Origin of the sequence: Rhizobium sp. 268 (genome assembly GCF_036571585.1) — a bacterium.
GTDB lineage: Bacteria > Pseudomonadota > Alphaproteobacteria > Rhizobiales > Rhizobiaceae > Rhizobium > Rhizobium redzepovicii.
Window position 1 is genome coordinate 558,390 of the sequence record NZ_JAPPSO010000001.1, and the last position, 114,213, is coordinate 672,602.

The window sequence follows — 114,213 nt, forward strand, 5'->3', positions numbered from 1 at the left end:
CGCGGCCCGAGCGGATGGTCGAGAAGGTCGCCAAGCTTCAGGTCGAAGTGGAGGAATTGCGCTCCATCCTGGAAACGGCGACCGACGGCGTCGTCGTCATCGGCACCGAGGGCGACATCCGCTCGATGAACCGGTCGGCGAGCGCGCTTTTCAATTACGACGAGCAGGAGACGCGCGGCAAACCCTTCGTCATGCTGTTTGCCCATGAGAGCCAGAAGGCGGTGCTCGACTATCTGAACGGCCTCTCCGGCCATGGCGTCGCCAGCGTGTTGAACGACGGGCGCGAAGTGATCGGCCGCGAGGCCGCCGGCGGCTTCGTGCCGCTGTTCATGACGATGGGCCAGCTCACCTCCTCCAACGGCTATTGCGCCGTGATCCGCGATATCACCCAGTGGAAGCGCACCGAGGACGAACTGCGCAACGCCAAGGGCGCGGCCGAAACCGCCAATGCCCACAAGACCGATTTCCTCGCCCGCGTCAGCCACGAAATCCGGACGCCGCTCAACGCCATCATCGGCTTTTCCGACATGATGGCCGGCGAGCGCTTCGGGCCGATCGGCCATCCGCGTTATATCGAATATGCCAACGACATCGGCCGTTCCGGCCGGCATGTGCTGGATATCGTCAACGACCTGCTCGACATTTCGAAGATCGAGGCGGGCGAGATGGATCTCGATTTTGCCGCCGTCGGCCTCAACGAGGCGGTCTCCGAGGCGGTCGCCCTGGTCCAGCCGCAGGCGAACGGCCAGCGCGTCATCATCCGCACGGCGCTGTCGCATGCGGTGCCTGAGGTCGTGGCGGATCTGCGCTCGATCAAGCAGATCGCGCTCAACATCCTGTCGAATGCCATCCGCTTCACTCCGTCAGGCGGGCAGATCGTCGTTTCCACTTCCTATGAGGCGAATGGCAGTGTCGTGCTGAGGGTCCGCGATACCGGCATCGGCATGACGCGCAGCGAACTCGATCAGGCGATGAAACCGTTCCGGCAGGTTTCCTCGACCCAATCGCGTCATCGCGGCGACGGCACTGGGCTCGGCCTGCCGCTGACCAAGGCGATGGTCGATGCCAACCGCGCGGTGTTCTCGATCAATTCGGCGCCGAACGAGGGCACGCTCGTCGAGATCACCTTTCCATCGCAGCGGGTGTTGGCCGGCTGAGCCATAAAGAAAAGGCAGCCGAGGCTGCCTTGAATTTGGTGCTGTTCAACAAGAGCTCAGTCGATCACCATCATGTATCGAAAGCCCTGCTGCATGATTGCGCGTCTAAGACGCGCCGCGCTGTAGGGCTCCAGGCCGCCTCGTTCATACACGGCCCCCAAGTTGGCTTTTAGATTTGACAAACCTTTCTTAACGAAAGGTTTCCATGACAGTGCATCGATGAGTGATAAAAGCTTGTAGCTTCCGATCCGCTATCAATCCTTGAGCTCCACCAGCCCGGCAAAGAGCCGCAGCGCCTCGGGATTGGCGAGCGCTTCCTGGTTTTTCACCGGCCTGTTGTGAACGACCTCGCGCACCGCAAGCTCGACGATCTTGCCGGACTTGGTGCGGGGGATATCGGCGACCGCGATGATCTTTGCCGGCACGTGCCGCGGCGAGGCGCCGGTGCGTATCCGCGTCTTGATCGCCTTGACGAGATCGTCCGTCAGCGTCACGCCTGATGCAAGGCGGACGAAGAGGATGACACGGACGTCGTCGTCCCACTCCTGGCCGATGCACAGTGCCTCGGCCACCTCCTCCATCTGCTCTACCTGATTATAAATCTCGGCCGTGCCGATGCGCACGCCGCCGGGATTGAGCGTTGCATCCGAACGGCCGTGGATGACAAGGCCGCCATGCTCGGTCCATTCGGCAAAATCGCCATGGCACCAGACATTGTCGAACCGGTCGAAATAGGCGGCACGATATTTGGCGCCGTCGGGATCGTTCCAGAACATCACCGGCATCGACGGGAAGGCCTTGGTGCAGACGAGTTCACCCTTCTCGCCGCGCACCGGCTTGCCGTCGTCGTTCCAGACATCGACCGCAAGGCCGAGGCCGGCCCCCTGGATCTCGCCGCGCCAGACCGGCTGCAGCGGATTGCCGAGCACGAAGCAGGAGACGATATCGGTGCCGCCGGAGATCGAGGCAAGCTGCACATCTTGCTTGATGCCCTCGTAGACGAAGGTGAAGCCCTCAGGCGACAGCGGCGAGCCGGTCGAGGTCATCAGCCGCAGGCTGGAAAGATCGTGGCTGTTGCGCGGCGTCAGCCCGCTTTTGCGCACCGCATCGATATATTTTGCCGAGGTGCCGAAGATCGCGAAGTTCTCGGCCGCGGCATAATCGAACAGCACGTTGCCGTCGGGCGCAAAGGGCGAACCGTCGAACAGGCAGAGCGTGGCGCCGCTGGCAAGGCCGCTGACCAGCCAGTTCCACATCATCCAGCCGCAGGTGGTGAAGTAGAACAGCTTCTCGCCGGCCTCCAGGCCGCAATGCAGCCGCTGCTCCTTGAGGTGCTGCAAGAGCGTGCCGCCGGCCGAATGGACGATACATTTCGGCACGCCCGTGGTGCCGGAGGAAAACAGGATGTAGAGCGGATGGGCAAAGGCGAGCGGCTTAAACTCGACCTCTTTTACCTGATAGGGCGCGACGAAGGCCTCCAGCGTCGAAGCATCAGGCGTTTGCCGCGCGACCGCCTCGGCATCGCCGGCATAGTGGACGACGATCGCCGGCACGCCTAAGCTTTTCGCCACCGCGGCGACCTTGGGGCCGACATCCTGCAGCTTGCCGGAATACCAATAGGCATCGCAGGAGATGAACAGTTTCGGGCCGATCTGGCCGAAACGGTCGAGCACGCCCTGTTCGCCGAAATCTGGGGAGCAGGACGACCAGATGGCGCCGATCGAGGCGGCCGCCAGCATGGCGGCGACGGTCTCCGGCATGTTCGGCATCATCGCGGCAATGCGGTCGCCCTCACCGATGCCCTGCGCCTTGAAAGCCTGCTGCAGCTTCGAGACCAGCGCCCGCAGCCGGTCCCACGACCAGCGGTCGTCGGCTTTGTCCTCGCCACGGAAGATGATGGCATCCCCCTCACCGCGCCCCGACAACAAGTTCTCGGCAAAGTTCAGCGTGGCACTCGGAAAGAAGCGAGCCTCCAGCATCCGGTCGCCATCGATGAGCACCTCTGCGCCGCGCTCTCCCTTCACGCCGCAGAAATCCCAGACGGCCGACCAAAAATTCTCGCGCTCGGCCACCGACCAGGCATGCAGATCTTCAAAGCCGGAAAGCGAAAGCCCGAAATCGGCATTGCAGCGCGCCATGAAGGCGTGGATCGGGCTTTTTGCGACGGCTTCCGCCGAGGGCACCCAAAGTGGTCTGTTATCCTGCATTCAATCCTCCTCCCAATCCCGCCTTTATATCATGCTGCATTGCATTATAAAGTGCGGAACCGACGCGATCCCAGCCTATGCATTCAGAAGGTCGATGCGTCGCTTCGAAGGTCTGCAGCATGCCTCGGCGCGTCTGAATAGGGGCGCGGTGCTGCAGGGGATTTGCATATGCCCGATATTTCCTATATCCGGCGAAATCAGCGCTTAACGGGATAACCGGCGGAATTGCCGGCGGAGATCATGAGCACGTCAAGACATCGCAGGTGGCGCAGGAAGATCGGACCCGTTTCGCGCTGGCTTCCGGCCTTCGCCCGTCTGTCGACGGTGTTTCTGCTGATCGCGCTGGGGCTGTTCGTAGCGCTAAGGGTCGCCGCACCCTATCTCATCACCACCGGCTTCGTGCGCTCGGGTATCGAGGATGCGCTGTCAAAATGGACAGGCTACCATGCCGAGATCAAGGGCAGTCCGGTTCTCGAATTCTGGCCGACGCCGCGCATCACGCTGAACCAGATCACCATCCGCCAGCCGCGCGAAAGCGGCGACAAGCTGCTCGGCAGCATTGACAGCCTGTCGGCCGATTTCAGCCTCATCGACGCGCTGAGAGGCCGCACCAGCTTCCACGAATTCCACCTGGTGCGCCCCAACCTGGCGCTGACGCGCGACGAGAATGGCCTGATCGACTGGAGTTATGCCGGCCTGCTTGCCCGCGCGATCAGCGGCGTGCGCACCGAAAACGGCGCCGAGGTGCTCGATCCCGATCTCGACGCCGAGATCGGCGCGGTGACGGTCGAGGACGGCACGCTTGCGGTGACCGACATCAAGACCGCCAAAACCTATCGTTTCGACAGCGTCACCGCGGATATCGCCTGGCCGAGACTGTCCGGCGCGATCTCGGCTGTTGTCATCGCCCGCATCAACGGCGAGGACCTGAAGGTCGATTTCGCCTCGCGCCAGCCGCTGCTCGTCTTTGCCGGCCGGAATGCCGAGACGCGGACGTCGCTGACATCGAACCTCTTGACGGCGCACTTCCAGGGAATTGCCAACATCGCCAGCCTTTTGGCGCTTTCCGGCAATATCACCGCCAGCATTCCCGATATGCCGGCGCTTCTCGCATGGTCGGGCAAATCCATCCCCGGCATCGCCACGCTGAAGAGCGCCTCGCTGGAATCCGACATCATGTCGTCGGGCAACGGTCTGCGCTTCAACAATCTCAGCCTGTCGCTGAACGAAGCGAGCGCCACCGGGGTGATGGACCTTCTCACCCAACCCGGCAAACGGCCGAAGATCGGCGGCACGCTCGCCTTCGACCAGATGAACCTCAAGCCGTTCCTCGACGCTTTCGCGCTGAGACTCGCCGCCGGCGAGGCGGAGGAAATCTCCGCCGGGATAAACGGGCCGCTGCGGCTGCTCGATGTCGATGTCAGGCTTTCGGCGCGGCGCGCCCAGATGGGTCTCTTCGAGCTTTCCGATGTCGGCGCCAGCATGATCGTTGCCGGCGGGGAAGCGAAATTCGACATCGGCGACAGCCGGTTCGAAGGCGGCGAGATGACCGCGCATCTGGAAGCGACCCAGCGCGACTTCGACGGCGGCGGCAAGCTGCAGCTGTCGATCCGCGATGCCGATTTCGCAGCCCTTGCCGAGCGCCTGCAGCTGAAAGGACCGCTGCCGCTGGCGACCGGATCGCTCGACCTCGACCTGCAGTCGCCGAAGGCGATCTGGACGACCGGTCTTGCCGACGTCACCGGCAGGCTGCACTTTTGGACAAGGGAAGGCACGATCCCCGGCATCGATGCCGCGGCGCTGAGGACCCAGGCAGCCCAAAAGCCGTTCTTTCCGCTGAGTGCTGCGGCAGGCGGCGCCTTCGCTTTCAACCAGTTGAACCTGCAGGCCGATTTTGCCAACGGTTCCGCCGAGATGCACGATGCCCGGATCGCCGGCACGGCCGAGACGCTGACGCTATCCGGCGTTATTACCTATCAGTCCAACGGGCTGGCGCTGTCCGGATCGCTCGAAGCGACCAATCCGGCCAAGGCGGCGGATCTGCCGCTTCTGCCGTTCTTCATCGGCGGCTCTTGGCCGAACCCGGTGATCTCGCCGGTGCCGCTCTTCGGCACGACACCCCACGCGCAGTAGGATCAAGCGCCGGCGGCCGCCGCACGTTCGTCCCGCTGGCGCTGGATTTCGCGGCGCTTGGTGACGATCGAGGCGCAGATGACGCCGACCGCGACGATGCCGATCAGGATGGTGCATACCGCGTTGATCTCGGGCGTCACGCCGAGGCGCACCTGGCTGTAGATCCGCATCGGCAGCGTGGTGGCGCCCGGTCCCGAGGTGAAGCTGGCGATCACCAGATCGTCGAGCGACAGGGTGAAGGCCAGGATCCAGCCTGAGACCACGGCCGGCGCGATGATCGGCAGAGTGATCTCGAAAAAGGTGCGCACCGGCGGCGCGCCCAGATCCTGCGCCGCTTCCTCGATCGAGCGATCGAAGCTTAAGAGGCGCGACTGCACGACGACGGCGACGAAGCACATGGTCAGCGTCGTATGCGCCAGCGTGATCGTCCAGAAACCGCGATCGAAGCCGATCGCGACGAAGAGCAGCAGCAGCGACAGGCCGGTGATGACGTCGGGCATGACGAGCGGCGCGTAGATCATGCCCGAAAACAGCATGCGGCCGCGAAAGCGGGTGTAGCGCACCAGCGTCAGCGCCGCCATCGTGCCGAGGATGGTGGCGAGCGTCGCCGACAGCAGGCCGACACGGATCGTCACCCAGGCGGCGTCGAGCAGGCCCTGGTTCGAGAGCAGCGAGACATACCATTTGGTTGAGAAGCCGCCCCAGACGGTGACGAGCTTCGATTCGTTGAAGGAGAAGATCACCAGAAGCACGATCGGCAGGTAGAGGAAGGCAAAGCCGAGCGTGACGGAGACAATGTTGAAACGGGTCCATTTCAGCATGGCTTATTTCCCCCGCTCTTCGGCCTTGGCCTGGGCGTTCTGAAAGAAGACGATCGGGATCACCAGGATCATCAGCAGGATCGTCGCCACCGCCGAGGAGACCGGCCAGTCGCGGTTGGCGTTGAACTCGTTCCAGAGCGTCTTGCCGATCATCAGCGTCTGCGAACCGCCGAGCAGGTCGGGAATGACGAACTCACCGACAGCGGGAATGAAGACCAGCATGCAGCCGGCCACCACACCGGGGATCGACAGTGGAAAGGTGACGCGCCAGAAAGCCCGGATCGGCGTGCAACCGAGATCCTGTGCGGCCTCGATCAGCGTACCATCCATCTTTTCCAGCGCCGAATAGAGCGGCAGCACCATGAACGGCAGATAGGAATAGACGATGCCGATATAGACGGCGGTCGTGGTGTTGAGGATGATCAGCGGGCTGTCGATGATTTGCAGCGACTGGAGAAGCTGGTTGAGAAGCCCTTCCGGCTTCAGGATCGCGATCCAGGAATAAACCCGGATCAGGAAGCTCGTCCAGAACGGCAGGATGACCAGCATCACCAGCGTCGGGCGGATCGTGCGCGGCGCCTGCGCCATGCCATAGGCGATCGGATAGGCGATCAGCAATGTGAGGAAAGTGGCGATCCCGGCAATCACCACGCTTGAGATATAGGCATTGAAATAGAGCGCGTCGTCGGTGAGGTAGGCGTAATTGTCGAAGGACAGTTCTCCGATCTTGCTCCAGAGCCCCGCCCAGCCGTCGGCAAGCGAGAAGACCGGCTCGTAAGGCGGCATGGCGATTGCCGTCGTCGACAGCGAAATGCGGAAGACGATGAAGAACGGCGCCAGGAAGAAGAGCAGCAGCCAGGCATAAGGGATGGTGATGACGAGCCGGTTGTAGAGGCCGGAGGTGAGCTTGCCCATGATCTCAATCCTTCAAGAGAACGCCGGCGTTCTCGTCGAACGAGATCCAGACTTCCTGGTCGTAGGTGAAGGGGTCGTCGACGGAGCGCTGCGCATTGAGGGACGATGCTTTGACGATCTTGCCGCTCTGCAATTTCACGTGGAAGACGGTCATATCGCCGAGATAGGCGATATCCCAGAGTTCCCCGCTGGCGGCGTTGACCGAAGCGTTGGCGGGCGCTTGACGCAAGACCCGCATCTTTTCCGGCCGGATGGCGAAGCCGACGGCGCTGCCTGACGGCGGTGCCTCCGGCGCGGCGACGCGCACGCTGAAGCCGCTGTCGACCGATATCTCGACGGTGCCGTTGCCGGATGAGGCGACCTTGCCGTCGAAGATGTTGACGTCGCCGATGAAATCCGCAACGAAACGGGAATTCGGCGCCTCGTAGATCTCGGCCGGTGTGGCCACCTGCACGACCTTGCCGTGGCTCATGACGGCGATGCGGTCTGCCATGGTCATCGCCTCTTCCTGGTCGTGGGTGACGACGACGAAGGTGAGGCCGAGGCTCTGCTGCAGATCCATCAGTTCGAACTGGGTTTCCTCGCGCAGCTTCTTGTCAAGCGCGCCGAGCGGTTCGTCGAGCAGCAGCACCTTCGGGCGCTTGGCGAGCGAGCGGGCCAGCGCCACGCGCTGGCGCTGGCCGCCGGAAAGCTGGTTCGGCTTGCGTGAGGCGAACTGCTCGAGCTTGACGAGCTTCAGCATCTGCGCGACGCGGTCGGTCATCTCATCCTTCGCCATGCCGTCCTGTTTCAGGCCGAAGGCAATATTCTTCTCGACCGTCATGTGCGGGAAAAGCGCATAGGACTGGAACATCATGTTGACCGGTCGCTTATAGGGCGGCGTGCCGGCCATGTCGGTGCCATCCAGCACGATCTCGCCCGCGGTCGGCTGCTCGAAGCCGGCGAGCATGCGCAGCAGCGTGGACTTGCCGCAGCCCGAAGCGCCGAGCAGCGCGAAAAACTCGCGGTGATAGATATTCAGCGACAGATTGTCGACGGCGGTAAAATCGCCGAAGCGCTTGGTGACATTCTTGAAAGCGATGAAGGGTTTTGCAGAGGGATCGGTCCAGGGCGCGAAAGCGCGGCGGATATTGCCGAGAGACTTCATATTATTCCCCGAATACAGGTTTTTTCCGGCCTCCACCCGGGCCGGTAATTGAAAGGCCCGGACGTTTCCGTCCGGGCCTAAGGCTGCATTACTGGCCGGTGACGACCTTCGTCCAGAGGCGCGTCCCCAGGCGCTGCGTTTTCGGATCCCACGGCTTGACCGTGAAGAGGTTCTTCATCACCGCCTCTGTGGGATAGACGGCCGGATCTTCCAGAATGTCCTTGCTGACGAACTGCTGCGAGGCCTTGTTGCCGTTAGCATAGAAGGTGTGGTCGCTCGCCTTGGCGATGACCTCAGGCTTCATCATGTAGTTGAGGAATTCGTGGGCTTCGGCGACGTGGGGCGCATCGGCGGGGATGGCCATCATGTCGAACCACATCTGGGCGCCCTGCGGGGGAACCGAGTAATTGACCTCGACACCATTCTTGGCTTCGGCCGCGCGGTCGCGCGCCTGCAGCATGTCGCCGGAATAGCCGAAGGCGATGCAGATGTCGCCGTTGGCAAGCGCATTGATGTATTCGGAGGAATGGAACTTGCGGACATAGGGGCGCATAGCCGTCAGCAGTTCTTCGGCCTTCTTGAAATCCTCAGCCTTCGTGGAGTTCGGGTCGAGGCCGAGATAACGAAACGCCGTGGTGATGACGTCCTTCGGCGTGTCGAGCACGTAGATGCCGCAATCCTTGAATTTTGCGGCGACCTTCGGATCGAAGATCACTTCGAGGCCGGGCTTGGCATCGGGACCGAGGATTTCGGCGACCTTCTTGACGTTATAGCCGATGCCGTCGGTGCCCCACATGTAATCGACCGCGTGTTCGTTGCCCGGGTCGTATTCGGCGGTCCGCTGCTGGATCAGATCCCACATGTTGGACAGGTTCGGCAGTTTCGACTTGTCGAGCTTCTGGAAGACGCCGGCCTGGATCTGGCGCTGCAGGAAGTCGGCTGTGGGAACGACGACGTCATAACCGGTGCCGCCGGCCAGCAGCTTGGTTTCCACGGTCTCGTTGGAATCGAAGGTGTCGTAGACGACCTTGATGCCGGTTTCCTTGGTGAAGTCGGCAAGGATGCTGTCGTCGATATAATCCGACCAGTTGTAGACGTTGACCACGCGCTCCTGCGCAAAGGCCGGCGCGGCGGCGAGCAGCGCGGCAACGGCGGCGGCCGTCACACTTGCAATGATTGACCTCATGACTTCTCCTGTTTGTTCAAAGAGCCCGCATCCCCGGACATCTTTTCCCTCTGGTTTTGCCAGCAGACTAAGAAGGAATTTCACAGCCCACAAGCGCAAAATCCTGCGCCTTCAATGATTTCACAATCACTGGAAATCGAAGGCGCTGAGCCCGGCCACCATCTCGTCGAGCCCGAGCGGCCGCGTCACCGGCGGCTCGGCCCGGGAAAGGCAGCCGCGCCGCTCGCAGAGGCGACAGGCAGGGCCGATCGCCACCGGCTCGAGCGCTGTCGCCTGGCCATAGATCAGCGCCTCGCCAAGCGCGGCGTCGCAGCCGATCAGCATCGCCGTGCGCCGCAGCCTTTCACCGAATTCGACGCTAGGCCCCTCCAATGTGCGGGCGACCGTCAGGAACGAGGCGCCATCCGGCATGACCACCGTCTCTGCCAGGACCTGGCCCGGCTGCAGGAAGGCGGCGTGGAGATTGAGCTTCGGACAGCCGCCGCCGAAGCGCGCCTGTGGAAAACCCTGGGCGCCTGCCCGGCGCAGCCGATGGCCCGCCGCATCGATCTCGATCAGGAAGAAGGGAATGGCGGCGGCACCTGGGCGCTGCAGCATCGTCAGGCGTGCGGCGGCATGGCCGAAGGAGACGCCGAAGCGGGCGCGCAGAATGTCGATATCGTAGCGCGTCGACTTCGCCGCGGACAGAAAGGCTTCGTAGGGCATGGCCAGCGCCAGGGCGGCGATGCGGGCAAGCTCGAAGCGGGCGATGCGGCGCGCCTCGGCGGAGGAGAGCGAGAGATCGTCGAGTTCGGCGTCGATGGCAGGCAGCAAGGCAAGCGTCGCTGCCTCAACTGATATCTCGTGGGCGCGGTCGGCCGGCGACAGGCGCTCCGAGATGAAAAGCCGCATCGAATGGCGATCGAAACGGCGGCGCAGATCCGGCATGACGTGCACCGGCAGGACCCGTACCGCGATGCCGCGCTCGGCGCGCAGCCAATCCTTCAGGCCGACAGCAAGATCGAGGCCGCCGGGAAGCGTTGCGGCAAAGGCTTCCGCCGCCGTCTCGATCCGCCCGAAATAGGCGGAGCGGCGTTCTAGCGTCTCGCGCACCTCGTCGAGCGGCAACCGGCCGGCGGCGACGGGCGCATGGCCTTCGGCGGCCATCAGCGCCGTCAGATCGGACAGTCTTGCCGCCTGCTCGCGATAGGCGCGGTAGAGCTTGATCATGCCGCTTGCCGCATTGGGCGCGGCTTCGGCCACCTCGACCAATTCCTGGTCGCCGGGCAATTCGCCCGCAAGCAGCGGATCGGCGAAGACCTCCTTGAGCTGGCCGAGACTGCCGCCGGTCTGCCCGCGCAACTCCTCCAGATCAACCCGGTAGACGGCGGCGAGCTTCAAGAGGAGCTGCACCGTCAGCGGCCGCTGGTTGCGCTCGATGAGGTTCAGGTAGGAGGGCGAGATCTCCAGCGCCTCGGCCATGGCGGTCTGGGTCAGCGCCAGCGCATTGCGAATGCGCCGCAATTTCGGGCCTGCGAATATCTTGCGTTCCGCCATTGTCACACCCTTTGACAGGCCCGCGGCGTCAACATTTACAAAATTTTACAAATTCACAGCGCCGCTCTGTCAATCCTCGTCATCTTAACCTCTTTCCCACCTGGAAATCAAAGGTTTTCCTGGTCATGCCGGGAGATATTGTCAATCTTGTCATCAACACCCGCAATATCGTTTTTTCGTGAGGAGATCAGCATGACCGATTTTTACAAACTTGTTCCCAATGCGCCGGCAGGCCGCTTCGACGGCATCGACAGGCCCTATTCGGCCGATGACGTGCGGCGGCTCAGGGGCTCGGTGGCGCTGACCCATACGCTGGCCGAAATGGGGGCGGACCGGTTGTGGCGGCTGCTGCGCCAGGAGGATTTCGTCAATGCGCTCGGTGCGCTTTCCGGCAACCAGGCGATGCAGATGGTGCGCGCCGGGCTGAAGGCGATCTATCTCTCCGGCTGGCAGGTGGCGGCCGACGCCAATACGGCATCGGCAATGTATCCCGATCAGTCGCTCTACCCCGCCAATGCCGGGCCGGAGCTTGCCAAGCGCATCAACCGCACGCTGCAGCGCGCCGATCAGATCGAGACCTCGGAGGGCCAGGGGCTTTCCGTCGACACCTGGTTCGCGCCGATCGTCGCCGATGCCGAAGCCGGCTTCGGCGGGCCGCTCAACGCCTTCGAGATCATGAAGGCCTATATCGAGGCGGGGGCGGCCGGCGTCCACTTCGAGGACCAGCTTGCCTCGGAGAAGAAATGCGGCCATCTCGGCGGCAAGGTATTGATCCCGACCGCCGCCCATATCCGCAATCTCAACGCCGCCCGGCTTGCCGCCGACGTCATGGGGGTCGCGACGCTGGTGATTGCCCGCACCGATGCGGAAGCAGCAAAGCTGCTGACCTCCGATATCGACGAACGCGACCAGCCCTTCGTCGATTATGATGCCGGGCGCACCGTCGAAGGCTTCTATCAGGTCAGAAACGGCATCGAACCCTGCATCGCCCGGGCCGTCGCCTATGCGCCCTATTGCGACCTCATCTGGTGCGAGACCTCGAAGCCGGACCTCGATCAGGCGCGGCGTTTTGCCGAGGGCGTGCACAAGGTCCATCCCGGCAAGCTGCTCGCCTATAATTGCTCGCCGTCCTTCAATTGGAAGAAGAACCTCGACGAGGCGACGATTGCAAAGTTCCAGCGCGAACTCGGCGCGATGGGCTACAAGTTCCAGTTCATCACGCTCGCCGGCTTCCACCAGCTGAATTACGGCATGTACGAACTGGCGCGCGGCTACCGGCAGCGGCAGATGTCGGCCTATTCAGAGCTGCAGCAGGCGGAATTCGACGCCGAGGTCAACGGCTATACCGCCACCAAGCATCAGCGCGAGGTCGGCACCGGCTATTTCGACGCCGTGTCGCTCGCCATCACCGGCGGCCGGTCATCGACCACGGCAATGCACGATTCAACCGAACATGCGCAGTTCAAACCGGCTGCGGAATAGAGCGAAGAAGAGGAGAAAGTCATGGCATCCATTTCACGCGTCAGGGAACGGGCCGAGGAACAATCGACCAGCATGAGCGAGGATCAGCAGACGACGATCCGCATGCTCGCCAATGACCTGCATCGGCTGAACCAATCGGTCATGAAGGCCGTCGAGGCCGGCGTCTCGGTCGAGCTGGTGCGCTCGGCCCGCCATCACGGCGGCGACGGCAACTGGGGCGACCTGCTGATCCCCGTCGTCGTCACCAACCGGCATTGAAGAGAACGCCCGCGCATCTTAAGAAATGCGCGGGCGCTTCATCGTAATTTCAGCCGCGGCTCGGCCGTTTTCCGGCAAAGAGATCGGCATAACTTCTGATCAGCTTGGTCATGCGGTCGGCGACGGTGCGGATCTCCGGGCGATGGCGGTCCTCGGCGTTCATCACGATCCATTGCGCATGGCGCAATTCCGGCAGCTCGCCGCCAAGGCGCTGCAAATCGGGATGGAGATCGCCGACAAAACAGGGAAGCACCGCCTTGCCCGCGCCGGCGCGCACCAGATCGGGCAGCGACCGCGGCCGGTTGACGCTGGCGACGATCGCGGCTGCGGCATTGGCGTGCGGCCAGCGCAGATAGGCGGAGATCGCCTCCTCCTCGGCAACGGCAATCCAGCGCTCATCGGTCTCGGCGGCGTTGCGTCTGATATAGACGGCATAGGCGACCTCGCCGAGCCGGCGGGCGGCAAGATTGGCCTCTTCCGGCTCGAAGGCGCGAATGCCGATATCGCTCTCGCGATAGGCAAGGCTTGCGCGCGCCTCGCCGATCGTCAGCGAAATGGCGAAACCATCGCCCGGCATGCGGATGGCGGCGAAATTCTCCGTCAGCAGCCAGGCGACCCAGGTGCCGGCGGCAATCCTGACGGTCGTGCCGCCCTCGCCCGATTGCCGCCATGCCTCCACCTTGCGGGCGGCGGCCTCCATCTCCTGAAGGTGATCGAGCAGTGCCTGGCCGTCCTGGGTCAGGCGATAGCCGGTCTGGCTGCGTGAAAACAGGGCGCGACCGACCTCCTGTTCGAGATCGAGCATGCGCCGGCCAACCGTCGCGGGGCTGAGCCCGCTTGCGGTGCTTGCCCCCGTCAGGCCACCGAGACGGGCGACCTGCAGGAACAACCGGTAGGAATCCCAATTCGCGTTTTTCATCAATGAAAAACATAGCGGGGTTTTCCCTGTTTATGAAGAGATATTCGATGCCTAAATCAGGAGATGTCTTCTACAGAAAGGACATCGCCATGATCGATCTGATCACCATCGCAGCGACCCAGGGATATCGACACACTTGCAGGCTGGGCAGAGGCAAGACCGACGAGGATCGGTTCTATGCCGAGTTCGGCGACAGCGGTCTCGTCAATTTCGCCGCCTGGCTGACCTCGCTCGATCTCAGTCTCAGACGACGCCGCAAAGCTGCAGCGCAATCCAGCGGCGGCTGCGCGCCTCAAGCGACCTTCCTGGCCCCAAGATGAGCGGCGGCGGGCTCGGCAATGATCCGGAACCGCTCGATCAGCGCCATCAGCGTATCGGCCTCGCCGGCAAGCAGGCGGCTTGCCTGCGTGGTCTCGGCCACCATCGAGGCGTTTTTCTGGGTCATCTGGTCCATGGCGTTTACCGAACCGTTGACCTCCTGAAGTGCTGCCGACTGATCGCGGCTTGCGGTGGCGATGGTCTCGACATGGCCGCTGATCGCGATGATCTCATGGCTGATCGCTGCGAGGACGCTGCCGGTCTTCTGAACCAATTCGGAGCCCACCGTCACCTCGCGGCTGGATGTCTCGATCAGCGATTTGATCTCGCGCGCTGCATCGGCCGAACGCTGGGCGAGTTCGCGGACTTCCTGGGCGACGACGGCAAAACCCTTGCCCGCCTCGCCGGCGCGCGCCGCCTCGATGCCGGCGTTGAGTGCCAGCAGATTGGTCTGGAAGGCGATGTCGTCGATCACCTCGATGATCTGCTCGATGCGCTGCGAGGCCTCTTCGATGCGCTCCATCGCGGCGATGGCATCGCCGACGACGGCGCCGGAATTGTCGGCGGTCTTCTTGGTCGCGGCGACGACGCTGTTGGCTTCGCGGGCGCGCTCGGCGGAAGAGCGAACCGTGACGGTGATCTCCTCCACCGCCGCGGCGGTCTCTTCGAGGCTTGCCGCCTGCGCCTCCGTGCGTTTCGAAAGCTCACTTGCTGAAACCGAGACGGCGCCGCTGTTGCGCTGGATGGTCGAGGCGCTGTCACGGATACCGGAGAGCGTATCCTGGAGCCGCAGCAGCGAAGCGTTGAAATCGACGCGCAGCTGCTCCAGCCGGCCGACGAAGGGCGTGCCGATCGTTTCCGAGACATCGCCCCGCGACAGGCGTCCGAGGCCGGCGGCAAGCTGGTTGACGGCAAAGTCGATCTGGCTGTCGAGCGAGCGCTTGTCGGCATCGTTCCTGGCGCGTTCGGCATCGCTCAAGGCGCGCTGTTCGGCGGCCTGGGTTTCCAGATCGCGCCTGGCACGGGCGCTGTCGCGGAACAGCGCCAAGGCCCGGCCGATATCGCCGAACTCATTCTTCTTCGCGACGCAGGGGATCGCGCCGTCGAGATCGCCCGAGGAAATCGCGTGAACGCTCGCGGTCAGCGCCTGCAACGGCTTCACCGACAGGCGGATTGCATAGAAGGCGAGAACGCCGACGATGAGCATGACGATGGCGCCGACGCCGAGGACCAGCATCTGCAGCTCATACATGCGCTGGTAATAGACCTCCATCGGAATGCCTATGAAGAGAATGCCGACATTGGCATTCGATGCATTCTTGACCGGAAAATAACCGGTCATGAACTTGCGGCCGAAAAGCTCGGCCTGGCCATAATAGGCTTCGCCCCTGGCGAGAACCGGCTGGGCGGGGTGCTCGGCGACCAGCTTGGTGCCGACGGCGCGGTCGCCGTTTTCCTTCTTCACGTTGGTGGAGATGCGGACGTAGTCGCCGCCCTGCTTCTGGAAGATGGTCGCGACACCGGCGATCGACTGCGCCGTGCGGTCGACCAGCGAATGATCGGCAAGGGCGGGGATGGCGTCTTCCGTTACGGTCGCGAGTTGGTTGCCCTTAAGCTCGACCCTGGCGCCTTGATCGGCTGCACCGTAAAGGACAGCCATGGCGCGGGTGGCATCCCTGGCATCGGAGACTGCCCCGTCCATGACATAGCGGCTCAGATTGTAGTAGGTCGCGCCGACGATGGCGGCCGTGCTGACGGCCAGCAGACAAAGTGTGATCGCAACGATCTGGCGGACGATTGACGTAGAAAAAAGGCGCAGCATCAAAAACCCCCGGCAGAAAACAAGGGTTAAATTAGACGAAAAGCGTTAAGGAAAATTTTCCGTATATCAGGGCCGCAGGCAGCGCGATTTGAACGCAAAACGGCCCCGGAATAAAACCGGGGCCGTTCGATTGAGGGCAAATCGGGCGGCGATCAGGCGGCGCGGTAGACCGGGCTGGCTGCCGCCTCGCCGTCGATCTTGAACTGCTGGATCAGTCTGCGCAGGGAATCGGCCTCGTCGGCCAGTTCGCGGCTGGCGGCAGTCGTTTCCTCGACCATGGCGGCGTTCTGCTGCGTCATCTGGTCCATCTGATTGACCGTCGCGTTGACGCTCTGCAGCGCGTTGGACTGGTCGTGGCTGGCGCGGGCGATCATCTCGACATGCTGGCTGATCGTGACGATCTGGGCGCTGATCTTGGCAAGCACCGTGCCGGTCTCCTGCACAAATTGCGAGCCGGAGCTGACCTCGTGGGTCGACTTGTTGATCAGGCCCTTGATTTCCTGCGCCGCGGCTGCGGAGCGCTGAGCGAGTTCGCGGACTTCCATCGCCACCACCGCAAAGCCCTTGCCGGCTTCACCGGCGCGCGCCGCCTCGATGCCGGCGTTCAGCGCCAGCAGGTTGGTCTGGAAGGCGATCTCGTCGATGACGCCGATGATCTGCTCAATCTGGCGCGAGGCATCCTCGATGCGACCCATCGCATCGATCGCATTGCTGACGACGACGGCAGAATCGTCGGCGCTGCGCTTGGCCTGGCGGACGATCTGGTCGGCATCCTTGGCGCGTTCTGCCGAAGAGCGGACGGTGACGGTGATCTCATCGACGGCGGCCGCGGTCTCTTCGAGCGAGGCAGCCTGCTGTTCGGTGCGCTTGGACAGATCCTCTGCCGACTGGGCCATCTGGTTGCCGTTGCCCTGAATCAGTTCGACATTGTCGCGGATCTGGCTCATCGTCGCCTGCAGGCGCACCATCGACCCGTTGAAATCCTGGCGCAGCTGTTCGAGGCGGCCAATGAAGGGCGTTTCGATAGTTGTCGAGATATCGCCCTGCGACATGCGTTCGAGGCCGGCGGCGAGCGCATTGACGGCGAATTCGATCTGGCGATCCATCTCGCGCTTTTCGGCGTCGTTGCGCTGGCGCTCGTGTTCGGCGGCGGCGCGCTCCTCGTCGCTCTGCTCCTCGATGCGGATCTTCGAGATGGCATTTTCCTTGAAGATGCCGAGCGCGCGGGCCATGTCGCCGATTTCATCGTGGCGCTGCTCGCCGGAGATATTGGTCTCCAGCGCGCCTTCGGCGATACGGCGCATAGCCGCGGTGATCTGGCTGATCGGGCGCTGCAGCGTCAGCACCAGGGCAATGCCGCCGAGGATCGACAGGAGAATGCCGAGACCGGTGGTCATGACGGAGATGCTGTTTGCCTGGGTGCGCTCGGTGCCAGCCGTCTGCTTCTGCAGCTCGGCGAAATCGGTCAGCTTCGTCCAGATCTGGTCAAGCTCCTGGCGGGCTGCGGCATAGGCCGTGACGCGCTCGGCGATCGTGTCGACGATCTTCGAGCCGCCGCCGGAGATGGCGTCGAGCGCGGGCTGGATCGCGCCCGATATGCCTTCGGCAAAGCCCATGCCCTTGGCGCTGGTGATCAGCACCTGCATGTCCTTGCCAAGCGTGCCGGCCTGCTGCTGCAGGCGCACGAGGTTGTCCTTGCTGGAATTGGCGAGGAAATCGGAAAGCACGATCTGCAGTGCATAGACGGAATTTTCCAGACGCCTGGTATCCTGAAGGACGGAGTTGGTCTGGCCGATGCGGCCCTCGAGGTCGGCGAAACGCTGTGTCGCCTCGCGCATCTTCTGGGTTGCGGTCAGCTGCGTATAGGTCGAGGTCTGGCGGAAGCGCGACACGAGCCGGCCGAGTTCGGCAATGTTCTCATCGGTCGGAGCGGGCATCGCCGCGATCGCCTTGATGCTGTCGATGGTCGCGGCCAGTGCGTCGATGACGTTCTTCTGGTTGGTCGGAACCGAAATGGCGATCAGGCGCTGGGATTTGATGATCGCAGGCATCTGTTCGTTGATGTAGGCGATCTTTTCCTGCGGCGTCTGCGGCTTGCTGTAGCCGCTGGCAACGGTGCCGAGGAAGTCGCCGCCCTTCAACAGGCGGTCGGCCGTGCGAAGCGTGATGGTGGCGGCGCCCTCGTCCTGCTGAAGCGCGGTCTGCAATTCCTCGGCCTGATAGGAGACCGTGAAGCGAGTGCTGATCAGGCTCTTTTGCGCTGCGTCGATCTGCTCATGCAGTGCCTGCTCCTGCTCATGCAGGCCCCAGAGCTTGTCGACGACGCCGGATATATCCTTGGTGCGGCGCGATGCTTCCGCCAGGCTATCGCGGCCGGCAGCCTCTTCACCGACCTGGTTCAACGTCGCATCGAGTACGCCCTGCTGGGTCTTCAGATCCGCAAGCAGCTTGTCGCGCGCCTGCTGGCTGGTGATGCGCAGGAAATCGTCCATCGAACCGTAGAGATCCTTGAACCCGCTCAACGACTGCAAGACGCTGTTGGATATTTCCATACGCCCCTGCAGCAGTCCCGAAGCGTAAAGGCCCGTCAGGCCGACCGCCGAAATGGTGACGACGAAAGGCAGAACGAAGATCAGGACCTTCGTCTTGATCCTGAAGCGGGAAAGAATCTTGTCAATCAACATGGCGTTCCGGGCCTTTCATACACCACTCCTCCCGCAGGCGGCCATCTGGCGCCAGCCGGGTACACATCGAGCTGTTCGTAATTTACATTGGGGAACCCGGAAGCCAGGCGGCAGTCATTGCCAGTTCATGTCCAAACAACTTTGGAGATGCCCAAATAATCGCGGGCAATTGTGTCAGATTAGATATTAATTTTCGGATAAGCGGTTGCGGCGAATGAAGCCAAGGCAGTGAAATAGTTGCAATTTTGTAGGCCGTGGTGCAGCGGGGCGGCGCAATTGCACCGCGACCTTCGTTGCGGGCCTGAAGACAGGATCAGAGGACGTGCGAAAGAAGCAGCGCGAGGCTGGCGGCGGTAGCGCCGGCTGCGAGCATCAGATAACGCAGGGCGACCATGCGGGCGTTCGGCTTCGCCTCGGCAATTGCGATGGCGCGGGCGCGTCGTGTGTTTCCGGTCATGCTCGAAACCTCACTTCTGTCTGACACAACAATCCAACAAAACGGCTTGCTGGTAAAGCTTATTTAGGAAGAGCTTTGCAGATCGCCAATTGAGACAGGATGGCGCACCTCTCTTAAGAAGTCTTGAATCGGTATTACCTAAAGAGCCTCGCATCGAATTTGATTCAAGCGATGCGCTACAGACCTTGTTTTATGCATGTCGTTGTCCCGGAACCGCTGCACACTTCCGGGCGACATGCATTGGATTTACGCATATTCGCCGGCGGCAAATCCGGAGGCCCAGGCCCATTGGAAATTATAGCCGCCGAGCCAGCCGGTGACGTCGACGCATTCGCCGATGAAATAAAGCCCGGGCACGGCCTTGGCCTCCATGCTGCGGGAATCGAGCGCTGCCGTATCGATACCGCCGAGCGTCACTTCAGCGGTGCGGTAGCCTTCCGAGCCGGACGGCTTGACCGTAAAGTTCTGCGCCGCCGCGGCAAGGCGCAGCAGGGCCTTGTCGGGCAGGTCGGCCATGTTGCCGGCGATCTTTTCGCGCTCGACGAGAAATTGGGCCAGCCGCTTCGGCAGGATGTCGCCGAGTGCCGTCTGCGGCGACTGGCGGCCATTCAGCTGCTTTGCCGTCTTCAGATGTGCTCCGATGTCGATATCCGGTTCGATCGAAACGACGATCTCGTCGCCTTCGCGCCAATAGGAGGAGATCTGCAGGATGGCGGGGCCGCTGACGCCGCGATGGGTGAACAGCAGCGCTTCGCGAAAGGCGGTCTTGCCATGACGGATTTCGGCCGGGGCGGAAATGCCGGCAAGCGGCGCGATGGCCTCGAGCAGGCCGGGATCGAGCGTCAGCGGCACGAGGCCGGGGCGGGTTTCGAGCACGGGAAGACCGAACTGCTCGGCCAGGCGATAGGCAAAGCCGGTGGCGCCCATCTTCGGGATCGACTTGCCGCCGGTGGCGACGATCAGCGCAGAGGCTTCAAAAGCATCTTCACCGGTCGAGACGCGAAAACCCGCCTCCACCTTTTCGACACCTGTTATCTCGGTGCCGAGATGCAGTTGCGCGCCGGCGCTGCGCATCTCCGTCAGCAGCATGCGGATGACGTCTTTGGCGCTATCGTCGCAGAAAAGCTGGCCGAGCGTCTTTTCATGCCAGGCGATGCCGTGCCGGTCGACCATGGCGATGAAATCGGCCGGCGTGAAACGGGCAAGCGCCGACTTGCAGAAATGCGGATTGGCGGAAAGGAAGTTCTTCGGCCCGGCATGGATATTGGTAAAATTGCAGCGGCCGCCGCCCGAGATGCGGATCTTCTCGCCGGGCGCCCTTGCATGGTCGAGGACCACGACGGAGCGGCCGCGATTCCCCGCCCGGATGGCCGCCATCATGCCCGCCGCCCCGGCGCCGATGACGATGACGTCGCTTTTGCGCTGCAAACCCGTTTCCCCGATCAAGACAGCGCCTTCTTTTTCCATCAAAGGGCGAAAGTCAACGTTCTCAACCTCTCGCCAATTGGCAAAGTCCGGTTATGATGGCGCCACGATCAACCAAACCGGTGTGTCATGTCCCCAAAAAAGACGACGCTGAAGCCTGCCAGAAACGTGCCCGCCTCGAAGAAAACTCCCCCGGACCCCGGGTCTCTGCGCGGCGTTGCGAACTGGAAGGAAGCAGCGCGGTGGCTGAGGGACAGGGGCATCGAAGACATCGAATGCATCACGCCGGACCTTGCCGGCGTTCCGCGCGGCAAGATGATGCCGAGCTCGAAATTCACCTCGAACACCTCGCTGGCGTTGCCGTCGGCGATCTACCGGCACACGATTTCGGGCGAGTATCCGGAGGAGACCGAAAGCTTCCGCTACGAGCCGCGCGACAGCGATCTGAAGCTGATGCCCGATCTTTCCACGCTTTCGGTCGTGCCCTGGGAGACCGACCCGACGGCACAGGTGATCTGCGACATCGTCGATTCCGACGGCGGCGAAGTGCCCTATACGCCGCGCAACGTGCTGAAACGCATCCTGAGCCTCTATCACGACCGCGGCTGGAAGCCGATCGTGGCGCCGGAGATCGAATTCTACCTGGTCGCCAAGAATGACGACCCCGACTATCCGCTGCACCCGCCCAAGGGCCGGTCCGGCCGCTCGATCCTCGGCGGCCAAGGCTATTCGATTGCCGGGATCAACGAATTCGACGAACTGATCGACGACATCTACCATTTCTCGGAGAAACAGGGCCTCGAGATAGATACGCTGATCCACGAAGAGGGACCGGCGCAGCTCGAGATCAACCTGCGCCACGGCAATCCGATCGAACTTGCCGACCAGGTGTTCCTGTTCAAACGCACGATCCGCGAGGCGGCGCTGAAGCACGACATCTATGCGACCTTCATGGCCAAGCCGATGCAGGCCCAGCCGGGTTCGGCGATGCATATCCATCAGTCGGTGGTCAATATCGAGACGGGCAAGAACGTCTTCTCTAATGCGGACGGATCGGCCTCGAAGGAATTCTTCCATTTCATCGGCGGCATGCAGAAATTCGTGCCGAGCGCGATGGCGATGCTGGCGCCCTATGTGAATTCCTACCGGCGCCTGCAGCCTGATATGTCCTGCCCGGTCAACAATGCCTGGGGTTACGACAACCGGACGACGGCCTTCCGCGTTCCGGTATCCGATCCGCAGGCCAGGCGCGTCGAAAACCGGCTGCCGAGCTCGGACGCCAATCCTTATCTGGCGCTTGCAGCCTCGCTTGCCGCCGGCCTGCTCGGCATCATGAAGCAGATCGAGCCGACGGCGCCGACCGAGGATTCGGCCAATGAAGGCTCGATCGACCTGCCGCGGGGCCTGTTGGAAGCCGTGGCGCTGCTCGAGGACGAGCCGGCTTTCGAGGAGATTTTCGGCAAACAGTTCATCGGTCTCTACGCCGGCGTCAAGCGCGGCGAGTTCGAGACCTTCATGCAGGTGATCAGCCCCTGGGAGCGGGAATTCCTTCTGCTCAACGTGTGAGGCAGCGCCATGGCATCGCAGGAGACGTGGCAGAGCCCGATCTCGCCGGGCCTATCCTGGTATCAGGCAACCGTCGGGGAGCGGCCGAGCTATGCCGCTCTCGACGGCTCGAGAACATGTGATGTCGCCATCATCGGCGGCGGCTATACCGGCCTGCAGGCCGCCTACAATCTGGCCAAATCGGGCGTCTCCGTGGTGCTGATCGAGGCCTGCCGCTTCGGCGACGGGGCGTCCGGGCGCAATGGCGGCCAGCTCGGCACCGGCCAGCGATGGTGGCCGGAAGAGCTCGAGGAGAAGATCGGCTACGAGCGCTCGAAGGCGCTGTTCGATCTTGCCGAGGCGGCCAAGCGCCATCTCCTCGATTTCGCCAGGGAGCACCAGATCGAGATCGATTATGTGCCCGGCCAGCTCAACGTCGCGCACAAGGCGAGCTATGAACGCGACTTTCGTGAGAACGCCGAAATCGCCGCGCAGCGCTACGGCTATCCGCATATCAGCTTCATGGACGAGACGGAAACGCAGGAGCGGCTCGGCTCCAAGCGTTTTTATTGCGGCGTGCGCGATGTCGGCACCGGCCATATCCATCCGCTGAAGCTATTGATCGGCCTGGCGCGCGTCGCAGCCAACGCCGGTGCTGCGATCTTCGAGATGACAAAAGCAAAGACGATCCACCAGGGCGGCGGCAAGGTGACGATCGAAACGGACAGGGGAACGATCACCGCCAGCCGCGCCCTGATCGCCTGCAACGGCCATATCGGCAATCTGGAGCCGGTGACGGCAAGCCATGTCATGCCGATCCGCTCCTTCATCGGCGCCACCGCTCCGCTCGACCGGCATCCCGATGTGCTGCCGGGGGGCGAGGCTGTGGCCGATTCGCGCTTCGTCGTGCGTTACTTCCGCCGATTCGAAGGCCGGCTGCTGTTTGGCGGGCGCGAGGCCTATACGGCAGACAATCCGCGGGACATTTCGCAGCATATCCGCCGGCAGATCGCCGAGATCTATCCTGAGCTGAAAGACATCGAGATCACCCATGCCTGGGGCGGCAGTGTCGGCATCACCATGCCGCGCCAGCTGTTCGTGCGCGAGGTGATGCCCGGCGTCACCTCGATCGGCGGTTATTCCGGCCATGGCGTCATGCTGTCAAACTACTGTGGCAAGCTCTACGCGGAAACAGTGCTTGGAAAATCCGGCGATCTCGACCTCTTCGCGTCGCTCGATATTCCCGCCTTTCCCGGCGGGCCCAGAATGCGGGCGCCGCTCCTTTTCCTCGCCTTGTCGTGGTTTGCGCTTCGCGACAAGTTTTAGTCTGATTGCGGATTTCCTCTTCCGGAAATTCGCACTAAAACCGGTGCCTAACAGATTCATTGCACTGCACACTGGCTTTTTTAAATCGATTAGATTAAAAGGGCCGCCAACCAGCCTGATTGAGAGACAAGCTCATGAGCAGCCAGATTATTCCCGTTGAGCCTTTTGATTACGTCGTCTTCGGCGGCAGCGGCGACCTTGCCGAACGCAAGCTTCTGCCGGCGCTCTACCATCGCCAGATCGAGGGCCAGTTCTCCGAACCGACCCGGGTGATCGGCGCTTCGCGCAGCCCGCTTTCCCATGAGGAATACCGCAAATTCGCCAAGGATGCGTTGAACGAGCACCTGAAGAAGGGCGAATATGACGAAGCCGAGGTGGAGAAGTTCTGCGCCCGCCTCTACTACGTCTCGGTCGACGCCCGCACGGACACTGGCTGGGACCAGCTGAAGAAGCTGCTCGACGAAGGCAAGGAGCGCGTGCGCGCCTTCTACCTCGCGGTCGCGCCCGGCATCTTCGGCGACATTTCACAGAAGATCCACGACCACAAGCTGATCACCAAGTCGACCCGCATCGTCGTCGAGAAGCCGATCGGCCGCGACCTCGCCTCGGCACTGCAGCTCAACGACACGATCGGCCGCGCCTTCAAGGAAGAACAGATCTTCCGCATCGATCACTATCTCGGCAAGGAGACGGTGCAGAACCTGATGGCGCTGCGCTTCGCCAACGCGCTCTATGAGCCGCTGTGGAACGCCAACTATATCGATCACGTGCAGATCACCGTGGCTGAAGCGGTCGGCCTCGAAGGCCGCGCCGGCTATTACGATACGGCCGGCGCGCTCCGCGACATGGTGCAGAACCACATTCTGCAGCTGCTCTGCCTGACGGCGATGGAAGTGCCCTCTTCGATGGATTCGGAAGCCGTCCGCGACGAGAAGCTGAAGGTGCTGCGCGCGCTGAAGCCGCTCAATGCCTCCAATGTCGAGCAGGCGACGGTCCGCGGCCAGTATCGCGCCGGCGCCTCGGGCAGCGGCCCGGTCAAGGGCTATCTCGAGGAGCTCGAAGGCGGCGTCTCCAACACCGAGACCTTCGTCGCCATCAAGGCGGAGATCAACAACTGGCGCTGGGCCGGCGTTCCCTTTTATATCCGCACCGGCAAGCGCCTGACCGGACGCATGTCCGAGATCGTCATCACCTTCAAGCCGATCCCGCATGCGATCTTCGACCAGGCAGCCGGGCGTATCGTCGCCAACCAGCTGATCATCCGGCTGCAGCCGGATGAGGGCGTCAAGCAGTCGCTGATGATTAAGGATCCGGGGCCTGGCGGCATGCGCCTGCGCAACGTCTCGCTCGACATGAGCTTCGCCCAGGCCTTCAACGTCCGCAACCCCGACGCCTACGAGCGCCTGCTGATGGACGTGATCCGCTCTAACCAGACCCTGTTCATGCGCCGCGACGAAGTCGAAGCCGCATGGAAATGGGTGGATCCGATCCTGAAAGGTTGGGAAACCACCGGCCAGCAGGTGCAGGGCTATACCGCCGGCACCTGGGGCCCGAGCCAGGCCATTGCGCTGATCGAGCGCGACGGCCGCACCTGGCATGACGATATCTAAGGGGAAACCGATGGCATCGACCCTGCATTCCTTCGCCAGCCCCGCAGATCTCGCCGGCAGCCTCGCCGACAAGGTTGCCGATACGCTTTCGGCGGCGATCTCAGCCCGCGGAACGGCGTCCATCGCCGTTTCCGGCGGCTCGACCCCGAAGGCCTTCTTCCAGGTGCTGTCGACGCGCGACATCGCCTGGGACAAGGTGACGATCACGCTTGTCGACGAACGTTTCGTGCCGGCCGACAATGCGCGCTCGAACCATATGCTGGTCGATGCCAATCTCTTGCAGAACAAGGCGAAGTCGGCGCGTTTCGTGCCACTTTACCAGCCGGCCGCCGCCGTCGAGGAAGCCGCGCGGCTTGCAACGGAAAAGAGCGCCGAAATCGGCATTCCCTTCGATGTCGTCATCCTCGGCATGGGCGGCGACGGCCACACCGCCTCGTTCTTTCCCGGCGGCAGCAATCTTGCCACGGCGCTCGACGCATCGACGCCGCGCGGCGTCATCACCATGGAAGCGGAGGGGGCCGGCGAGCCGCGGCTGACCTTTACCTTCTCCAGTCTTCAGGATGCCGCACTCCTGGTTCTCCATATTGAGGGCGAAGGCAAAAAAGACGTTCTCGCCAAGGCAGAAGGCAGCGGTGAGGAGGCAGACATGCCGATCCGCGCCATTCTGCGCCGGGCCACTTCCCCGGTCGAGATCTACTGGGCTCCCTGATACGGCCTCACAGCCGCCGGAGCCGGCGAACACATTGAGACGAACCAGAACAAGGCAGGGATCTTCCATGTCCTCTCACGCACGCATTTCTGCGATCACCGATCGCATTGTCGAACGCTCGAAACCAACCCGCGAGCGGTATCTGGAGCGCCTGCGCGCCGCCGCTTCCAAGGGCGTCCAGCGCTCGGTGCTCGGCTGCGCCAACCTGGCTCACGGCTTTGCGGTCTGTTCCCCCGCCGATAAGGATGCGCTCGCCGGCGACCACATCCCCAATCTCGGCATCATCACCGCCTATAACGACATGCTCTCGGCCCACCAGCCGTTCGAGACCTATCCGGCGATCATCCGCGAGGCGGCCGCAGAGGCAGGCGGCGTGGCGCAGGTGGCGGGCGGCGTGCCGGCGATGTGCGACGGCGTCACTCAGGGGCAGCCGGGCATGGAGCTTTCGCTCTTCTCGCGCGATCTGATCGCCATGTCGGCGGGCGTCGGCCTGTCGCACAACATGTTCGATGCCGCCCTCTTCCTCGGCGTCTGCGACAAGATCGTGCCGGGCCTCGTCATCGCAGCCTTGTCCTTCGGGCACCTGCCGTCGATCTTCGTTCCGGCCGGTCCGATGACGACAGGCCTGCCGAACGACGAAAAGTCGCGCGTACGCCAGCTCTTCGCCGAGGGCAAAGTCGGTCGCGCCGAGCTGCTGGAGGCTGAATCGAAGTCGTACCACGGCCCCGGCACTTGCACCTTCTACGGCACCGCCAATTCTAACCAGATGCTGATGGAGATCATGGGATTCCACCTGCCGGGCTCCTCCTTCATCAATCCCGGCACGCCGCTGCGCGAAGCGCTGACGCGCGAAGCCGCCAAGCGGGCGTTGGCTATCACCGCGCTCGGCAATGAATTCACCCCGGCCGGCGAGATGATCGACGAGCGCTCGGTCGTCAACGGCGTCGTCGGCCTGCATGCGACCGGCGGCTCGACCAATCATACGCTGCACCTCGTCGCCATGGCGCGCGCGGCCGGCATTCAGCTCACCTGGCAGGACATCGCCGAGCTTTCGGAAGTGGTGCCGCTGCTTGCCCGCGTCTATCCAAACGGGCTTGCCGACGTGAACCATTTCCAGGCGGCCGGCGGCATGGGCTTCCTGATCAAGCAACTGCTGAAGCACGGCCTGGTGCATGACGACGTGCGCACCGTCTTCGGCCAGGGTCTCGAAGCCTATACGGTCGATGCCCGGCTCGGCGAAAACGGCACCGTCCTGCGTGAGCCGTCGCCGGAGAAGAGCCATGATCCGAAGGTTCTCTCCAGCATCGAAACGCCGTTCCAGGCCAATGGCGGGCTGAAGATGCTGCGTGGCAATCTCGGCAAGGCGGTCATCAAGATTTCAGCCGTCAAGCCGGAGCGCCACATCATCGAGGCGCCGGCAATCATCTTCCACAGCCAGCAGGAGCTGCAGGACGCCTTCAAGGAAGGCAAGCTCAACCGCGATTTCATCGCCGTCGTGCGCTTCCAGGGACCGAAGGCGAACGGCATGCCGGAGTTGCACAAGCTGACGCCGCCGCTCGGCGTGCTGCAGGACCGCGGTTTCCGCGTGGCGCTGTTGACCGACGGGCGCATGTCGGGGGCCTCGGGCAAGGTGCCGGCGGCGATCCATGTGACGCCTGAGGCGGTTGACGGCGGCCCGATCGCCCGCATCCGCGACGGCGACATCATCCGCCTGGACGCGATCAAGGGCACGCTCGAGCTGCTCGTTGATGCGGCCGATCTGGCCGAGCGCGAGCCGGTGACCGTCGATCTCTCCGACAATGAATTCGGCATGGGCCGCGAACTCTTCGCGCCGTTCCGCCGCGCCGTCGGCGCTTCGGATCAGGGTGCAAGCGTGCTCTTCCACCACTGAGCGTGGTCGCTGGAGACAAACAAAACCCGCGGGCGCGCGAAGCACCCGCGGGTTTTGCTATCCAGTCTTTATCCGTCAGGCGCGGATATCGAGCACGTAGTCGCGATGCGCCGGATGGGTGCTGTAGACGAAGATCTTGTTCAGCTCCTTTTGCGTCAGCAGACGCAGGAAGCGGACTTCGATCGTATTGTTGGCGTTGACCTTCATCAGTATGCAACCGACCTTGGTGATGCGGGCATCCGGAATATCCAGATAGAACTGCTTCGGCAGGTTGAACTGGGTGAGGATCGCGAGTGTGGCGCTGCTCATCGAGATCCGGACGATATCGCAGCGGCGCGAAGCCGCGTGCATGACACCCTTTTCCGTATATTCGATGCGCGCGGCATTCATCGTGTCCTCCATCTTGAACCGCTGCTCGCGGTCATACATGAAGGATTCTTCCTTACTCAGGAAATGAGATTTTGGCTGTGACGGATTGGAAGCGGCCACGTGCTTATCCCCCTCATAAATTGACCGGGAAAAGGTAGCAGCCGATCTTTAACAGAAAGTAAGAATCCGGTCCGTCAAGTATAATTCTCGGGATTATTACCCCAAAAATGGCTCTCTCATCTCCGGTAGCTATGGCCGGTCGCATCAAACAGATGCAACTTCTGCCTGTCGGCGGCAAAACGCATCCTCTGGCCCTTCTTCACATCGTAGATGCCGGGCAGCTTGACGACGATCGGCTCGCCCGGAACCAGGCCTTCGATATAAAGCAGCGTGACTTCGCCGAGCGCTTCGACGATCGACACCTCGCCCTCGAAAAGATAGTCGGCGCCGTCGGCGATCCTCAGATCCTCCGGACGAACGCCGAAGCTTGCCTGCTTGCCGGCTTCGGAAGCGCCGGTCGCTAAATCGAGGGTCACCGACATGCCGCCGGTCAGCGTCACTGTCGTCTGGTTTCCGGTCGCAGCGACCGTCGCCGGGATGATGTTCATCGCCGGCGAGCCGATGAATTTCGCGACGAAGAGGTTGGCCGGGCGCTCGTAGAGTTCCAGCGGCGCGCCGACCTGCTCGATATTGCCGGCGGAGAGAACGACGATGCGGTCGGCAAGCGTCATCGCCTCGACCTGGTCGTGGGTGACGTAGATCATCGTCGTATCGGCCATCTGTTCGTTCAGGCGGGCGATCTCGATGCGGGTGGCGACGCGCAGCGCGGCGTCGAGGTTGGAGAGCGGCTCGTCGAACAGGAAGACCTTCGGATCCCGGCAGATGGCGCGGCCGATCGCCACGCGCTGACGCTGGCCACCGGAAAGCGCCTTCGGCAGGCGGTCGAGATATTTGGTCAGCTGCAGGCTCTCGGCCGCCGCCTTGACGCGGCGGTCGATCTCCTGCTTGCTTTCGCCGGCGATCTTCATGCCGAAAGCCATGTTGTCGAAGACGGTCATGTGGGGATAAAGCGCATAGGACTGGAAGACCATGGCGATGCCGCGCTTGGAGGGCGGCACGTCATTGACGAGATGGCCGTCGATATACATCTCGCCGCCGGTGATCGCCTCGAGACCGGCGATCATGCGCAGTAGCGTGGACTTGCCGCAGCCGGACGGGCCGACGAAGACGATGAATTCGCCTTGCTTGATATCGAGGTCGATGCCGTGGAGAACGTCCACGGAACCGTAGGATTTGCGGATATCCTTCAGCGTCAGTCCAGTCATGTCTCTCTCCCCTGCTGATCCTTAAGCGAGACGGGCGAAATACGCCCCCCAGGCCGGAATATCGATCTTGTCGCCATAGTTGTTGCTGATAAAGCCATGCCCCGTCAACGCCTGCCATTCTCCCGCAGGCAAAGTGACCCCGGTTTCGGCCGGGCTCATGTTGAAGATGCAGAGCAGCTTCTCATTGCCGTATTCGCGGGTGAAGACCAGCGCGTCGCCCTGCGGCTCCTCGAATTCGATCTCGCCCTTGGCAAAGGCCGGGTGCAGCTTGCGGAAAGCGATGAAGCGGCGATAGTGCTCCAGCACCGAAGCCTCGTCGCCCAGCTGGACGCTGACGGCGCGCAGGATATGCTCGACCGGCACTGGCAGCCAGGGTTTCACCGTCGAAAAGCCGCCCTGGGCGACCTGGCTGTCCCAGACCATCGGCGTGCGGCAGCCGTCGCGGCCCTTGAACTCCGGCCAGAACTGGATGCCGTAGGGATCCTGCAGATCCTGGTAGGCGAGATCAGCTTCAGTTAGCGCCAGTTCCTCACCCTGATAGAGGCAGACGGAACCGCGCAGCGTCATCAGCAGCGAGGCATAGAGCTTGGCGAAGGCGTCGTGATCGGCGACCAGCCCGCCCCAGCGGCTGACATGGCGCATGACGTCGTGATTGGAGAAAGCCCAGCAGGCCCAGCCATCGGGTGCTGCGGCTTCGAAATCCTCCATCACCTCCTCGACGCGCTCGGCGGTGAGCGGATCGGGGGCGAGGAATTCGAAGGCATAACACATATGCATCTTGTCATTGCCGGAGGTGTATTCGCCGACGATTTCGAGGCCGCGCTGGCTGTCGCCGACTTCGCCGACGGCGGCAATCGCCGGAAATTCTTCCAGAACGGCGCGGAAGCGCTTCAGGAAGGCAAGGTTTTCCGGCCGGTTCTTGTCGTAGACATGCTCCTGGAAATTATAGGGATTGACCGCCGGCGCCGTCGAGGCGTTGCGGCGCTCAGGCGCAAGTGCCGGATTGTCGCGCAACAGCGGGTCGTGGAAATAGAAATTGATGGTGTCGAGGCGGAAGCCGTCGACGCCGCGATTGAGCCAGAAGCGCACGACGTCGAGCAGACGGTCCTGCACCTCAGGATTATGCAGGTTCATATCCGGCTGCGAGGTCAGGAAGTTGTGCAGGTAATATTGCATGCGCGTCGGATCCCACGCCCATGCCGAGCCGCCGAAGATCGACAGCCAGTTGTTCGGCGGCGTGCCATCCGGCTTGGCATCGGCCCAGACATACCAATCGGCCTTGGCATTGGTCTTGCTGGAACGGCTCTGCACGAACCAGGGATGCTGATCCGAGCTGTGGGAGATGACCAGATCGATCATCACCCGGATGCCGAGGCGATGGGCCTCAGCGATCATCGTGTCGAAATCCACCAGCGTGCCGAAGATCGAATCGACATTCTCGTAGTCGGAAACGTCGTAACCGAAATCGCGCATCGGCGAGGTGAAGAAGGGCGAAATCCAGATCGCATCGACGCCGAGGCTTGCCACATGCGGCAGGCGGGCGGTGATGCCCTTCAGGTCGCCGATGCCGTCGCCGTTCGAATCCTGGTAGGAGCGCGGGTAGATCTGATAGATCACCGCGCCGCGCCACCAGTCTTTATCGGGGGTCGAGATCGATTGGGGAGCCACGGTCATGGAATATCCTGTCTGAAGTCACGTTTGGAAATTGTCAGCCTCCCTTGACCGAACCCGCCAGCAGGCCACGCACCAGATAACGCTGCAGCCCGAAGAAGACGAGCAGCGGCACGATGATGGTGACGAAGGCCGAGGCCGTCAAAATCTCCCAATTGCCGCCGCGCGAGCCGAGCAGCGCGTTCAGGCTGCCTGTGAGAACGAGGTGGTCCTTGTCGGTGCCGAGGAAGACCATGGCGACGAGCAGGTCGTTCCACACCCACAGGAACTGGAAGATGGCGAAGGAGGCGAGTGCCGGGAAGGACAAAGGCAATACGATGCGGGTGAAGATCTCGAAGTCGCTGGCGCCGTCGACGCGGGCGGATTCGATGATCTCCTTCGGCAGGCCGGCGATATAAGCCCGCAGGAGATAGATGGCGAGCGGCATGCCGAAGGCGGTGTGGGCGAGCCAAATGCCGGGATAGGTCTTGGACGGCTGGCCGAGCAGGTTGCCGATTTCGTTATAGAGGCGCAGCAGCGGGATCAGCGACATCTGCAGCGGCACGACAATGAGGCCGACGACGAGCGCAATCAGCAGCGCGCGGCCAGGAAATTCCATCCAGCTCAGCGCATAGGCGGCAAAGGCGGCGATCAGGATCGGGATAATCGTTGCCGGGATCGTCACGGTCAGCGAGTTGATGAAGGACTGGCCGATGCCTTCGCCCCGCAGAACCGTGTTGTAGTTCTGCAGCGTGAACTCTGGCGGCGCGGAAACCGACGCATAGATACGCCGCGGCCTTTCGTCGGGCGAAAAGGCGGCGTTCTTCATGTAGCGATAGCTGCCGTCGCTGTTGATCAGCAGGCTTTCGCCGTCGCCGAGATCGGCGGTCTCGCCTGCCTTGAAGGCGGCTGGCTGCTGGACGCGGTTGCCGAAGGCCTTCACCGAACGGCCGGTCTGTCCCTCAAGCACGTTGCCTGTGATGACATAGGTTGCGCCTTCCTGCTGCTGTTGGTCCGGCGTGCCCAGGCGGACGGCGACGGTCTGCGTCGAGCCGACAAAGGCTGTCCACCAGCCGGAGACGACGATCTGGTCCTTGTCGCGGAGCGCGCTGACGAAGATGCCGAGCGTCGGGATCAGCCAGACGATGACAATCAACAGAACAGCGGCGTGAACGAAGAGACGGGCGGGGCCGATCTTGAAGTAGCTTCCGACAGCGGTCATATCAGTGGCCCTTCAGTTCGCGGTTGGCGCGGCGGACGTTCCAGACCATGATCGGCGTGACGGCGAGCATGATGATGATGGCGATGACAGCACTTCGGCCGGAATCGCCGCCGCCGCGGAACAGCCAGTTGAACATCAGGTTCGCCAGCACCATCGACTGCCACTGGCCGTTCGTCATGGTCAGCACGATATCGAAGACCTTAAGGACGAGGATGGTGATCGTCGTCCAGACGACCGCGATCGAGCCCCAGACTTGCGGCACCATGATGCGCCAGAAGATCTGCCAGCCGTTGGCGCCGTCGATGACGGCGGCCTCGATGGTCTCCTCGGGAATGCCGCGCAGGGCGGCCGACAGGATGACCATGGCAAAACCGGTTTGGATCCAGATCAGGATGACCATCAGGAAGAAATTGTTCCAGAAGGGAACGGAGATCCACACCTCGGGCGTGCCGCCAAACGTCTGGACGATGGCGTTCAGCAGGCCGATCTGGACGTCGTTGCCGCCGCGATACTCATAGATGAATTTCCAGATGACCGATGCGCCGACGAAGGAAATCGCCATCGGCATGAAGACGATGCTTTTGGCGATATTGCCCCACCAGATGCGGTCGGTCATCACGGCGATCACGAGGCCGAAAAAGGTGCAGGCGGCCGGCACGACGGCGAGCCAGAGGATGTTGTTGAAGATCGACTGGCGGAATTCGCGGTCGCCGAGTGCCCATTGATAGTTGGCGACGCCGACGAACTGCTGGCCGGCGCGGTCGTAGAAGGAGAGGATGAAGGTCGCAACGACCGGATAGACGAGATAGACGACGAGCAGGAAGAGCGCCGGACCGACGAACAACCACGGCCGCACGAGGGCACGGCGGTTGAGATTGCGCGAGGCGGCGCGGATGTCGCCATCCTTGACCGGCAAAGCGAGATCCAGGATCTTGTTCGAAAAATAGAAATAGGCCGAGCACGCGAAAACGGCGACGACCACGACGCCCAAAGCGGACACTATCTGCGACAGCATTTCGTCCCTCCCCTGCTTCCCCTGATCTTATTGCGACCGGTTGTTATTCTGACGGGTCAGCGCCGGTCATCGTCAATCTGTTGTATTGCCCAATCACAATATATCCTGCGATGGCCGGGCTCTTTGCGAACCCGGCCAGCCATGCAGGCCATGCCGCCGGCAAGCCGGCGGCATCATTTTGGAAATTACTTGATGCCGTCCCAGGCGCTCTGGATTTCGCCAGCAGCCTCTTGAGCCGACTTGCCGCCGACGAAATCAACCATGCCCGTCCAGAAGGCGCCGGCGCCGATCTTGCCCGGCATCAGGTCGGAACCGTCGAAGCGGAAAGTGGTGGCGGAGGTCAGGATCTCGCCTTCCTTCTTCATCTGCGGGTTGGCATAGGCCTCGGTGCTGACGCCCTTATACGGCGTCAGGAAGCTCGACTGTGCCATCCAGACCTCATGCGCGATTGGGGTCTTCAGGAAGTCGATGAAGGCGCGAGCCGTCTTCGAGTCCTTGGCGATCGAGACGAGCGTGCCGGCGCCGAGAACCGGCTTGCCGAGTTCGGGATGCGACGCATAGGTCGGCATATAGAAGAAGTCGGCATCCTGGCCGAGCTTCGTGCCCTCAGGGAAGAAGGACGGAATGAACGAGGCCTGATGGTGCATGTAGCACTTCGGTGGAACGGAGAAGAGACCCTTCGGGCTGTCGCGGAAGTCGGTCGAGGCCACGGCCGCGACACCGCCATTGACGTATTTCTCGTTCTTGGCGAACTTGCCGAATTCGTCGATCGCGGCAACTACGGCCGGATCGGTGAACTTCAGCTCGTTGGTCGTCCACTTATCATAGGCCTCAGGCGGCTGCATGCGCAGCATGAGGTCCTCGACCCAGTCGGTCGCCGGCCAGCCGGTGGCACCGCCGGAACCGAGACCGATGCACCAGGGAACGCCGCCATCCTTGACGATCTGATCGGTCAGGGCATGCAGCTCTTCCATGGTCGTCGGGATCTTGTAGCCGGCTTCCTCGAAGTTCTCAGGAACATACCAGACGAGCGACTTGACGTCGGCCTTATAGGGGAAGGCGTAGAAGGCTTCCTTGCCGTCCTTGCCCTTATAGGTGCCGTACCCGACCCAGCTGTCGCCGGCGCCGTAATTGTCCTTGATCCACTTGGAGTTTTCGTCGCCGAGCGGCGTCAGGAAGCCCTTGCTGGCGAGATCGGCAAGGAGGCCCGGCTGCGGCAGAACGGCGATGTTCGGCGGCGAGCCCGCCTGCGTGTCGATGACGATCTGCTGTTCGTAGTTTTCGGAAGAGGAGTATTTGACATCGATGCCGGTGGCTTCGGTGAAATAGGCCAGAACGCTCTGGAAGAACGCCTCGTCCTCGCCGCGCCACGGCCCGAAGATCGTCAGCGGCTGACCCTTCAGATCGGAATGAGCGGCCTTGAATTCGTCATAGCTCTTCCAGTTGAACTTGGAATCCTGTCCCGGGGCAAATTTCAGATCGGCCGCGGATGCAGCACCGGCAAAAAGCGCTGCCACGGCAACGCCCATCAAAAATGACTTTTTCATGTGATCAACCTCCCATCACAATCCCAACCGCGCCGAATTCCCTTTAAAAGAAATTTCAAAGCGCTTTGACACCCAACTCATTCCACTTTCGGTGGAATGGAGTCAAGTCATTTCACGAAAACCCGCCGTGAACCTGGCCATTATCACGGTGCAGCAGCGGCTATCGGGAAATATGGAGCGATTTTTCTTGAGTCAAGCGCGCCAGATGCTACATAATTGAAAGCGCTTTGGATGCCACTGGGAGGCGGCAGGCCTTTAAGAAACGGCCGACGGGCGGGCCGGGAGGAAGCATAGCAGGTGAATCTCAAACAGCTATCGGAAATGCTGGGGCTGTCGCAGACGACGGTGAGCCGAGCGCTCAACGGTTATCCCGAGGTCAATGAGGCCACCCGGGAGCGCGTGCTTCAAGCCGTCAAGGAAACCGGGTATCGCCCGAACAAGGCGGCGCAGCGGCTTGCGACCGGCAAGGCCGGCTCGATCGGCCTTGTCATGCCGACGGCGCCCGGCCACCAGTCCGACGTGCATTTCGGCGAATTCCTGGCCGGGCTCGGCGAAGAGGCCGTGCGCCACGACTTCCACTTCGTCATCATGCCGGCCGACCCGGATGACGAAGTTGCAGCGCTCAGACGCCTGGCGATCAGCGGCAATGTCGATGCGCTGTTCGTCGCCTATATGCGCGGCCACGACCCGCGGCTTCCCATGTTGAAATCGCTCTCCATGCCCTATGTCGTACACGGGCGATCCTTCGGTTCCGAGCCGGACTATCCCTATCTCGACATCGACAATGAAGGCGCCTTCTACGATGCGACGCGGCTGCTGCTGCAGCTCGGCCATACGCGCTTTGCGCTGATGAACGGGCCGATGCATCTCGATTTCGCCATCCGGAGGAAGAACGGCGTCATATCGGCGCTGGCCGAGCGCGGGCTGGCGCTCCACGAGGATTGCATCAGCCATGCGCTGATGACGGATGAGCAAGGGTTGCTGGCAATGGAACATTTCCTGCAGCTGCCGGCGAGGCCGACGGCGATCCTCTGCGCCAGCACGGTGCTGGCGCTCGGCGCGATCCGCGCGGTCAACCAGGCGGGATTGCGGCTCGGCGAGGACATCTCGCTGATCGCCCATGACGACGTGCTGCCGCTGTTGAAGCCGGAAAACTTCTCCGTGCCGCTGACGACGACGCGCTCTTCGCTGAGAGCCGCCGGCGTTCGCATCGCACAGCGGCTGATCGGCACGGTGAAGCAGGCAGGCCCCTTTCCCGAACAGGAACTCTGGAAAACCGAACTGATCGTCAGAGCCTCGACCGGCCCTGCCCCGCAGCAGCTCTAAAGCGCGTCGCGATCTTTCAGATTCGCTCCTCGCGCTTTAGCCTTTTTTGAGCATGTCGTTTGCGGCAAAAGCGCTTAGCGCTTTGCCTGGGCAAAACCGCCCCACACTTTGGTGCGACGCGCTTTAGCTCTTTATTTTATGCATGTCCTTATCCGGAACGGCTGCACACTTCCGGGCGACATGCATTAATCAAAACTGCGGCGGGGTCTGCCCTGCGGCGCGATGGGCGGCGATGACCGTGTTGGCCATCAGCATGGCGATGGTCATCGGCCCGACGCCGCCGGGAACCGGGGTGATGGTGCTGGCGACTTCGGAGACCTCAGCGAAGGCGACGTCGCCGACGAGCCGGGTCTTGCCCTCGCCCCTTTCGGGGGCTGGCACGCGGTTGATGCCGACATCGATGACCGTTGCGCCCGGCTTGACCCAGTCCGCTTTGACCATTTCCGGCCGGCCGACGGCGGCGACCAGAATATCGGCGTTGCGGCAGACCTCGGCGAGGTTCTTGGTTCTGGAATGCGCGATCGTCACCGTCGCATTGGCATTGAGCAGCAATTGCGCCATCGGCTTGCCGAACAGGTTGGAGCGGCCGATGACGACGGCGTTGAGGCCGGAGAGATCCTCGCCATGGGTGCGGCGGACGAAGACCATGGCGCCTGCCGGCGTGCAGGAGACCAGTCCGGTCTTCAGGTCGCCGATGGCAAGCTTGCCGGCATTGGCAATGCTCAAGCCGTCGACATCCTTTTCCGGCAGGATCGCCTGGATGATCGGCTCGCTGTCGAGCGGCTTCGGTAAAGGTAGTTGCACCAGGATGCCGTGGATCGACGGATCGGCGTTGAGGGTGGCGACGAGGGCTGCCAGCTCCTCCTGGCTGGTCTCGGCCGGCAGCGTGTGCTGGACCGATTTGAAGCCGCATTCCTTGGCCATGCGGCCCTTGGAGCCCACATAGGCGTGACTTGCCGGATCGTCGCCGACGATGACGACCGCAAGACCGGTGGTGACGCCGCTGCTCTTTTCCAGCGCTGCCGTCGCACTCTTGACCGTCTGAATGACCGATGCAGCTACGTTCTTGCCGTCGATTACTGTCGTCACACGTCTCTCCGCCCTGTTTCGCGCCAATCTATGGATAGTCGGCGAGCATCAAATGCCCGCTAACGCCCTATCCTGTCGGAAAGCAGCAAGGCAATATCAAAAATGCAAGGAAATGACCGTTCAGCGCAGCGGCTGCCGCGCGTCGAGGCCATGAACAAGAAGCCGGTCGCGCAGGCCGGAGATTTCGGAGCGCAGCGCCTCCACCTCGTCGACCTCGGCCGGGACCGGCTGCGGTAAAGATAGCGGTTGGGACAGCGGCATTTCCTCTTCGGCTGCGGCCACGGGTTTACGCAGGCGCAACAGGAAGGCCGCAGCAAGACCGGCGGCGAGACCCGCGGCAGCACCGGCCAGCGAGCGGCTGGTCAGGCCGTCGGGCGCCGATACCGCCGTTGCCAGCGCCGGCTTCATCAGAGTGATATGGCCGTCGGCGGCCGTTCCCACCGAGGCGGAGGCCGCATCGTCCAGACGCGAACGCGCGGCGGCCGCCTTCTCGCTGAGCTCGGTCAGCCGGGCAAGATCGACGCCGGTATCCCGGCTTTGCGCAATCAGAGTGTTGCGCCGGTCGTTCAGGCCCTTGCGCGTATCGACGGCGGTCTTGGCGGCGACGTTGGCGGCTTGGGCAAGGCGGGTAAGCTCCTTGCCCATGTTCTCCTTCAAACCATCGATTTCGGCCTGCTGCTGCAACAGCCGCGGATGGCGCGGGCCGAGTTCGGCTGAAAGCTGCGCCAGCGCCGTCCTGGCGACCGCATATTTGTCGCGCCAGTCCTGCAGCGCCGGCGAGAGCATATCGGAGGGGAGAGAACCATCGAGCACGCTGGCGAGTTTTGCGGCTTTCAACCGGTCGGCCGGCGCCTTGGCCTCCAGAATAGTCTGGTCGGCCTGTTTTAGATCGGCATCGAGCCTGTCGATCTGGCGGCGAAGATCGACCGCCACCTTGACGTTGCCCTCGCCGCTCTTTGCCGTGAAGGCTGCAAGTTCCGCTTTCGCCTCGTCATAGGCCTTGCGCAAGGCGGCGTCGCTTTCGGTGTTGCCGCCGGTACCGTTCGCCGGGGAAACCGCTTCGGCAAGCCTTGCGGCGATACGCATGGATTTGCCGCTGTCGCCGGTCGTCACCCGCACGAGGATCGTGCCGGCAGCGGCATCGGGCAGGATCTCGACCGAACGCTTCAAGCTTGCCTCGGCGCGCGAGGCCGGGTCGGCAGCAGCCCCGGTCGCCGACAGCAGATCGAGCGCAACCCCGAGCGCATTGGCCTTCTGACCGGCAAATTCCGGATCGTGATCGAGTTTCAGAGAGGCGACCGTCGAAGCAACCACCCGTGCCGACATCAGTCCTTTCGCCGCAGCTTCGGTGAAGGCGGCCCGGCTTGCGGCATCGGTCTTCACCGCAAGCGTTGCTTCGGCACGGTAGAGGGCCGGCGAAGCCGGCATCAGCATCGGCAGACCGGCGCCGATCATCGTCGCTGCGGCGGCCGTCATCACAAGTGCGCTGCCGCCGACGCGCCGCCGCGGCGCTGCTGTGCGAGGCTCCGCCGGTTCCTCATGGATCGCTGCCAGCGGTTCGGGCGAGATCATCGGCTCGATGGCCGGAGCAGCCGGTTCCTCACGGCGCGGATGTTCCTGCGGAAGCGGATGGCCGACGTCGTTGGCGGCCCGCAGGTGATTGCCGAGGATGGTTTCGATGCGATCGACCAACGGTGGCGTGCGCGCGGCTTTGGCGCGTTGCTCTTCCAGCGCGCGACCGATGGCGCGCAGCAGTTCGGCCTCGGGCGGTGCGATATCGGCCCGGTTCGACCGGGGCACGCCGCCAGGCAGTCCATAATCATCACCATGGGCGCGCGCCGGTCCGGCCGCCGCCGGCCGGGTGGCTGCGCGATCGTGAAAGCTGCTTCTGGCCCTGATATCGTACATTTGCGCCACATCTCATGCACATGATGGCCGAATTCGCTCATCCGCACGGATGCAGATGATTAAGCCAGTCTAAATATTCATGGCAAAGAAATGGTTAACCGCAGCGTGTCAGAACTATGCATAGCTCCTCAAATCGGAATCGATCCAAGGATACATTCCAAAATCCTATAATGTCTTGGAAAGACGCGAGGGTCAGCTTGCCTTCTTGTGTTCCGACCGTGGCTGCAGCGCGGTGTTGGGTTCTTCCGGATGGCTGAGGATTCGCTCGCGCCGGCGGAAGCGGTAGCGCAGGACATGGAAAAGGAAGACCGGGATGCCGACGACGTAGCGGCGCCAGAGGCGCGTCGGCTCCTGCAGCAGGCGATAGGCCCATTCCAGCCGCATCATCCGCACCGTCCTCGGCGCACGCGGGACGGCGCCGGAGACGAAGTCGAAGAGAGCGCCCACCGTCAGCACCAGGCGCGCATGATCGGCACGGATATTGTCGTGGACCCATTTTTCCTGCAGCGGCGTTCCCATGCCGACGATCAGAATGTCGAGCTTCTGGCGCTCGATCTCCTCGGTGACCTCAGTGGAATCGACCTTGTCGAAATAACCGTCGGAAACCACGACGAATTCATGCCAGGGCGTATGCCTGCGGAAATTTTCAGCCGCCGCCTCGACGACCGAACGCGTGCCGCCGATCAGACCGATGCGGCGCGGAGCCTCCATGAAGGTGAGGAAGGCCGGCACAAAATCGGTGCCGTTCAAATTGGCGGGAAAGGGCGAACCATGGGCGATCTGCGATGCGATGTTGAGACCGATGCCATCCGGCAGCACCAAATTGTGCGACATGATCCGGTAGTATTCGTCATCGTGAAGCGCGGTCAGCATGTTGTGGGCGTTGACGAAGCAAACCACGGTCTGGCCGACGGGAATGGAGGCCAGCTCGTTGATGAAAACGAGGGCATCGTCCCAGCCGAGATCGCAGACCGGCAGATCGAAGATCGTCCGCCGCGATGCGAGCACCGCGAAGTTCGCAATCAGATTCATTCCTACCTCCTGCCTAGGATGCTTCATGCGCCCGACATCCCGGAAAACAAGCCCACACTTCCGCACCGGGCCTCGAAAGCCCCGGTCGCGTCCCGCCGTGACGGCGTCGCCCCGATTTCAGAAGCGGCGCATGTCAAGCTGTGACAGCTGGTATAACAGGACGGTTTCAAACAACCCTTAGGAAAATTCCTTGAATTTCCATGCTCGCATAAGTGGTTTGTTAACCACGCGCGCCAACGGAAAACGGCGCCTTCCGGCGCCGTTGTTCGTCGATATCATTGTCGTGCTTAGTGAGCGGCTGGCGCCGGCGCTTCACCGGCCGGTGCGGTCTCGACGATCTTGACGGGTGTGCCCACCTTCTTCGGCGCCCCGGCCGAGCTTTCCTTGACATCTTCCTTGGAGAGATAGTCGAGCTGCTCCAGCATGACCTCGGCGACATATTCGCCGCCGAGGCGCTCGTTCATGCCCTTCTTGATCTCTTCGCGGAAGGCCTTCGGATCGAAGGATTTGATGTGGGCGATATCGACCATCTTGTTGCCGACGAGCAGGCTGAAAAGCTGGTCGGTGGTCATTTCGGCCAGCGGCAGCGTCACGTCTTTCAGCATCTCCTTGTTCATCATGAAGGAAACGCGGCCGAGGAAGTAGCCGGTGATCGCACCATTGCCGATGATGGGGACCGTGATGGTTTCACCCTTCACCAGTTCAAGCGCGCTCTGTTTGGAATCCGTTGCCGCGGGCGCCGGCGCGGTCGCCAGGTACACGGAGAAATAGACCGATGCCAAGGTGATGGCGCAAACCCAGACACCGGTGAGGACGAGCTTGATCATCAGTTTCCACGCGCGGCAAATTGTTCCTGGGAATAGGTCCCGTCGGCATCGGCGTCCTGAACGGCGTTCTTCAGCAGATCGGCGACAGCGCGAACCGCTTCGAGATGCGCCTCGACCCGACGGGCGTTGAGAACCAGCTTCTTCTTCAGCCCGTGCAACTGATCGAGATGGGCAGCGGCAAGCTCGGCCGGATCGGTGTCGCGGAAAAGCATCGACAGCTCATAGAGGCAGCGGCTTTTATGCGCATTGGAGACCTTGAGATCGAACTGCGGATCGCTGCCGATCCGGGTGTTCTCATTGTCGATGATCATTTCGAGGCGTCCGAGAACGGATTTGATTCTGTATTCGTTCGAAACTATTTCCATTGTACCCTCGATTATGCGTCGCTTGGAGCGCCATGCCGAAAACTGTGCGCGGATTTCGCGCGACATCACGCTCTAACTATTTCATTGAGAACAAGATTCAGGTTTTAGGCCAACGGGCCCCAAATCATCCTGTTCTGTCGGTCTTGGCTTCAGCGGTGGGCGTGCCGAATGTCTTGCGCTGGAAGTCGTCGATCATGCTGAGCGCAGTGTTGCGGTCATCGTTATCGGTCGAGGCATTGACGATCTTGCCTTCCTGTCGGCGCAGCTGCTCGGCGTACATCTGCTTGGCGATGCCGATGCCGTCGCCCTTGGCCATGGTGTTGCCGAGCTGTTCGGCCATCATGCCCTTCCAGATATCGCCGGTCGCGCCCTTGCCGTAGACGTCTTCGCTTTCGCTCGGCAGCATGGACTTGACGAAATTCTGCAGCACCATGGCCTCGAATTTCCGGTAGCTTTCCGGCACTTCCTCGGCCTTCGTGCGGTTCTGGATGTTGTTAAGGCCGCTTTTCTGGCTGATATGGTCGAGGACGTCGACCGTATTGGAGAAGCCCTTGCCATTTTCGGCGAGGCTCGTTGCGGCAAAGGCCGCACGATTTGCCTTCAATTTTTCCTGGGCCGCCTGAACCTCCATGGGGTCGGCAGCTTTGACAACGTCCAGGACCAGATCACTGGGAGGCGAAATAGCCACGTTACAATCCTCTAATTTAAGATCGTAACGACTATGGGTTTCGAAGCTTGCTGGAGGCTGGCGTTGCGAATTGCTGATCGATGACATCGTAGACGGCATTGTCGTCGGCCTCGCGGCGCTCGGCCTCGAGGGCTTCTTTCATGCCTTCTTCGAAACGGTCGCCCTTGGCGCGCTCACGCGCCAGCCGCATTTCGTGAACCTCCTGCATGCCGGTCAGCTGCAGGTCCTTGATCGAAAGCCTGCCGAATCGGTCGGCGTAATTCTGCGAAAAGGCATGGTGGACGGGGTCCATCGAGCCGAGTGCGAGGATCACGTCATCCATCGCCGCATTGACCTCGACGCGCTGGCGGCTGGTTTCGGCCAGATCGTTCTCGGCCATCCTTTCGATATGCCTTTGCACCGAGAGCAGTCGCTTAAGCTTCTGGGAGCGGTTCTTATCGATCATCGCCTCATCGCCCGATATAGATCGAGCCGAAGGACTGGCCGAACTGGCTGACCAAGGCCGCAATCGAGAAGTAGATCAGGAAGAGCCCGCCCATCAGCAGATAGGGCGTCGAGATGAAGTAGACCGGGATCTGCGGCGCCAACTTGTTGATGAAGCCGATCGAGACGTTGAAGATCAGGCCGTAGATCAGAAAGGGGCTCGACAGCCGCAGCATGATGTAGGTGGTCTGCTCCAGCGTGTCGCTAAAGGAGATCAGCGTCGCCCGCATCTGCATCAGGCCGCCGAAAGGCATGGTCGTGTAGGAATCGATCAGCGCCCGAAAGACGATGTGATGGAAGTCCATGATGAACAGGATCATGATGCCGGCAAAGGTGATGAAGCCGGAAAGGCTGCTCTCCGGCGTGTCTTCGATGATATCGGCCGAGCCCGGCTGGGTATAACCAACCATGGTGGCAATGATCGTCGCGGCGAACTGCATGCCGAGCGTGTAGATCCGCGCCAGCATGCCGTACATCACGCCGATCAGCGATTCGCTGACGATCAGGCCGATATAGGTTCCGGAACCGGTGTGGACGGCCGGATAGACCGTGTCCCACAGCAGCGGCATGACGGCGATCGACAGCGCGACGGCGATGAAGACGCGCAGCTGTTCGGGCACGCGCGCCGAGGAAAAACCCGGAAGAGCCAGCACACAGCCACCGATCCGGCAGAAAACCAGAAACAGTGCGAGAACGGTCCCTTGCGGGTCTGTTATCATGAAATAGAGCCCAAAATCTTTATCTCGATGCCCTTGGCCAGTTCGACATGCGACAGGACCGGCAGCGTGGCGAACAGGCGTTCGATGATCATGCGCACATAGGAGCGTGTTTCCGGCGAGGTGACAAGTGCGAATGGCAGACCGCGATCCATGAACTCACGGATAACTTTGGTGGCCTGTTCGCTGAATTCTTCCAGGTTACGCGGATCGATGTCGAATTCGATCACCTCGCCCTTGGCGTCGCGCTTCAGCGCCTGGTGGAAAGCGAGATCCCATTTGCTGCCCAGCCTAAGGACGCGCAGCACGCCGTTGTCGGCAAGGTCGCCGCAGAGCTGCTGGGCCATGCGGATGCGGACATGCTCGACGATCTGCTCGGTCTTCCTGACATGCGGGGCGAGTTCGGCCACCGCTTCGAGAATGAGGTGCAGGTTGCGGATCGAGACGCGTTCGGCAAGCAGGAGCTTGAGCACCGCCTGCAGGCCCGAATAGGACATATGCGACGAGCAGATCTCGTCGGCGAGCTTCTTGTATTCGGGGTCGAGCCGGTCGATCAGCACCTTGACGTCCTTGTAAGACAGAAGCTGCGGCAGGTTGTTGCGGATGACCTCGCTCATATGGGTGAGCACAACGGAAACGTTGTCGATCGGCTGGAAGCCCTCGCGTTTCAGATCGTCGGCAAAGTTTTCGAGGATCGAGACGGCCGGCATGCCGAAAGCGGGTTCGCGGATTTCATCGCCGGGGATGCTCGGCCGGCGGCCGGCGCCGGTGACGACCAGGACTTCGCCGACGCGCAGCAGGTTGGAGGCCACCGTCGTGCCGTGGATGCGGATCTGGTAGGACTTCTCGGCGATGGCAATGTCGTCGGTGACCTTGATCTCGGGCACGACGAAACCGTATTGGGTGGCGAACTTCTTGCGCATCTTGCCGACGCGGAAGGCGAGTTCCTGGTGGGCGCCGAGCAGGCGGGTCGAGACCATCTTGCCGAGCGCAAGCTCGATCTCGGAGGTCCGCAGCACCGACTTGACCGAATCCTTTTCCAGCTCCTTGCTCTGGACGACCTTCTTTTCCTCCTGCTCGCGGCGAAGCTTGTTTTCAGCCTCGACCTGACGCGGGATAAACCAGGCGCCGAAGGCAAGAAGACTGCCGAGGATCACGAAGGGGACGAAGGGCAGTCCCGGCATCAGCGCCAGGACGAACATCAGCACGGCCGAGACCGAGAGTGCGCGGGGGTAACCGCTCAACTGGTTGACGACCGCCTGGTCGGTGGAGCCGGTCGTGCCGCCGCGCGAGACGAGAAGGCCGGCGGCGAGCGAGACGATGAGGGCCGGCATCTGCGAGACGAGGCCGTCGCCGACGGAGAGCTTGACGAAGACGTCGGCTGCTTCGCCGATCGGCATGCCGTGGCGGAAATAGCCGATGATGATGCCGCCGAAGACGTTGATGGCGGTGATGATCAGGCCGGCGACGGCATCGCCGCGCACGAATTTCGAGGCACCGTCCATCGCACCGAAGAACGAGCTTTCCTCTTCGAGTTCCCGGCGCCGGCGCTGGGCTTCCCTTTCATCGATGATGCCGGCCGAAAGATCGGCGTCGATCGACATCTGCTTGCCGGGGATGGCATCCAGCGTGAAGCGCGCGCCGACTTCGGCGATACGCGTGGCGCCCTTGGTGATGACGATGAAGTTGATGGTGATGAGGATCAGGAAGACGATCAGACCGATGACGAAGTCGCCGGACATCACCAGGCTTGCGAAACCGGCGATGACGCCGCCGGCCGCGTCATGGCCTTCATTGCCGTGGGACAGGATGACGCGCGTCGTCGCGATGTTCAGCGCCAGCCGGGTCATCGTCGCGATCAGCAGAATGGTCGGGAAAGACGAAAAATCGAGCGGTTTCTGGATCCACAGCGCAACCATCAGGATCAGCACCGAGAAGGCGATCGAGAAGGCCAGCCCCATGTCGATCAGGAATGGCGGGATCGGCAGGAAGAGAATGCAGATGATGCCGATGATGCCGAGGGCAAAACCGACATCGCGCAGGCTCGGGGCGACTTTCGGAAGGGGGAGTGCAGGTGGTTGCGCCATAACAGTTCCGTCTCTTCATGAGAGGAGGCGGACTCGGTCCGCCCAATTCAGATCGAGAGTTAAATGGCGAAGCTTGCGCGAAGGTGGCTCAGAAACCGGACTGGATGCGCGAAAAGACGAGATTGGTGAAAATCGAGATCTGCGAGCCGACGAAGGGTGCTGTGACGCCGACGGTGATCAGCACGGCGACGATCTTCGGCACGAAGGTCAGCGTCGCTTCCTGCACCTGGGTCAAGGCCTGGATCAGGGCGATGACGAGACCCACGACCATCGCAGCAATGACGGCCGGACCGGCGGCAATCAGGACGGTCCAGATCGCAGCCTGGAACAGATCCAATGCATCAGCTTCATTCATCTGAAGGCAACCTCATATCGCCTCGAAGCAGCCCGCCGTGGCCGGGCCGCTATTGATTGGTGTCCCTCGGCGCGTCGGCGCCGTGGTATCAGGTATCGCTGTCGCTGGTCGGCGCCTTGTCGGCAACAGTGATTCCCGCCTGGACGAGTATATTACCGCCATCGGTGGTCGTCGCAATGATGCCGTCGGAATAAACCTTGACGGATTCGATGGTGCCTTTGACGGTGCCGTCTGCGCTTTCCATGTATTTGCCGACGTAGCTGCTGGCCTGGGTGAGGCTCGAGCTTGCCAGCAGCGTATCCAGCTTGGTGTTGGTCTGGATCGTCTGCTCGACCTGCGAGAAGCTTGCCAGCTGCGACATCTGCTCGCTGGCATCGACCGGATCGGTCGGATCCTGGTTCTTCATCTGCGCAATGAGCAGCTGAAGGAAATTGTCGTAGTTCAGCGTCGCCTTGCTCTGGGCTGAACTGGTCGAGCTCGTCGTACTCGTCGTGCTGACGCTTGATGTCGCATCTACCGCCATGGTGCAATCTCCCTGCGAATCTGCTCGACCATTGTCGGCGGCATCTCGTGGTTGTTGAGGATATTGTCTTCGATCGCGTAGAGGCCACGGATCGCCTTCAGCGCATCGAAAGCGCGGCCGGTCGAGACGAGTGCATCGATGCGCTTCAGTTCGGCGAGGATTTCCTCGTTTTTGAAGCAGCTGAGCAGCATGGTGATCGACTTGCGGAACATCGCCGTCGAGTGGTCCTTGCCCTCGGGATTGATGAGGATCATCTGTGCGATGAAATACAGCTGACGCAGGGGCGTGGTGGCGCCTTCGGGCTGGAGGACGTGGTTTTCGAGAAGGAACGTCACATCATTCAGGAATTCCAGCGCGACCTTGCGGTCGACACGCAGGACGGCGCCGTTGATGAAGATTCTTTCTCCGGCTTTCAGAGAAATGCGAAGTGTACTTTTCATTTAAGTCCATCCCTGATGATGGTGGTAACGTCGATGATGCCCTGGTAGTTATTCGACAGACGTTTTCGGATCCTGTCGCATTCCTTCAAAATCCAGATTGCGATCGAGATGAGGTTGGCCCTGAGCTCGATCTCCAGCTGGTTGTCGGGATGCTTCAGATCCTCGATGAAGCTGATCCATACCCTGCGCGTATAAAACAGGGCTTCGATGGCTTCCCGGCCGTATTTTTCCTTTTCGCGCGCCAGCGACAGCAGATCTATGGACCGGTCAAGAACCTGCCATTCCCGCTCTTTCGCGTCGGCCACCGAGTCCTGCATGACTTCGGCATAAGAGAACTGATACATTCATGCATCCTTCTTAGTCTTGCGCGCCTTTGCTCATCAAAGGTAGTTTACGAGACTCAACTGCTGGATCTTCGAGACGATCGTGTAAGCCGTTTCAAGCTGCGTTTCCAAGGTCTTGACGAGGGTCGAAGCCTCGTAGGGATCGACGCCCTGAAGGTCGACGAGCTTGTTCTTGATGATGTTCGACTGGGCGTCGAGGGCGTCGTTGGACTTCTTGACGCGCTCCTGGGAAAGACCGAGCTGGCTTGCCTGCGTCACGAGGCCGCTGGTCGCCTTCGTCGTGTAGCTGATTGCCTGCTTCGACACCGTGCTCATCGCGTCGCTGCTCAGGTCCTGGCCAAGCAGCGCCGAGGTCATCACCGAGGCGAGCGCCATGTAGCGCATGCCTTCGGAATTGGCGTTGGTCGAGGATTCGATGACTTCCGAATTGCTGATGCGGCTCGTCATGTTCTGGCTCGATGCCTGCGACCAGCCGGTCGTCGCATTGGTCCAGTTTGCCTCGCTGAACATCGGCTCGACCATCGTCGTAATGAAGGTCTCCATTTCGTCGCCGGTGAGATCGCTGACGCCCTTGCCGAGGCCCGTCGCATATGTATTCAGCGCGGTGACGATATCCGCGCTCGTCGCCGTCGTCTGGTCAGTCAGCGGCTGCACATCGGTGTTGATGCCGGAGAACAAGTATTCGCCGTTCACCATGGTATTGGCCGTGTCCATCATAGTGGACAGCGCGCTGGTCGCCGACTGGATGGCGACGGTAATGCTGCCGGGATCGTGGCTGCCCTGGAGCGCCGTCAGCTTCGAAACGAGACCGTCGCCGACGTCCTTCATCTTGGACAGGCCGAGTTGCGAGGATTCCATGCGCGCGGTGACGAGCGAATTGCTCGATTTGATCGTGTCGATCCTGTCGACCTCGCGGCTGAAGTCGACGCTTCTGGCGGCGTTGCCGCCGAGCGAGACACCGATGTCGGCATAGACACCCGTCGTTGCCTCCATCGTCGCCTTCGTCATCTGGTTCTGCCCCTGACGAATGGTCAAGCGCATCGCATTCTGAATGGCTGAACTTGAAATAAATGAGCTCTTCATGGCTTAACTCGCAATATCCAGCAATGACTTCAACATTTCGTCGACAGCGTTCAGGATTTTGGTCGCCGCCTTGTAAGATTGCTCTATGTCAAGGAGCAGCGTCAGTTCCTCGTCGAGGTTGACACCCGTCTCGTTGGAATAGGCTTCGTCCGAGCGCGACAGCGCCGCCGAGGTGTTTTCCGCCGCGGTCGTGGCATTGCTGCGATACTGCTCGAGCCAACCGAGGGAATTCGTGGCGTATTCCATGATGCTGACGTTCGAATCGATGCCCGTCGAGGTGTCGAATCCGGCCGTCGTCCCCGTTGCCGGATCGAAATCGATATCGGAGCCCAAGGCATTATAAAGACTATCGAGGTCCGTCGTATAACCACTGAGGTGGGTAGGATTGTTGACGACGCCGTCGGCGTTGACGCCGCCATCGCGCAGGCGCATCGGGTCGCCGCCCTGCGAGGTGATGACGGTGCTGCTGACGGTGATGGTCGACGCCATACCGGCAACCGCGGTGCTGCCGGCCTCGACCGTGTCGCCGCTCCAGGTGAAGAGACCTGTCACATAGGCCGGGGTCCCCGACGTGCTCTGCTCCTTGAAGAGCGATACCAGGCCGCGGGCGATTTCATCGAGCTGCTTCTGGAAGTTGGGAGCGATCTCGTCACGGACCTGCAGGAGCGACTGAAGGCTTCCCTGCCCCGTCGCCGTCGATCCGCTGCCACGCGGAAGCGCGACACCGTCGATATAGACCGAATTGCCGGCGATGGTGGCATTGTAGGCATCCTTCGCCTGGAACGTCACCGTGCGCGGGATCGTCTCGAAGAGAATCGTCCCGTCAGACGTGCTCAGCACCATGTCGTTGTTGTCGCGCGTCGTGGCGCTGACGCCGACGATCTGCGAAATCTGCTTGAGGGCCTTCTCGCGTTCGTCGAGAGCGCTGGAGGGATCCGCGCCCGTGGCCGTGGCGGTCTTCACCGCATTGTTGGCGGTCTCGAACTGGCTGAGCAGCGTATTCAGCGTATCGACCGCGGTAGCGATCTGCTTGTCGGCGCTGGCGCGGACATCCTGTACGGAACTCGACGCATTGTTCAGCGAGTTGGCGACGTCCTGGGCGGCGGTGATCGCGCCCTGGGCGGCGACGGTGCTGCCGGGCGTCGTGCGGAAGGCCTGAAGTTTCTGCTGGAAAACACCGAGATAGGTGGATGGCGACGTCTCGTAGTCGTTGCCACCCATGATCGACTTGAGGTCCTCGAGACCGCTGAGCAGGGTTTGCTGGGCGCTGTCCTGGGAGGACGACTTCAGATATTGGCGCAGCAGCGCATCTTCCTGCGCCCGGTCGATCTTGACGACCTGCGCGCCGTTCAGGGACGTGGTGAGCATCGCCTGCCGGCGCACGTAATCCTTGTTGCCGGCATTCGAAATATTGTTCGATACGACACTGCTCTGCGTGCCGGTATTGTTGAATATTCCCTGCGCGGTATTAAGTGCGGACGTGAGCGACATGGCTTACCCGTTACCCTGATTATCTCTTGAGGTTGACGAGGACGTCCATGATGTCGGACCCCGTCTGGAACACCTTGGAATTGGCGGTATAGCTGCGTTGGGATTCGATCATCTCGGTGAGCTCGCCGGCAAGGTCGACGTTCGAACCTTCGAGAGCACCCGACTTGATCGTGCCGAGGCCGTTGGTCTGCGGGAAACCGGTGACAGTGACGCCCGACTGGCCGTTGGCGCTGTAGACGTTTCCGCTCATCAGCGTCAACTTGTCCGGACTTGCGACATTCGCGAGCGGAATGCGGTAGAGCGGCTTGGTGCTGCCGTCCTCGTATTTGGCGTAGACTATGCCGTCGCCGTCGATCGTTACGTCCTTGACCGGGCTTGCGGCTTGACCGTTCGGCGTGCCGGTGCCGGCAAACTCGGCGCCGAGCTGCGTAAAGCCCGTGAGATCCATGTCGATATCCAAACCAGTTACCGGATCGGAGATCGTGACGGTGCCCGTTGAGTTGGTGATCTTGCCGGTTGAGTCGAACTCGAGCGTGGTCTCTGCCACGGTGCCGCCGGTGGGGGTGGTGGTACTGTAGGGGAAGGAGGTCGTTCCGCCGGTTGCCGCATCGGCGTTGCGGAAGATCGCAACCTCCCAAGTGCTGGCGGTGCCGGTTGCCGGCGGTGGTGTAGTAACCGAGGTCTTGGTGAAGTAGAAGTCGTACATCACCTTGTTGCCGAGCGTGTCGTAGGCGACCATCGAGAACTTCTTGGTGTCGGTTGTCGGGGTGCCGGTTGCGCCGTTGTCGCTCGGAAGCGTCGCAGGAGCGACCGGAGCAACGTTAGCGTTGGAATTAAGGTTGCCCTTGAAGACGCCTGACGTCGAGGCGATGGCAGTTAATCCTTCCTGGTTGACATTGACGGGAACGAGGCCGTCGAAGCCGTTGACGACGACGGCGGGAGCGCCGGAGTCGTAGGAATAACCCATCAGGCCGAAGCCGGCGGCGTTGACGAGATTGCCTTCGTCGTCCTTCGTGAAGTCGCCGGCGCGGGTCAGGACAGGCGTGCCGTCGGCGCCCTGGACGATGAAGAAGCCGTCGCCCGAGATCGCAAGGTCGGTGGTGGAGGTGGTGTAGGAAATATCGCCCTGGTCGGAGACGGCCTGGCGGACGGAGGTCTGAACGCCGCCGGAATTGTAGTTGCCGCCCGAGGATGGCAGAACCAGCGACGAGAAGCTCGTCGACACGGCCTTGTAACCGGTCGTGTTAACGTTGGCGATATTGTCGGAGACCGTGCTGAGGCGGTTCGCCTGCGCATTCATGCCCGATACCGCCGTCTTCATGCTGCCGAAAATGCTCATCTGAAAACCTCGTTTTACCTGTTAAGCTCGAGAGTATTTGTCGGGCCTTGCGTGAAGCTGTCTGTGATGGCGCGCTGCGAGGCCAATATCGAGGTTCAGCCGGGCGTCGCCGCCCGGCCGGAAAAATCAGGCCCAATCGATGCAGTAGCCAAGGAAGCGCTTGGAATCGACCGGATCGACGCCGAGCTTCTTGCGCAGCTTCTTGCGCAGCTTCGAGATATGGCTTTCGACGACATTCTCCTCGACCTCCTCATCGAAGATGCCGTAGATGGCGTTGAAGATCTGGGTCTTGGTGACCCGGCGACCGCGATTGGCGATTAGATATTCGAGGATGCGGCGCTCGCGCCGGGGAAGCGCGAAGACTTCGCCGTTGATCTCAGGGTCGCGGCCGTCCGAGAAGACGCGGATCCCGCCGATTTCGGTGTAGTTGGCAATCGCCTTCAGCCGGCGCCGGATCGCAGCCGCCCTTGCCAGGATTTCGCGCGGATGCACCGGTTTGCGCACCACATCGTCGACGCCACAATCGAATAGCGCAAGGGTGTTTTCGAGCGAGGGCTGGTCGCTGACCGCAATTACCGGCGCCATCGACCGGTCCCGGATCGCCCGGGGGAGTTCGAGGCTGCGCTGGCCCTGACCGATCAGGAAGGCCTCGACTGCCGCAATATCGGAATCGGCGGCGGTCTGTACCCACTCGCCAAATTCCGCTGGATCAAAGCCGGTGGAGGGAATGCCCTCACGACCAAACAGAGATGTGTATCCATCTTTCACGAGCTCACGCTCATCAACCACGACGATCATTCGTCCGCCTCCGAATCAGTGTGGCACTTCGATGATCTATGGGTACGAATCGCACGAATCGGCGACAACTCGTTAAAGTTAATGGCAGAAACTAATAATTGATTAAGATCTGGGTAGCGATTTGATCTATATCTAGTGGGTCTAGCTGTTTATGCACACCAAAATTTCGTGGAAAAGTTAACGGCCCCTTAATTATGACTTGCGCAGGGGATTCATGCCGGATTCCTGCCATATTGTGACACAGTTTCGTCACAATGGGCCCATTCCATCTTTGGTTGAATTAATTTCGGCAAAAGTTACTCGCATTGGGAGTCCACTTGCCGTAGCCCGTGGCGACCAGATTGGCGATGACGCGGCAGACATATTGCTTCTGCGCGGGGTCATTGTTGGGGCCTGCATGGTATCTGGCTACCGCCATCGTCCATGTCTCGTGACGGTCATGCAGGTCGCGGAGGAATTTTGCTGCATACTCGACGTTGCGATGCGGGTCGAACATATCCTCGGCCGAGCCAAAATTTTCGCCATGATAGTAATGGTTGATCTGCATGCAGCCGATGTCGATGAGCTTGGCGCCGCTGCTGCGGGCGACATCGAACTGCCGCATCGCGTCCTGTTCGGAGGGCGGAAAGATCGCCTTGCCTTCGACGTTCATTGCATAGGGATAGAGCGAGCCCTTGCGGCCGGTCTCCGTCAGGCCGACCGAATAGAGGATGCCTTCCGGGATACCGTATTTGGCAGCTGCCGACTGGATCTCACGCTCGCAGGCGCCGGTGGAGGCTTTGACCTCAGAGGTAAACGCCGCCAGTGCCGCCGCTGCGGCCAGCATTAGCGTCTTCAATACCGGTCTCGCCTGCACCATTGAAGCCTCCGTCCGCCCGCTGTGCCGTCTGATTGTGACGCTCGCGCGCCTCGCCGCCCTGCCCCTGCTGGGCGAGCGACTGCTGCTGGGAGGCCTGGCCTTGACTGCCTGCCTGGTTGCCGGCGTCGCTACGCTCGACCGGCGCCATGCTGATGGTAACGTTGTCGACGGCGTAGCCCTGGCTGCGCAGTGCTTCGAGAATCTTGCCGTGATCTTCCTTCATCTGACGGTAGGCCGCGCCGGTTTCGACCTTGAGGTCGACATTCAGGGCGTCGCCGGACAGGCGCATGGTCGCCGTCACCATGCCGAGATCGAGCGGATTCATCTGGATCTTCAGCGTATTGACCACCTTGCCGGTGCTTGTCCATTCCGCCGCATTGGAGAGCGCCGAGCTCGGTTCCATGGCGCGCGCCCATTCTGAATCGCCGGAGAGAGCGGCAGTGAGGGCGGCGGAATTCGAATTCTGCATCAGGCCGATATAGCGGCGCGACTCGAGAACCGAAACGTTTTCGACATCGGCTTTCTTGGCGCTGTCCTTAGGCCCGGCCTGATCGGTGCCGAGGTGAACATCCATCGACACGCCACGGCCATCGGCGCGGCTGATCCTGAACGTCCTGCCGTCGGCGGCTTCGGCATTCTCCGATCCCGGCACCTTGACGTCACCTACCATGCCACTGTCGACGTTGCCGCTGACGGCCGCCAAGGCGTCGGACGCATGGCCGCCTGCCTTGGCTTCGATATCCTCGATCTTCTTGTCGGCTTCATCGGCTTTGGCGGACGCATGATGGACGCCTGCGGTCACCGGCAAACCAACGGCGCCGTCGGCAGGTCCCTGCTTCAGCAGGCCGAGGACATCGGAAATGCCGCCGTCATTATCCTCACTGTCCTTGTCCGTATCGGTATCCAACGCGTCGGCTTTGGCATGCTTGCCGCCTTTGGCCGCCTCGGTCGAGCGGTCTTTCGGGTCGACCTTGCCGAAGGCGATATCCGCCTGCACCTTGACTGCAGCCTTTGCGGGCTTTGCCGCGACGACATTTGCGATGGTCTCCGGCGGCCCTTCAGCCTGCGCCTTCAAAGCGGCATCGCCGAGATCGATCAACGGCTTTGCGCCATTGCGGCTGCGGATGGTCCGCGCCACTTTCTCGGCGCCGGCATCGGCAACTGCACCCTGATCCGGCTGCGCATCGTCGGCGTCGTCATTGACGGCGCCGTTGCTTGCCTTGGCAAGCGCGTCGGAAAAGCCGTTCTTTTGGCCGCCAGCATCGTCTTTGCCCATCGGCCGTGCAGATTTCACAGCCGCGGCAGAATCAGGACCGGCGGCTCCGCCCAAGACGCTCATATCCATCATTGTTCGTTGCCTTCCTGCGCCAGAAGACCGTCGATCTCGTCGAGCTTAGACCGATTGGTCGTCACAAATGCGTTGAATGAGGGGTCGGTACCCTGGCTCTGGCCAGTCGATGCCACACCTCCCGGAACAGGCTCGGAAAGCGCGCCTGGCGCTCCCGGTTGCGGAGCTATAGCCGCAGCCTTTTCAGAAGTGATTTCTTGATCAGAAGTGTTAGGGCCCGAGGCTTGCGTCAGGCTTGCCGGGTCGGGAGCGCGCAGGATCTGCTCGGCAACCGATCGTGCCGCCTCCTGCAACGCCTGATCCCGCGGCGAAAGCGTGTCACCGGCGATGCCGCTGACATTCTTCGCTGCCCGGTCGATATCCTCTGTGGTAAGGCCGGCCATGCCGCCATAGAAATCCGCAAGAGGACCGAAGGCATTGTCAGTGCCGGCGCCAAGCGACTGCACACGGTCGACCGCCATATGGGCCAGCTGCGGCTTTCCCGCGATCGCCGCAGCGCGGGCGATGCGCAGATAGACCTCGCGCTGGCGCGGCGCGTCCATGAAGGACAGGATGTCGATGACATCCTGCGGCTTCACGTCGTGATCATGGCCGACGACGAGTGTCACGAAAAGGTCGGCGAACTGGCTGGCATAAGGCGAATGTAGGAAGCGCCTGATATAGCGCTGCGAATAGGCCATGCCCCTGTCGAGCATCCCCTTGTCGACGCAGATGGCGACGGAGCGGCGCAACGCCGCTTCCTCGACGATCGTGCCGGGTGCCGCAAGGCGCGCCTGGTCGTAGAGATCCAGTGCGTCTGTCGGCTTCGTCGCGATCAGCACGTTGCCGCCGATCAACGCAAGGTATGGGCCGATCTTCTTGTCGCGGTATTCCCTGGCCGTCTCCTCCAGGGTCTTGGCGACGAGCAGCCCCTTACCGCTCAGATATTTTCTGAGCACATCGGTGACACGGTTGTCGAAATAGCCGTTGACGTCGTGGGCGATCAGATATTCGAGCGTCTGCGGATTGCCGCCGCTCATCGCGTAGATCAGCGCTGCATCGACGTTGCGGTCGTCATCGAAGACCGAAGTATCGACGCTGCGCAGCCGCTCGTCGATCGTTCCCAGCATGAAGCGCTGCATCTCTCCGGCCGAATGATCCCCGGAGACGACGGAATCCTGCACAAACTGCAGCGACCGCAGCATCTTGTACGGTGCAAGATCGTCCGGATCCTGCGCCTTGGCTGCGGCCGGCGAAAGCATCGCCAGACCGAGAGCCACAAATCCGACATAGCGATGCTGCCGACGCGCCATCCTGTTATCCTCGATCCGCCTGCACCAGGATCTCGATCCGGCGGTTGGTCGCGTTGAACGGGTCGGACGGCAGCTTCAGCCGGCGGTCGGCAAAGCCCGAAACCTGGGAGATGCGTTTTTCGTCGAGCCCGCCGCGCACAAGCATATAATAAGCGCTCTGGGCGCGGTCCATCGAAAGCCGCCAGTTTTCATTCTGCGCGCCCTTATACTGGCGCCCGTCCGTATGGCCGCGGATGGCGACCGCGCCGCCCCTTTCCTTCAGGATCGCGCCGATCTTTTCCATGGCGAGCACCATTTCCTGGCGGGGAACCGCGGAACCGATATTGAACATCGAGTCGTCGCTCTGGTCGGAGATGCTGACGAGCAATCCGCCTTCGGATGCCGTTACGGTCAGGCCTTCGGCAAGCTTGCCGGCAATGCCGCCGATCTGCTGAGCGATCTGCTCCTGCAGTTGCTCGGCTTGTTTCTGCTGCTGCTGTTCGGTCTCGGCCGCGCTCTTGTCCGCATCCTTCTGATGATCGGCGTCCTTCTGCGCTGCATCCTTTTGCGCTGGGGCCTTCTTGTCCTCAGCCTTCTTATCGCCAGACTTCTTGTCATCCGGCGCCTTGCCGTCCTTGGCCTCGGCCGCGCCCTTGGCTTCCTGAGCGGCCTTCTGATCGGTGGTCAGCGGTATCGGCTTCATATCCTCGACCTTGGCCATCTCGGTTGTCGCGCTTTCAGCCGCCTGCTCGTCGCTCTTGCCGGGAGGCGCGGACTTGCCGGCTGTCGTGACCTCAACCTGCTTCGTCCAGAAATCCGGATCGAAGGGATCACGATAGGCTTCGCCGCCATCGGCGCCGGTGGCCGGGCCGGAATCGGCGGCACCGCCATCGCCCTTGGCGCTGACATTGGCCTGCTGGCCGACTTCCTGCGCGATCTCGGCCAGAACCGAATACGGATTTTCGAAGAAATCGGCCTCGGAATAATTGGTCTGGTCGCCTGATGTCGATGTCTGGTCGTCACCATCCGCCGAAGCCTTGCCGTCGTTCGGATTTTCTTCCTTCTGTTTCGACTTCTCCTGCTTCTCCTCGCCTTCGGCGTTGTCGACGGGCTTCTTCAATCCCTTCTCGGTCGGCTTTTCGTCGGAAAGCTTGATCGGATTGAAATAGGTCGCGACCGAGGCCTTGGTCTCCTCGTTGGCGGCATTGACCAGCCACATGACCAGGAAGAACGCCATCATCGCCGTCATGAAGTCGGCATAGGCAATTTTCCACGCACCGCCATGGGAGCCATCGTGATCACCGCCGCCATGTCTCTTGACGATGATGATCTCGTTCTTGCCGTGGTGGTGGTTTTCGCCTTCGCTCATTCGAGAACTTTCTTCAAGCTGGCTGCCCAGGCGGACATACGGGTGACGATGACGGAATCGCCGATTTCGACGGCAAGATCGATATCGTCAGTCTCAATGTGTCGAACCGCCTCGGCATGTTCACCGAGCTCGGCGGCTAAGAGTTCGAAAAGCCGGCTGGGCCCGCGGACGACGATCGGTCCGGCAGCGCCCTCGAGGATCGAGTCGCGCAGCAGCACGGCGAGGCTTTCGGCTGCCCTGGCGGCAAGCGCTTCGGTCATCACGGGCGCGATGGCGATAGAGGCACCGGCACTGACCAGCTGCGCGACCTCTTCGGCAATATCGCGGACGCGGGATGCAATGACCGCTGCCGCCTCGACTTCGTAGCGAAGCCTCAGCTCGGCAAGCTCACGCGCGTGAGCCTCGGCCAGCGTCCGCGTCTCGCGTTCGTATTTTTCGGTCAAATCAGCGGTCGCTGCGGCATGACCTTGCGCATAGGCATTGCGGCGCTCCGCCTCGACGTCGATTACCGGTTCGCTCGGCATTTCGGGAAAACCGTCGCCGCCGAAATCGTCCATCTCGATGATCGGCGCTGACGGTTCCGGTTCACCGAAATCCTTCAAATACCGGGAAAGCGTAATGCTCATAAAAAACCATCCAGCATTCGGGAGGCATGCAGCATATCCACCCCCGCTCAAAACGAACTTGCGCGCCGGCACGTCGCTTCGAACGGGCAAGGGCTTCACCTTGCACCGGCACGGATTCGGACGATGCCTTCATGCCGGAAACTAGGAAGTCAAACTTGCGCGAGGATGAATGGCACCGCCATCCGCGATCGCGCCCACCTTTATTCCAGCAGGATCAAAATCTTGCTCGAAGCCGTGTTGAGGATCGAGATCGCTTCGACGGCCATCTGCTTCTGGGTTTCGATCGCCTTTTGCCGGATCGAAGCCTCGTCCATGTCGGTATCGACGAGCGCGCCGACGCTCTTGTCGATCGAATCGGAGAGATCGGCCGTATAGTCCATCTGATCGTCGATACGCGTCTTCATCACACCGATGGAAGCGGCCGTCGTCGTCAGCGAGGAAAGCAGCGAGTCGGTCACATCGAGCATATCGGTGAGTTGCGCATCGGTCGTATTCTTGTCGATCGCAATTTCCGTGCCCGTCGCCGGCGTGGTCGAGCTGGCGTCCAAAAGGTAATAGTTGCGCGCCGTCGCGCCGCTGTTGTTGATCGCGTTGGCATCGACCGCCTTGGTAAACAGTCCGCCGCTCGCATCGTTCTTATCGATGAGGATGGTTTGCGACGAGGGGAAATCGATGGTCTGAGCTTGATATTCGCCAGTCGGCGCGCGCACGAAACTCGAAATCACCGACCATGTCGGCGGCGCGGCGGTGTCGCCGTTCAGCAGCCAGTTTTCGCCGGCAAACGACGTCGATTCAACGACGGTCTTCAGCTGCTCCTTATATTCGCTGATCTCAGCATTGATCTTGTCCTTGTCGGTGCCGGGCTCTTTTGCCGCAACCAGCTTGGCGCGAATCTGGCCCATAAGATCAATCGCCGAGGTCATCGCCGTGTAGGTCGCATCCACCTTGGCAGCGCCGAGTCCAAGCGCATCTCCGATCGTGCCCAGATTGGTGCTGTCTGAGCGCATGACGGTTGCGATCGACCAGTAGGACGCATCGTCGGAGGCCGTCTCGATACGGTAACCCGAGGAAACTTGCTGCTGTGTCTGGCTGGCTTCTTTGTTGATGCTGCGTAGCACCGCAAGCGCATTCACCGCGGCCGCGCTGGTAATCTTAACGGTCATCGACAGGTCTCGGAATAAGGTCAAGGGGCAGGCCGGAATGCCGGCGGCGACTGAAGTGGCATCATGCCTCCGGTAGAGTTTCTACCGGCGTGTCGCAAAAGCAAATCAACTGAAAGCGAAGGTAACTCGATATCAACCCGTTGGGCAAGAGCGCAGCGCCGAACGCGCCGCGTCGATCGCGACGCAATTCAAGCCATTGATATAAAAGAAAAAACCGCGCCGTTTCGGACGCGGTTCGTAGGCTTTTCGCTTGTTGCCGGACGAGGGCGCAAGATTCGGTCCAGCTTCAGCGCCCGATTTAGCTGCGGAACAGCGTGAGAATGTTCTGAGCGCTGGAGTTGGCGATCGACAGCGACTGGATCGCCAGCTGCTGCTGCGTTTGCAACGCCGTCAGCTTACTCGATTCCTCCTCCATATCGGCATCGACAAGGCGGCCCACGCCCGAGTCGATCGAGTCGCTGAGCGCGCCGACGAAATTTTCCTGCAGTTCGATTCGCGTGGAAATCGAGCCGAGCTGCGATGCGGCCTTGGTCATCGCGTCCAAGCCGGCCTCGATCGAGGTCAGGGCCATGGAGATCTCAACCGAGCCGAAGGTGCTGATGTCCATCGAGTAGATCGAGCCGATCGTACCGTATGATGTGCCAATAATGCCGGAGCTCGTCTCGATCGAGCCGACCGAGTCCATGCCGAAGAGGACGTTGCCCGTGGAGCTTGAGTCCAGGATGTAGTCCGTCGTCTTGACGGAGACATTGCCGTTGCCATCGCGCACGAAGGTGGAAACCACGCTCTTAGTGCCGTCAGCGCCGGCAACCCAGTTTTCACCGGAAAAGGAAGCCGATTGGGCAATGCTGAGCAACTGCTGCTGCAACTGGCCGATTTCTTCCTGGACCTTGGTCTTGTCGACGCCCTTTTCGGTCGCGGCGACGATCTTCGCCTTGATTTCGCTGATGACGTCGATAGCGCTGTCCATGGCGGAATAAGCGGTATCGACCTTGGCGGCACCGAGGCCGAGAGCGTCGGAGACGGCGGAAAGTGCCTTGTTGTCCGAACGCATGGTCGTTGCGATCGACCAGTAGGCGGCGTTGTCGGACGCTTTTTCGACGCGATAACCCGACGATACGCGGTTCTGCGTAGCCTCGAGGCCGTCATTGATTCCGCGGAGTGTCTGAAGGGCGGCCATCGCCGCAACGTTCGTCAAAATGCTGGTCATGAAATGATTGCCCCTTGTCGGCAGTTGATAAAAAGGGACATTCCGGAAGCTACCGGGAACGGGGACCAGCCTCATGCCTGTTAACCGGTTCTTAAATTTGGTTAACCCGCCGTCTCGTTGACCTGAGAAAACAGCATTATGGTTAATCAACCGTTAACAGACACTAAAAAAAGCCGCGCTCCATTGAAGCGCGGCTCGTTTCCGAAGTCCCGCCGGAGACCGGCGGGCCGATATTTCCGAGGGTTATTAGCCGCGGAACAGCGTGAGGATGGTCTGCGAAGAGGAGTTCGCGATCGACAGTGACTGGACGGCCAGCTGCTGCTGGGTCTGCAGAGCGCTGAGCTTGGAGGATTCTTCTTCCATGTCGGCGTCGACGAGACGGCCGACACCGGAGTCGATCGAGTCGCTGAGAGCGGATACGAAGTTTTCCTGCAGTTCGATGCGCTTGGAGATCGAGCCGAGAGCAGCGCCGGCGCTGGTCATGGACTTCAGAGCCGCTTCGACATTGGTCAGAGCCGTCTGGATCTCGCCGAGGGTGAAGTTGGTGATGTCCATCGCGTAGACAGAACCGGTGGCGCCGTTCGACGTGCCGAGGATACCCGTGGAGGTTTCAACAGCGCCGCCGCTCATGCCGAACAGAACGTTGCCTGCGGAGCCGTCGTCGAGAACGTAGTCGGTCATCACGACCGAGACAGCGTTGGAGCCGTCACGAACGAAGGAGGCAACGACGTTCTTGGTGCCGTCGGCGCCGGCAACCCAGTTTTCACCGGAGAAGGAAGCCGACTGAGCGACGCTCAGGAGCTGCTGCTGCAGCTGGCTGATTTCTTCCTGGACCTTGGCCTTGTCGACGCCGTTTTCAGTCGCGGCAACCAGCTTGGCCTTGATGTTCCCGACGACATCGATGGCGCTGTCCATGGCGGAATAAGCGGTATCAACCTTGGCGGCGCCGAGGCCGAGAGCGTCGGAGACGGCGGAAAGCGCCTTGTTGTCCGAACGCATGGTCGTTGCGATCGACCAGTAAGCAGCATTGTCGGAAGCCTGGCCAACGCGATAGCCGGACGAAACGTGAGCCTGGGTTGTCTGGAGACCCTGGTTGATGCCACGGAGAGTCTGGAGGGCTGCCATCGCAGCGTTATTGGTGTTGATGCTCGTCATAGTTTGTTTGCCCCTTGTTGGCAGATTTTAAAAAGGGACATTCCGGATTTTCGGCCGGCCCACAGCGATCAGCATCATGCCTGTTAACCAGTCTCGTTAAGGTTAACTCGCCGTTTCGATGGGCCTAGAAAACAGCAAGATGGTTAAGGAAAGCTAAATTCAAAATGGAAATAGCGTAAAAATATCTGACACTTAGAAGGTTTTTCATTAACCTTATGTTAAAACATTTCGCGGCCGGGAATGACCCGGCCGCGAAACTTGAAAACCTTTGCCGACCGCTCTTAGCGGAAGAGCGACAAGATGTTCTGCGAAGAGGAATTCGCAATCGACAGCGACTGGATCGCCAGCTGCTGCTGGGTCTGCAGGGCGCTGAGCTTGGAGGATTCTTCTTCCATGTTGGCGTCGACGAGACGGCCGACACCGGAGTCGATCGAGTCGCTGAGAGCGTTGACGAAATCGTCCTGGTTGTCGATACGCTTGGAGAGCGAGCCGAGAGCAGCACCGGCGCTGGTCATGGACTTCAGAGCCGCTTCGACGTTGGTCAGAGCCGTCTGGATCTGGCCGGCGGTGAAGTTGGTGATGTCCATCCCGTAGATTGAACCGGTGGCGCCGTTCGACGTGCCGAGGATACCCGTGGAGGTTTCGACCGAGCCGCCGCTCATGCCGAACAGAACGTTGCCTGCAGAGCCGTCGTCGAGAACGTAGTCGGTGGTGGTGACCGACACGGCGTTGGAGCCGTCGCGGACGAACGAGGAAACGACGCTCTTGGTGCCATCGGCGCCGGCAACCCAGTTTTCACCGTTGAACGAAGCCGACTGAGCGATGCTCTTCAGCTGTTCCTGCAGCTGGCTGATTTCTTCCTGGACCTTGGCCTTGTCAACGCCGTTTTCAGTGGCGGCAACCAGCTTGGCCTTGATGTCGCCGACGACGTCAATGGCGCTGTCCATGGCGGTGTAAGCGGTGTCGACCTTGGCAGCGCCCATGCCGAGAGCGTCGGAAACGGCAGAAAGCGCCTTGTTGTCCGAACGCATGGTCGTTGCGATCGACCAGTAAGCAGCGTTGTCGGAAGCCTTTTCGACGCGGTAGCCCGACGAAACGTGGTTCTGCGTGCTGTTCAGGTTCTGGTTGACGCTGCGTAGCGTCTGGAGAGCGGCCTGTGCGGAAGAATTGGTGTTAATGCTTGTCATAAATCTGTCCCCTGGAAACTAGATACAAAAAGGAGGACATACCGGACTATAGTACCGGCGATGACGGACCAGCTTCATGCTACTCGGCGCCTTTTTTTGTTTGGCCCAAACCCGTCATGTCCAGGGCAATCTCGCAGCCAATGCTTGCCAACTTCTTAAAAACAGAGGCCCCGTGCCGGCTCCTTACATCGCATAGTTAATGCCGGCTGAATCTATTCCTTCGCATGCTAACATGCCGAGAAAGAAACCGTTTTCTCTCATGAAGGAAGCGCCTTCATGCGGCACACCGGTTTCAAGCAAGCTTCACCTGGCAGTGTGGCAGGCGCCGGGATAGCATCATCGGATCGATCCGCCCGTTTTCGGGGAGGACGGCTCGGGCGTGCGTCGGCGATCGACAGAAATGCCAGAACATTTCCTTCACGGAGTTGGGTTTTGAACAGCAAAGTTTCGTTCTCTGCGGCATCCAGAGATTACCAGGCGGGCCGCTACACACAGTCCCTGGCGACGCTCAACCAGCTCATGGATATCCAGCAGGACGCCAAGACCTATGCGCTGCTGGCCAAGAACCTCCTGCAGCTCGGCTTCAAGGCCGATGCCGCGAAAGCCTATGGCTTGGCCGGCAACTGCGAAGGACCGAATGCCTACGAATACCAGAAGCAGGCTGCCAAGCTGCATTATGAGATCGGCAACGAGGATGATGCTCTGCTGATCGCCATGCGAAACCTCGCCAAGGCCAAGGACGACGCAGAACTCGCCTTCATCATCACGGCGATCTATCTGAAGCGCCAGCAGCGGGATATCATTCGCCCGTTCAAGACGGTGCTGTCACAGAGTGCCAATCCCGATCATATGCGCCTGGCGGCCCTGCTGCTGAGCGACGATCTGAACGACGCAACCAACCAGAGCCTCTCGCGCAACCTCTTCAAGCGGTTTCCGGGCAATCTCGCATTCCGCTTCCTGCATCTGGTTTTCGCCCGCGAATTCAACGAGTTCGAAGAGGCCAGCAAACATCAGGCGGTGATCGACTCTGCACTCGCAAAGGGCGATATCGAGATCCTGCGCAAGGACAACCCGTTCTATCATCTGCACTGGTGCGGCAACGAGGATTTCAACCGCTATGCCACGATCGGCACCACCCCCCTCAACCCCGAACGGGTGGCCTTCCGCCGCAACCAGCCGCACACGTGGTCCGACAAGATCCGGATCGGCTACATGTCATCGGACTTCTGGGATCGCCATGCGACGATGAAGCTCCTGCAGCGGATCCTGGAACTGCACGACAGGGACCGGTTCGAGGTGACGCTGTTCTGCCATACGGGTCCGGAATACCTGAAGCACAACGTTACCGACCGCAGCCGCTGGGGCCGGATCGTCGACGTTCACGGCTTCTCCGATCAGGCGGTGCTGGCAGTCGTGCGCGAGCATAATATCGACATCATGGTCGACCTGAAGGGCCATACCTCCGGCAGTCGCGCGACAGCCTTCAACCTGCCGCTGGCGCCAGTACACGTCGGCTGGCTTGGTTTCCCCGGCAGCACCGTCAATATCGATCTCGACTACGTCATCGGCGACCATTCGGTACTGCCCGAGGTGGCCAAGCCCTTCTACCATGAGAAATTCTGCCGGTTGCCGGAAAGCTATCAGCCGAACGACCCGATGCATCGCCCGAAGCCGCGCCCCGTCACCCGCGAGCAGCTCGGCCTGCCGAAAGAGGCCTTTATCTTCGCCTCATTCAACGGCAACCGCAAGATCACGCCGGAGACGATCGACAGCTGGTGCCGCATTCTCAAGCGGGCGCCGAACAGCGTGCTCTGGCTGATGGCGAACACGCCGCGCAACCAGGCGAATCTGTTGAAGCACTTCCAGACGGCAGGCATTTCGCCCAAGCGGATCATTTTCTGCCCGCGCGCGCCCTACGAACAACATATCGACCGTCAGCAGGCGGCCGACCTCGGCATCGATACCTTCCCCGTCAACGGCCATACGACCACCTCGGAGCAGCTCTGGGGCGGCCTGCCGGTTCTGACCTTCAAGGGCACCAACTTCGCCTCACGCGTCAGCGAGAGCCTGCTGCGGGCCATCGACCTGCCCGACCTCGTCGCAAGCGACCTGCAGGCCTATGAAGATATGGCCGTCGAACTGGCGCAGAACCCCGGAAGGATCGCCGAATACAAGGCGCATCTGAAAGAGAAGCGCTATATCGCACCGCTCTTCGACGCCGAACGTTTCTGCAATCATCTGGAGCAGGCCTACGAAATCATGGCCGAGCGCGGCAAGCAGCGTCTCGCCCCCGAGCACATGGACATTGCGGCGCTGCCGCCGCGCACGGTGCCGTTCGGCGCCGAGTGAGCCTTTCAATCGTCACGAAAACCCGCCGGAGCGATCCGGCGGGTTTTCTCGTTGCCGAAAGCCTAGACGAAGATAGGAACGGGCAAAGATAGGAGCGGCGGTCGGTCAGTTGAACGAGCGCACCAGACTGCCGACCAGCAGGTTCCAGCCGTCGATCAGCACGAAGAAGAGAATCTTGAACGGCAGCGAGATCGACGTCGGCGGCAGCATCATCATGCCCATCGCCATGGTGATGGTGGCGACGATGAGGTCGATAACGAGGAACGGCAGGACGACGAGGAAGCCGATCTCGAAGCCGCGGCGAATTTCCGAAATCATGAAGGCCGGGATCAGCACGCGATAGTCGATCGGATCCGTCGTCTGGATAGTCTGGCCGCGTTCACGCGCCAGATCGACGAATAGCGCCAGATCCTTGTCGCGGGTGTTGGCCGCCATGAAGGTGCGGAAGGGTTCGGCAATCCGCTGGACGGCCTCGGTCTCGTTGATCTGATTGGCAAGCAGCGGCTGCACGCCGTTCTGCCAGGCCTGATCGAAGGTCGGCGACATGACGTAGAAGGTCATGAACAGCGACAGCGACAGGAGGATCATGTTGGAGGGGGTCGACGAGAGGCCCATGCCTGAGCGCAGGATCGAGAAGGCGATGATGAAGCGCGGGAAGCTCGTCACCATGATCAGGATGCCCGGCGCGACCGAAAGGATGGTCAGCAGGCCGAACGTGCGGATGATCCAGGCGGCGACGGAGCCATCGACGGGTACGTTCAACAAGTCAGTCGGCAGCTGCTGTGCCACCGCCAGTTCCGGTACCGCCATCATGGCGGCAAGGAAAACTATGAGACGAATCATTCGATGACAAATGTCCTGAACATGACCTTCGATACCCGCCCTTGCGAGCGAAGGTCAACACGTTCCTGTATGTCATCCTTGAGATATTGAAAGCCCCGCGGCCCCTCGATCTGCTGCAGGGAAACGGTCCTGACATAGGCGAGGATATCCTGGTGGATATCCTCGGAAACCTTGACATCCGGTGGTCCGTTGAACAGCAGCGCGACCTCGAGTCGGACCCAGTTTTCCGAGGGGTAGGCGAGGTTCGAGGTGATCGGCTCGAGCTGGACAACGTTGTTCGCCTCGGTCGAGATGTGGGCCAGGCCTTCCTCGGCCTTTTTCTTGGCCTCGGCGTCCTTGGCCTGCTCGGCCTCCTTGGCGCCCTTGATGTTGGGCGCGACGATCGTGCCGACCGCCCAGCCGCCGCCGGCGCCGAGCAGCGTCAGGACAGCGATACCGATGATCGTCATCAGCGTGGCGGATTTCTTCTTTGGTTGACCTGTGCTTGCGTCTGGCTCTGCCATCGTCGTTCAGCCTCAAAGCGGCGAGAAAAGATCGACGGCCTGCTGGCCGCGCGGAGGCTGCTGTACTTCCATCAGGCGGCCGCGGCCACCGTAGGAGATGCGGGCCTCGGCGATCTTGTCGTAGGAAATCTGGTTGTCGGCATTGACGTCCTGCGGGCGAACGATACCGGCGACGTTCAGGATGCGCAGTTCCTGGTTCAGACGGACTTCCTGCGAGCCCGAGATGACGAGGTTACCGTTTTCGAGAATGCCGGTGACGACGGCGGCGACCAGAAGGGTGATCTTGTCGGTGCGCTCGATCTTGCCCTTGCCGTCGGTGCTGGTGTCGGAACCATAGGTGAGGTCGGTCTTGGACTCGGGCGTCCAGCCGAAGATCTGGGCGTTGACGTCCCAGTTCATGCCGCTCGAATTGGTGCGGCTGCGGTTGGTCTCGTTGTCGAAGGAGGCCTTGTCGTTGATCTGGATGTCGACGGTCAGGATGTCGCCGACATTGAGCGCACGCGCATCCTTGAAGAGCGCCGCCTGTGAATCGCTCCACAGGGAATAACCCTGCGCCACGGCGCGCGGCTGCTTCGGATAAAGCGCCATCTGCGGCGTCTGGCCATAGGCCAGGCCGCTGCCGATCGGGCTCATGGCGGGCGCGCGGCCGATCTCGCTGACTGCCGTCGGAGACTGGCAACCTGCAAGGAGTGCGAGGGCGGCGATCGCGGCCGGGAAACGCATATTCATGAAGGATCCTTCGACGTATTGGGATCGGACGCACTGGCGATGACGCTGGCGATGGCCGCGGCCTTCTTCGGGTCCATCTCGTTGAGGATGAGGCTCGACTGACGCGGGCCGAGCCGCATGATCACGGCGGAGGCCACCTCGATCTTCATGTCCTGTAGTTGCAGTGCGGCCGAATCCGGCTTCATCTTCTTGTAGATTTCAGTGAGGCCGGCTTCCGCTTGCTTCAGGAAATCGTCGCGCCGCTTCAGCCAGTCCTGGTACTCGGCCTTGCGCTTATCCATCTCCGCCATGCGGGCGTCGATGTCGGCGCGAAGCTTTTCCAGCTCCTGCTTCTGCAGGAGGTAACGCTGGTCGCGGGCGGGGTCGGCAATGTTGGTGCAGAACTGCTTGACTTCGTCCTGGGAGGTGATGTCGCCCGCCGGCGCATGCTCCTGCGCGAAGGCGCCCGGGATCGACAGAAGGACGAGGCCTGCTGCCGGCAGCGCCAGCCGGCGCGCCAATTGCAGGACCGTCATGTCTTTGATGATCTTTATCATTGCAGCACAAGCTCCGCCTGCAGGGCGCCCGCCGACTTGATGCCCTGGAGAATGGCGATGATGCCATCCGGCTTCACGCCGATATTGTTGAGGCCGGCAACGAGGGTCCTGAGGTCGGGACCGTCGATGATCGCGACGCGCCCGCCGGTCTGCTCAGCGGCGATATCGGTCTGCGGCTGGACCGCGGTGCGGCCACGCGAGAAAGGTTCGGGCTGGATGATCTGCGGCGTCTCGGTGACCTGAACCGTCAGGGTGCCGTAGCTGACGGCGACCGGCGAGACGCGGACGTCGGAGCCGATGACGATCGTTCCGGTACGCTCGTTGATGACAACCTTGGCCGGCGTATCGGTTTCGACGATGAGATTTTCGATGTCGGCCATCAGCCGGGTGAGATCGGCCGTGCGCGGCTTCTGAATCACCACTTCCTGAGAATCCTTGGCTTCGGCGACCGGGCCGCCGAAACGTGCTGAGGCATAACCATTGACGATGTCGGCGATGCGGATCGCCGTCGAGAAGTCGGGATTGCGCAGCTGCAGGACGAGATTGACCGAGTCCTTGAAGCGGGACGGCAGTTCACGTTCGATGATCGCGCCGCCGGGCACGCGGCCGGCGGTGGTCACACCTTCGGTCACGGTCGCCGCCTGGCCCTGGGCCTGGAAGCCGGTGACGATGGCAGCGCCCTGGGCGACAGCGTAGATCTGGCCGTCCGCGCCGGAAAGCGAGGTCATGACGAGTGTGCCGCCGCGCAGCGATGTTGCGTCGCCGAGCGAGCTTACCGTTACGTCGATGCGGCTGCCGGGGCTTGCGAAGGGCGGCAGGTTGGCGGTGACCATGACGGCCGCCGTGTTCTTGGCGTTGGATTGGCCGCCCTGCGTCGAGATGCCGAGATTCTGCAGCATAGCCCGCATCGACTGCTCGGTGAAAGGCGAAGCACGGAAGCCGTCGCCGGTTCCCTGCAGGCCGACGATCAGGCCGTAGCCGATCAACTGGTTGTCGCGTCCGGCCTGAAGGGAGGCGATATCCTTGATGCGGGATGTCAGCGCCCAGGCGGGCGCGACGTCGACGAGGTTCATGGCAAGCACCGCGACAAGGGTCAAGAACCGGAAGAACAATTTCATTTTGCCCTCACATGGACCGTGCCGTCCGCAAGCACCGTGCCGCTGACGATGACGCCGGAATCCATATTGCGCGCGCGGATCAGCTGCCCTGTGGCGCCGTCTTCGAGCGGCGAGCCGGCGGCTGAGATGGTCATCGCACCGAGCGAGAAGACCAGGCGGATCGAAGAACCGCGGGTCACCGTATAGGGCTCACGCAGACCCGAAACCGAAATCGTGCGGCCCGGCAAAAGCGTGCGCTTGGAGACCAGGCCTTCGACCTGGGAGATGGATTTGGCGAAATCGCCGGAAAGGTTGGGGTTGGTGACCTCGACCTCCTGAAGCTGGCTGGCCGACAATGTGTCGCCGGGGTAGATGATCGTCGTCGGGACGACGGCATAACCCATGCCGGCATCCACGTCCGCGGGCAAGAAAATGCCCGTGACTGCGATCGTGGCTGCCGCCACCCATCCTGAGATGTGTCCTGCCCGGCAAAACATCATGTTTCGGCCCTTCCCTTTACTTCAGGTTCTTGCTGACGATGGAGGCCATTTCATCAGCGGTGGTGATCACCTTGGAATTCATCTCGTAAGCGCGCTGGGCCGAGATCAGCTCGGTGATTTCCTTCACCGGATCGACGTTCGACGATTCCAGATAGCCCTGCTTCATGTAGGCGAAACCTTCCTCGTCAGGATTGCCCACGACGGCTTCGCCGGAGGCTGCCGTTTCCTGGAAGAGATTGTCGCCGAGCGGCTGGAGACCAGCCTCGTTGACGAAGTCGGCAAGCGTCAACTGGCCGAGCACGGTCGCATCCGCCGCACCCGGCAATTTGGCCGAAACCTGGCCGGAGCGGCTGATCGTCAGCTCGGTCGAGCCCGTCGGGATGGTGATACCGGGCAGGACCTCGTAGCCGTCGATGGTGACGAGCTGGCCCTGGTCGTTCTTGTTGAAGGCGCCGGCGCGGGTGTAAAGCGTCGTCCCGTCGGTCGACTGGATCTGGAAGAAGCCCTTGCCGATCAGCGCCACGTCGAGGTCGTTGCCGGTCTGGGTCAGTTCGCCTTGGAGATGCAGGTTGCGGACCGCCGATGTCTGGACGCCGAGGCCGATATTGGCGCCTTCGGGAACGACGGCCTGGTTGGCGCGGTTGGCGACGCCCTTGGCGCGTTCGGTCTGGTAGAGAAGATCGGAGAATTCGGCGCGGGCGCGCTTGAAACCCGTCGTATTGATGTTGGCGATATTGTTCGCGATGACTTCCAGATTGGTCTGCTGGGCATCCATGCCCGTTGCTGCAATGGCGAGCGCTCTCATGTGTTCGTCCTCAAATCAGTTACATCTGCATCTTGGTGACTTCGAGAAAGGCCGAGACGACCTTGTCGCGGATGGCGATCGCCGTCTGCAGCGTCTGCTCGGCCTGGAGCATGGAATCGACGACTTCACGCGTCGTCGCCGTGCCTTTGATCCCGGCAAAGGACATGCTTTCCGCACCCTTCAGGCTGCTGACCGCGTCGCTTGCCATGTTGCCCATGACGGAGGCGAAGCTCATATTATTGGCCGCACCTGCGGTGCCTGGCATGGTGGCGGCAGACGACGAGGCCGAATTTTCGGTGTCGACGGCGCCGAGCGCACGGGTCATCGAAAGGTTGCTGACATTCTGGACGCTGCTGATCATTATTATTGGCTCTTCAGGAGATCGATCGTGGAGGAGATGAGATCGCGGGTCTGCTTGATGGTCTGCAGATTGGCGTCATACGAGCGGTTGGCTTCGCGCATGTCGGCCATCTCGACCAGGATGTTGACGTTCGGCAGCTTGACGACGCCCTTCTGGTCCGCAGCCGGATTGCTGGGGTCGAATTCGGTGCTGAAGTCGCCTTCGTCGACGCCGACCTTCTTGACGTCGACCGTCTCGACGCCGCTCACACGATCCATCTGTTGGCCGAAGGTGATGGTCTTGCGGCGATAGGGGTCGGCACCGGGCGTGTCACCGGTCGAGCGGGCGTTGGCGATGTTTTCCGAAACGATGCGCAGGCGCGTCGACTGCGCCTCGAGCCCGGAACCGGCGATTTTCATTGCTGCTGAAAGCGGATCCATGACTTTTACTTCCTGACGGTCATCAGCATCATGCGGTTGAAGGAACTGACCAGCGAGGTATTCAGATCGTATTGGCGCTTGATATCGCCGGACTTGGAAAGCTCCTCGGCCAGACCGACCGTGTTGCCGGATTCCTGGACGCCGATTTCCTGGTCGAGTGAGGCGTCCTTGACGTCGATATCGCCGCTGGCGCTGAAATCATTGCCGCTGAGATGGGCCGGATTGGTGCGCGCCATGGTGATGTCTGATTTGTCGAGCACGGCGTCGAAGGGCGTGACGTCCTTGGCGCGGAACTTCGGAGTATTGGCATTCGCGATGTTGCCGGCAACAACCTGCTGACGGATCGTCAGCCATTCCGCCTGTCGCGAAGCCAAGTCGAAAAGTTGGATCGGTTGCATGAGACTCTCCGTTTTTACTGTCCCCAACCTATTGCGGTAATCTTGCGTGGGACTTACGGGAGTTCAGGTTTCAAGGCGCTTTTCGGCGAGCGGGGGGCCCCAAAAAAACCGAGGCCCCGGCCGGTTCGCGGCGGAGCCTCCATTGCCTCCGGCGTTGGCCGACAGGTTCAGTTGTTCTGGTAGGTCTCACCCTTGGAGGTGACGATCATCCACTTGCCCCCGCGCTGTTCGATTGTCGCAAGGCGGCTCTGATCCGGCAGTATCGAGCCGACGCGCACCACATACATGCCGGAGGTATCCTCGATCAGCGCCCGCCCATTGGAGACGTGCAGCAGGCGGAAGGACGACTTGCCGGGAAAGGGCTGATCCTCCAGGATGGGGCGGCCCTCGCGCTCCTTGCCGAGGTCGGAGACCGTCGCCGTCGTCAGCGGATCGATCGGCGGCGCCTTCTTGTCCGGCTCGTTCTTGTTGACCATGGCCAGCGGCGAGACGCTGAAGACATTGCGCGCCGGCCAATCCGGCAGTTCGCGCGAATTGTCGCTGGCGGCGACATTGATGCCGAATTTGTCTTCATTGAAGAAAACATACCAGGGAAAGAACGCAGAGGCGCCGGCAAGCGCCAGGCCGGCAAAGGTCAGAAACCGATCCAAGCGGGCGGCCTTCCCGCGCTGCTTCGGGGAAGCGATGCGTTCGTCGTCGAATTCAGCCACATCTATCTCCTCTGGATGGCTCCGCCCTGATTGCCGACACCGGCTGCAGCCTTGAGGGCGCTGGCGAGATCGGCAAAGGCATCGGGCGAGTTGCGATCGCCCGGCGACTGTTTCAGGACGTCGTAAATGATCGGGACCTGCTTGACCGCCATGTCGAGATCGGGATCGGCGCCCTGGCGGTAACCGCCGATCAGGCGCAGGTCGCGCGTTTCCTCGAAGCGGTGGATCAGCACCTTCAGCCGCGACACCAGCTTTTCCTGGTCCGGCGTCCAGGCCTTGCGGGCAAGACGCGAGATCGAGGCGAGCGGATCGATCGGCGGATAACGCCCTTCTTCGGCGAGACTGCGCTGCAGGACGATATGACCATCGAGAATGCCGCGCGTCGAATCGGCGATCGGGTCGTTGTGGTTGTCGCCGTCGACGAGGATCGAGATGATCGCGGTGATTGTGCCGGCGCCCTCGGGACCGGGACCGGCGCGCTCCAACAGGCGCGGCAGCTCGGTGAAGACGGAAGCCGGGTAGCCGCGGGCAATCGGCGGCTCGCCGGAGGCGGTCGCCACCTCGCGGATCGCATGGGCGAAACGCGTGACGCTGTCGACGATGAACAGGACGTTCTCACCCTTGTCGCGGAAATGCTCGGCGATGGTGACCGCCGTCAGCGGCGCCATCTTGCGCAGCATCGGGCTCTCGTCGCTGGTGGCGACGACGGCGATCGCCTTCTTCATATTGCTGCCGAGCGTATCCTCGATGAATTCGCGCACCTCGCGGCCGCGCTCGCCGACAAGCGCAATGACGACCTTGTCGAAGGCATCGGCGCGGGCGAGCATGGACAGAAGCGTCGACTTACCGACGCCGGAGCCGGCGAAGATGCCGAGGCGCTGCCCGAGGCAGAGCGGCGAAAAGATGTCGATGGCGCGCACGCCGGTCTTGAAGCCGGCCTCGACACGCTTACGGGTCATCGAGGGCGGCGCGGTATTGGAGATCGAGCGGCGGTCGAGGCCCTCGGCGATCGGGCCCAGTCCGTCGATCGGCTCGCAGAGCGAGTTGACGGTGCGCCCGCACCAGCTGTCCGACGGGGAGATGCGGAAGGCGCCCTTGCGGATGACGGTATCGTGGATGCCGATCGGCTCGCCTGGCTCGATCGGGCAGACATAGATCAGATCAGGCTCGACGCGAACGACCTCGCCCAAATGGATGCCGGTTGCCGATTTATGGGCGACGAACTCGCCGAGGCGAACATGGCGGGAAAGACCGCGAACCGTGTAGTGACCGGCAGCGATGGTCTGCACGCGACCGCCATGGGCAACCGAAAACTCCGGCGATGCGTATCGCTCGACGAGGCCTGCCAGATGCGCCAGCTTCGGGGAAAGACCGTCCTCGGACAGCAGCGTGGTGCTCATGCTTCAATCCCACCCGAAAATACGACGCATTTTCGATCTCTGTTCTTATGCATGTCGTCCTCCCAAAACCGCTGCACACTTTTGGGCGACATGCATTAGCGGCTACCCCCAAGCGTCTGGACGGCTTCCTTGAAGGAATCCTCGCTGTCGCGCATCAACGACGAGACGCTTTCGAAGGCGCGGTTGACTTCGATCAGCTGGGTAATCTCGCGCATGGCGTTGACGTTAGAGTTTTCGAGATAACCCTGCTCGACACCGACATTGAAGCGGTCGACGACGGCGCGCGGCTGGTCGGTGGTCATGATGCCGCTGTTTTCGTAGCGCAGATAACCCTTGCTGATATCGGCCTCGAACAGGCCGAGCGATCCGACCTGGCGGTCACCCTGATAGATGATGCCGTCGGTGCCGACGGCCGGCTCGCCGCCTTTGGAGTTGAGCTGGATCGGCGCGCCGCCGGCGTCGAGAACGGGATATCCGCGGATCGAAACCAGTTCGCCGGTATCCTTTAGGGTGAAGCGGCCGTCCCTCGTCAGCACGCGGCCAGCGGGCGTATCGAGCGAGAACCAGGCATCACCCTTGATGGCGAAATCAAGCATGTTGCCGGTGTGCTGCAGCTCGCCGTTTGACTCGTTCAGATAGTCATTGCCTTGGGAAACGAAGGCGACCTTGGTGTTCAGCTTGTTCTTGGTTGCCGCCACCATCTCGTCGAACTTCACCTCGGTGGCGCGAAAACCGGTCGTGTTCACGTTCGCCATGTTGTCTGCGATGGTGTTCAGGCGCTTTTCGAGAGCCATCTGCGACGACAGAGAAACATAAAGACCGGATTGCATGTCGGTAGGCTCCAAGCATTGGCGATGAACGGAACGAAAAACCGGGCGTCGTCTTATGAGGTTCGGCCGGGATTTCGCTGAGGCGGCATCTCAGAAACGGGTGCGGGCACCCATTCGTCTCCTTAAGACTGACGCCAGATGCTTGCGCGAAGCTGGCACGCGGAAATGCCTGGCGCGCGGCCCGTTCATCAGCCTCACGCAAGGCAGAAACCCTAACCGTCTTAGAGAAAAGTAACGTTCAGATTGGGCTGACGATGAATATCATTATCGGATTTATAGTGACTTGCGGCTGTGTCATCGGCAGCTTCATGGCAATGGGCGGCCACGTGGACGCGCTGTTCCAGCCCTTCGAATTCGTGATCATCGGCGGCGCCGGTCTCGGCAGCTTCATCATGGCGAACCCGATGAAGGTGGTGAAGGATTCCGGCAAAGCGCTCGGCGAAGCCTTCAAGCACGCCGTGCCGAAGGAACGCAATTATCTCGATACGCTCGGCGTGCTCTATTCCTTGATGCGCGACCTGCGCACCAAGTCGCGAAACGAAATCGAAGCCCATATCGACAATCCGGCAGAATCGACGATCTTCCAGTCGGCCCCCACCGTTCTGAAGAACAAGGAATTGACGGCCTTCATCTGCGACTATGTGCGCCTGATCATCATCGGCAACGCCCGCAGCCACGAAATCGAAGCGCTGATGGACGAAGAGCTCAACACCATCATGCACGACAAGATGAAGCCCTACCACGCGATCCAGATCATGGGCGATTCCTTCCCGGCGATCGGTATCGTCGCGGCGGTTCTCGGCGTCATCAAGGCGATGGCTCACATCAACGATTCGCCCGAAGTGCTCGGTCACCTGATCGGCTCGGCGCTGGTCGGCACCTTCCTCGGCATCCTCCTGTCCTACTGCGTCTGCTCGCCGCTGGTCTCCCAGATCAAGATCGTGCGCAACAAGCAGCACCGCCTCTACGTCATCGTCAAGCAGACGCTGCTTGCCTACATGAACGGCTCAGTTCCGCAGGTCGCTCTCGAATACGGCCGCAAGACGATCTCGGCTTACGAGCGTCCATCCATCGATGCGGTCGAACAGGAAATGATGAACCCAGGCGGCGAAAACAAGGCGGCTTAAATGACCATGAGCAATGCTTCGCACGACAAACCGGCAATGGATCCTGCCCTTCTCGCCAAGCTGACCGGCGGGCTCGGCGACAAAGGCAGGGTCGCCAAGATCTGCAGTTCCTTCGGGGAAGTCTACAGCGAATTCTTTCCCGACGTCATCAAGAGCGAGACCGGCCTCGACGTGACGGTCAATTATCTCGGCTGCGAGATCGGCTACAAGAACCACCTGATCGACGACCTGAACTCGAACGTCACGCTCGTCGACGTGACTCTGCGAAACTGGTCGCAGAACATCACGCTTGCCTGCGGCAACGGTTTCGTCATCACCCTGATGGAGCACCTGCTCGGCGCCACGGCCGATACGATCGAGGAGCCGGCCGACCGGCTGCTGTCGATCATCGAAATGGACCTGGCGGTGATGGTCTTCGACAAGATCGCCAAGGTGCTGCGCTCAGCCGTCAACGCGCCCGGCGGTTTCGAACCGAGCCTCTCGGTCCCGCACGCCCTTGAGATGCGCGCCCGGCCGCCGGAGGACCGCCCGGACGAATTCGCCGCCGCCATCAATATGTCGATCACGCTTGCCGGCATCGTGTCGGAAATTTCGCTGATGGTTCCGCAGACGGCGCTGCTGAAAACCAAAGTGACGCCGCCGAAGCCGAAGCGCCAGTCAGGCGGCAGCTCAGCGGAATGGACAGAACAGCTCGGCGATCAGGTCCGCCGCTCGCAGGTCACGCTCGAGGCCAAGATCAGGCTGCAGGACCTGACATTGCGCACGATCTCGAAGCTGATGGTCGGCGATGTCATTCCGTTCCGTGACCATGGCGACGTGCGCGTCGAGGTCAGCGCCAACAGCAAGGAATTGTATGTGTGCGAGTTCGGGCGTTCAGGCGAAAACTACATGGTCCGCGTCAAGGATACGATGAACTCGGATGACGAACTCATCCGTCATTTAATGAATTAATCGGTTCTCTGGCTTTCGGGCTGCAAAGGCAGTTTGAGGCAAGTTTCAACTGGAATAGTGATTTCATGGCTACGAAGAAAACACAGCAGAACAGCGACCTCTCCCTGGATATGCCGGGCAGCGAAGCGGATCTCGATCAGGCGATCGACGATCTGCGCGGCGTGCTGAAGCAGGATGCCGATGGCGACCTGCCGCAGTTTGGCGACGACCTGCAGAACGACGCCTTCGCAGCAGGAACCGATCTGGCGGCTTTCGGCGGCGAGATTTCGGACAGCCCGTTCGGCGGCGACGATTTCGGCGGCGATTTCGGTGCCGGCAATGCCGGCGCGGCTGCCGGCATGGATTTCGGCAGCAGCCCTTCCTTCGAGGCTTCGCCGGCTCCGCTCGGCAGCGCTTTGAATTCCAATTTCGAACTGATCATGGACATTCCGATCGATGTCCAGATCATGCTCGGCACCAGCCGCATGCAGGTCTCCGGCCTGATGAACCTCAATGAAGGGGCGACGATCGCCCTCGACAAGAAAATCGGCGAGCCGGTCGAGATCATGGTGAACGGCCGCAGGATTGCCCGCGGCGAGATTACGGTGCTTGATAACGACGACACCCGATTCGGTGTGAAACTGATAGAAGTTTTGAGTACGAAAAAAGCCTGATCCCTGTGTGGGACGGAGAGGTTAGACCATGATGGACTTTGACGATTTCGGCGGCGCGCTAGCCGGGAAACCGTTGACCCAGGCTGAAAAGGCGGCGGCTGTTCTTCTCGCTATGGGAAAGGGCGTCGCCGGCCGGCTGTTGAAATATTTCACCCAGGCCGAATTGCAGACCATTATCTCATCCGCCCAGTCGCTGCGCGCCATTCCGCCGGACGAACTCTTGATGCTCGTCTCCGAGTTCGAAGACCTCTTCACCGAGGGCGCCGGACTGATGGACAACGCCAAGGCGATCGAAGCCATTCTGGAAGAAGGCCTGACGCCCGACGAGGTCGACAGCCTGCTCGGCCGCCGCACGGCGTTCCAGGCCTACGAAACCTCGATCTGGGATCGCCTCAGCGAGGCGGAGCCGACATTCGTCGCCCAGTTCCTACTGCGCGAACATCCGCAGACCGTTGCCTATATTCTTTCGATGATGCCTTCCAACTTCGGCGCCAAGGTGCTGCTGCAGCTCCCCGACAACCGCCGCGCCGACATCATGAACCGAACCGTCAACATGAAGACCGTCAGCCCGAAGGCTGCGCAGATCATCGAGAACCAGGTGATGACGCTGCTTGCCGAGGTCGAGGCAGAGCGCAATGCCGCCGGCTCGACGAAGGTCGCCGATCTGATGAACGAGCTCGACAAGCCGCAGGTCGACACGCTGCTCACCTCGCTTGAATCGATCAGCCGCGAATCCGTCAACAAGGTCCGCCCGAAGATCTTCCTGTTCGAGGATCTCATGTACATGCCGCAGCGCAGCCGCGTCTTGCTGCTCAACGACATTTCGACGGATGTGCTGACCGTCTCGCTGCGCGGTTCGCCGCCCGAGATCCGCGAATCGGTTCTCTCCGCCATCAGCCCGCGCCAGCGCCGCATGATCGAATCGGATCTGCAGAGCGGCATGGGGGGCGTCAATCCGCGCGAGATCGCCATTGCCCGGCGCGCCGTGGCGCAGGAAGCGATTCGCCTGGCCAATTCAGGCCAGATCGAACTCAAGGAAAAGGAAGGCGACGCTTCGGCAGCCGCCTAATCCTGCGAGACTGTTGACAAATCCAGCCGCCCGCAAGGCGGCTGTTGATCGCCATGCCACAGGCGACTACCCTTCCAGCAATAGGCCGCGCTCTAAAGCGCGTCGCAGGGAACCCGGTTTCCGCGACGCGCTTTAGCTCTTTGTTTTGATGCATGTCGTCATCCAAAACCGCTGCACGTGTTTGGGCGACATGCATTAGCTGCGCTCTATATCTTTGACGGAGGGCCGCGACTTGGCAGATGATGACAAGGACAGCAAAACAGAAGCCCCGACCGCGAAAAAGCAAACCGACGCCGCCGAGAAAGGCAACGTGCCGTTTTCGCGCGAACTGTCGATCTTCGCGACCATCCTTGCCACCTATATCTACCTGGTGTTCTTCCTCCCCGACAGCGTCGGGCGCATGGCTGAAACGCTGCGCGACATCTTCGATCAGCCCGACCAATGGAAGATCGAGACGGGGCCTGACGTCCTTTCGCTGTTCGTCAAGCTCGGCTGGGCCACTGCGGCGCTGCTGGCGCCCGCTTTCATCCTGTTCATGGTGTTCGGCATCGCCTCCTCCATCTTCCAGAACCTGCCGACGCCGGTGCTCGAACGCATCCGGCCGCAGGCCTCGCGCATCTCTCCCGTCAAAGGCTGGGAACGGCTCTTCAGCCTGCCAGGCCTCATCGAGTTCGGAAAATCGCTGTTCAAGGTCGTCGTCGTCGGGGTCATCCTGTTTTTCGTGCTGAGGAGCGAATATTTCAGCTCGATCGACGCAATGTTCTCCGACCCGCAGACGATCCTGGTGCGGATCTCGACGGCGATGCGCAAGATCATCATCGTCGTGCTGATCGCCACCGCGATTGTGGCGATCGTCGATGTCTTCTGGACGCGTCATCACTGGTTCACCGAGCTGAAGATGACGCGGCACGAGATCAAGGAAGAAAATAAGCAGGCGCAGGGCGACCCCTTCGTCAAGGGCCGGCAGCGCTCGCTGATGCGCGACCGCGCACGCCGGCGTATGATTTCCAATGTGCACCGGGCGACGCTCGTCATCGCCAACCCGACGCACTATGCGGTGGCGCTGCGCTACGCGCGCGAAGAAAACGACGCGCCGGTGGTGCTGGCCAAGGGCCAGGACCTCATCGCGCTCAAAATCAGGGAGATTGCCGAGAAAAACGGCATCCCGGTGTTCGAGGATCCGCCACTTGCGCGCTCCATGTTTGCGCAAGTCTCGGTCGATACTGTCATCCCGTCAGTCTTCTATAAGGCCGTTGCGGAGCTGATCCACCGGGTTTACGCCGCAGACGCCAAGAACAAACGGGTAAGATAAGCCGAATGAAAAAATGCCCTCACTCTACCCAGCGTGAAAAAATCCTCGCAGTTGCGATCAGCCCGGTCGCCACGGAACTGCGCCTTCTGGATGCTTCTGACCTTATTTCGCTGCTGCGCTTCGAGTATTACGGCAATCTTTCCGATCTCGTCGCTTCGGCGGCAGAGCTTTTCTTTCATCCGGGCACTGTGAATTTCGGCCTCGGCGGCAACTATACGCTGGAGTGGGGCGGCAAGCCCGAAGTCGTTCTCGATCTGGAAATTAAGCCGCGCGGCGTCACCGTCTATGCGCAGCTGACGCTTGCCGAAGATCACGCCGGCATCGAGATCAACCATATCGCGTTCCAGGATCCCTCGGCCGATCCCGATGAAAACACCCGCTTCCTCGAAAAGAGCCTTCGAGAATCGCGCTACAGCGTCAGCCAGGCGCCGCGTGCGCTGGCCAGCTGATTTGTCATCGAGACATGAGAGCTTTCATCCGCTCAGCTGAGCTGAGTGGGGTTCAGCTGATATAGCCGAGCCGGATCGCCTTGGCGATCGCCTGGATGCGATTGACGGAATCGAGCTTGATCGTCGCCGAGCCGAGATAGGCGTTGACGGTATGCACCGACAGGCCGAGCTTGTTGGCAATCTCTTCGCTGATGCGGCCGTCGCCGGCAAGCTGGAGACAGGCGATCTCGCGTTCGCTGAGGGCTTCGGCGGCCGCCGTGCGGCGTTCGTCGAGCGAGAGCAGATCCATCATGATATGGCAGCAGCGACCGTGCAGCTCGACGATGGTATCACTCGAGGGATCGATCTCATCGCCGGTGAAAACGATAAAACCGTTGCCGACGGCGCCGAGCCGCACCGGAAAGGCAAGGCCGGAAAAGGGCACGATCCCATCCTGCAGCCGCGTCATGAACGGCGCGAAGTCGGCAGGACCGGGGGCGGCACGGTCGCAACCGCCGGCCCATGAGAGCGGCAACAACGACTTCTCGATATGCTCGAGAAGGACATCGCCATAGGCATCCGTGAAAGCCTTGCCGAAACCGGCATTGGAAGACCCCCAGTTTTCGAGCTCGCAGACAAGGCGCTGCTTTGCCGGAATACCCGAGCCGCTGACGCGGAAGATCGCGAAGCCGTGAGCATCGGCGAGTTTCTGCATGGCAATCAGCCGCGGAAAAAGATCGGACCGGCTGGAAATCCTGTTCACACGCACCATGCGCGACTGCTCGGCACTGCTCATCGTCCTGGCTGATGGATGCGCCATGGCTCCCCCTATACGAGATTGTTGCGGACGGCGAAGGCAATGGCCTCGGAGCGGGTCTTGGTCGCCGTCTTGCGCATCACGCTGGTAATGTAGTTGTTGATGGTATTGCGGGAGATGCCGAGGATCATCGCGATCTCGTCGCTCGTCTTGCCCTCGGCGATCCAGAACAGGCATTCGAGCTCGCGGTCGGTCAATTCGAAATCGCGATCGACCCTGGTACCGCCGCAGCGCAGGAAACTCGCGACGTAACCTGCAAGCAGGCCGACATCCCGCAGGCGCTCCGGCGACAGGATGAACCCCTCGCCGAACAGGAACATCAGGGCGAGCCGCGACCGGCCGACATTGAAGGTCACGGAGCAATATTGGCGGCTGGCGCCGTCCGGCACGTCGGCATTGTCAGGCATAAGAGCAAAATTCGGCTGGAAAACCTGCATGCATTTTTCCAGCTCCGTCGAACGGGCGTAGCCGCGAACCAGATCGTTGGCGATATCCCTGACCAGGTCAAAAGGCCAATCCGACGAGACGATGAAATCGAGGCCGCTTTCCTGGAGGAGATCGCAGCGCGCCAGAAGGTAGTGCGAAGCACCGACATACTCCGTCAGCGCGCGCAGACCGGACTGCAACCTGCCAGTGTTGGCGACACCGTGCAGGCGCTGGAGCAGTTGATCGCGCGGCAACAGATCCGGCACCACAGCGCTCGCAAAATTCGACATTTGCCTCTCGCCTTTGCTCGCCTGAATTACATCCATATCCATTGGCAATGTCCTGCGGCTGAGAAACGATCAAACTCGGTGCAACAGCAATTTTTCTATAAGGGATTCAATTCGAGTCCCGCTCGAATCCCATTTCGAATCACCCAAGGGTAAGCCAGCCGATGCAAATCACCATCTCCGACTTCTAGGGATTTACTTCCACTGCCGCGCATGCACTGATTCGATGATCAATTCCAGCCCTCAAGACAAGGAGAGGCTAAGGTGATTCTGGCTGTATCGCAACTTCATTCGCGTTTTACGCGAGTCCAGGATCAGACAACTATCCCTTTACAGAAACGACACTGGGCATCGAATGAAAAAAGGCCGGTTGCCCGGCCCTTTTCTTACGCTGCTTCGTCGATCGCCCATTTCCGGAGGATTTTCGCAGCGCGTTCCTCGTTGATCTCGACCATGCGGGACAGCTTGCGTTCCGGGCCTTCCTTGACGCGGCGGTTGAAGTTGCCGTCGTCGTCGCCGAGGCTGAGAAGATCCTCGGTGCTGTCGAAGCCGAAGTCGGATCCGAAACCGTCCATGAGGGCTCCTCCGGAAGCGCCGGCTGCCGGCGCGAAGTCCGGAAGCTCGAGGCCGGCCGCCTCCGGCGTGGCGTCGCCGAGAACCGAAGAGCTGCCGTTGCCGCTGACGCTGCGCACCAGAGGCCGCAGGCCCATCCAGACCACCACAAAGGCGACCGCGACAAAGGCTAGCGAGTTGATGATGCCGGCCAGGTTGCGGCTCAGCATATCCATGACGCGAACACCACCGGTGGCGTCTTCTAGCAGCTGGTTCTCGAGGAAGTCCATCGCCGTAACGGTGACGACGTCGCCGCGCTTGGCGTCGATGCCGGACGCCGAAGCAACGATCTTCTGCATTTCCGCAAGATAGGCGTCGATCTTGGCCTGGTCGGCCGGCTCGCCGACCATCTTGGCGATGCGGCCCTTATTGACCACGACGGCGATCGAAAGCTTCTCGACCTTGTAGCTGTTGCGGGTGGTCGCCGTCGTCCGGCTGTTGATTTCGTAGTTGGTCTGCTCTTCACGCTTGTCGGACTTATCCTGCGATTCCGGTCCGGCCGAACCACCGGCCTCGGGAGCTGCCTGCGGAATGTTCTGCTCGACCGTCGTCGCGCTGTCGGACTGCTTCTGCTGCGACTGCTGGGCTTCCTTGGTGGAGCGGACCGAGCGTTCGACCTTGGATTCGGGATCGTAGGTGGTTTCCTGGATCTGCTGGGCGTCGGTGTTGAGATCGGCGGTGACGCTGGAGCGGAAGTTGTCCATGCCGAGGAAGGGTGCGAGCGCCTTGTCGATGTTGGATTCGACTTCCTGTTGGACGTTCTGGACGATGTTGAGCGAGCGGTTCAGCGAGCTGTTGCTGGCTTCGTCGCCGGACGCGAGCAGCTGACCGGCCGAATCGAGGATGGTCACGTCATCGACGTCAAGCCCCGGCACGGCCGAGGCGACGAGGTGGCGGATCGAGGTCGCAGCACTGCGCCCGGTGGTGGCGCTGGCGCGAATCATGACGGAGGCGGTCGGCTTCTGCTCCGCCTTCCGGAAGTTTCCGACCTCCGGCATGACGATATGCACACGCGCGGCTGTTATGCCCGAGATCGACTGGATGGTGCGGGCGATTTCGCCTTCCAGCGCGCGAACCCGCGTCACCTCCTGCATGAAGGAGGTCAGGCCCAGCGAGCCGACATTGTCGAAGAGTTCGTAACCGGCATTGGCGCTGTTCGGCAGGCCGCGCTCGGCAAGCAACAGGCGGGCCTTGCCCGTCATCCCCGCGGGGACGCTGATGCTGGTGCCGTCCGTGCCGACCTGGAAATCGACGTTGGCTTCGGCAAGCGCCATGCTGATCTGGTTGAGATCGGGCGAATCCAGACCGACATACAAAGTTTCCTGTGCCGGCTTGTTGACGAAAAGAGCGGCCGCAAGGACGATTGCGATGGAGACGGCACCGACGCCTCCGAGAATCATCAGGCGTGTTCGGCCAAGGGAACCGAAGTTCTTAAAGATCTGAACTAATTGATTTAACAGATTCATTCTGTTCTCGCACGATTCGTCAAAGACAAAGCAGGCTTATTGCCTCATCTGACGAATAATCGGCGAAACTTGCGCGAGCGTTTCGTAAAGGGCGCGCAGCCCCTGAAGGGCTAGAAGAAATCGAAGTCGCCGGCTGCCTTGCTCAGGGGCTGGGAATGGCCGTGGCGCGTGGCGCCGCCCAATGCCTTCTGCATCTCCGCCAGCTTGACGAGGCTGAGCGCGGTCGCAACGTCGACGGCCCAGCCGTGCGGGATTTCGCCGGTGATGGTGTCGATGAACTCGGCAAGGCCGCGCGATTTCTGCACGGCGAGATCGATGCCCTGCATGACCTTCATGGCATCCGGCGAATTCAGAATTTCGGCGCCGCCGAGATCGAGAAGCTGCGGCTCGATGCGCTCGATGAGATAGGCAACGTCGTGCAGTTCGGAAACGATGCGCATCAGGATGTCGCTCAACGCTTCAACTGGCGCAGGCGGCTCCATGACCGAATTAAACGTCATATAAAAATCCTCGCCATCAAAAAAATTCGATACTGGTTTCGACGGGCTTCGGCGGAGCGGCGGGGCGCTGCTCGAGAGCAACGGTTCTCTGCGTTTCGGCGCCGGTCAGCGGGTATTGCCGGGCACGGCCGGAGACGGGCCAAAATTCAAGCTTGCGTCCATGATCTCCGCCTGTGGAGGAGCCGACCACCGGAATGCCTTCATCGCGCAGGAACTGCATGGCGAAGGCCGCGTTCTGCTCACCGACATTGGAGAATGTCGAGATCGTTTTCGCACCGCCGAAGATCTTGGCCTCCAGCCGGTCGCGCCGGGCGCCCTGCTTGAGGAGACCGTTGATCAGCAGCTCCATCAGATGCACGCCGTAGCGCGTCGCATCGCCGCCTGACGTCGGCGAGGTCGCCGAGCCCGGCAGCAAGAAGTGGTTCATGCCGCCGATACCGGCGACAGGGTCTCTGAGACACGCAGCCACGCACGAGCCGAGAATGGTCGAGAGGACCGCATTCGGATCGCTCAGAACCTTGTACTCGCCCTGAATGATGTGCACGCGGCGGGCTGCCCCCTCAGTCATCATTTCAAGGCTCCAAACACGGCTTCGATAGCCGCTTTCATCTTCTCGATCGTGAACGGCTTGGCGAGCACGTTGTTGGCGCCGAGCTGGGCTGCCTTCTGTACCAATGCGCGGTCGCCTTGGGCGGTGAGGATGATAAAGGCCGCCTTTTTGGTGTTCGGGTTGGTGCGCACGGCCTGAAGGAAGCCGATGCCATCCATCTTCGGCATGTTGAAGTCCGAGATCACCAGGTGGTGCGGTTGCTCGGCCATGATCTTCATGCCCTGCTCGCCGTCGCCTGCAGACGTGATCTGCTTGAAACCGAGCTGGGTCAGCGCGTCGCTGAGCAGCAACCGGCTCGTCACCTGATCGTCGACGATCAGAACTTTGATTTTCTCCGCGATCGACATTTTATTCGGTCCCTTCCTTTCGGGCGGCTGTCATTTTCAATATTTCTTCACCGATGGCAGACAGGGGCAACTGCTGCTCCACGGCGCCAAGTTCATGAGCAACCCTTGGCATTCCGTAAACGACACAGGTTTTTTCGTTCTGGCCGAGTGTTCTGGCGCCGGCGTGGCGCATTTTCAACAATCCGGCGGCGCCATCGCGGCCCATGCCGGTCAAGATCACGCCGACGGCGTTGCGGCCAGCCAGCTCGGCGACCGAATCGAATAGCACGTCCACCGATGGGCGGTGACCGTTGACCGGCGCCCGGTCGACGAGACGGCAGCACGGCGCCGAGGCGTTGCTGACCTGGAGATGACGCTCGCCGCCCGGCGCCAGATAGATCTTGCCGATTTCGAGGCGGGCACCATCGGTCGCTTCCTGCACCACCGGCGCACAGAGGCGGTTCAGGCGTTCGGCGAAGCTCTTGGTGAAGGTCGGCGGCATATGCTGGGTGATGACGGTCGGCGGGCAATTGGCCGGAAACTTCTGCAGCACGGCGATGAGCGCCTCGACGCCGCCTGTGGACGAGCCGATCGCGACGATCTTGCGGCCGACGCGGAAATCGGCGACGGCGGGCGGAGGTGCCGGGGCGGCCACCGGCTGGGAAAACTGGCGCTGCGTGCGGGCGGCTGCCTTGACCTTCTCGGCGAGATCGCCGAAGGGCCTGAGTTCGCCCGGCGCCGGCTTGCCGACGCAATCGAAGGCGCCTATCTCGAGCGCTGCAAGCGACGCCTCGGCGCCGCGATGGGTCATTGTCGATACCATGATGACGGGCATCGGACGCAGGGTCATGATCTTTTCGAGGAAATCGAGACCGTTCATGTTCGGCATCTCGATGTCGAGCGTCACGACGTCGGGGTTCAGCCGCTTGATGGCCTCGCGCGCTTCCAGCGCATCGCCGGCCTGGCCGATGACATTGACCTCGGGGTCGGAACTGAGGACGGCGGTGATCAGCCCCCGCATTGTCGGGGAGTCGTCAACGACGAGAACCCTTGCCGGAGCGCTCATGCCTTCCTCCCGAGACCTTTGGCCGTGTAGCGATAGGTTGTGATGCCGATATTGTCGAAGACGTGTTTCGCTTCGCCGGACACACGCTCGGAATGGCCGATATAAAGATGACCGCCCTCCGGCAGCAGGCCGGCGAAACGCTGCCAGATCTTCATCTGCGTCGGTTCATCGAAATAGATGACGACGTTGCGGCAGAAGATGACGTCGAACTTGCCCTTGAACGGCCATTGCGCCATCAGGTTCAGTTCGTTGTAGGTGATCAGCCGCTTGACGCGGTCATCGACCTGGAACTTTCTGCGGCCCTGGATCTCGACTTCGCTGAACCATTGCTTGCGCATGGCGGGCGAAACGGTTTCGAGCGCGTTTTCGTCATAGGCGCCAGCCCGGGCGATCGCCAGGATCTTCGGGTCGATGTCGGTTGCCAGGATCTTGAAGTCGTAATCGGCGACATTCGGCATCAGCGACAGCACGGTCAACGCGATCGAATAGGGCTCCTGCCCGTCCGAAGAGGCGGCCGACCAGATGCGCACCCTGCCGCCCGATTTCGCCCGCTGCAGAAGCTCCGGCAGGACATGGTCGCGCAGGTGGTCGAAATGATGGTTTTCGCGGAAGAAGCGGGTAAAATTGGTCGTCAGATGCGACAGCATCTCGCGGCGCGGCGCCGCACCCGCCGGCGAAGCGACGAGGTCGCAATATTCCCGGAAACCGGACAGGCCGAGATTGCGGATATGCTTCGACAGGCGCGAATAGACCAGAGACGCCTTCGTCTCGTTGAGGAAGATGCCGGCATCCGAATAGATCATCGCGGCGATCTCCGTGAGGTCGCGGCGCGTCAGCGGATATTCTCCGCTCGCCAGGACCTCGTCGGACCCCTGTCTCTGATCTTTTGCGCCCATTGCGTTCATGCGGCTTCGCTTTCGGTCTCGGGAAAGAGGGATTCGAGTTCGATCAGGCAGATCATGCGCTTTTCGATGGCAAGAATGCCGCGGGCAAATTGACGTTCGAGCTCGGAGGAAATCTCGGGCGTCGGCTGGATGGTTTCGTCGGTCACCGTCAGGATATCGGACACGGCGTCGACCAGGAGGCCGACCACCTTGCGCCGCACCTGGGCGACGATGATGACATGACGGGCCGTCGGATCGGCCGGCTTCATGCCGAGGCGGGCGGCAAGGTCGATGATCGGCAGCACCGCACCGCGCAGGTTGATGACACCGAGCATATAGCCAGGCGAGTGCGGCATCGCGGTCGCCGGGGTCCAGCCGCGGATCTCACGAACCGACATGATGTTCACGCAAAATTCCTGATCCCCGATGCGGAACGCGATCAGCTCGCGATCCCCTTCGTTCAGATTTTTTACGGCGTACGACATTCCCTTACCCTACCGCTGCTAACGACATTTCTGCTTTGAGCGACTGGCCGCGCGAGGCGCCGACAACCGCGTCGACATCGAGAATGAGAGCGACGCGCCCGTCACCGAGAATGGTGGCGGCGGCAATGCCCGGCACATGGGTGTAGTTGGCTTCCAGGCTCTTGATGACCACCTGGCGCTGGCCCTGGATGGCGTCGACCATCAGGGCGCGCTGGCCGCCGCCTTCGGATTCCACCAGAAGCGCCACGCCCTCGACCGGGTTGGCCTGGGTCGCGCGGAAGTTCAGGATGCGGCCGACATCGACCAGCGGGCAGAAGCTGTTGCGGATCGAGATCAGCCGGTGGTTCGCACCGAAGGAGTGGATCGCGGAGGCTTCCGGCTGCAAGGTTTCGACGATCGCGGTCAGCGGCACGACCAGCGTCTGGCCGGCGACGGTGACCACCATGCCGTCGAGGACGGCGAGCGTCAGCGGCAGGCTCATGGTGAAGACCGAGCCGTGGCCGGGCTTCGAGGTGATGTTGATACGGCCGCCGAGCGCCTGGATCGAACGCTTGACGACGTCCATGCCGACGCCGCGGCCGGAGATGTCGGAGATCTTGTCGGCCGTCGAGAAGCCCGGCAGGAAGATCAAGTTGTCGATTTCCTCGTCCGACAGGTTGGAATCGGCCGGGATGAGGTCGTTGTCGATCGCCTTCTGGCGGACCTTCTCGCGGTTGATGCCGGCGCCGTCGTCGGCAAGCTCGATCAGGATGCGTCCCGAACGGTGCTTGGCTGTCAGGCGAACCGTGCCTTCGGTGTTCTTGCCGGCGGCTGCGCGCTTTTCCGGCGTTTCGATGCCGTGGTCGACGGCATTGCGGATCATGTGGGTCAGCGGCTCGGCCAGCTTGTCGATAACCGTCTTGTCGACTTCGGTGTTTTCACCTTCGGTGATCAGACGGATCGACTTGCCGGTCATGTCGGCGATTTCGCGGACGATACGCGACATGCGCTGGAAGACCGGCTTCACCGGCTGGGCGCGGATCGCCATGACCGAGTCCTGGATCTCGCGGGTGAGCTGCTGCAGCTCTTCCAGGCCCATGTTGATCGAGGAGGTGCCAGTCGTGTCGTTCTCGATGACGCTCTGTGACAACATCGCCTGGTTGATGACCAGCTCGCCGACGAGGTTGATCAGGCGGTCGACACGGTCGAGATCGACGCGGATCGTCTGGCCGGCGCCGGCGGCATTGTTCTGGGCGGCAGCAGCACTTGCGGCGGCTGCTGCGGCGGCTGCCGATTCCTTCTTTTCGACGCGGGCGGCAGCGGCGGCCATCTGCGTGACGTTGGAAGCGGTCTCGGCGGCGGCAACGGCAGTGGCGGCCTCGGCTGCCGCAGTGCCGGAAACGTCTTCCGCAGCACCCGCTTCGTCCAGGATCGACAGATCGAAGGGAACCGGCACCATCGGCAGTTCGTCGTTGCTGGTCGCCTCAGCCCTTGCTTCCTCGACCGGCTTCACCGTCAGTTCGCAATCCCATTCGGCGAATTCGAAGACGGTGCGAATGGCGTCTTCGCCCTTGTCCGTCTTGATCGTGACGTTCCAGAAGAAATAAGCGCCTTCCGGATCGAGTTCATCGAGGCCCGGCAACTCATCGCTATTGCAATAGATGGTCATCTCGCCGAGGCGCGAGAGGTCGCGCAGTAGCAGCGTGGCGTCATTGCCCTTGGAATAGAGTTCGTAGCGCGGCTTGAAGATGACTTCATAGGCCGGCATGCCGGAGCCTGCATCGCCCTCGCCGCCAAAATCGTCGAAGGAAAAGGGGACCGGCTGGAAGCCGCTGTCGTCGGTCGGCTTGGGAGCCGGCGCCGGAGCGGCGGCGGGCTTTGCGGCGGCCTTGGGCGCCGGTGCCTCGGCCAATGCCGAGGGAGACGGCAATTCACCGTTGGCCAGCGCCTCGAGCTCCTTGACGAGACCGCGGCTGCGGCTTTCATCGACACTGCCGCCGTCGCGCGCAGCATTCGTCAGGTCGGCGAGCACGTCGGCCGACTTCAGCATCACCTTCAGGACGTCCTGGGTCGGCTCAAGCTTATTGGATCGAACGCAATCGAGAGTGGTCTCGAAAACATGGGCGAAGGCGACCAGATCATCAAGGCCGAAGGCGCCGGCGCCACCCTTGATCGAATGCACGGCGCGGAACACCGCATTGACGGTTTCCGGATCGCGATCGCCATCATTCATTTTCAGAAGACCGGATTCCAGCTCGGCGAGCTGTTCCTCGCACTCCTGGAAAAAGATCTCTTTGATTTCGTTCATATCCATAGGAGCAAATCCTGGGTTTAAGCGGTTACACGCTCAATGGCATCGATCAGCTTGGCCGGGTCGAAAGGCTTGACGATCCAGCCGGTGGCGCCAGCCTGGCGGGCGCGGTTCTTCTTTTCCGCGTCGCTTTCGGTGGTCAGGACCAGGATCGGGATCGCCCGATATTTCTCGTTGCGGCGGACACCTTCGATGAAGCCGAAGCCGTCGAGGCGCGGCATGTTGATGTCGGTCACGATGACGTCAGGATTGGACTCTTCGAGAACCTCAAGACCCTCGACGCCGTCTTCCGCCTGAATCGTCTCGAAGCCGGCATTGTTAAGCGTCACGAGAAGCATGTTTCGGATGGTGCGGGAATCATCCACGGTAAGAACTTTTTTCTTCATTGCCGAATCTCCTTGGCAAGCAGGTGATCAATATTGACGCCCACCAGCTGCATGGTTTTCTGAAATGCGTCGGACACCTTGGAAAAGGTGAATGGCTGCTTGTCCTGCTCCCAGGTCTTCTCGGCGGACATCAGAACCTGGGCGCACAGAGCACCGATCCGTTCAACGCCGGAAGCGTCGATCGACAGACCGCTGCCCCTGAGGGAGAGGAGTTTATCGCGCAAGGCGGAAGCCTCGTTGAGGTCGAGCACCGCTGTCAGATCCAGCGTCTTGCCACTCTTCTTTGCTACCATCAGCTTTTCCTTGTCCCCTTGTCCCCGGCTCGAGCGGACGAGCTGAGGCAATCATCCGATAGGTTAGTAAACATTCCGCCCACCTCCGACGCCTGCGAAAGGCTGCGGAAGGCTAAAATCATCATTTTCGTAGTCGTCCTCGGCCACTGCCGGACGGGCGGCGGCTTCGATGGCGCGCGGCGGCGTCCCACGAACCGGCGCCGGGCGCCCGGCATTGGCGTTTTCCCGGGCGATGCGGAATTCGCGAATCGTCTGGCCGAGCTCGACAATGACGGTATGGAGGTGGTCGGCGCCTTCGGCCGAGCGCTCCGCAAGGCCGGCGCTGCCTGCCACTTCGCCGCCCAGACCCTTGACGTCTGAAGTCACGCTATCCAGGCTCGCGGCATGTTCGCCGGTACGGGTGGCGATGCCGGCGATGGCGGCATTGATGTCGGTAACCTGGCGCACGATGCTGCCGATGGAATCCTGTGTGCGGCCGACCATCTGCACTCCGGCATCGACCTGCGATTTGGTCGTCGTCACCAGCGTCTTGATCTCGCGGGCGGCTTCGGCCGAACGCTGGGCGAGCGCGCGGACCTCCTGGGCGACGACGGCAAAACCGCGGCCGGAATCGCCGGCGCGGGCGGCCTCGATGCCGGCATTCAGCGCCAGCAGATTGGTCTGGAAAGCGATCTCGTCGATCGCGCCGATGATCTGGCCGATCTTTTCGGCCGACTGCTCGATATCGGCCATGGCGCTGATCGCGCGGCCGACGACCTCACCGCTTTCCTCGACGGCGGCGCGCGTCGAGGCGGCGGCCTGCTCGGCGGCGCGGCTGTCGGCGGCCCCGTCGCGAACGCTGGCGGCGATGCCGGCAAGCGCGGCGGCGGAAAGCTGCAGCCGGTCGGCTTGGCCGGACGCCGTGCCGGCGAACTGCCTGGACAGGCCGGCAAGCGAACCCGTCGCCGCTTCGGCCTTCAACGTGCGTTCGGTGATGGCAGTAAACTCTGCCTGGAGACCATCCAGTGCGCCGTTCAGCGCGGCGGCAGTCGCCGCATGGGCGCCGTCGACCGGCGCGCGCCGCGTCAGGTCGCGGGCGGAAAGGCCTTCGATGACATCGCCGAAGATCCTGACGATCTCGGCTTCGTTGTCGGCGCGCTGATCGGCGAGCGCACGGCTCTCGGCGGCGCGTTGAGCATTGAAGCGCAGCGAGACGGCAATTTCCACATCGACCATGACGAGGCGGATGATCGCCGTCATCAGATCGGAGATTTCGCGGGTGCGGCGCTTGGCCGACGGCAGCAGCGGACGGCCGGCAATTTCCTCGGCGAGACCGGAAACGACATGCTCCAGCATGACGCCGTGGCCGGCCACGTGCCAGCGCGGATCGAGGCCGATCTTGCTTTCGGTATCGGAGAGAACTTTGACGCGTTCGGCATAGAGGCTATCGAACCGTGCATCCGTCAGCACGTCCCAATGCGAGGACTGCAGATCATGCAGGCGCTCGACCTGGCGCTCGCTGTCGAAATTGCGCGCCGCGTCGGGGAAAGACTGGAACCTGTGGAAGAGATCTCTGAGGCCTGCCTTCAGATGCGCTTCGAGGGACGGCCGGTTGCGGCGCACCAGCTCGCACTGGTCGGCATCGAGGCCGGCAAAGCGCAGGCGGTCGCGCAAGCTGCCTGCCTGTGCTCCACGAGCCTGTTCTGATGGCATGTCCTGCCTCAACGCCTGTCCCCGACCCACTGTCCAGGCGAATGCCTGGTTAAAAACTTTCGCAGCATCCAGAGAACGCAAAGCCTCGAGACGGTTCTCACCACCGGTTACAACCGGCGGGTCGAAGCCCCCTGATCAGCTATGTTTCGGAGCTGTCTGAAGAGATGGATACCGGATCAACCCGGTACGGCGGGACGGCGTCATGCCTGGTGGGAACGAGTGCATCTTCCCATTCCGACGTGTAAACCAATGTTTATGGTTAATTCCTTGCTTGAAGGTTAATAAGCCCTTCGCATTGCCGGCTTTTGAAGCAATTCAAGGCCGCTTGCAGCAAATACTGCGGCGGAGTTGCACGGCTGCTACAAGGCACACGCAAGCTCCATGTTATAGGCCGGTCGATAACCAAGACATGACGTCGACAAGGACAGAGCAATGATTGTTCTCGGATTGGGTGCCTGCTTGATTGCAATGACGCTGCTTGCCGCCGTCGCCCGCCTCGATTCTCTCGCCGCAAACCGCGATATCAGCGCGCTTCGGGTTTTCTAAAACCCCTCCCTGCCCGTTGGCAGTCCGGCACCTTTGGTGTATCGCACTGGCGCCTTTCATGTCAGCGGAACACGTGGTTCATGTCCCCCAGATCTGGTCTTCTCATCGTTCTCGGCTTCACGCTCTGGCGCGTCGTCACGCTAGTTTTCGACCGGACGGACCTTTTCGTCGATGAGGCGCAGTACTGGTTCTGGGCGCAGAATCTTGATCTCGGCTATTATTCCAAGCCGCCGATGATCGCCTGGGTAATCCGGGCGATGACCGCGCTTTCCGGCTCCGACGCCATCTACTGGATCAGGCTCTCCGGGCCGCTCATCCACATGGCGGCGGCACTTGTTTTGATGAAGGTTGCAAAGCGTTTCGTCGGCCCGGAGATCGAAGGCTGGACGGGCGCCGCCTATATTACCCTCCCGGGTGTGGCGCTTTCTTCGGTGTTTTTCTCGACCGATGTCATCCTGCTGTTCTTCATCGCGATCACCCTGCTTGCCTATTTCAGCCTGACACAGCGGCGCTCGGTCGGGCTGGCGCTGGTCATGGGCCTCGGCGTCGGCCTCGCCTTCCTGACGAAATATGCGGTGCTGTTCGTTGTTCCGGGCGGCGCGCTTGCCCTCCTCCTCATTCCGGCGGCGCGCATCGCCATCCGGGATTTCATCGTCGCGGTTGCGGTCGCGGCGGTCGTCGCCCTGCCCAACCTCTGGTGGAACCTGCAGCACAACAATACGACGGTGCGGCATACGCAGGATATCGCCCATTGGAGCGATCTCGGCATCAATCTCCGTCGCGGGCTTGAATTCTTCTCCGCCCAGTTCGGCGTCGTCGGGCCGATCATCTTCTTTGCGATGCTTTGGGCGGTCTATCGGATGATCAGGGGCAGGAGCGACGACCGGGAAAAGATGCTGGTCTGGCTGTCGATGCCGGTGGTGGTGCTGATCACGCTGCAGGCAACGGTCGCCAAGGCCTATGCCAACTGGGCCGTGACCGCCTATGTCGCCGGCACCATCCTCGCCGTCTGGCTGCTTTACCGGATGTGGCCGAAGGGCCTGCGGCTGTCGCTCGGCATCAACGGCATCGCCAGCCTGCTCTTTCCGCTGGCGACGATCTTTCCGCAGCAGTTGCTGCTGCCGAACGGCGACGAAGTGATGAAGCGCTATCTCGGCCGCGCCGAGGTCAGCCGCGAGACCGCCGCACTCGCGGCTCAGGCCGGCACCGACATCATCGTCACCGACGATCGCGACATGGTCGCCGATCTTTTCTACACGCTGCGCGATGCGCCCTACAGAATCTATGCACGGGCGCCCGCCGGCCTTCCGGAGAGCTATTACGAACAGGAATTCGCGTTGCCGGCCGACATCCCCGGAAAGGTGCTTTACCTGACGATCGGGCCCTTCAGCTGCGCCTCCGAGACGCCCGAGGTGCTGAAGAACTGGCAGCCGACCGAGGGCTATTACAAGGGCAAGTCGCTCTCCGTCTACAAGGTCGCCGCAGCCTGCCTGGCACCCTGAGCCAATCGATTCCGATTTAAAGCCTGTCGCGCAAACCCGTGCCGCGGTTTTCCCAGGCAAAGCGCGAAGCGCCTTTGCCGCAACGACATGCGTAAAAACGAACAGCTAAAGCGCAAGGAGCGAATCTGAAAATCGCGACGCGCTTTAGGAAATTATGCCGTGGGCAGGCAGAGGCCGGTGCCCGCCCCTTCGATCTCGACGAATCTGACGCCGCCTTCCTCGAAGGCGAGGCGCAGCTGCGCCTCCGTCGCGCGGTGGATGTCGTGGTGGCGCCCCTCATAATCGCGGATGGTGCTGCGGGAGACGGCCGCCCTTTCGGCAAGATCGGTCTGGGTCCAGTCGAGCAGGCCGCGCGCCGCCCGGCAGAGAGCCGGGGTCAGAATTGTTTCCCTTGCGCCTTGACCCATGATTACAACTTGCCCATATTGGTCGATATAAACCATATATGTCACATTATAAACGGGATTTCCAGATCGGGAGACAGCAATGCCGCACGATACGCCCTTGATTTCGACAATCGTCGGCGGCCTCGTGCTGGCTTTCATCTTCGGCGCGTTTGCCCATCGGCTGCGCATGCCGCCGCTGGTGGGCTATCTGATTGCCGGCGTTCTGGTAGGCCCGCATACGCCGGGTTATGTGGCGGATCAGAGCCTGGCTCCGGAGCTTGCCGAAATCGGCGTCATCCTGCTGATGTTCGGCGTCGGGCTGCATTTCTCGCTCAAGGACTTGCTGTCGGTGCGCGGCATCGCCGTGCCCGGCGCGATCGCCCAGATCGCCTTTGCGACACTGCTCGGCTGGGGGCTCGGTGCCTTCTTGGGCTGGCCGACCGGCGGCAGCCTGGTCTTCGGCCTGGCGCTTTCGGTCGCTTCCACAGTGGTGCTGTTGAAAGCGCTGCAGGAGCGGCGCCTGGTCGAGACGGAGCGCGGCAGGATCGCCGTCGGTTGGCTGATTGTCGAGGATCTCGCCATGGTGCTGGCGCTGGTGCTGATCCCGGCCGCAGCCAGCATCGGCGGTGAGGGTCACGCGCCGGTCGAGCCGCTCTCGGCCGGACTGAACCGGCTGTTCGGGCTCGATCTCGGCATCGGCGGCATGATCGCCATGACGCTGGTGAAAGTGGCGCTGTTCGTGGCGCTGATGCTGGTCTTCGGCCGCAAGCTCATTCCCTGGACGATGCACCGCATCGCCCATACCGGGTCGCGCGAGCTCTTCCGGCTCGGCGTGCTGGCGATCGCGCTCGGCGTCGCTTTCGGCGCGGCCAAGCTTTTCGGCGTGTCGCTGGCGCTCGGCGCTTTCTTTGCCGGCATGGTGCTTGCCGAAAGCGAACTCAGCCATCGCGCCGCCCAGGAAAGCCTGCCGCTGCGTGACGCCTTCGCCGTGCTCTTCTTCGTCTCGGTCGGCATGTTGTTCGATCCGAACATCCTGATCGACAGGCCGCTGCCGATCCTCGCCACCATCTTCATCATCGTCATCGGCAAATCCGTCGCCGCCCTGCTGATCGTGCTCACCTTCAAGAAGCCGCTCGGCACGGCGCTGACGATTTCGGCCAGCCTTGGCCAGATCGGCGAATTCTCCTTCATTCTCGCCGCCCTCGGCGTCGAACTCGGGCTGCTGCCGGAGGAAGGCCGCGATCTGATCCTGGCCGGCGCCATCATCTCGATCATCCTCAATCCGCTGCTGTTCTTCCTCTGCGACCGCATGCGGCCGATGCTAGAAGGCGCAAAAAGAGAGGAAGCCGCGGTGGAATCCGCCCCCTCCGCGGATGCGGCGGTCGCTCATGAAGAGGTGCAGCCCGAAGACGACGAGGTGCACCCGACTGCTCTCCGCGGCCACGCCATTCTCGTCGGCTACGGGCGGGTCGGCAGCATCGTCGGACAGAATCTCAAATCGTCAGCCACACCTTTTCTCGTCATCGAGGATTCCGACAAGCGCATCGGCGAGCTGAGGGCGCAAGGGGTCGAAACCCTGATGGGCAATGCGGTGATGCGGGAAACCCTCGACCTCGCCAATCTTTCCGGCGCCCGCAGCATCGCCATCGCCATCCCGAACGCCTTCGAGGCCTGCCGCATTGCCGAGCAGGCGCGGAGCGTCAATCCGTCGATCCTCATCGTCGCCCGCGCCCATTCCGATGCCGAGGTCGATGAATTGAAGCACTATGGCGCCGACACCGTCATCATGGGCGAGCGTGAAATCGCGCTTGGCATGGTTGACCGGCTCGCTCAAGTGCATCATGACAGTGTGCCCTATGAAGACGGGCATGGGCCTGATACAATTATTGCGGCGGATGAGCCTCCGCCGCCAAAAGAATGAGAGATTGGCGCGCTTTTGAGCCGATACGGGAGTGACATCGCCGGGACGGAGAAGGTGGAGCTGGATCAGCACCATCTGACCAGCCGTGTCGCCGCTTCCCTGCTTGTCGCCATCCTTGCCTATATCGGCCTGCTCGTCGGCGGCAATCTGGTCATTTCGCCGGCTGCCGCCGTCAATACGCTTTCCTCTTCCGGCCGGGATACACAGCCGCCGCAGCTGACCGCGCGCGATGCCGTGCGTGGCGTGCTTGCCACCGAGCGCCGGCTTGCGCCGAAGCAGGCGGCCCATGACGGCGGATCGCCCATGCTTGCCGCTGCCCCGGATGTCGATCTCGCCGGCTGGACCATTGCAGCCGCCTTTCCGGCATTTGATGCTCCGCGTCATGCCGCGATCTCCAGGACCCATCAACCGCGCGGACCGCCGGTCGCTGCCTGACGTTTGCGCCGAGGCGCTTCCGACATCTGACGACATGCCGCCAGCGCCCGAGCGCCGGCCCTCGATTATCTAAGGAATACAACATGCGTACTTCACCATGGCTGGTGTTCACCTATACGGTGATCATCCTGATCGGCCTATTGATCGCCCTGCCTAACGTCCTGCCGCAATCTGTCCTTCAGCGCGTGCCGGCATGGCTGCCGCATGAACAGGTGTCGCTCGGTCTCGACCTTCGCGGCGGCTCGCATCTCGTTCTGGAAGTCGACGAGGCGGATCTGACCAAGGAGCGGCTGCAATCGCTGCTTCAGGATGCGCGTCGCGTGCTGCGCGAAAAGGGCATCCAGCCGAAGGCCGTCGTCCGCAGCCAGAACCAAATCGTCGTGACGCTGACCGATGCCACGCAGAGCGATGCTGCCGTCACCGACCTCAAGACGCTCGCCAACCCGATCAGCACCGGCCTCAGCGCCGGCCAGTCGGATCTTGATGTCATAGCGAACGGAGCGACCATTACCATCGGCTTCTCCAAGGCCGGCATCTCCGCCAATGTCGACAACGCCGTCCAGCAGAGCCTTGAAGTCATCCGCCAGCGCGTCGACCAGGTCGGCGTTTCCGAGCCGACCATTCAGCGCATCGGCGCCAATCGCGTGCTCGTGCAGCTGCCGGGCGCACAGGATCCGACGCGGCTGCGCCAGCTTCTCGGCTCCACGGCGAAGATGTCGTTCCATATGCTGTCGCCGAACAACCAGCCCGGCCCCGGCGTGACCATGCTGAAGGACGATGAAGGCCGGACCTATCCGGTGCTTGACCGCGTCGAACTCTCCGGCGACCGGCTTTCCGACGCCCGCGTCAGCTTCGACCCGAACACGCATGAGCCGATCGTCAGCTTCCGCTTCGACAGCGCCGGCGCCAGCCGTTTTGCCGATATCACCCGTCAGAATGTCGGCAATCCCTTCGCTATCGTCCTCGACGACAAGGTGCTGAGCGCGCCCGTCATCCGCGAGCCGATCACCGGCGGTTCCGGCCAGATCTCCGGCAACTTCTCGGCCGACAGCGCAACGACGCTTGCCGCCATGCTGCGCGCCGGCGCCCTGCCCGCCAAGCTGACGGTCATCGAGGAACGCACCGTCGGCGCCGACCTCGGCGCCGATGCCATCAAGATGGGTATTTATTCCGGCATCGTCGGCTTTATCCTCGTTGCAGTCTTCATTTTCGTTCTCTATGGCACCTGGGGCGTGCTGGCGAATATCGCGCTGCTGATCCACACGATCCTGACCTTCTCGGCCCTGACGCTGGTCGGTGCGACGCTGACGCTGCCGGGCATTGCCGGTATCGTTCTCGGCATCGGCCTTGCGGTCGATGCGAACGTCCTCATCAACGAGCGTATTCGTGAAGAGACCCGCAAGGGCAAGGGCGCCTTCGCCGCCATCGATACCGGCTTCAATCGTGCCTATTCGACGATCATCGACGGCAATATGACGGCCCTGATCGCCGCGGCCATCCTGTTCTTTTTCGGTTCCGGCCCGGTTCGCGGCTTTGCCGTGACCATGGCGCTCGGCCTGATCATCTCGATGTTCACCTCGGTCGCCTTCGTTCGCGTTGCGATGATCGAGATCACCCGCCGTCGGAAGTTCAAGGTGCTGAATATCCGGCCGTTGATCCCGTTCAGCCCTTATGACAAGCACATCGAGTTCATGAAGGCACGCTTCTTCGGCGTCACCGTGTCGGCGCTGCTTTCGATCGCCTCCGTCGTGCTCTTCATTCACCCCGGCCTCAACTACGGCGTCGATTTCCGCGGCGGCATCCAGATGTCCGTCAAGACCCAAGGGGTCGCCGATCTGGCAAAGTTCCGCGAAGGTCTTGATAGTCTCGGCCTCGGCGAAATCACGCTGCAGTCCTTCGGCGACAAAAGCAGCATTCTGGTTCGCGCCCAGCGGCAGGAAGGCGGCGAAGAGGCGCAGACGGCAGCGGTGACCAAGCTGAAGGCCGAAGTCGCCAAGATCGATCCGACCGCCACCGTCGAAGGCACGGATGTCATCGGGCCGAAGGTCAGCGGCGAGCTTGCCTGGGCCGGCATCCTGTCGGTGGTGATCGCCAGCCTCGCGATGCTCATCTATATCTGGGTGCGGTTCGAATGGCCGTTTGCCGTCGGCGCCATCGTCACGCTGGTGCTCGACGTCACCAAGGCGATCGGCTTCTTTGCGATCACCGGCCTCGACTTCAACCTGACGGCCATCGCCGCCATCCTGACGCTCGTCGGTTACTCGGTGAACGACAAGGTCGTCGTCTATGACCGCATGCGTGAAAACATGCGGCTCTACAAGTCGATGCCGCTGCGCGAGATCATCGACAAGTCGATCAACGAGACCCTGGCACGAAGCCTCTACACCAATGCGACGGCCTTCCTCGCCCTGGTGCCGATGGCGATCTGGGGCGGCAGCGCCGTCTCGAGCTTCGCAATCCCGATGGTCTTCGGCATTCTCGTGGCCGGCGCCTCGTCGATCTTCATCGCGGCACCGATCCTGCTCTTCCTCGGCGACTGGCGCCGCCGCCATGCCAAGGCGGCAGCGGCAACCGATGGCGCCGTCGAAATCATCCCGCCGGAACAGGGCCGCCCGCGCAAGTCGGCGAGCTAAAATCCGCCTGTTAACACATCCTTGAAGAGGGCGCCGGTTGCAGAGCCGGCGCCCTCTTTCTATTGTCGATGACTGCAAGGATAAAATCCTGCAGCGATTCAAAGGATTACCGCGCCCGTGGCGCGTCTGATAGGATGTGGGGCGCTAGCAGCAGAGATCGGGGAAACCGCCAAATGTCATCAAACCCGACGAGACGACCGGAAGTGGACGATAGCAGCGAGGAGCGCATCAAGCGTTTTCTCGCAACCGCCTCGCACGATTTGCAATCGCCGCTGCGCCATATCGCCATGTATGCCGAACTGCTGCTCGACGATCTCGAGGGAACGCTCGACGGCGAACAGCTTCAGAGCCTCCGGATGATCATGGAAAAGGCGCAAGCCGCGCAGCGCCTGACCAAGGCATTGATGAGCCTTGCCGGTGGAGCACCTCAGGTGACGCCCGAAGAGGTCGATCTGCAGGCGCTGGCCGAAAATGTCTGGGGCGAACTGACCGATGAAACCGCGGTTTCCGATGCGACACTGGAAAGCCAGGGTCTGCCCTCGCTCCGGAGCGATCCCGCCCTGCTCGGCCTAGTGCTGCGGCATCTGCTGATCAATGCGCTGACCTATCGCAGCGAAGCGCCGCTTCATGTGGTCATCAGCGCGGAGCGGGAGGTGGCGAATTGGTTCATCCGGATTTCCGACAATGGGGCGGGCATTGATCCGGCCTATCGGGAGCGGATCTTCGAGCCGTTCTGGAAATTGCCGAAGGCGGGAACGGTGCCGGGCGCCGGCCTCGGACTGACGACGGCGCGAGAGTTTCTGGCAGCGCTTGGCGGCGATCTCAGCCTCGAACATTCGGATCAAAGCGGCAGCCGCTTCCTCATCCGCCTTCCGGTCGCCTGAGCTTAAAGCGCGCCGCGTCAAACTTGATTCATGCGACGCGCTTTAGTTCTTTGTTTTGATGCATGTCGTTATCCCGGAACCGCTGCACACTACCAGGCGACATGCATCTGAAAGCGTGCGTCTTTTCAGATGCTGTAATCGTCCTTCCAGAAATCCGGGACGTCATAATTCACATATTCGCGGATGATGTGCTGCAGCGTCTGGGCGTCGATTTCGTCCTTGCCGATGCGGAAATCGACGCCGTAATCGGGGAATTCCTGGAAATAGCCGCCCGATATGTCGGTCGAGACGACGCCGATCGGGCCGGTGAAGCCGATGCCGCGCAGTTCCGGCACCGTTTCGCGGAAATCGGCGTTCGGCAGCAGGCGGTTGTCGAGCAGGATGAGATCGAAACGCGCCAAGCGGATCTTTTCCAGCGCGTCACCGATCGATGGCGAATATTCAACCTCGACGGCCGGCTCGGAGAGATCGGCGATCTTCTTCTTGAGCGCACGGAATTCGATGAATTCGTCGTCGACGAAGAGAACCTTCACGGCATTCTTTCGCACAGTTTCGGTGATCATCGACTTAATTTCCCCAATCCCGAAACCGGCTTCACGTGACCAAGCCGTTCCGCAAGGCGATCGCCACCATGTGAACGCGGTTGACGGCGTCAAGTTTGCGCGCAGCCGCGGTGATGTGCGAATTGACCGTATGTTCGGAAAGACCGAGAATGATGGCGATCTCAGCCGACGTCTTGCCTTCGCTCGTCCATTTGACGATTTCCTGCTCGCGCTGGGTGAGCCGCCCGGACATTTCCTGTGTCAGGATTTCCTCATAAAGCTTGTCGAAAATGCGCATCGCGTCGAGAAGCATATCGGCGATCTCGCTCTGATCCGGCTCCTGACGCTCGCCGCTGAGGACGAGGCAATAGCGCCGCCCTTCGGGGGTGAACAGCGGGATGAACAGAAAGACGCCGCTCAGGAACTCATTGAAAACGAGATCCGAGCGATAATCTTCCGGCCGTACGCTCCTGCCATGAACCGGCGTTGCCAGAAACTGGGCGGACTTTGCCCGGACGGTCCCGAGCGCTTCCTTCAACGTCGTGATGAAAAGGCCGACACGCCGTTCGGCGACATTGGTGATGACGATATCGCGTTCCCCGAAAGGGGCAGACGCCTCGGAAATACGGGCAAGCGCGAAATTGTCGAAGTTGTAGTGCTGTGCCGCCGACTTCAGCAGCCGGAAAAAATCGGTGCGGTTGATCGCCCGGCTCAGCTCCGGTCCGGCATGAAAGGGAATTGCCGGGGCGTTGTTCATTCCCACTCTTCCTACCTCGATGCCTCCGATCCCGAAATCTTGGGATATACGTCTTAAACGCGAAGAGCTACAAAAATTGCGAGACAGTTGATGACGAATATCGAAACGGGGACTTTCGGCATTCAAAGGCGGAAATCATCAATTATCTCAGCTACAGGTGATGCACGGGCAGATTTTACTGAGCGCAGTAGTTCTTACCTGGGTATCGTTTTCTTCCTGCATTCAACATCCAAGAATGCAGGAAGGCAGTGCCAGACGTAAGCGCGAGAGAGCCGACAGACCCATTTGGCTAAGGGGTTGGCTGATGTTCGTGGCGGCGAACGCGGGTCGATCGGTTCTCTCAGCGCTTATTTTGCCAATCATTTGCTTCGCTTCGGTTGCATCTTGTGGTGCGGCCTCGACCTTGTCAATTGCGCTTTGTCAAATGGTTGGGACATGGGACGGGGAACAGGTTACCGGGCCTTCGCCGCTTCCTACAGCTCAAGATTGAGAATAATCCCGGCAAGATCAAGCGGCTTTTCCAGATAGGCGTCGGCGCCGGCCTCAAGCGAGCGCGCGCGGTCCTCGGCAGCATCCGAGCCGCTGCAGATGGCAAGCCGCATCGCCTTGAAACGGTCGTCCCGGCGCAGCCTTGTTACCAGGGCGATGCCGCTGTCGAGCGGCATGTACAGATCGGCAACCAGCAGTTCCGGCAGCGCCCAGCCTTCCGCCGCGCGCTGCTCCAGCGCCGCCAGTGCCGTCTCGGCGGTCGAAAAACAGAATAGATCGACATCTATCTGCTGCTTCCTGCGGATATAGTCGAGATAGAAGAGATCATCCCTGCTGTCGTCGACGTAAATTATGGTTGGCATTCAGCACCATGATTTGGATATTGTTCGATGAACCTTGCTGTCCTTCGACCTCACGATATCGCGATTTCGCGAAAATTCGATCCATCTTGTCGAAAAATCGTTTCGGAAAAAGCGCGGCGTCGTTCTCCCCTGCCTATTGAGTATTCCTCGATTTCGGAAAAAATGGCCGCGCGAACCGAGGAGGACATGACGGGTGCAGGATAGTGGCAACGTGGACCTGCAGGACCAGCGGCAGCGGCAGCGCTACCGTGGCTTTGCGATTGCGGTCGGCTGCCTGATGTTCCTTCTCGGAATGAGCGCCCTTGCCGGCTGGCTATTGCAGATCCAGGTGATCATTTCGCTGGTTCCCGGCTTTCCGTCGATGGCCTTCAACACCGCGCTCTGCTTCGTGCTGTCCGGCCTTGGGCTTGCCGCCTCGACGCTGGCTGCCCGTCGCTTTCTGATTGCCGCAACGGTCATGACAGGGATTGCGGCGGCGATCGCTGCGGCCCGGCTCTTGGAAATCGTCACCATCGGCCGGACGTTCCACAATATCGACCTGCTGATCACGCGCTTCGTCATTCCGCCGGATTTCATCGCGCAGATCGGCGGCGGCATGGGCCCAAACACGGCCCTGGTCTTCCTGATCGCCAATCTTTCGCTGCTGTTCTCTCTCTACGTCGAGAGGAGAAGCCAGGTGGTGCAGGAGCTGACGAGCTACATCGTTATCACCCTGGGCATGATCGCGCTCGCCAGCTATGTCACCGATGCCGAACAGGGTTACCGCTGGGGGCCTTATGCGGCGATGGCGCTGCATACGGCGGTCGGCATGGTGATCTTCGGCTCAGGCCTGCTGGCGCGCTCCTGGTGGATGCAGCCGGCAAACCGCGCACAGATTCCGCTCTGGATCCCGGCTGCGGTCTGCTTCACCGGCCTCCTCGTCGATCTCTACACGCCGCTCGGCGTTGCCAACGGCATTCTCTATGTGCCGCTGGTGCTGACGGCGCTCTGGTTCGGCAACAGGAATGCGCCGCTTTTCTTCGCGTTTGCCTGCACCGTGCTGTTGATGCTCGGCTTCTTCGCCGTCAGGCACAACGAGGCGGCATTCTGGCAGGAGATCGCCAACCGCACGATTACGGCTGCGACGCTCTGGCTGATCGCGATCCTCGTCTTTTATTTCATGCGCAACAATCATAACCTCGAAACCGAGCGCGTCCGTTTCGGCGCGCTGGTGCGCGGCACGCCCGATGCCGTCATCGTCATCGACGAGAGCGGAACGATCAGGAGCTTCAACCCGGCGGCTGAAAGCATGTTCGGTTACACCCCGCAGGAGACGATCGGCCGGAATATCAAGATGCTGATGCCCGAACCCTACCACTCCGAGCACGACGGCTATCTCGCCCATTACCGGAAGACCGGTGAGGAGCGCATCATCGGCACGACGCGGATGGTTTCCGGACGACGCAGGAACGGCATCGTCTTTCCGATCGACGTTTCCATCAGCGCCGTTTCCACCGGCGATGCGAAGATCTTCGTCGGCATCGTGCGCGATATCAGCGAGCGGGCCCGGCAGGAAGAGCGGATGAAAACGACGCTTGCCCAGCTCGAGGCCTACACGGCCGAACTCGAGCGCAGCAATCACGACCTCGACGAATTCGCCTATATCGCCTCGCATGATCTCAAGGAACCGCTGCGCGGCCTGCATAACCACTCCCGATTCCTGCTAGAGGACTACGAAGACAAACTCGACGACGACGGCGTGCGCCGACTGAACCGGCTGGTGCGCCTCAGCCAGCGCATGGAAAAACTCGTCAACGACCTGCTGTATTTCTCCCGGCTCGGGCGGCAGCAGCTGGCGGTCAAGCGCAGCGATATCGGCCTGATCGTCAAGGATGTCGTCGCGACCATGGAGCTGCTGCTGGAGGAACGCCATGCCAAGGTCATCATCGATGGCCAGTTGCCGGATGTGGTCTGCGACGCGCCGCGGCTGACCGAAGTGTTCCGCAATCTCATCACCAATGCGATCAAATACAACGACAAACCGGCGCCGCTGGTGTCGATCGGCTATCTCGATCGGTTCGTCGGCCAGGACGGCACGATTGCCCGCAACGTGTTTTTCGTCAGGGATAACGGCAAGGGCATACCCCAGGAATTCCATGAGGATATTTTCCGCATTTTCAAACGGCTGGAAAAATCGCAGGATTCCGACGACGGCACCGGAGCAGGCCTCACCTTCGTCCGCAAGATCATCGCGCGGCACAATGGCGATATCTGGCTGGAATCCGAGGTCGGCGCCGGCACCACATTCTACTTCACTCTGGGAAAAAAGCGCGAGGGGCAGAATGCAGCAGCGTGACACGCAACCGATCCTGATCGTCGAGGACAGCGAAGACGATTTCGAAGCGACGATGCGCGCGTTCAAACGCACCAATCTGCGCAACTCGATCCGTTGGGCAGCCTCGGGGCAGGAAGCGCTCGACATGCTGGCCGTGATGGTGCCGAAACCGGGGCTGATCCTGCTCGATCTCAACATGCCGGGCCTTGACGGCCGCAAGACGCTGGAGGCGATTAAATCGAACGCCGGCTGGCGCAAGATCCCGGTGGTGATCCTCACCACGTCCGACGACGAACGGGATATCGAAGGCTGCTATGCGCTCGGCGCCAATACCTATGTCCAGAAGCCGGTCGATCTCGACGGGCTCTTCGCGGCGATCCAGCGACTGAAGGAATACTGGTTCGAAATCGCCATTCTGCCGCTCGAGGACTGACAGATTGGCCGAAGAGTGCAGCATTCTCATCATCGACGACAATATTGACGATCGCGAGGTCTATCGCCGCATATTGGGCCGCGTCTCCAGCACCGCCTATAGCGTGCTGGAGGCGGAGACGGGCGAAGAGGGCCTCGCGCTGAACGGCCGCAAACGGCCGAACTGCATCCTGCTCGACTATTCGCTGCCGGGCCGCAACGGGCTCGGCGTTCTTGCCGATATTCTGGAGAACGATCCCGCCGCCAACGTCATCATGTTGACCGGCCAAGGCAGTGAAACCGTCGCCGTCGAGGTGATGAAGGCCGGCGCACGCGACTATCTCACCAAGGATTCGCTGTCGCCGGAAACGCTGCATCGCTGCATCCAGAACGCCATCATGCACGGCATGCTGGAAGCGCAGTTGGAACAGAAGCGGCAATCGCTCGAGATTTTCACACGCGCCATGGCCCATGATCTGAAGGAGCCGCTCAGGACGATCAAATCCTTCAGCCGCATCCTGCACGGTTCTGCTGCGCTTCCGGCCGACGACCGGGAACTGCTCGATTACGTGTTGAGTGCCGCCGACCATATGGAAGACCTGATCGTCAAGGTCTCGGGCTTCACCAGGCTCGAAGCCTCCGGCGGGCCGGAGCTCACGCCGGTTTCGCTCTCTGCCGTACTCGACCAGGTGGAGGACAATCTGCGCCAGCAGACCGAAAGCCGCGGCGCGATCATCATCCGCGGCGCGCTGCCGGAGGTCATGGGCGATGCGACGCTGCTGACCCAGCTGTTGCAGAACCTCGTGTCGAATGCCATCCGCTATTGCGAGCAGAAGGTTCCGGAGGTCACGATCTCAGGCGAAGCCCATGGCGATTTCTGCCGCCTCACCGTACGCGACAACGGGCCCGGCATCGATCCTCAGCATCGCGAATTGATCTTCCAGCCGTTCAAACGCCTCGTCGGCCGCGGCATCGAGGGCACCGGGCTTGGCCTTGCCATCTGCCGCCGCATCGCACAACTGCATGGCGGCTCGATCTGGTGCGAGGCGGAGGATGGCCCGGGTGCCACTTTCGTTCTCGACGTGCCGCTCGCCGAGACGAGGCCCGAGCCGCTGCCGGCAGCGGCCATCCCGCACAGCGGCAAGCCTGCGGAGCAGCCGGGTGAAGGCGAAGGCAGGCTTGCCGAAGTGCTGTTGGTGGAGGACAGCCCGGCCGATATCCAGCTTCTGAAGATCAAGCTGATGCGGCGGGAGAAGGTGAATTTCAATCTGCATGTCGCCACCAACGGGCGCGAGGCGATGCGGCTGCTCGAAGAACGCGCCTGTATTGCCGAGGTGCCGCAGATCGACCTGATGCTGCTCGATATCAACATGCCGATCATGGACGGCTTCGAGGTGCTGCGTGCGCTTTCCACCGATGTCCGCCTCAACCAGATTCCCGTCTGCATTCTCAGCACGTCAAGCGATGAGACCGACCGGCAACGGGCCAGAAATCTCGGTGCGCGCGCCTATATGGTCAAGCCGCCGACCCTGCAGCAACTCGAAGAGGCACTCGAATATGTCGATCATCTGGAATTGCTGCAGCGCGGCGATTCGCTTGCGCTTTGTGCGGAACAAAACTAAGCGGTGGTCATTGGCAACGGTATGACCTTCGCAGCTCTCATACTCGCGCTCCTGACGACTCCGATTCAATCAGGACTGCTTCCGATGGTATCAGGCATACATCACGTCACGGCCGTCACCCGAAAGGTGCAGGCGAACGTGGACTTTTACGCAGGTTTTCTCGGCCTGCGGCTGGTCAAGCAGACGGCCGGCTACGAGGACGCGACGCAACTCCATCTGTTTTACGGCGATGCGGCAGGGACGCCGGGTTCGCTGCTTACCTTCCTCGCATGGGAAGACGGTGCGCCCGGCCGGGCCGGCTACGGCCAGATCAGCGAAATATCGCTGTCGATCGATCCCGCCAGCATCGGTTACTGGCTGACGCGCGCCATGAGCTTCGGCCTGCGCTCGGAAGGACCGGCGGACGAATTCAGCGAACCTGTGCTGAGGCTGAAGGACCCCGACAACATCATCCTCAAGCTCGCCGGTGCAAAGCACGTCACATCGCCGGCGGCCTGGCACGGCGCCTCGATCCCCGCGGAGCACGCCATCCAGCGCGTGCGCGGCGCGACCATGCTGACGGAAAAGCCGACTGAAAGCCGCAGCTTCCTCGAGAGCCATTTTGGCTACCGCTTCCATGCCAATCGCGGCACGATCGACAGACTGGTTTCGCAGTCCGGCGACGTCATCGACGTGCGCGATGCCCGCGGCTTCTGGTCCGGCGCGCCGGGCACCGGGACCGTCGATCACGTCGCCTTCCGCGCTGCCGACGAGGAGACGCTGCATTCCGTCCGCGAGGCCCTGGAAGCCACCGACGCATCGCCGACCAACATGCACGACCGCAAATATTTCCGCTCACTCTATGCCCGTGAGCCCGGCGGCACGTTGATAGAGCTTGCGACCGACAAGCCGGGCATGATCGTGGATGAAGAGCAGGCCGCTCTCGGGACGAAGCTGTTTGCGCCGCCCGAAGCGATCACCAATCTCCATGACCTGAAGGTCGTGCTGCCGCAGTTTGCAATGCCCGGCCAACCGCGCATCAATTACCGCGAGCTGCCTTTCGTCCACCGTTTCTATACGCCGCCGGATCCCGACGGCAGCGTCTTCGTGCTGCTGCACGGCTCCGGCGGCAACGAGACGACGCTGATGCCGCTGCTGAACAAGGCGGCACCGCGGGCGACTCTGCTCGGCGTGCGCGGCAGGGCGACCGAGGAAGGGTTTCCGCGCTGGTACAAGCGCATTACTCCCTTCTCCTTCGACCAGAACGACATCAAGACCGAGGCGGAAGCCTTCGCCGCCTTCATCGAGGGCGCCGTCAAATCCTACGGGCTCGATCCCCAGAAGGTCGTCTATGTCGGCTACTCCAACGGCGCCAACCTGTTGAACTCGCTGCTCTACCTGCATCCGAACCTGGTTCACAAGGCGGTGCTGCTGCGCTCCATGCCGGTGCTCAGCGACTATCCGCATGCCGACCTGAAGGGCACCGACCTGCTCGTCATCAGCGGCAAGACGGATGCCTACGGCAAATATGCGAGCGAGTTGGAAGATCGGCTGAAGAGTTCGGGCGCCACGGTCGATTCCGACGTCATTCCCGGCGGCCATGATCTCGGCGATGCCGATGTGCCGATCATCCAGAAATGGCTGCTGCAGGAAAACCGCTAAAGCATGTCGCGCAAAACTGTGCAGCGGTTTTGCGGCAACGACATGCGCAAAAACAAAGAGCTAAGGCGCGGGGAGCGAATCTGAAAGATCGCGACGCGCTTTAGGCGCCGGTTCCGAAATGCTTAAACCTGAACGCGGGAAGCGCGGGCAACCATGATGCCGGCGAGCACGACGGCAGCGCCGAGCGCCTGCATCGTGCCGATCGCTTCGTTCAGCAGCCCCCAGGCAAGGATAGCCGCGATGACCGGCTGCAGCAGCAGCGTCAAAGAGGAAAAGGCCGGCGGCAGATAGGCCAGCGCATAGGTGATCGCCACCTGCCCGCCGGCATGGCTGATAAAGGCGAGACCGAAAAGGATCGACCAGCCATAGAGGCTCGCGGGCAGCATCTGACCTTCGTAAAAGAAGCCGATCGGGAAGATGAAAATGGCAGCGGACGCCGTGCTCCACATCATGATTCTGATCGTATCGAACCGGCTGCGCAGCCTGCCGATCGCCAGGATATAACAAGCGTAGAAGAAGGCCGCGATCATCGCGATGCCATCGCCGCTGAGATCGCCATTGCCGATGGCTGCCGGCCCGCCCTTCAGAACGACGACGCCTGCCAAGGCCAAGGCAAGCCCGAACAGGAAAACGCCGCTGATCCTCGCTCCGAAAAAGACGAAGGCGATCATCGTGACGAAGACCGGTGCGAGGTTGGCCAGCAGCGTCGCATTGGCAACCGAAGTCATTGTGAGCGAAAGGTGCCAGGCGGCGAGATCGAGCGACAGCATGACGCCCGGCAGGATCAGCATGCCGTAATCGGAAAGGCTTTGCGGCCTCGCCCCCGCATCCTTCTTCATGAGCGAGACGATGAAGATCGGGATCAGTGCCAGCGCCACGCGCCAGAAGGCCGTCGCCATCGGCCCGACCTCGGAGAGCCGGACGAAGATCGGCGAGCCGCCGATTGCCGCCCCGCCGAGAATGAGGGCTGCAAGGGCGAGGCGATTGGAAGGCGAGGCTTCGGAAAGGGTGGAGGCAGCCTGCAACATGATCTCGATATTTCTGGTCGCCCGAAAGCAGGGCGATAGGATGTTGGCTGCCGTGAGTATCAGATGTCGATCATGAACGACAGCCACCTAGCGACATAGGAATGTAAAATCAGGGGGAATGTAAAATCAGGGGAATGTAAAATCAGGCCGGATGCGTGTGTGTCGTGTTCACCCGCAGCTTTCCGGCAATCTCGTTTGCGACGAAGAAGGCATGCTCGGTCACCTGCGGCAGGCCCATCAGCTCGCCGAAGGTGCCGCGCGCGAGCGGGCCGGAGATCAGCAGCGACGGATCCGCCTCTCCTGACCGGCCGATCGCCTCCGAATGCCCGGTGCAGGCAAGGCCGAGGCCAGTGGGATCGAGCGACAGGTGGCCGTTTGCCGCAAGGGCTGCAAGCCAGGGCTGAGTTTCGAGAATGCCGCCATGGGCCGGGCCGGTGGTGACGATGACGGCGTCATAACTCCGCTCCAGCGGCTGGCGGTGCTGCCGCGGCTGCAAGGTGCACAGGATGAACTCGCCCTCGATGCGCGCATCGGCGACGGAGCCGGCAAGGATCTCGAGCCGGCCGGTAGCAATCGCCGCGTCGAGCACGGCCTCGACTTGCGGAGCGATGCGGAACCGGTGCACGTCCCAATAGGGACGAACATGGCGGACGAGGCGGCGGCGTTCGGCAACCGGCAGCGCCTGCCAGAGATCATATCCCTGCGCCCGCACCTGATCGATCACGCCGTGCCAGCTGATCCCTTCCGCTTTTGCCGCATCGATGGCGGCGCGGATCCTTGCCAGCAGCGAGCCGGCGGAATGGGCCGCATCGGCGAGGAAATCGCCGAAGAGCGGCTGCGGCACCGGCGCATGCCCGCGCGAACGCAGGCCACGGCGCGAGATCGCGGTCACCGGCCCCTCATGTCCGTGCTCGGCAAGCGAGGCGATGACGTCGGCCGCCGTCAGGCCGTTGCCGATGACCAACACCCGGTCATGCGGGCGGATGACCTGGAGCGCGCCGGGTTTGGTGGTATCGGCGACGAAACGCGGATGGTCGGCGAGCCGGCTCGCCAGCCGGCCGGGGGCTGCGGGCGGCGGATGGCTGGTGGCGATCGCGATGATATCGGCCTCGGTCACGCCGCCTCCATCGTCGCGGATCGTCCAGCGGCCGGCACGACGCTCGACGCCGGTGACCGCGGCGTGACAATGACGCACGCGACCGTCTTCCAGCAGTGGTTTCAGCAGCGAGGCGACATATTCGCCGAACAGCTGGCGCCGCGGGAAAAGCGAGCCATCGGGCTGTTTGGCCTTGCTGTCGCCGGCAACGGCATCGCGAGCTTCGATCCAGGCCTGGAATTCGCCCAGATCGTCCGGCTGCAGGCTCATCTTGGCAGCCGGGACATTGATGCGGTGCGCCGGATCATCCGTGTCATAGGCAAGGCCGCGGCCGAGTTCGGCGCGCGGCTCGAAGACCAGGATGACGGGAGCTTCGCCGCAATTCACCCGGGCGAGATGATAGGCGACGCCGGCGCCGGAGACGCCGCCGCCGATAATGGCAACGACAGGCCGTTCGGATTTCGGGAAAGGCTTGGACTGCATGGTGGCCGTATCATCGCTTTAGATGCCCAAGCATAGGAGCCGGGCATGGGCCGCGCAATCCTCTGCCGGCAATTGTCTATAAATATTATATAGATCGAACCTATGCCGATATCGTCGTCGAAAAATCGGGGTTGCCGCGGATCGTATTGCTCACCGTGCAGATCTCGTCTTCGGCCGCATGGACGATTCTCTGCCGGGTCTCCTCATCGATATCGCCTCTGATCGAGAAGGCGATATTGAACCTCGCAACGCGCGAAAGGCCTTCCGTCGCCTTCTCGCCGGTGACCTCGGCGGTGATGCCGCTGATCCTGTCGAGAACGCCCATCTGGCTGGCGGCCATGCGGGCGCTGAGCACGAGGCAGGCCGAGAGCGAGGCATAGAGCAGGTCGAGCGGATTGAAACCCGGCTGCGACGGCGCGGTGACGATATCGATCTCGCCTTTGGTGGCGGAGGTGACATGCGGAAAACCGGTGCGGCCGAGAGCGGCGGTGGCGCCGGTCGGGCGGGGGCGGGCCTTGAGATCGACCATGGTGAAATCCTTTGACGAACATTCTGCAGATGGCAATCGCCGCCCGGCGCCGCAAGAGGCAAGTGCCACCCATCGGTTTCGGAACCTTTCCATCCGTCATCAGTTGATTACACCTGAACGAAATCGGTGCCAAAGGTGGATTGCGATGCCTGATGTCCGCAGTATGGGTCGCCAAGGCCGGCGCATGGACGCCCGCGATCGGCTGATCGTCGCGCTTTATGCGCAGCTGAAGGCCGAGCGCGAAACACGCGAGACGCTGGAATGGGCGATTCGCAACGGCGCCGTCTCACAAGAGGTGCTGGAGGCGATCGCGGCCGATCCGGTGCCTGTCGTCACCAGCGAGGATATCGCCTCCGTGGAGAAGATCATCGCCCTCGACGAGCGGCGCAAACCAAATCGGAACTAAAGAGGAGATCCGAAATGGCCGATATCACCTATCAGGTCGTGCCGCATGACAATGGCTGGGCTTACAAGCTCGGGGACACGCTTTCTGAAACCTATGCCACGGCCGATGAAGCGATCGTTCACGCCAGGGACGCCGCGTCGCGCCAGAAGATCGGCGATGGCGACGCGCTGCTCGCCTATCCCGCGCCTGACGGCCGCGGCTGGGCCTTTCAGGAACTCGAAACCGACAAGAGCAACAGTCGGCTCTGATTTGCGACGGAGGATGGAATGGCCGCGCGGGCAAGCTGGAAAGGTCATCTGAAAGTGGGCGACCTTGCCTGCGCCGTCGGGCTTTACACCGCCATTTCCTCCTCCGACCGCGTCTCCTTCAACATCATCAATCGCAGGACCGGCCACCGGGTGGAGCGGCAATTCATCGACAGCGAGACCGGCAAACCGGTCGAGCGGGACGACCAGGTCAAGGGCTACCAGTTGGAGAATGGCGATTACATCGTCATCGAGGGCGACGAGATCGCCGCACTCATGCCGGAAAGCGACAAGGTGCTGAATATCAAGGCTTTCATCGCCTATGACGGCATCGACAAGCTCTATTTCGACCGTCCGTACTATCTCGCGCCCGTAGACGAACATGATGAAGAGGCGCTGTCGCTGATTGTCAGGAGCATGCTTGACGGCAAAGTCGCAGCACTTGCCGAAGCCGTGCTTTTCCGACGCAACCGGACGCTGCTGATCCGCCCGCATGACGACCACATCGTCGCGACCATGCTGAACTTCGACTACGAGGTGCGCTCGGCCGACAGCGTCTTTGACGAGATTCCCGACTTTAAATTCGACAAGGAGATGCTCGAGCTCGCAGGCCATATCCTCAAGACCAAGCAAGGCACCTTCGAGCCGAGCGAATATGAGGATCGTTACGAGGCTGCCCTCGTCGAGCTGGTGAGGGCAAAAATCGAGGGCCGGGCACTGCCAAAGAAAAAGCAGCCGCCAGAACGCAAGGTTGTCGACCTGATGGAGGCGCTGCGACAAAGCGCCGGGGTGAGCGGCAAGGCCACTGCAAAGAAGGCGCCGGCGAAGAAGGCGCCGGCGCGTAGCGACAGCCGCAGTAAGAAGGTGAGTTGAGCTGGCTTTTGAGATCTATCGAGTGAAATGCCCTCACCTTTTCGCTAATGCGGTTTGCGCCCGTCATCCGCGGCAAGGCTCTTCTTCAGCGCATCCATGATGTTGATGACGTTGCCGGTCGATTTCACCGGCGCGGGCTTTTTCGCGGGCGCGGCCTTCTTCAGGCTCTTCTGCTTGCCCCGGATCATCGATTTCAGGCGCTTCTGGATCGGATCCTGCACCATGGCCGGGCTCCAATCCTTGGTCTCTTCCTTCACCAGCCGTTTCATCAACGTTAGAAGCTTGCTGTCGATCTCGGCCTTGCTGTCGAGTTCGGCCACCGGTTCACGCACCTCGTCGCCATAACGCAGCGTCCAGAGAATGATGCCCTTGCCCTGCGGCTCCAGGAGCACGGCACGCTCGCGACGATAAAGCACCAGTCGGGCGATGCCGACCACATCGTTTGCCTTCATTGCCTCACGAATGACGCAGAAGGCTTCCACCCCAACCTTATCCTCGGGCGCCAGAAAATGCGGTTTGTCGTACCAGATCCAGTCGATCGAGCCGCGCGGCACGAAGCTGTCGATATCGATGGTGCGGGTGCTTTCGAGCCCGACCTCCTCGATCTCCTCGTCTTCCAGCAGAACATAGTCGTCCTCGCCGCGGGGATAACCTTTCACCTGATCCCGGTCGGCGACCGGCTTGTGGGTGACGCTGTCGACATAGCGGCTTTCGACGCGGTTCTTCGTCTGGCGATTGAGAACGTGGAAGCGCACCTTATTGCTTTCGGTCGTCGCCGGCGTCAGCGAGACGGCTGCCGTCACCAGCGAGAGCTTGAGGTAGCCCTTCCAGAATGTCTGACGTGCCATGTCTGTCTCCCGGACACGGTTGGACATCGCATTCAACGGCGGAGCCGATGTTTGGTTCCGAAAATTGGGTGCGCCGTAAAATCGCCTGGGTAGTGCCAATAGTCCAGAGTCGATCGGACGGTTAACGGCGCGACATGATGACATGATTATATCGGCTGGATTCGCGGAATGAGTTCGCTTAAAGTCGCGCCGCATGGCGAAGTGAGACGTGCCGCCTTGAGAAGCTTGGGGCCACTGGTCAAATTGCCCTGGCCAGATCGCCCACCGAAACGGGCAGTTTGGGAAACTAGGACGACGTTATCGAAACCGCCAAAAACGAATTCGTTCTTCGCGAGCGGAAGCCGAGGATGCGCAGATCAGTTCCCGCCTCCGTTCAATCGAATACCGGCATCGCCTTGATCGTGGCGAACAGCCGGGGTTCTGCAGATTGATTTATATGAGCCTTTGATGACGATAGAAAATGCAGCTTTGGCAAGACACCACTATCCGGCGGGCTACCACCGGCAGTCTGTGCCTCGGTGGCGCGTCCGGCGCGATGTGCTGGCAAAGCTGGTCCTTACGATAGCATTTTACGCGTCTCTATGGCGGGCGACAGGCATGTGGTACGGCTTGCCTGCAAACTTCGACGACGGCGCCGCGGTCGACCCGCTGCCGATGAAAATATTGCTCTACGGCCTTATCCCTTTGTCAGGATTATATTTTCTGTTGGAACAGAAACAGTTCCTACGGGTCTTTTCAAGGTTTTCGCCGTTCATCGTGGTTGTCGGCATTTCCTGCCTGACATCGATCGTCTTCTCCATCGACAAGACCGCATCCTTAAAGGGATTGGCTGCGGTCATCGTTCTCGCCATCCCGCCTCTTCTGTACCGCGCGCGCTACGGCAATGTCGAAGCCTTCCGAGTCCTCGGGCGTTTTGCGATTGCCGCCGCATTCATCAACGTTCTCTACACAGCAGCTTTCCCACAATTCGCCATCATGCGTGGCAGCTATGCGGGCATGGTCAAAGGCGCATTTTATCATAAGAACACGTTGGGGCAGTTTTGCTCGGTCAGTTTTGTCTGCCTGCTATCGACGGAGAAATTCGGCCGGCTTCGTTACAGTACCCTGATACGCTGGGCTGCAATGCTCTGCCTTCTCGCCTTGATTGTGGCAACGAAGTCCTCGACGGCTGTCGTCTTGACGATGTTCGGCAGCATGATGCTGTATGGCATTCGCGTTATTCACATTTACCCGAACCGCCTTTTTCGTTCCTTCGTCGTTTTCCTGTTGTTCGTGATCATCGGGTTCGGCGCCAGCTTCGTTTACCTCGGCGTGGCTTCAGCGGTTGCAGAAGCATTCGGCA

Annotated in this window: 108 protein-coding genes (2 of these 108 running past the window's edge); 31 read left to right on the plus strand and 77 right to left on the minus strand. The window is 61.4% G+C overall.

Features of this window, described 5'->3' with window-relative positions:
- Positions 1 to 1,157, plus strand: the 3' end of a protein-coding gene (locus OS035_RS02920; RefSeq protein ID WP_097623917.1) for an ATP-binding protein. It extends 2,707 nt beyond the left edge of the window; the window shows 1,157 of its 3,864 coding nt (coding positions 2,708–3,864); its start codon lies beyond the left edge, outside the window; the stop codon is at positions 1,155 to 1,157.
- A 254-nt stretch (positions 1,158 to 1,411) separates the two neighbouring features.
- Here the strand turns inward: OS035_RS02920 and OS035_RS02925 are convergent, their stop codons facing one another.
- On the minus strand, positions 1,412 to 3,364 hold the full coding sequence (locus OS035_RS02925) for an acetoacetate--CoA ligase (RefSeq protein WP_183777223.1): 1,953 nt from the start codon (positions 3,362 to 3,364) through the stop codon (positions 1,412 to 1,414).
- A 240-nt stretch (positions 3,365 to 3,604) separates the two neighbouring features.
- Between OS035_RS02925 and OS035_RS02930 the strand changes: the two genes are divergently transcribed.
- The gene (locus tag OS035_RS02930) at positions 3,605 to 5,497 is read left to right on the plus strand and encodes an AsmA family protein (protein WP_331813351.1); all 1,893 of its coding nucleotides are present in this window, start codon (positions 3,605 to 3,607) and stop codon (positions 5,495 to 5,497) included.
- A 2-nt stretch (positions 5,498 to 5,499) separates the two neighbouring features.
- Here the strand turns inward: OS035_RS02930 and OS035_RS02935 are convergent, their stop codons facing one another.
- From OS035_RS02935 to OS035_RS02955, 5 genes are all read right to left on the minus strand, one after another.
- Positions 5,500 to 6,318, minus strand: coding sequence for an ABC transporter permease (locus OS035_RS02935; RefSeq protein WP_003588469.1), 819 nt, complete (start codon positions 6,316 to 6,318; stop codon positions 5,500 to 5,502).
- A gap of 3 nt (positions 6,319 to 6,321) precedes the next feature.
- A complete protein-coding gene (locus OS035_RS02940) occupies positions 6,322 to 7,233 on the minus strand; it encodes an ABC transporter permease subunit (RefSeq protein ID WP_183852605.1) in 912 nt (303 codons plus the stop codon).
- A 4-nt stretch (positions 7,234 to 7,237) separates the two neighbouring features.
- Positions 7,238 to 8,380: an ABC transporter ATP-binding protein gene (locus OS035_RS02945; RefSeq protein WP_183852607.1), complete on the minus strand. Its 1,143-nt coding sequence runs from the start codon at positions 8,378 to 8,380 to the stop codon at positions 7,238 to 7,240.
- An 88-nt stretch (positions 8,381 to 8,468) separates the two neighbouring features.
- Positions 8,469 to 9,566, minus strand: a complete 1,098-nt coding sequence (locus tag OS035_RS02950; protein ID WP_183777221.1) for a polyamine ABC transporter substrate-binding protein — start codon at positions 9,564 to 9,566, stop codon at positions 8,469 to 8,471.
- 126 nt (positions 9,567 to 9,692) lie between these two features.
- On the minus strand, positions 9,693 to 11,102 hold the full coding sequence (locus tag OS035_RS02955) for a helix-turn-helix domain-containing protein (RefSeq protein WP_097623911.1): 1,410 nt from the start codon (positions 11,100 to 11,102) through the stop codon (positions 9,693 to 9,695).
- A gap of 192 nt (positions 11,103 to 11,294) precedes the next feature.
- Between OS035_RS02955 and aceA the strand changes: the two genes are divergently transcribed.
- Together aceA and OS035_RS02965 are read left to right on the plus strand one after the other, a co-directional pair.
- Positions 11,295 to 12,584 carry an isocitrate lyase gene (gene aceA / locus OS035_RS02960; RefSeq protein WP_183777220.1) on the plus strand — a complete coding sequence of 430 codons (1,290 nt, stop codon included), beginning with the start codon at positions 11,295 to 11,297 and terminating at the stop codon, positions 12,582 to 12,584.
- A 21-nt stretch (positions 12,585 to 12,605) separates the two neighbouring features.
- Positions 12,606 to 12,842, plus strand: a complete 237-nt coding sequence (locus tag OS035_RS02965) for an SMc00767 family acetate metabolism repressor (protein ID WP_003584324.1) — start codon at positions 12,606 to 12,608, stop codon at positions 12,840 to 12,842.
- Between the two features lie 49 nt (positions 12,843 to 12,891).
- On the opposite strand, the gene OS035_RS02970 is transcribed toward OS035_RS02965, so the two are convergent.
- Positions 12,892 to 13,761 (minus strand): LysR family transcriptional regulator, encoded by an 870-nt coding sequence (locus OS035_RS02970; protein WP_331813352.1) that lies wholly within the window; start codon positions 13,759 to 13,761, stop codon positions 12,892 to 12,894.
- A gap of 89 nt (positions 13,762 to 13,850) precedes the next feature.
- On the opposite strand from OS035_RS02970, the gene OS035_RS02975 reads away from it, so the two are divergent.
- Positions 13,851 to 14,081, plus strand: a complete 231-nt coding sequence (locus OS035_RS02975) for a hypothetical protein (protein WP_331813372.1) — start codon at positions 13,851 to 13,853, stop codon at positions 14,079 to 14,081.
- On the opposite strand, the gene OS035_RS02980 is transcribed toward OS035_RS02975, so the two are convergent.
- The 4 genes from OS035_RS02980 to OS035_RS02995 form a co-directional block, all read right to left on the minus strand.
- The gene (locus OS035_RS02980; protein WP_331813353.1) at positions 14,054 to 15,901 is read right to left on the minus strand and encodes a methyl-accepting chemotaxis protein; all 1,848 of its coding nucleotides are present in this window, start codon (positions 15,899 to 15,901) and stop codon (positions 14,054 to 14,056) included. The genes OS035_RS02975 and OS035_RS02980 overlap by 28 nt on opposite strands.
- Before the next feature lie 152 nt (positions 15,902 to 16,053).
- Positions 16,054 to 18,585 carry a methyl-accepting chemotaxis protein gene (locus OS035_RS02985; protein ID WP_097623908.1) on the minus strand — a complete coding sequence of 844 codons (2,532 nt, stop codon included), beginning with the start codon at positions 18,583 to 18,585 and terminating at the stop codon, positions 16,054 to 16,056.
- A 313-nt stretch (positions 18,586 to 18,898) separates the two neighbouring features.
- Entirely contained in the window at positions 18,899 to 19,042 is a 144-nt protein-coding gene (locus OS035_RS02990) for a hypothetical protein (protein WP_183777218.1), read from the minus strand.
- 246 nt (positions 19,043 to 19,288) lie between these two features.
- Positions 19,289 to 20,509 carry an NAD(P)/FAD-dependent oxidoreductase gene (locus OS035_RS02995; RefSeq protein ID WP_131711074.1) on the minus strand — a complete coding sequence of 407 codons (1,221 nt, stop codon included), beginning with the start codon at positions 20,507 to 20,509 and terminating at the stop codon, positions 19,289 to 19,291.
- Positions 20,510 to 20,596: 87 nt separating this feature from the next.
- On the opposite strand from OS035_RS02995, the gene OS035_RS03000 reads away from it, so the two are divergent.
- From OS035_RS03000 to edd, 5 genes are all read left to right on the plus strand, one after another.
- Positions 20,597 to 22,033: a glutamine synthetase family protein gene (locus tag OS035_RS03000; RefSeq protein WP_097623906.1), complete on the plus strand. Its 1,437-nt coding sequence runs from the start codon at positions 20,597 to 20,599 to the stop codon at positions 22,031 to 22,033.
- A 9-nt stretch (positions 22,034 to 22,042) separates the two neighbouring features.
- Entirely contained in the window at positions 22,043 to 23,338 is a 1,296-nt protein-coding gene (locus tag OS035_RS03005; protein WP_331813354.1) for an NAD(P)/FAD-dependent oxidoreductase, read from the plus strand.
- A gap of 134 nt (positions 23,339 to 23,472) precedes the next feature.
- Complete coding sequence (gene zwf, locus OS035_RS03010; RefSeq protein ID WP_003570253.1) at positions 23,473 to 24,948, plus strand: glucose-6-phosphate dehydrogenase; 1,476 nt, start codon at positions 23,473 to 23,475, stop codon at positions 24,946 to 24,948.
- A 10-nt stretch (positions 24,949 to 24,958) separates the two neighbouring features.
- On the plus strand, positions 24,959 to 25,657 hold the full coding sequence (gene pgl / locus OS035_RS03015; RefSeq protein WP_097623904.1) for a 6-phosphogluconolactonase: 699 nt from the start codon (positions 24,959 to 24,961) through the stop codon (positions 25,655 to 25,657).
- A gap of 67 nt (positions 25,658 to 25,724) precedes the next feature.
- Positions 25,725 to 27,548, plus strand: a complete 1,824-nt coding sequence (gene edd / locus OS035_RS03020; protein WP_097623903.1) for a phosphogluconate dehydratase — start codon at positions 25,725 to 25,727, stop codon at positions 27,546 to 27,548.
- Between the two features lie 75 nt (positions 27,549 to 27,623).
- Here the strand turns inward: edd and OS035_RS03025 are convergent, their stop codons facing one another.
- The 6 genes from OS035_RS03025 to OS035_RS03050 all read right to left on the minus strand — a co-directional run bounded on the left by OS035_RS03025 (position 27,624) and on the right by OS035_RS03050 (position 34,676).
- Positions 27,624 to 27,977: a hypothetical protein gene (locus tag OS035_RS03025; protein WP_003588490.1), complete on the minus strand. Its 354-nt coding sequence runs from the start codon at positions 27,975 to 27,977 to the stop codon at positions 27,624 to 27,626.
- Between the two features lie 176 nt (positions 27,978 to 28,153).
- The gene (locus OS035_RS03030) at positions 28,154 to 29,242 is read right to left on the minus strand and encodes an ABC transporter ATP-binding protein (protein ID WP_331813355.1); all 1,089 of its coding nucleotides are present in this window, start codon (positions 29,240 to 29,242) and stop codon (positions 28,154 to 28,156) included.
- 21 nt (positions 29,243 to 29,263) lie between these two features.
- Complete coding sequence (gene bglA, locus OS035_RS03035) at positions 29,264 to 30,916, minus strand: beta-galactosidase BglA (RefSeq protein WP_331813356.1); 1,653 nt, start codon at positions 30,914 to 30,916, stop codon at positions 29,264 to 29,266.
- A gap of 34 nt (positions 30,917 to 30,950) precedes the next feature.
- Positions 30,951 to 32,114, minus strand: a complete 1,164-nt coding sequence (locus tag OS035_RS03040) for a carbohydrate ABC transporter permease (protein WP_097623900.1) — start codon at positions 32,112 to 32,114, stop codon at positions 30,951 to 30,953.
- A gap of 1 nt (position 32,115) precedes the next feature.
- Entirely contained in the window at positions 32,116 to 33,129 is a 1,014-nt protein-coding gene (locus OS035_RS03045) for a carbohydrate ABC transporter permease (protein WP_097623899.1), read from the minus strand.
- Between the two features lie 185 nt (positions 33,130 to 33,314).
- A complete protein-coding gene (locus OS035_RS03050; protein WP_331813357.1) occupies positions 33,315 to 34,676 on the minus strand; it encodes an ABC transporter substrate-binding protein in 1,362 nt (453 codons plus the stop codon).
- Positions 34,677 to 34,973: 297 nt separating this feature from the next.
- Here OS035_RS03050 and OS035_RS03055 point away from each other — a divergent pair, with 297 nt between their 5' ends.
- On the plus strand, positions 34,974 to 36,002 hold the full coding sequence (locus tag OS035_RS03055; RefSeq protein WP_097623897.1) for a LacI family DNA-binding transcriptional regulator: 1,029 nt from the start codon (positions 34,974 to 34,976) through the stop codon (positions 36,000 to 36,002).
- Positions 36,003 to 36,191: 189 nt separating this feature from the next.
- On the opposite strand, the gene folD is transcribed toward OS035_RS03055, so the two are convergent.
- The 26 genes from folD to OS035_RS03185 all read right to left on the minus strand — a co-directional run bounded on the left by folD (position 36,192) and on the right by OS035_RS03185 (position 61,758).
- Positions 36,192 to 37,091: a bifunctional methylenetetrahydrofolate dehydrogenase/methenyltetrahydrofolate cyclohydrolase FolD gene (gene folD / locus OS035_RS03060; protein ID WP_183777212.1), complete on the minus strand. Its 900-nt coding sequence runs from the start codon at positions 37,089 to 37,091 to the stop codon at positions 36,192 to 36,194.
- Between the two features lie 120 nt (positions 37,092 to 37,211).
- On the minus strand, positions 37,212 to 38,999 hold the full coding sequence (locus tag OS035_RS03065) for a succinoglycan biosynthesis protein exop (RefSeq protein ID WP_331813358.1): 1,788 nt from the start codon (positions 38,997 to 38,999) through the stop codon (positions 37,212 to 37,214).
- A gap of 192 nt (positions 39,000 to 39,191) precedes the next feature.
- Positions 39,192 to 40,031 carry a WecB/TagA/CpsF family glycosyltransferase gene (locus tag OS035_RS03070; protein ID WP_331813359.1) on the minus strand — a complete coding sequence of 280 codons (840 nt, stop codon included), beginning with the start codon at positions 40,029 to 40,031 and terminating at the stop codon, positions 39,192 to 39,194.
- Positions 40,032 to 40,318: 287 nt separating this feature from the next.
- A complete protein-coding gene (locus OS035_RS03075; protein WP_097623893.1) occupies positions 40,319 to 40,858 on the minus strand; it encodes a hypothetical protein in 540 nt (179 codons plus the stop codon).
- Entirely contained in the window at positions 40,858 to 41,223 is a 366-nt protein-coding gene (locus OS035_RS03080) for a hypothetical protein (protein WP_003570277.1), read from the minus strand. Before OS035_RS03080 ends, OS035_RS03075 begins: the two co-directional genes overlap by 1 nt.
- Positions 41,224 to 41,347: 124 nt before the next feature.
- On the minus strand, positions 41,348 to 41,911 hold the full coding sequence (locus OS035_RS03085; RefSeq protein ID WP_054183705.1) for a rod-binding protein: 564 nt from the start codon (positions 41,909 to 41,911) through the stop codon (positions 41,348 to 41,350).
- Between the two features lie 31 nt (positions 41,912 to 41,942).
- Positions 41,943 to 42,356, minus strand: a complete 414-nt coding sequence (locus tag OS035_RS03090; RefSeq protein ID WP_003588513.1) for a hypothetical protein — start codon at positions 42,354 to 42,356, stop codon at positions 41,943 to 41,945.
- Between the two features lie 4 nt (positions 42,357 to 42,360).
- Complete coding sequence (locus OS035_RS03095) at positions 42,361 to 43,113, minus strand: flagellar biosynthetic protein FliR (protein ID WP_097623892.1); 753 nt, start codon at positions 43,111 to 43,113, stop codon at positions 42,361 to 42,363.
- A complete protein-coding gene (gene flhA, locus OS035_RS03100) occupies positions 43,110 to 45,197 on the minus strand; it encodes a flagellar biosynthesis protein FlhA (RefSeq protein WP_097623891.1) in 2,088 nt (695 codons plus the stop codon). The genes OS035_RS03095 and flhA overlap by 4 nt, the downstream gene beginning before the upstream one ends.
- Before the next feature lie 88 nt (positions 45,198 to 45,285).
- Entirely contained in the window at positions 45,286 to 45,552 is a 267-nt protein-coding gene (gene fliQ / locus OS035_RS03105) for a flagellar biosynthesis protein FliQ (RefSeq protein ID WP_009992823.1), read from the minus strand.
- Positions 45,553 to 45,640: 88 nt separating this feature from the next.
- A complete protein-coding gene (gene flgD / locus OS035_RS03110) occupies positions 45,641 to 46,075 on the minus strand; it encodes a flagellar hook assembly protein FlgD (RefSeq protein WP_097623890.1) in 435 nt (144 codons plus the stop codon).
- On the minus strand, positions 46,066 to 46,515 hold the full coding sequence (gene flbT / locus OS035_RS03115) for a flagellar biosynthesis repressor FlbT (protein WP_003584285.1): 450 nt from the start codon (positions 46,513 to 46,515) through the stop codon (positions 46,066 to 46,068). The genes flgD and flbT overlap by 10 nt, the downstream gene beginning before the upstream one ends.
- Positions 46,512 to 46,859 (minus strand): flagellar biosynthesis regulator FlaF, encoded by a 348-nt coding sequence (gene flaF, locus OS035_RS03120; RefSeq protein ID WP_012556615.1) that lies wholly within the window; start codon positions 46,857 to 46,859, stop codon positions 46,512 to 46,514. Before flaF ends, flbT begins: the two co-directional genes overlap by 4 nt.
- Positions 46,860 to 46,895: 36 nt before the next feature.
- Positions 46,896 to 47,942: a flagellar hook-associated family protein gene (locus tag OS035_RS03125; protein ID WP_097623889.1), complete on the minus strand. Its 1,047-nt coding sequence runs from the start codon at positions 47,940 to 47,942 to the stop codon at positions 46,896 to 46,898.
- Between the two features lie 3 nt (positions 47,943 to 47,945).
- Positions 47,946 to 49,433: a flagellar hook-associated protein FlgK gene (gene flgK, locus OS035_RS03130; protein ID WP_097623888.1), complete on the minus strand. Its 1,488-nt coding sequence runs from the start codon at positions 49,431 to 49,433 to the stop codon at positions 47,946 to 47,948.
- Between the two features lie 19 nt (positions 49,434 to 49,452).
- A complete protein-coding gene (locus OS035_RS03135; RefSeq protein WP_097623887.1) occupies positions 49,453 to 50,772 on the minus strand; it encodes a flagellar hook protein FlgE in 1,320 nt (439 codons plus the stop codon).
- Between the two features lie 126 nt (positions 50,773 to 50,898).
- Entirely contained in the window at positions 50,899 to 51,570 is a 672-nt protein-coding gene (rem, locus tag OS035_RS03140) for a transcriptional activator Rem (RefSeq protein WP_003588527.1), read from the minus strand.
- Between the two features lie 280 nt (positions 51,571 to 51,850).
- Positions 51,851 to 52,408, minus strand: a complete 558-nt coding sequence (locus OS035_RS03145) for a lytic transglycosylase domain-containing protein (protein ID WP_097623886.1) — start codon at positions 52,406 to 52,408, stop codon at positions 51,851 to 51,853.
- The gene (gene fliK / locus OS035_RS03150) at positions 52,356 to 53,777 is read right to left on the minus strand and encodes a flagellar hook-length control protein FliK (RefSeq protein ID WP_097623885.1); all 1,422 of its coding nucleotides are present in this window, start codon (positions 53,775 to 53,777) and stop codon (positions 52,356 to 52,358) included. Before fliK ends, OS035_RS03145 begins: the two co-directional genes overlap by 53 nt.
- The gene (gene motC / locus OS035_RS03155; protein WP_097623884.1) at positions 53,774 to 55,069 is read right to left on the minus strand and encodes a chemotaxis protein MotC; all 1,296 of its coding nucleotides are present in this window, start codon (positions 55,067 to 55,069) and stop codon (positions 53,774 to 53,776) included. Before motC ends, fliK begins: the two co-directional genes overlap by 4 nt.
- 4 nt (positions 55,070 to 55,073) lie before the next feature.
- Positions 55,074 to 56,417, minus strand: coding sequence for a MotB family protein (locus OS035_RS03160; protein ID WP_097623883.1), 1,344 nt, complete (start codon positions 56,415 to 56,417; stop codon positions 55,074 to 55,076).
- Positions 56,414 to 57,043, minus strand: coding sequence for a hypothetical protein (locus OS035_RS03165; RefSeq protein ID WP_097623882.1), 630 nt, complete (start codon positions 57,041 to 57,043; stop codon positions 56,414 to 56,416). Before OS035_RS03165 ends, OS035_RS03160 begins: the two co-directional genes overlap by 4 nt.
- Before the next feature lie 200 nt (positions 57,044 to 57,243).
- Positions 57,244 to 58,206, minus strand: a complete 963-nt coding sequence (locus OS035_RS03170) for a flagellin N-terminal helical domain-containing protein (protein ID WP_097623881.1) — start codon at positions 58,204 to 58,206, stop codon at positions 57,244 to 57,246.
- 298 nt (positions 58,207 to 58,504) lie between these two features.
- Positions 58,505 to 59,416 carry a flagellin N-terminal helical domain-containing protein gene (locus OS035_RS03175; protein ID WP_097623880.1) on the minus strand — a complete coding sequence of 304 codons (912 nt, stop codon included), beginning with the start codon at positions 59,414 to 59,416 and terminating at the stop codon, positions 58,505 to 58,507.
- Between the two features lie 246 nt (positions 59,417 to 59,662).
- Positions 59,663 to 60,571: a flagellin N-terminal helical domain-containing protein gene (locus tag OS035_RS03180; RefSeq protein WP_097623879.1), complete on the minus strand. Its 909-nt coding sequence runs from the start codon at positions 60,569 to 60,571 to the stop codon at positions 59,663 to 59,665.
- Positions 60,572 to 60,852: 281 nt separating this feature from the next.
- Positions 60,853 to 61,758 (minus strand): flagellin N-terminal helical domain-containing protein, encoded by a 906-nt coding sequence (locus tag OS035_RS03185; RefSeq protein WP_097623878.1) that lies wholly within the window; start codon positions 61,756 to 61,758, stop codon positions 60,853 to 60,855.
- A 432-nt stretch (positions 61,759 to 62,190) separates the two neighbouring features.
- On the opposite strand from OS035_RS03185, the gene OS035_RS03190 reads away from it, so the two are divergent.
- The gene (locus tag OS035_RS03190) at positions 62,191 to 64,107 is read left to right on the plus strand and encodes an O-linked N-acetylglucosamine transferase, SPINDLY family protein (RefSeq protein WP_097623877.1); all 1,917 of its coding nucleotides are present in this window, start codon (positions 62,191 to 62,193) and stop codon (positions 64,105 to 64,107) included.
- A 105-nt stretch (positions 64,108 to 64,212) separates the two neighbouring features.
- On the opposite strand, the gene fliP is transcribed toward OS035_RS03190, so the two are convergent.
- The 13 genes from fliP to flgF form a co-directional block, all read right to left on the minus strand.
- A complete protein-coding gene (gene fliP, locus OS035_RS03195) occupies positions 64,213 to 64,950 on the minus strand; it encodes a flagellar type III secretion system pore protein FliP (RefSeq protein WP_003584259.1) in 738 nt (245 codons plus the stop codon).
- Positions 64,947 to 65,453 (minus strand): flagellar basal body-associated FliL family protein, encoded by a 507-nt coding sequence (locus OS035_RS03200; protein WP_097623876.1) that lies wholly within the window; start codon positions 65,451 to 65,453, stop codon positions 64,947 to 64,949. The genes fliP and OS035_RS03200 overlap by 4 nt, the downstream gene beginning before the upstream one ends.
- Positions 65,454 to 65,465: 12 nt before the next feature.
- A complete protein-coding gene (gene flgH, locus OS035_RS03205; protein WP_097623875.1) occupies positions 65,466 to 66,182 on the minus strand; it encodes a flagellar basal body L-ring protein FlgH in 717 nt (238 codons plus the stop codon).
- Positions 66,179 to 66,718, minus strand: coding sequence for a MotE family protein (locus tag OS035_RS03210; protein ID WP_097623874.1), 540 nt, complete (start codon positions 66,716 to 66,718; stop codon positions 66,179 to 66,181). Before OS035_RS03210 ends, flgH begins: the two co-directional genes overlap by 4 nt.
- On the minus strand, positions 66,715 to 67,836 hold the full coding sequence (locus OS035_RS03215; RefSeq protein WP_097623873.1) for a flagellar basal body P-ring protein FlgI: 1,122 nt from the start codon (positions 67,834 to 67,836) through the stop codon (positions 66,715 to 66,717). Before OS035_RS03215 ends, OS035_RS03210 begins: the two co-directional genes overlap by 4 nt.
- Entirely contained in the window at positions 67,833 to 68,315 is a 483-nt protein-coding gene (flgA, locus tag OS035_RS03220; protein ID WP_097623872.1) for a flagellar basal body P-ring formation chaperone FlgA, read from the minus strand. Before flgA ends, OS035_RS03215 begins: the two co-directional genes overlap by 4 nt.
- A 16-nt stretch (positions 68,316 to 68,331) precedes the next feature.
- A complete protein-coding gene (gene flgG / locus OS035_RS03225; protein ID WP_012556600.1) occupies positions 68,332 to 69,120 on the minus strand; it encodes a flagellar basal-body rod protein FlgG in 789 nt (262 codons plus the stop codon).
- A gap of 19 nt (positions 69,121 to 69,139) precedes the next feature.
- On the minus strand, positions 69,140 to 69,481 hold the full coding sequence (locus OS035_RS03230; protein WP_003588549.1) for a flagellar hook-basal body complex protein FliE: 342 nt from the start codon (positions 69,479 to 69,481) through the stop codon (positions 69,140 to 69,142).
- Between the two features lie 2 nt (positions 69,482 to 69,483).
- On the minus strand, positions 69,484 to 69,900 hold the full coding sequence (gene flgC, locus OS035_RS03235) for a flagellar basal body rod protein FlgC (protein ID WP_003570338.1): 417 nt from the start codon (positions 69,898 to 69,900) through the stop codon (positions 69,484 to 69,486).
- Between the two features lie 5 nt (positions 69,901 to 69,905).
- Complete coding sequence (gene flgB, locus OS035_RS03240) at positions 69,906 to 70,298, minus strand: flagellar basal body rod protein FlgB (protein WP_003588551.1); 393 nt, start codon at positions 70,296 to 70,298, stop codon at positions 69,906 to 69,908.
- A gap of 167 nt (positions 70,299 to 70,465) precedes the next feature.
- Positions 70,466 to 71,008, minus strand: a complete 543-nt coding sequence (locus tag OS035_RS03245; RefSeq protein ID WP_097623871.1) for a flagellar protein — start codon at positions 71,006 to 71,008, stop codon at positions 70,466 to 70,468.
- Positions 71,009 to 71,010: 2 nt separating this feature from the next.
- Positions 71,011 to 72,408: a flagellar protein export ATPase FliI gene (gene fliI, locus OS035_RS03250; RefSeq protein ID WP_097623870.1), complete on the minus strand. Its 1,398-nt coding sequence runs from the start codon at positions 72,406 to 72,408 to the stop codon at positions 71,011 to 71,013.
- Between the two features lie 95 nt (positions 72,409 to 72,503).
- Entirely contained in the window at positions 72,504 to 73,238 is a 735-nt protein-coding gene (gene flgF, locus OS035_RS03255) for a flagellar basal-body rod protein FlgF (RefSeq protein WP_003588556.1), read from the minus strand.
- A gap of 254 nt (positions 73,239 to 73,492) precedes the next feature.
- On the opposite strand from flgF, the gene motA reads away from it, so the two are divergent.
- The 6 genes from motA (at position 73,493) to OS035_RS03285 (ending at position 78,799) form a co-directional block, all read left to right on the plus strand.
- Positions 73,493 to 74,365 carry a flagellar motor stator protein MotA gene (gene motA / locus OS035_RS03260; RefSeq protein WP_012556597.1) on the plus strand — a complete coding sequence of 291 codons (873 nt, stop codon included), beginning with the start codon at positions 73,493 to 73,495 and terminating at the stop codon, positions 74,363 to 74,365.
- Positions 74,366 to 75,316 carry a FliM/FliN family flagellar motor switch protein gene (locus tag OS035_RS03265; RefSeq protein ID WP_331813360.1) on the plus strand — a complete coding sequence of 317 codons (951 nt, stop codon included), beginning with the start codon at positions 74,366 to 74,368 and terminating at the stop codon, positions 75,314 to 75,316.
- Between the two features lie 65 nt (positions 75,317 to 75,381).
- Positions 75,382 to 75,969, plus strand: coding sequence for a flagellar motor switch protein FliN (fliN, locus tag OS035_RS03270; protein ID WP_097623868.1), 588 nt, complete (start codon positions 75,382 to 75,384; stop codon positions 75,967 to 75,969).
- A gap of 28 nt (positions 75,970 to 75,997) precedes the next feature.
- Positions 75,998 to 77,038: a flagellar motor switch protein FliG gene (fliG, locus tag OS035_RS03275; RefSeq protein ID WP_097623867.1), complete on the plus strand. Its 1,041-nt coding sequence runs from the start codon at positions 75,998 to 76,000 to the stop codon at positions 77,036 to 77,038.
- A gap of 232 nt (positions 77,039 to 77,270) precedes the next feature.
- A complete protein-coding gene (flhB, locus tag OS035_RS03280) occupies positions 77,271 to 78,350 on the plus strand; it encodes a flagellar biosynthesis protein FlhB (protein WP_054183728.1) in 1,080 nt (359 codons plus the stop codon).
- A 5-nt stretch (positions 78,351 to 78,355) separates the two neighbouring features.
- Entirely contained in the window at positions 78,356 to 78,799 is a 444-nt protein-coding gene (locus tag OS035_RS03285) for a hypothetical protein (protein WP_003588567.1), read from the plus strand.
- A 52-nt stretch (positions 78,800 to 78,851) separates the two neighbouring features.
- Here the strand turns inward: OS035_RS03285 and visR are convergent, their stop codons facing one another.
- The 13 genes from visR to OS035_RS03350 form a co-directional block, all read right to left on the minus strand.
- Entirely contained in the window at positions 78,852 to 79,598 is a 747-nt protein-coding gene (gene visR / locus OS035_RS03290; RefSeq protein ID WP_331813361.1) for a transcriptional regulator VisR, read from the minus strand.
- A gap of 8 nt (positions 79,599 to 79,606) precedes the next feature.
- Positions 79,607 to 80,353 (minus strand): transcriptional regulator VisN, encoded by a 747-nt coding sequence (gene visN, locus OS035_RS03295; RefSeq protein ID WP_003584236.1) that lies wholly within the window; start codon positions 80,351 to 80,353, stop codon positions 79,607 to 79,609.
- A 341-nt stretch (positions 80,354 to 80,694) separates the two neighbouring features.
- A complete protein-coding gene (gene fliF / locus OS035_RS03300; RefSeq protein ID WP_003588571.1) occupies positions 80,695 to 82,386 on the minus strand; it encodes a flagellar basal-body MS-ring/collar protein FliF in 1,692 nt (563 codons plus the stop codon).
- Between the two features lie 110 nt (positions 82,387 to 82,496).
- Positions 82,497 to 82,886 (minus strand): chemotaxis protein CheT, encoded by a 390-nt coding sequence (gene cheT, locus OS035_RS03305; RefSeq protein WP_003588573.1) that lies wholly within the window; start codon positions 82,884 to 82,886, stop codon positions 82,497 to 82,499.
- A gap of 16 nt (positions 82,887 to 82,902) precedes the next feature.
- On the minus strand, positions 82,903 to 83,457 hold the full coding sequence (gene cheD, locus OS035_RS03310; RefSeq protein ID WP_003588575.1) for a chemoreceptor glutamine deamidase CheD: 555 nt from the start codon (positions 83,455 to 83,457) through the stop codon (positions 82,903 to 82,905).
- Positions 83,454 to 83,843, minus strand: a complete 390-nt coding sequence (locus OS035_RS03315; RefSeq protein WP_003556488.1) for a response regulator — start codon at positions 83,841 to 83,843, stop codon at positions 83,454 to 83,456. The genes cheD and OS035_RS03315 overlap by 4 nt, the downstream gene beginning before the upstream one ends.
- 1 nt (position 83,844) lies before the next feature.
- The gene (gene cheB / locus OS035_RS03320) at positions 83,845 to 84,888 is read right to left on the minus strand and encodes a protein-glutamate O-methylesterase CheB (RefSeq protein ID WP_131711073.1); all 1,044 of its coding nucleotides are present in this window, start codon (positions 84,886 to 84,888) and stop codon (positions 83,845 to 83,847) included.
- Positions 84,885 to 85,793, minus strand: a complete 909-nt coding sequence (gene cheR, locus OS035_RS03325) for a protein-glutamate O-methyltransferase CheR (RefSeq protein WP_097623865.1) — start codon at positions 85,791 to 85,793, stop codon at positions 84,885 to 84,887. The genes cheB and cheR overlap by 4 nt, the downstream gene beginning before the upstream one ends.
- A complete protein-coding gene (locus OS035_RS03330) occupies positions 85,790 to 86,257 on the minus strand; it encodes a chemotaxis protein CheW (protein ID WP_088937874.1) in 468 nt (155 codons plus the stop codon). Before OS035_RS03330 ends, cheR begins: the two co-directional genes overlap by 4 nt.
- 4 nt (positions 86,258 to 86,261) lie before the next feature.
- Entirely contained in the window at positions 86,262 to 88,550 is a 2,289-nt protein-coding gene (locus OS035_RS03335; RefSeq protein WP_097623864.1) for a chemotaxis protein CheA, read from the minus strand.
- A 17-nt stretch (positions 88,551 to 88,567) separates the two neighbouring features.
- On the minus strand, positions 88,568 to 88,933 hold the full coding sequence (gene cheY1, locus OS035_RS03340; protein ID WP_003570362.1) for a chemotaxis response regulator CheY1: 366 nt from the start codon (positions 88,931 to 88,933) through the stop codon (positions 88,568 to 88,570).
- The gene (locus tag OS035_RS03345; protein ID WP_003588585.1) at positions 88,930 to 89,226 is read right to left on the minus strand and encodes an STAS domain-containing protein; all 297 of its coding nucleotides are present in this window, start codon (positions 89,224 to 89,226) and stop codon (positions 88,930 to 88,932) included. Before OS035_RS03345 ends, cheY1 begins: the two co-directional genes overlap by 4 nt.
- Positions 89,227 to 89,289: 63 nt before the next feature.
- Complete coding sequence (locus tag OS035_RS03350; protein WP_331813362.1) at positions 89,290 to 90,918, minus strand: globin-coupled sensor protein; 1,629 nt, start codon at positions 90,916 to 90,918, stop codon at positions 89,290 to 89,292.
- A 626-nt stretch (positions 90,919 to 91,544) separates the two neighbouring features.
- Here OS035_RS03350 and OS035_RS03355 point away from each other — a divergent pair.
- On the plus strand, positions 91,545 to 92,966 hold the full coding sequence (locus tag OS035_RS03355; RefSeq protein WP_097623862.1) for an ArnT family glycosyltransferase: 1,422 nt from the start codon (positions 91,545 to 91,547) through the stop codon (positions 92,964 to 92,966).
- A 152-nt stretch (positions 92,967 to 93,118) separates the two neighbouring features.
- Here the strand turns inward: OS035_RS03355 and OS035_RS03360 are convergent, their stop codons facing one another.
- The gene (locus OS035_RS03360) at positions 93,119 to 93,418 is read right to left on the minus strand and encodes a helix-turn-helix transcriptional regulator (protein WP_183777205.1); all 300 of its coding nucleotides are present in this window, start codon (positions 93,416 to 93,418) and stop codon (positions 93,119 to 93,121) included.
- Positions 93,419 to 93,452: 34 nt separating this feature from the next.
- Between OS035_RS03360 and ybaL the strand changes: the two genes are divergently transcribed.
- The 4 genes from ybaL to OS035_RS03380 all read left to right on the plus strand — a co-directional run bounded on the left by ybaL (position 93,453) and on the right by OS035_RS03380 (position 99,225).
- The gene (gene ybaL, locus OS035_RS03365) at positions 93,453 to 95,273 is read left to right on the plus strand and encodes a YbaL family putative K(+) efflux transporter (RefSeq protein ID WP_097623861.1); all 1,821 of its coding nucleotides are present in this window, start codon (positions 93,453 to 93,455) and stop codon (positions 95,271 to 95,273) included.
- A 54-nt stretch (positions 95,274 to 95,327) separates the two neighbouring features.
- Positions 95,328 to 95,708, plus strand: a complete 381-nt coding sequence (locus OS035_RS03370; RefSeq protein WP_097623860.1) for a hypothetical protein — start codon at positions 95,328 to 95,330, stop codon at positions 95,706 to 95,708.
- A gap of 83 nt (positions 95,709 to 95,791) precedes the next feature.
- Positions 95,792 to 98,341 (plus strand): protein translocase subunit SecD, encoded by a 2,550-nt coding sequence (gene secD / locus OS035_RS03375; RefSeq protein ID WP_097623859.1) that lies wholly within the window; start codon positions 95,792 to 95,794, stop codon positions 98,339 to 98,341.
- 173 nt (positions 98,342 to 98,514) lie between these two features.
- A complete protein-coding gene (locus OS035_RS03380; protein ID WP_097623858.1) occupies positions 98,515 to 99,225 on the plus strand; it encodes a sensor histidine kinase in 711 nt (236 codons plus the stop codon).
- Positions 99,226 to 99,350: 125 nt separating this feature from the next.
- On the opposite strand, the gene OS035_RS03385 is transcribed toward OS035_RS03380, so the two are convergent.
- From OS035_RS03385 to OS035_RS03395, 3 genes are all read right to left on the minus strand, one after another.
- Entirely contained in the window at positions 99,351 to 99,788 is a 438-nt protein-coding gene (locus OS035_RS03385; RefSeq protein WP_097623857.1) for a response regulator, read from the minus strand.
- Between the two features lie 31 nt (positions 99,789 to 99,819).
- A complete protein-coding gene (locus OS035_RS03390) occupies positions 99,820 to 100,524 on the minus strand; it encodes a helix-turn-helix transcriptional regulator (RefSeq protein WP_097623856.1) in 705 nt (234 codons plus the stop codon).
- Between the two features lie 473 nt (positions 100,525 to 100,997).
- Entirely contained in the window at positions 100,998 to 101,375 is a 378-nt protein-coding gene (locus OS035_RS03395; protein WP_097623855.1) for a response regulator, read from the minus strand.
- Between the two features lie 193 nt (positions 101,376 to 101,568).
- On the opposite strand from OS035_RS03395, the gene OS035_RS03400 reads away from it, so the two are divergent.
- Genes OS035_RS03400 through OS035_RS03415 form a run of 4 tightly spaced genes read left to right on the plus strand, consistent with a single transcriptional unit; the run spans position 101,569 to position 107,363 of the window.
- Entirely contained in the window at positions 101,569 to 103,710 is a 2,142-nt protein-coding gene (locus OS035_RS03400) for a sensor histidine kinase (RefSeq protein WP_097623854.1), read from the plus strand.
- Positions 103,697 to 104,122, plus strand: coding sequence for a response regulator (locus OS035_RS03405; protein WP_003584210.1), 426 nt, complete (start codon positions 103,697 to 103,699; stop codon positions 104,120 to 104,122). The genes OS035_RS03400 and OS035_RS03405 overlap by 14 nt, the downstream gene beginning before the upstream one ends.
- Before the next feature lie 4 nt (positions 104,123 to 104,126).
- Entirely contained in the window at positions 104,127 to 105,722 is a 1,596-nt protein-coding gene (locus tag OS035_RS03410) for a response regulator (RefSeq protein WP_097623853.1), read from the plus strand.
- 21 nt (positions 105,723 to 105,743) lie between these two features.
- Positions 105,744 to 107,363 carry a VOC family protein gene (locus OS035_RS03415; protein ID WP_331813363.1) on the plus strand — a complete coding sequence of 540 codons (1,620 nt, stop codon included), beginning with the start codon at positions 105,744 to 105,746 and terminating at the stop codon, positions 107,361 to 107,363.
- Between the two features lie 122 nt (positions 107,364 to 107,485).
- Here the strand turns inward: OS035_RS03415 and OS035_RS03420 are convergent, their stop codons facing one another.
- From OS035_RS03420 to OS035_RS03430, 3 genes are all read right to left on the minus strand, one after another.
- Positions 107,486 to 108,391 (minus strand): DMT family transporter, encoded by a 906-nt coding sequence (locus OS035_RS03420; protein WP_183852653.1) that lies wholly within the window; start codon positions 108,389 to 108,391, stop codon positions 107,486 to 107,488.
- A 142-nt stretch (positions 108,392 to 108,533) separates the two neighbouring features.
- Entirely contained in the window at positions 108,534 to 109,970 is a 1,437-nt protein-coding gene (locus OS035_RS03425) for an FAD/NAD(P)-binding protein (protein WP_331813364.1), read from the minus strand.
- A gap of 100 nt (positions 109,971 to 110,070) precedes the next feature.
- Complete coding sequence (locus OS035_RS03430; protein WP_097623850.1) at positions 110,071 to 110,499, minus strand: OsmC family protein; 429 nt, start codon at positions 110,497 to 110,499, stop codon at positions 110,071 to 110,073.
- 145 nt (positions 110,500 to 110,644) lie between these two features.
- On the opposite strand from OS035_RS03430, the gene OS035_RS03435 reads away from it, so the two are divergent.
- The 3 genes from OS035_RS03435 to ku (OS035_RS03445) are packed head-to-tail and all read left to right on the plus strand — an operon-like array spanning position 110,645 to position 112,023.
- Positions 110,645 to 110,905: a hypothetical protein gene (locus tag OS035_RS03435; RefSeq protein ID WP_183852658.1), complete on the plus strand. Its 261-nt coding sequence runs from the start codon at positions 110,645 to 110,647 to the stop codon at positions 110,903 to 110,905.
- 14 nt (positions 110,906 to 110,919) lie between these two features.
- Positions 110,920 to 111,153: a DUF2188 domain-containing protein gene (locus tag OS035_RS03440; RefSeq protein ID WP_003570400.1), complete on the plus strand. Its 234-nt coding sequence runs from the start codon at positions 110,920 to 110,922 to the stop codon at positions 111,151 to 111,153.
- 18 nt (positions 111,154 to 111,171) lie between these two features.
- Positions 111,172 to 112,023, plus strand: coding sequence for a non-homologous end joining protein Ku (gene ku, locus OS035_RS03445; protein ID WP_331813365.1), 852 nt, complete (start codon positions 111,172 to 111,174; stop codon positions 112,021 to 112,023).
- Positions 112,024 to 112,067: 44 nt separating this feature from the next.
- On the opposite strand, the gene ku (OS035_RS03450) is transcribed toward ku (OS035_RS03445), so the two are convergent.
- Positions 112,068 to 112,871, minus strand: a complete 804-nt coding sequence (gene ku / locus OS035_RS03450) for a non-homologous end joining protein Ku (protein ID WP_183852662.1) — start codon at positions 112,869 to 112,871, stop codon at positions 112,068 to 112,070.
- Between the two features lie 447 nt (positions 112,872 to 113,318).
- Here ku (OS035_RS03450) and OS035_RS03455 point away from each other — a divergent pair, with 447 nt between their 5' ends.
- Positions 113,319 to 114,213, plus strand: partial view of an O-antigen ligase family protein gene (locus OS035_RS03455; protein WP_183852664.1) — the 5' portion only. 440 nt of this gene lie beyond the right edge of the window; only the first 895 of its 1,335 coding nucleotides appear in the window; the start codon lies at positions 113,319 to 113,321; the stop codon falls past the right edge of the window.

Excerpts from the sequence above, each read along its gene's own strand:
- OS035_RS02925 (WP_183777223.1), bottom strand. The coding sequence starts at position 3,364 with ATGCAGGATAACAGACCACTTTGGGTGCCCTCGGCGGAAGCCGTCGCA.
- OS035_RS02930 (WP_331813351.1), top strand. The coding sequence starts at position 3,605 with ATGAGCACGTCAAGACATCGCAGGTGGCGCAGGAAGATCGGACCCGTT.
- OS035_RS02935 (WP_003588469.1), bottom strand. The coding sequence starts at position 6,318 with ATGCTGAAATGGACCCGTTTCAACATTGTCTCCGTCACGCTCGGCTTT.
- OS035_RS02940 (WP_183852605.1), bottom strand. The coding sequence starts at position 7,233 with ATGGGCAAGCTCACCTCCGGCCTCTACAACCGGCTCGTCATCACCATC.
- OS035_RS02945 (WP_183852607.1), bottom strand. The coding sequence starts at position 8,380 with ATGAAGTCTCTCGGCAATATCCGCCGCGCTTTCGCGCCCTGGACCGAT.
- OS035_RS02950 (WP_183777221.1), bottom strand. The coding sequence starts at position 9,566 with ATGAGGTCAATCATTGCAAGTGTGACGGCCGCCGCCGTTGCCGCGCTG.
- OS035_RS02955 (WP_097623911.1), bottom strand. The coding sequence starts at position 11,102 with ATGGCGGAACGCAAGATATTCGCAGGCCCGAAATTGCGGCGCATTCGC.
- aceA (WP_183777220.1), top strand. The coding sequence starts at position 11,295 with ATGACCGATTTTTACAAACTTGTTCCCAATGCGCCGGCAGGCCGCTTC.
- OS035_RS02965 (WP_003584324.1), top strand. The coding sequence starts at position 12,606 with ATGGCATCCATTTCACGCGTCAGGGAACGGGCCGAGGAACAATCGACC.
- OS035_RS02970 (WP_331813352.1), bottom strand. The coding sequence starts at position 13,761 with ATGAAAAACGCGAATTGGGATTCCTACCGGTTGTTCCTGCAGGTCGCC.
- OS035_RS02975 (WP_331813372.1), top strand. The coding sequence starts at position 13,851 with ATGATCGATCTGATCACCATCGCAGCGACCCAGGGATATCGACACACT.
- OS035_RS02980 (WP_331813353.1), bottom strand. The coding sequence starts at position 15,901 with ATGCTGCGCCTTTTTTCTACGTCAATCGTCCGCCAGATCGTTGCGATC.
- OS035_RS02985 (WP_097623908.1), bottom strand. The coding sequence starts at position 18,585 with ATGTTGATTGACAAGATTCTTTCCCGCTTCAGGATCAAGACGAAGGTC.
- OS035_RS02990 (WP_183777218.1), bottom strand. The coding sequence starts at position 19,042 with ATGACCGGAAACACACGACGCGCCCGCGCCATCGCAATTGCCGAGGCG.
- OS035_RS02995 (WP_131711074.1), bottom strand. The coding sequence starts at position 20,509 with ATGGAAAAAGAAGGCGCTGTCTTGATCGGGGAAACGGGTTTGCAGCGC.
- OS035_RS03000 (WP_097623906.1), top strand. The coding sequence starts at position 20,597 with ATGTCCCCAAAAAAGACGACGCTGAAGCCTGCCAGAAACGTGCCCGCC.
- OS035_RS03005 (WP_331813354.1), top strand. The coding sequence starts at position 22,043 with ATGGCATCGCAGGAGACGTGGCAGAGCCCGATCTCGCCGGGCCTATCC.
- zwf (WP_003570253.1), top strand. The coding sequence starts at position 23,473 with ATGAGCAGCCAGATTATTCCCGTTGAGCCTTTTGATTACGTCGTCTTC.
- pgl (WP_097623904.1), top strand. The coding sequence starts at position 24,959 with ATGGCATCGACCCTGCATTCCTTCGCCAGCCCCGCAGATCTCGCCGGC.
- edd (WP_097623903.1), top strand. The coding sequence starts at position 25,725 with ATGTCCTCTCACGCACGCATTTCTGCGATCACCGATCGCATTGTCGAA.
- OS035_RS03025 (WP_003588490.1), bottom strand. The coding sequence starts at position 27,977 with ATGTATGACCGCGAGCAGCGGTTCAAGATGGAGGACACGATGAATGCC.
- OS035_RS03030 (WP_331813355.1), bottom strand. The coding sequence starts at position 29,242 with ATGACTGGACTGACGCTGAAGGATATCCGCAAATCCTACGGTTCCGTG.
- bglA (WP_331813356.1), bottom strand. The coding sequence starts at position 30,916 with ATGACCGTGGCTCCCCAATCGATCTCGACCCCCGATAAAGACTGGTGG.
- OS035_RS03040 (WP_097623900.1), bottom strand. The coding sequence starts at position 32,114 with ATGACCGCTGTCGGAAGCTACTTCAAGATCGGCCCCGCCCGTCTCTTC.
- OS035_RS03045 (WP_097623899.1), bottom strand. The coding sequence starts at position 33,129 with ATGCTGTCGCAGATAGTGTCCGCTTTGGGCGTCGTGGTCGTCGCCGTT.
- OS035_RS03050 (WP_331813357.1), bottom strand. The coding sequence starts at position 34,676 with ATGAAAAAGTCATTTTTGATGGGCGTTGCCGTGGCAGCGCTTTTTGCC.
- OS035_RS03065 (WP_331813358.1), bottom strand. The coding sequence starts at position 38,999 with ATGTACGATATCAGGGCCAGAAGCAGCTTTCACGATCGCGCAGCCACC.
- OS035_RS03070 (WP_331813359.1), bottom strand. The coding sequence starts at position 40,031 with ATGAATCTGATTGCGAACTTCGCGGTGCTCGCATCGCGGCGGACGATC.
- OS035_RS03075 (WP_097623893.1), bottom strand. The coding sequence starts at position 40,858 with ATGATCAAGCTCGTCCTCACCGGTGTCTGGGTTTGCGCCATCACCTTG.
- OS035_RS03080 (WP_003570277.1), bottom strand. The coding sequence starts at position 41,223 with ATGGAAATAGTTTCGAACGAATACAGAATCAAATCCGTTCTCGGACGC.
- OS035_RS03090 (WP_003588513.1), bottom strand. The coding sequence starts at position 42,356 with ATGATCGATAAGAACCGCTCCCAGAAGCTTAAGCGACTGCTCTCGGTG.
- OS035_RS03095 (WP_097623892.1), bottom strand. The coding sequence starts at position 43,113 with ATGATAACAGACCCGCAAGGGACCGTTCTCGCACTGTTTCTGGTTTTC.
- flhA (WP_097623891.1), bottom strand. The coding sequence starts at position 45,197 with ATGGCGCAACCACCTGCACTCCCCCTTCCGAAAGTCGCCCCGAGCCTG.
- fliQ (WP_009992823.1), bottom strand. The coding sequence starts at position 45,552 with ATGAATGAAGCTGATGCATTGGATCTGTTCCAGGCTGCGATCTGGACC.
- flgD (WP_097623890.1), bottom strand. The coding sequence starts at position 46,075 with ATGGCGGTAGATGCGACATCAAGCGTCAGCACGACGAGTACGACGAGC.
- flbT (WP_003584285.1), bottom strand. The coding sequence starts at position 46,515 with ATGAAAAGTACACTTCGCATTTCTCTGAAAGCCGGAGAAAGAATCTTC.
- flaF (WP_012556615.1), bottom strand. The coding sequence starts at position 46,859 with ATGTATCAGTTCTCTTATGCCGAAGTCATGCAGGACTCGGTGGCCGAC.
- OS035_RS03125 (WP_097623889.1), bottom strand. The coding sequence starts at position 47,942 with ATGAAGAGCTCATTTATTTCAAGTTCAGCCATTCAGAATGCGATGCGC.
- flgK (WP_097623888.1), bottom strand. The coding sequence starts at position 49,433 with ATGTCGCTCACGTCCGCACTTAATACCGCGCAGGGAATATTCAACAAT.
- OS035_RS03135 (WP_097623887.1), bottom strand. The coding sequence starts at position 50,772 with ATGAGCATTTTCGGCAGCATGAAGACGGCGGTATCGGGCATGAATGCG.
- rem (WP_003588527.1), bottom strand. The coding sequence starts at position 51,570 with ATGATCGTCGTGGTTGATGAGCGTGAGCTCGTGAAAGATGGATACACA.
- fliK (WP_097623885.1), bottom strand. The coding sequence starts at position 53,777 with ATGATGGATATGAGCGTCTTGGGCGGAGCCGCCGGTCCTGATTCTGCC.
- motC (WP_097623884.1), bottom strand. The coding sequence starts at position 55,069 with ATGGCGCGTCGGCAGCATCGCTATGTCGGATTTGTGGCTCTCGGTCTG.
- OS035_RS03160 (WP_097623883.1), bottom strand. The coding sequence starts at position 56,417 with ATGAGCGAAGGCGAAAACCACCACCACGGCAAGAACGAGATCATCATC.
- OS035_RS03165 (WP_097623882.1), bottom strand. The coding sequence starts at position 57,043 with ATGAGCATTACGCTTTCCCGGTATTTGAAGGATTTCGGTGAACCGGAA.
- OS035_RS03170 (WP_097623881.1), bottom strand. The coding sequence starts at position 58,206 with ATGACCGTTAAGATTACCAGCGCGGCCGCGGTGAATGCGCTTGCGGTG.
- OS035_RS03175 (WP_097623880.1), bottom strand. The coding sequence starts at position 59,416 with ATGACCAGCATTTTGACGAACGTTGCGGCGATGGCCGCCCTTCAGACA.
- OS035_RS03180 (WP_097623879.1), bottom strand. The coding sequence starts at position 60,571 with ATGACGAGCATCAACACCAATAACGCTGCGATGGCAGCCCTCCAGACT.
- OS035_RS03185 (WP_097623878.1), bottom strand. The coding sequence starts at position 61,758 with ATGACAAGCATTAACACCAATTCTTCCGCACAGGCCGCTCTCCAGACG.
- fliP (WP_003584259.1), bottom strand. The coding sequence starts at position 64,950 with ATGATTCGTCTCATAGTTTTCCTTGCCGCCATGATGGCGGTACCGGAA.
- OS035_RS03200 (WP_097623876.1), bottom strand. The coding sequence starts at position 65,453 with ATGGCAGAGCCAGACGCAAGCACAGGTCAACCAAAGAAGAAATCCGCC.
- flgH (WP_097623875.1), bottom strand. The coding sequence starts at position 66,182 with ATGAATATGCGTTTCCCGGCCGCGATCGCCGCCCTCGCACTCCTTGCA.
- OS035_RS03210 (WP_097623874.1), bottom strand. The coding sequence starts at position 66,718 with ATGATAAAGATCATCAAAGACATGACGGTCCTGCAATTGGCGCGCCGG.
- OS035_RS03215 (WP_097623873.1), bottom strand. The coding sequence starts at position 67,836 with ATGAAATTGTTCTTCCGGTTCTTGACCCTTGTCGCGGTGCTTGCCATG.
- flgA (WP_097623872.1), bottom strand. The coding sequence starts at position 68,315 with ATGATGTTTTGCCGGGCAGGACACATCTCAGGATGGGTGGCGGCAGCC.
- flgG (WP_012556600.1), bottom strand. The coding sequence starts at position 69,120 with ATGAGAGCGCTCGCCATTGCAGCAACGGGCATGGATGCCCAGCAGACC.
- OS035_RS03230 (WP_003588549.1), bottom strand. The coding sequence starts at position 69,481 with ATGATCAGCAGCGTCCAGAATGTCAGCAACCTTTCGATGACCCGTGCG.
- flgC (WP_003570338.1), bottom strand. The coding sequence starts at position 69,900 with ATGGATCCGCTTTCAGCAGCAATGAAAATCGCCGGTTCCGGGCTCGAG.
- flgB (WP_003588551.1), bottom strand. The coding sequence starts at position 70,298 with ATGCAACCGATCCAACTTTTCGACTTGGCTTCGCGACAGGCGGAATGG.
- fliI (WP_097623870.1), bottom strand. The coding sequence starts at position 72,408 with ATGAGCACCACGCTGCTGTCCGAGGACGGTCTTTCCCCGAAGCTGGCG.
- flgF (WP_003588556.1), bottom strand. The coding sequence starts at position 73,238 with ATGCAATCCGGTCTTTATGTTTCTCTGTCGTCGCAGATGGCTCTCGAA.
- motA (WP_012556597.1), top strand. The coding sequence starts at position 73,493 with ATGAATATCATTATCGGATTTATAGTGACTTGCGGCTGTGTCATCGGC.
- OS035_RS03265 (WP_331813360.1), top strand. The coding sequence starts at position 74,366 with ATGACCATGAGCAATGCTTCGCACGACAAACCGGCAATGGATCCTGCC.
- fliN (WP_097623868.1), top strand. The coding sequence starts at position 75,382 with ATGGCTACGAAGAAAACACAGCAGAACAGCGACCTCTCCCTGGATATG.
- fliG (WP_097623867.1), top strand. The coding sequence starts at position 75,998 with ATGATGGACTTTGACGATTTCGGCGGCGCGCTAGCCGGGAAACCGTTG.
- OS035_RS03285 (WP_003588567.1), top strand. The coding sequence starts at position 78,356 with ATGAAAAAATGCCCTCACTCTACCCAGCGTGAAAAAATCCTCGCAGTT.
- visR (WP_331813361.1), bottom strand. The coding sequence starts at position 79,598 with ATGGCGCATCCATCAGCCAGGACGATGAGCAGTGCCGAGCAGTCGCGC.
- visN (WP_003584236.1), bottom strand. The coding sequence starts at position 80,353 with ATGGATATGGATGTAATTCAGGCGAGCAAAGGCGAGAGGCAAATGTCG.
- fliF (WP_003588571.1), bottom strand. The coding sequence starts at position 82,386 with ATGAATCTGTTAAATCAATTAGTTCAGATCTTTAAGAACTTCGGTTCC.
- cheT (WP_003588573.1), bottom strand. The coding sequence starts at position 82,886 with ATGACGTTTAATTCGGTCATGGAGCCGCCTGCGCCAGTTGAAGCGTTG.
- cheD (WP_003588575.1), bottom strand. The coding sequence starts at position 83,457 with ATGATGACTGAGGGGGCAGCCCGCCGCGTGCACATCATTCAGGGCGAG.
- OS035_RS03315 (WP_003556488.1), bottom strand. The coding sequence starts at position 83,843 with ATGTCGATCGCGGAGAAAATCAAAGTTCTGATCGTCGACGATCAGGTG.
- cheB (WP_131711073.1), bottom strand. The coding sequence starts at position 84,888 with ATGAGCGCTCCGGCAAGGGTTCTCGTCGTTGACGACTCCCCGACAATG.
- cheR (WP_097623865.1), bottom strand. The coding sequence starts at position 85,793 with ATGAACGCAATGGGCGCAAAAGATCAGAGACAGGGGTCCGACGAGGTC.
- OS035_RS03330 (WP_088937874.1), bottom strand. The coding sequence starts at position 86,257 with ATGTCGTACGCCGTAAAAAATCTGAACGAAGGGGATCGCGAGCTGATC.
- OS035_RS03335 (WP_097623864.1), bottom strand. The coding sequence starts at position 88,550 with ATGGATATGAACGAAATCAAAGAGATCTTTTTCCAGGAGTGCGAGGAA.
- cheY1 (WP_003570362.1), bottom strand. The coding sequence starts at position 88,933 with ATGAAGAAAAAAGTTCTTACCGTGGATGATTCCCGCACCATCCGAAAC.
- OS035_RS03345 (WP_003588585.1), bottom strand. The coding sequence starts at position 89,226 with ATGGTAGCAAAGAAGAGTGGCAAGACGCTGGATCTGACAGCGGTGCTC.
- OS035_RS03350 (WP_331813362.1), bottom strand. The coding sequence starts at position 90,918 with ATGCCATCAGAACAGGCTCGTGGAGCACAGGCAGGCAGCTTGCGCGAC.
- OS035_RS03355 (WP_097623862.1), top strand. The coding sequence starts at position 91,545 with ATGTCCCCCAGATCTGGTCTTCTCATCGTTCTCGGCTTCACGCTCTGG.
- ybaL (WP_097623861.1), top strand. The coding sequence starts at position 93,453 with ATGCCGCACGATACGCCCTTGATTTCGACAATCGTCGGCGGCCTCGTG.
- secD (WP_097623859.1), top strand. The coding sequence starts at position 95,792 with ATGCGTACTTCACCATGGCTGGTGTTCACCTATACGGTGATCATCCTG.
- OS035_RS03380 (WP_097623858.1), top strand. The coding sequence starts at position 98,515 with ATGTCATCAAACCCGACGAGACGACCGGAAGTGGACGATAGCAGCGAG.
- OS035_RS03385 (WP_097623857.1), bottom strand. The coding sequence starts at position 99,788 with ATGATCACCGAAACTGTGCGAAAGAATGCCGTGAAGGTTCTCTTCGTC.
- OS035_RS03390 (WP_097623856.1), bottom strand. The coding sequence starts at position 100,524 with ATGAACAACGCCCCGGCAATTCCCTTTCATGCCGGACCGGAGCTGAGC.
- OS035_RS03395 (WP_097623855.1), bottom strand. The coding sequence starts at position 101,375 with ATGCCAACCATAATTTACGTCGACGACAGCAGGGATGATCTCTTCTAT.
- OS035_RS03405 (WP_003584210.1), top strand. The coding sequence starts at position 103,697 with ATGCAGCAGCGTGACACGCAACCGATCCTGATCGTCGAGGACAGCGAA.
- OS035_RS03415 (WP_331813363.1), top strand. The coding sequence starts at position 105,744 with ATGACCTTCGCAGCTCTCATACTCGCGCTCCTGACGACTCCGATTCAA.
- OS035_RS03420 (WP_183852653.1), bottom strand. The coding sequence starts at position 108,391 with ATGTTGCAGGCTGCCTCCACCCTTTCCGAAGCCTCGCCTTCCAATCGC.
- OS035_RS03425 (WP_331813364.1), bottom strand. The coding sequence starts at position 109,970 with ATGCAGTCCAAGCCTTTCCCGAAATCCGAACGGCCTGTCGTTGCCATT.
- OS035_RS03430 (WP_097623850.1), bottom strand. The coding sequence starts at position 110,499 with ATGGTCGATCTCAAGGCCCGCCCCCGCCCGACCGGCGCCACCGCCGCT.
- OS035_RS03435 (WP_183852658.1), top strand. The coding sequence starts at position 110,645 with ATGCCTGATGTCCGCAGTATGGGTCGCCAAGGCCGGCGCATGGACGCC.
- OS035_RS03440 (WP_003570400.1), top strand. The coding sequence starts at position 110,920 with ATGGCCGATATCACCTATCAGGTCGTGCCGCATGACAATGGCTGGGCT.
- ku (WP_331813365.1), top strand. The coding sequence starts at position 111,172 with ATGGCCGCGCGGGCAAGCTGGAAAGGTCATCTGAAAGTGGGCGACCTT.
- ku (WP_183852662.1), bottom strand. The coding sequence starts at position 112,871 with ATGGCACGTCAGACATTCTGGAAGGGCTACCTCAAGCTCTCGCTGGTG.